The organism is Sulfurospirillum sp. MES (genome assembly GCF_000789415.1).
Taxonomy (GTDB): domain Bacteria; phylum Campylobacterota; class Campylobacteria; order Campylobacterales; family Sulfurospirillaceae; genus Sulfurospirillum; species Sulfurospirillum cavolei.
Genome location: NZ_JSEC01000002.1, coordinates 1 through 115,343, shown reverse-complemented (window position 1 = coordinate 115,343; position 115,343 = coordinate 1). Strand labels below are relative to the sequence as shown.

The following is a 115,343-nucleotide window of genomic DNA, read 5'->3' as shown; positions in this document are numbered from 1 at the left end:
GTTTTTTCACCGACGATGACCGCGCGTTTGTGGTCTTGTAACGCACCGCTGACGATTTCGCTGGCACTGGCACTTCCGCCGTTGACGAGAACAACCAACGGTTTTTTGGTAATCATATCGGCTTTGTTGGCTTTATATTCGGCATTTTCGGACTCGACGCGTCCTTTTTGCGAAACGATGATGCCCTCGTCGACGAAAAGGTTGACCAATCCGACGGCTTGGTTGAGAAGGCCTCCGGGATTGTTGCGGAGATCTAAAATAATACCTTTAACGTTTTTGTTTTTGTTGATCGCTTCTTGAACGTCGCCTACGATGTTTTTATCGAAGTTAACGACGCGAACGTAAAGCATGTTTTCGTTTTCAACCGTTTTGGTATAAACCGATTCGATTTTAATAATATCGCGGACGATGGAGATGAGTAGGGGTTTTGTCTCGCCTTCGCGTACCAAGGTTAACTCGATACCGGTACCGGGTTTACCTCTCATGATATTGACCGCTTCGTCAATCGTCATATTGAGCGTTGATTGTTTATTGATTTTTAGGATAATGTCTCCGGCTTTGACTCCCGCTTTATCCGCAGGCGTTCCTTCCATCGGAGCGATAACGGTTAAGGCACCGTCTTTTTGACCGACGGTAATTCCTAAACCGCCGAATTCGCCTTCGGTTTGAATTTTAAGGTCTTTAAGATGTTTCTCGTCTAAGTATGAGGAGTGTGCATCAAGGTTGGTTAAAAGTCCTTCGATCGCTTTTGTGACGATATCGTCGATTTTAAGGTCGTCGACGTAGTATTTTTCAATCGTAGCCAAAACACGCGTAAATTTGGCAAGCGATGCAAGGCGACTTTTTTCTCCTTCGGGAGTGTCTGCGAAGAGTGTCGAAGAAAAAAACGTTATGAGGGCTACAAACGTAGCGGTGAAGCCGAGAGCGGCAAAAGATGGATGTTTCATAGGGTGTGTTTAACTCCTAGCAAGAGATGCATATATTTGGAGTGTTGATTATAGTGGAAGTTCCCTAAAATTTCTATGAAATCCAAGGGCGGATCGGTAGGTTTAAAACGTTTGACAGGTCGGTATTTAATGCTAAAATAGTCACCATACATAATGCCTTAGTGCTAAATAAACTTGACAACAATAGACTAAAGTTATATAATACCGTAAAAATCAAAGGAGATGCGATGAACTCACTTTTTGAACAACTTACCAATCAAATGCGCGAAGCGATCGAAAGTGCTATTAGCCTATCTTTACATTCGAAAAATCAAGAGGCAACCCCTTTACATGTAGTTTGGGGATTGATTACCAATTCGGCTTCGATTCTCAATCAAGTCTTTACTAAAATGAACATCGATAAGAGTGCTATCGAACTTGAAGTCAAAAGCGAAATTCAAAAATTACCGACGGCTTCTTCGGTGACGAAAGAGAATATTACCGTTTCACGTGCCTTAGTCGAGACGCTTCAAAAAGCCGAAGGCTTAATGAAACAAAAAGGCGACAGCTATTTATCGGTCGATACGTGGCTTTTGGCAAACGTCGACAACGATCCTTTTAAAAAGATTTTGGGTAAATACTTAGACTTATTGCAATTTAAAAAGAATCTTGAAGCGTTGCGCGGCGGTAAAAAAATCGATAAGCAAAGTGCGGACGACAATCTTGAGTCTTTGGATAAATACGGTATTAATTTGACCAGACTTGCGAGCGAAGGCAAACTTGATCCGGTGATCGGACGCGACGAAGAGATCAGTCGTATGATGCAGATTTTGATTCGTAAGACGAAAAACAATCCGATCTTAATCGGCGAACCCGGTACGGGTAAAACGGCGATTGCCGAGGGATTAGCCTTGCGTATCGCGCACAACGACGTGCCTTTAAGCTTGCAAAACAAAAGCGTGATCGCGCTTGATATGAGTGCGTTAATCGCCGGAGCCAAATACCGCGGCGAGTTTGAAGACCGACTCAAAGCCGTCATCGACGAAGTGAAAAAAAACGGCAATATTATCTTGTTTATCGACGAAATTCACACCATCGTCGGTGCGGGTGCCAGCGAAGGCAGTATGGACGCGGCGAATATCTTAAAACCAGCCCTTGCCAGAGGCGAGCTTCACACGATCGGTGCGACGACCTTAAAAGAGTACCGCAAGTATTTTGAAAAAGATGCGGCTTTGCAACGTCGTTTCCAACCGGTCACGGTCAACGAGCCGAGCATCAACGAAGCGTTACAGATTTTACGCGGTATTAAAGAGCATCTTGAAGCCCACCATAACGTTAGCATTCAAGACTCCGCACTGGTCGCGGCGGCAAAGCTGAGTTCGCGTTACATTAGCGATCGTTTTTTACCGGATAAAGCGATCGATTTGATCGACGAAGCCGCGGCAGAACTTAAAATGCAGATCGAAAGCGAGCCCACCGAGCTGAGCCGTATTAAACGCTCTATCAGTACGCTGATGGTTGAAAAAGAGGCACTTTTGATGGAAAAAAACAAAAAGAACGACGAGCGTTTGCATGCCATTGAAAAAGAGCTTAGCGATGCTAAAGAGAAGATGCACGCGCTTGATGCACAGTTTGAAAACGAAAAGAGCGTTTTTAACGACATCGCTTCCATTAAAAGCCAAGCGGAAGCCTTGAAACGAGAAGCGGAAAGTGCGAAAAAACGTAGCGAGTTTAACAAAGCCGCCGAGATCGAGTACGGTAAGCTACCTGAACTCTTAAAACAAGAGGACGAGCTTAAGGCTAAATGGGAAAAGATGCAAGAGAGCGGGACGTTGCTTAAAAACAGCGTCGATGAAGAGATGATCGCAACGATCGTCAGTAAATGGACGGGCATTCCGGTGACGAAAATGCTCCAAAGCGAGAAGACGAAAGTTTTACATGTCGAAGCGTATCTCCAAAAAGAGGTTATCGGGCAAGACGAAGCGATCAAGGCGATCGGTCGTGCGATTAAACGTAATAAAGCAGGTCTTAGCGAGCAAAACAAGCCGATCGGCAGTTTTCTTTTCTTGGGGCCTACGGGCGTGGGTAAAACGCAAAGTGCTAAAGCGTTGGCAAACTTTTTGTTCGATACGACCAAAGCGTTGATTCGTTTCGATATGAGCGAATATATGGAAAAACATTCGGTCAGTCGTTTGGTCGGTGCGCCTCCGGGCTACGTCGGTTACGATGAGGGTGGACAACTCACCGAAGCGGTGCGTCGTAAACCCTACAGCGTCGTATTATTCGACGAGATTGAAAAAGCGCATCCGGATGTCTTTAACATCTTGCTTCAGGTACTCGATGAAGGACGTTTGACGGACAATAAGGGCGTGACGGTCGATTTTAAAAATACGATCATCATTTTAACGTCCAATATCGCCAGTAGCAAAATTATGGAGTTTGAGGGTTCAAAACGCCAAGAAGAGGTGATGAAAGAGCTTCGTGCCTACTTTAAACCCGAATTTCTCAATCGTTTGGACGATATTGTGATCTTCAATCCGCTCACCGAAGACGGCTTGAGAGAGATCGTGAGCATTATGTTTAAAGAGATCGAAACTAAACTCGCCGGCAAAGAGATCAAAGCCGAATTGACGACTACCGCAAAAGCGTTGATCGCCGAGGCGGGATTTGATCCGGTCTATGGAGCGCGTCCTTTGAAACGTGCTTTGTATGAGTTAGTGGAAGACAAATTAGCGGAGCTGATTTTGGAAGATCGGTTGCATGAGGGCGAAAATATCGTTATCGATGCCCAAGAGGGCAAAATCGTTATTCGAAAAAAGTAAGCCTTAAAAGTTACATGTAAGCCTTACATGTAACTTTTTTTAGGGTTGGCAATCTTTGTATTGAACGGAAAATTTAAACAATTCGGTGTTGTTTAGATCGTAAAAAACGTAAACGAAAACGGCACCGTGTTTTAACAACTGCTTGATCTCTTCATCGCTACACAAATAGCTTCGATTGTTCTCAAACGTCGTTTTGATGAGCGTACCTTTGTCGGTTTTCAGGATGGTTTGAATCATTTCGTTATGTGAATTGATGCGGTTACGGTACTCGATCGCGTTTTGAAAACTCACGACGTCCACGAGCGTGGTATAGTCGTCGAGAAGCATCGGAATATGCTCTTTGGTGCCGTCTTTGATAATCGATAAAATTTTAGGAATATCTTCCTCTTTGAAATTATCGTCGTCGGTGACGTCATTGGCGAAAAGCGACGTGAGAAGTGCTACAATAATCGCGTATTTTTTCATAACCTTATTCCTTTGAGCGAATTTTACTATAAAATTCTCAATATAACGGTCTTTTTTTCAAGGAAACGACAAATTATGAGCTATTTGCATTGGTTTGAAGCGCATGCTAACAAACATCACGCAATTATCGTTAAACTTTTGACGCAAAAGATGTCCAAAGAAGCGATCATCGACTACTTTACGTTTGAAAAGATGCGCTTGAACGAGCCGGATTTTTGCCCTTTGTATGCCGATTGCCAAAAGTGTCACGCGATGGAGAAACTGAATTGCTATTTGTGTGCTTGCCCGCATTTTCGGTTTAACGATGAGGGGATTGCGTGCCGCGAAGGGATAAGGTATAAAAGCACTTGTGCGATCGCTTCACGCAAGGGTCGTTACGCGGTTTTTGAAAACGTTGCGCATTTGGATTGCTCTTTGTGCACGGTTCCCCATACCGAAGCGTTTATCGCAAAACACTTCGATTTGGAGTGGAAACGCCTTATGATGGCATGTCTAGGGAAGGCTCTAACGGCGTAGCACTTAGGATGATTCCGTCGCGATCGGCGTAAAGATAGTCGCCTTCGTTGAACGTTACGCCGCCGAATGAGAAGCTTACATGTAAGCTTCCTTCTTGAGGTTCCATCGTCTTTTTCGGACACGTTCCCAATGCAAAAAGCCCTACGTCGATCTCTTTTGTATTTTTAGTATCGCGGACGTAACCGTTGATCACGATTCCCGCCCAGTGATTTTCATACGCGAATTTCATCAAATTATCGCCGACGACGGCCGTGTATGCGCCATGGACGTCGACGACGGCTATGCGTCCGGCACCTTCGCTTTTGAGCAGTTCGACTAACGTTTTGTTATTGCCAAAGAGTTGAACGGTAACGATAGCGCCAAAGATGCGTTTGCGTCCGCCGTAGGATTTAAAAAGAGGATCGAGAACGCGAACGCTGTTAGGATAGGCATCGCAAAGGTCTGCGGTGTAAAATTTCATAAGAGCTCCTTGTTATTTGAAAAGGCGTATTAGGTTGTCTTGAGTGGACATGGGTGAACGCTTCGGTACGGTAAAATCGACTTTTTCTTCATGGCAAGAACCGCAGAGTTTGAGTTCTTGATGTGCCCCGACGTCTTTTTGCGCATAAACGTTTTCACGCGAATGGCAATCAAAGCAGTCTTTTCCGCATTGCCCTTTTTCGGAGGGTTTGTTGTGACATGTAATGCACTCTTTTAATACGAAATGGTTGGAATCGTCGATATAAGGTTGCAGTTTGGGATGACACTCCAAGCAACTGCCTCCGCATGCCGATACGTTAGTGCCGAAAGCCGCTAGAAAAATGCTACACGCGAGTAAAATACGATACATGCTAAAACTTTTTCGAAAAATTTGTGTTAATTATACTTTAATAAGGTTAAGATAAAATACAAAATTATTCAAAATTTAGGCTAAAAGAATGAAAGTTGTCACGGGCGTAGTCGGCAACGATATTCACGTGGTCGCCAACCGACTTATCGATATATCGTTACAAGCAAGAGGGTTTGAGGTGTTCAATCTGGGCGTGAATACCTCTTTGGAAGAGTTTATCGACGCGGTAGTCGAAACCGATGCCGACATTTTGTTGATCTCGTCGCTCAACGGCGAAGCGGAAGGGTGGTGTAGAGATTTGCAGTTTTTGCGCTCCGAGTATAACTTGCGCGAAGACGTTATCTTTGTCATCGGCGGCAATTTAGCCGTGGGCGAAGCCAAACAAGACGATATTATCCCCAAATACCGATCTTACGGGTTCGATCTCGTGTTTCACCAAGTCGATCTCAATACCGGCTTAGACGAGCTAGAGCGATACGTCAAGGAGCGTGCATGAGTCTGTTGCAAAAAGAGCGCGACGTTATCACGCGCAACGAATACGCCGACACCTTTGATTTCGCCGAAATCGAAAACTTTATCGCGAATGCTCCTAAAGAGCTTTTCATCACGCATCATTTTAAAAAACGCGACCGCCTTTTGGTTCAGCCGCGCGGCGGTTTCCCGACCTATAAAAAGATGTTTGAACTCTACGAAACGTTTATGGGCGCGGACATCGACGTTCTGCCTTTAACGGTGGACAGCAATACGCGCCTCAACGATTACGCAATGGCGCAAAAGATGCTTCGCCTCTCCGAAGAGAACGAGATGGATATGCTCAACGGCTATCCGCTCGTCAATCACGGCTATCGAACGACCAGAAAGATGATCACGCACTTTAACAAACCCGTTAGTCTTCGTCACGGAACGCCCGATGCGAGGCTTTTGGTGGAAACCGCTTTGGCGTCGGGCATTTTTGAGATCGAGGGCGGACCGATTACGTACATGTTGCCTTACTCGAAAAATTTTCCGCTCGATAAAGCCTTCTTGTACTGGAAATACGTCGATAAAGTCTGTGCGTTGTACTCAAAATTGAATGAGCCGATCAACCGTGAATCGTTCGGTCCTCTGACGGCAACGCTTGTTCCGCCGTGCATCGTCATCGTGATCCAGCTCATCGAGATGCTTCTATCATTGGAAGAGGGCGTCAAATCTTTTTCGGTCAGTTTCTCGCAAAACGGTTCGATGATGCAAGACGTCATTACCTCAAACGTCTTGAAAAAATTGGCACGCGAATACGCCGATACGTTCGGAAGCCAAGACGCCATCATCAATTTGGTGTATCATCAATGGATGGGGGCGTTCCCGCGCAACAAAGAGCTCTCCGACCAGCTGATCAATACCAACACGGTGATCGCCGCGATGGTAAGAGCCGATAAAATCATCATCAAAACGCGCGACGAAGCCTTTGGCATTCCGACCATGCAGTGCAACGCCCAATCGGTCGCTAATACCAAATATACGCTTCGTACCCTCAAAGGACTTCCCGTGATTAGCGATGCCGAGGAAGAGGAAAATCTTGAATTGGAAGTACGGGCATTGATGGATGCGGTTATGAACGATCCTGCCGATACCTTGTGGCGGAAAGTGTTTAACACTATCAAAAGCGGACTCATCGACGTGCCGTTTTCGCCGCACATCATCAACCGCAACGCCGTCATTACGATTCGCGACGATCAAGGCAATATCCGCATCATCGACAAAGGAAAGCTTCCATTGCCGGATCGCTGTTTTGCGTATGAAAAATCTAAAGTCAATTTGCCCGAAAGCAAAACGGAAGTCATCAACAAAATTATCCACGACATAGGAGCCATGCTATGAGTAAACTACTGATCGACGTGGGTAGTACCTATTTTAAAGTGTGCCAGCAAAGCGGCATCAACCAATATTTTCGCGATTTTAATAAAGATATTTTTGATGATTTGCTGAACAAATGCGGCGATATTTTTTCCAATTACGCAAAAGAAGACATTTATATTTGCTCTTCCGCTAACGGCGGTTTAAGCACGCTCATTATCGGTCTTACCAATTCGTTTAGCCTCAAATTCGCCAAAAACATCGCGTTTAACTCGGGGATTAACATCATCGATACGATTTTGTACCATAAAATCGACGAAGCCAAAGCACCCGGTGAACTGATCGACGTCGTGATTATCGTCGGCGGGATTGACGGTATCGCAAACGTGTTTGACGAAAAGCTGTTTGATTTTTTACGCAATGTTCGTTACAACAACATCGTGTACGTCGGCACAAAACAAGACGCAATGTTTTTGAGCGAGAACATTCAAGACCTCAAAGTGCTCGGAAATATCATCACCGAAAAGCTACATGTCAACGGCGGCGAGTTGAAAGAATACTTGACCAATCTGTACCAAGCCGATATCGTCGGAAAGGAAGATATCAAACACCTCTATGCCATCACGGCCAATCAAATCTATTCGACGCCTTACATCGTCAATCGCTCTTTGCCGCTCATTGACGCTAATTTTGACGTGGTCAATCCGTTCATCGTCGTGGATATCGGCGGTGCAACGACCGATATTCATTACAGCCGCGATTTGGTGCGCGACAATATCGTCAGCGAAAGCGGATTTGATCGTTTAGTGTTTAAAAAACTGGGCGTCTATAAATCACGTGAAACGCTGATATTTGCCGCCAAAAACAACGAATTTGTGTACGAGCTTTTGGCGTATTTGAACGTAACGGAAAATATCTTGGAAGAAGAGAGCGAAAAAGCGCTTCGTATTCTAATGCAGCTCTCCATTTTCTTGGTGCTTTACAAAGTCTCGCGTTTGCACCCGTTGTACGTGACGCTACATCTTGAGCAGCTCAAAACCGTCGTATTAACGGGCGGTATCACCAAAGTGCTCTCGTATGAAGAGGTGGAGAGCATTATGCAGTTTTTCTATAAAAAAGTATTAGGACTTCACGCCATACCCAACATCGTGATGGATTATGAGTATGCCATTTGGACGCTTGGCATGCAAAACGATACCGCTTCAAGGAGCTAAGATGTCAATCAATTGTATTCGTGCATTAATAGAGAAAGCCGCTCTCGTCTGCCCCGATAAAATCGCCGTTATCGACGGAGCTAAAAAACTTAGCTACGGCGAACTTTCTAAAAAAGTCAATCAAGTCGCACGCTATTTTAGCGAATTGGAATTACCGAGCGGTTCGCGTATCGGTATTTATTCGCACAAAAGTTATGAGCAGATTATCGCCGTTTTGGCGGTGCTTTCAACCGAGCATATTTTCGTACCCATTTCGCGTCTTTTGAAAGCCGAACAAGTCGAACATATTATCAAAGATTGCGGGATTTCGTGCATCGTTACCGATAAAAATAAGATCAAAAACATCGATGCAATCGACTATAACGGTAAAATTATGACCTACGAGGCAAGCGAACGCGACATCGTTTCGTTTGAAGAAATTTACAAATGTTGCAGCGATGTTTATACATGTAACATCGGCGATTATAAAAATGCGGCGATTACGTATAGTTTCGGTTTGACGGGTTTTCCGCGCGGTATCGTCATGACCCATCGCAACTTAATCGACAGTGCGCGCGTCGTTTCTAATTACCTCGAACTCAAAGAAGAAGACGTCATTTCGGGAACGTTGCCGTTTATTTTAGACTACGGTCTCAATCAACTTTTCGTTTCGATCTACCATCATGCGACGTTAGCACTTCATTCCTTGGTTCTTCCGGCCGATTTTTTCAACCATCTCATCAACGATAAAGTAACCGTTTTGCCGGTAATGCCGCCGCACATTACCCAAATGTTTGATGATAGTAGCCGAATTCCCAATGCCAAGTTATTGCAAAACGTACGTATCGTAACCTCTTCGGGCGGTAAAATTACGCCGAAGATGATTCAAGACATCGAAGTACATTTTAAAAAGGCCAAGTTTTATTCGATGCACGGACTTACCGAAGCATTTCGTTCGACCTACCTCGATCCCGCGCAACTTAAGATTCGTCCTAATTCCATCGGAAAACCGATTCCGGGCGTTGAAATTCACGTGATCAACGAACAAGGCTTGGAGTGTGCGCCTAGAGAAATCGGCGAGCTCATTCACCGAGGCGGTTATATCTATAAAGGGTATTGGAAATCCAAAGAAGATACGCAAAAACGTTATAAAAGCGTCGATATTTTGAAAAATATCGTAAACCTTGAGGGCGATTTGACCGATGAAATCGTCGTTGCCAGCGGTGATTTCGTTTATCGAGACGAAGAGGGGTATTTGTATTTCGTCTCTCGTAAAGACGACATGATTAAAGTCAGCGGTTTTCGTATTAGCCCTTACGAGATTGAAAGCGTCGTTTACGATAAACTTCCGAGCGTAGCACAATGTGCTGTTTTTTCCATTGAAAACGAAAAAACGGAAGAAGAGATCGTCATGGTTTACGGTGCTCTAAGGGAAATTCCGAAAAATGAAATTCTTTTCGAGTTGAAAAAACATTTGCCCAATCATATGATTCCTTCGATTATCGTTTACAAAGAAAAGTTGCCGCAAACGAGTCCGAGTGAAGTCAAAATTGACAAAGAAGCTTTACGAAAAGAGGTCTTGGAACTTCGTTAGAACCTTGCGTATCTTGGAGTTCTTAATCGAATCTTATGCAATTTTTAAGTAAAGCTAAGGTAAAATCCATACCTTAAATTATTTTTACAGAAGGAAACTTTCGATGAAAAGAACGTATCAACCTCACAGTACCCCTAAAAAGCGTACACACGGTTTTAGAGAGAGAATGAAAACCAAAGGCGGACGTAAAGTCATTGCAGCACGTCGTGCTAAAGGAAGAAGAAGATTGGCCGCTTAAGGGCGTATGAAACTCTCAAGGAAACACGAGAGTATTCATATATTTACAATCACGGGAAAAAATGGCACTACGAAGGTGCCCTTGTTTTTTACTTGAACGATACGACAAAAAGGGTTGGATTTACCGCGAGTAAAAAAGTCGGTAATGCTATTAAACGCAATTTAGCCAAACGAAGGCTTCGGGCAATTTTTTTAGATATACAACCTACGTTGAACGACGGTGTTTATGTTTTTGTTGCAAAAGAGAAGATACACCAATTATCCTACGAGGCACTCAAAAAAGGGATAATATGGTCTATGAAAAAGTTGAACTGTGTTAAAGAATGAAATCCTTGACATTGTGGCTTATAAAAATGTACCAAAAGTTTTTGACGCTTTTTAGTTATGGAAGTTGTAGGTATTATCCGACATGTTCGCAGTACGCGAAAGAACAGCTTTTGTACAATAATTTTTTCAAAGCACTTTGGTACAGTGTTATACGCATTTTAAAATGCAATCAACTTTTTGTAGGCGGAATCGATTATCCTATCGTTCGCAAAGTGTTTGCCGCTCCTTCTTTTGTACATGTAAAACGGATTTCCTCACAACGTGTTGTTTATTGGTTCGTGCCAAAAGGCACACAAAGTTTTTACATCGTAAAAGCTTTTAAAACATTGAAATAAAGGGAATCTCAATGACAGATAAACTGACTCCTCAGGTGCGTATTATTATCGCCACCGTTTTATCTTTTTTATTTTTTGCACTCTACGATCACTTTTTTATCCCCAAAAATCCTCCGATGACCGATGCCAATACTTCTGTTGCTGCTGAGCAAAAAGTCGTTACCTCGGCACCGAGCGTAACGACGAATAGCCAAGACGTAACGGCCGCTCCGACCAATGCGACGTCTACGACGGAAGTCATCGCGACGATTAAAGCGGCTTCTTATGAAATTCAAATCGATCGTTTAGGGCGCATTGCCAAAATGTACCTTCAAGAAGGGAAATACAAAGACGATAAAGGCGAGCGTTTTCAGCTTATCGACGCTTCTCAAAACCTGTTGCCTTTAGAAATTCGTTTTAAAGATAAATCGCTTAACGACGATGCTTTTGCTATGTCGTACAGCGCGGACAAAAGTACGGTAGAAGTTGATGAAAAAGGTGCTACGGTCGTATTGACGCAACTACTTAGCGGTTTAAGCGTCACAAAGACATTAACGTTTTATCCTAACGGAAATTACGATATTCACGTAATGCTTTCCAGTCCGAAAGAGTATTTTATCTCTCCGGGCTTTCGTCCGCATGTCGCGATCGACAGTTATACTTTCCACGGTGCATTGATTAAAAAGTCAGACGATACGATTCAAACGATTGACGACGGTTCCGCCAAAAGCGATTTACACTTTAGCGCGGCTAAAATCGTAGCGGCGGCCGATAAATACTATACGACGTTTTTTTACAGCCTCGATAAAGGTCTTAACAGCGTCGTAACGATCGGTAAAGACAAAGATCCTCTTTTATTCGTTCAAGGCGAAGCCGATTTTAAATTGGGCGGATATATCGGTCCTAAAGACCACAAATTGCTTCATTCGATTCATCCGGGATTGACCGATGTCGTTGAATACGGCTTTTTTACGTTTATCGCAAAACCGCTTTTTATGCTACTCTCTTACTTGCACGGCATTTTCGGTAACTGGGGTTGGGCTATCGTTGCGATGACGATTATCGTACGTTTGGTATTGTATCCCTTAACCTATAAAGGCATGGTTTCAATGAACAAGCTCAAAGAGCTTGCTCCGAAAATTAAAGAATTACAGAAAAAATACGGTGACGATAAGCAAAAATTGAATATGCACATGATGGAGTTGTATAAAAAACACGGTGCCAATCCGATGGGCGGATGTTTGCCGATTCTTCTTCAAATTCCGGTCTTCTTTGCCGTGTATCGTGTGTTACAAAATGCGATCGAACTCAAAGGAGCAGAGTGGATTTTATGGATTAACGATCTTGCCGTTATGGATCCTTATTTTATTCTTCCGATTTTGATGGGTATTACGATGTTCGTCCATCAACGCATTACGCCGACGAGTTTCACCGATCCGATGCAAGAAAAAATTATGAAATTTTTACCGCTTATCTTTACGTTTTTCTTTGTCACGTTCCCTGCGGGTTTAACGCTTTATTGGTTTACCAATAACCTTGCATCGATCGTTCAACAGTTTTACGTTAATAGAATTTTTGCTAAAAAACATGAAGAGCCAAAGGTCGAGAAATGATACGAGTCGAAGCTGAAACACTTCAAGAGGCTTATTCAAAAGCCGCTGGCGAGTTGTCGTGTTCGGTAGTGGATTTAGAAATCAACATTATCCAAAACGGATCAGGCGGATTTTTGGGGCTTTTTAAGAAAAAAGCCATTATCGAAGTTCAACGTAAAGGGGCACATAAGCCTCATTTTAAAGAACGAGAAGAGCGTGAAGTCAAAGAACCTACAGAGCATCAAAGAGGCGGTGAAACGCCTAGCGATGCAAGTTTTGACGAGCGTAAAGAGTTTCAAAAACGTTCTAAAAATAGACGCCATCGTACGAAAAATAAAGAACCCTTTAAAGAAGGCGTACAAGAGCGACCCGAGCGGAAACCGCTAAGTGCAAAAGAGATGCCCGTAGCGCACGAGCCAAAATTTGAGCAAGTTAAACCGTTAAGAGAAGTGCGTCATACGATAGCGTCTAGCGTTATCGATCAAAATTTCCATCAGGAAAAACGCGAAGTTAACGATATTTTAGACGAAGTGCGACAAAACATCAAAAATCTTTTTAAGTACGGATGTTTTACGCTGGATACGCCCTTGGTCTCAAAATACGACGAAGAGACGATTTTAATCGAATTTAGCGGTGAAGACGCGGCTCTTTTAATCGGAAAAGAGGGGTATCGCTATAAAGCGCTTTCGTATTTGTTGTACAATTGGATTAATTTAAAGTACGGTCTTAATATTCGCCTTGAGATTGCGGAATTTTTGAAAAATCAAGAAGAGATGATTGAGAAGTATTTAGTACCGGTGATTGAGCGTATTCGTAATACGGGAAAAGGTCAAACGAAGATTTTAGACGGAGTCTTGATTAAAATCGCGCTTGAAGCATTACGCACCGAATTTCCCGAAAAATACGTCGGTATCAAATCGGGAAAAGACGGCGGTAAGTTTATCGTCGTGAATGATTTTAACAGGAAAAACGCATAGACACGATAGCTGCGATAGCTACGAGTTCAGGTATCGGCTCCATCGCGATTGTTCGCGTGAGCGGAGCGGATGCCCTAAGCGTAGCCCTACGACTTTCTCGCCAAACGACGCTAATACCAAGGCATGCGACTTTATCGTTTTTATACGATAGTACTTGTGCACCGATTGATCAAGCGATCGTTCTTTATTTTAAAGCACCGCACAGTTTTACGGGTGAAGACGTCGTCGAGTTTCAATGTCACGGCGGTTCGATTGTCGCAAGTATGGTTCTTGACGCGCTCTTAGGCTTAGGCGTGCGCCTTGCACAGCCGGGGGAATTTTCCAAAAGAGCTTTTTTAAACGGTCGTATCGATTTGTCCGAAGCCGAAGCGATAGCTGCTTTAATCGAAACGCGAAGCGCGGATGCCGCAAAAATATTAACGCGTCAGCTCAAAGGCGAACTCAAAGGTTTTGTCGAACATGTGAGAGACCAACTCGTTGAAATGTTGGCCTTTATCGAAGTCAATATCGACTATGCCGAAGAAGATTTACCGCTGGATATGATGCAAAAAATTCGCCTGCGTTTAGATGCTTTGAGTGAAGAATTACTCCGTACTTATGAGAGTAGCGAACGTCGAAAAGGACTGATGAGCGGCTTTAAAATAGCCATCGTCGGTAAGCCGAACGTCGGTAAAAGTTCTCTTCTGAATGCACTTTTGAGTTATGACAGAGCCATTATCAGCGATATTGCCGGTACGACGCGTGACACGATCGAAGAGGAGCTTCGTGTCGGTTCGCACTTGGTGCGTATCGTCGATACGGCGGGAATTCGCCAAGCCCACGATACGATCGAACAAATCGGTATCGAACGTTCGATCGCGGCGATCGAAGAATCTGAAATCGTCATTGCGATGTTTGACAATAGCCGTACATGTGATTCGGAAGATCTTCACATGTTAACCTTACTTCAAACGTACGAAGCAACGAAATCCGTGATTTATGTCTTGAATAAAAGCGATTTACCCACTTTATTTGATCGTTCACTCTTACAGGAAGGGTGTTTGATGCTCTCCGCTCATCGCGATACCGATCTTTTGATTCAATCGCTTCAATCGCTTTTGGATCGATGTGCACACGAAGATAGTATTATGTTGACCTCTTCGCGTCAAGTCGAAGCGGTTAAAACGGCGTACAAAGAGGTTGTCGCTTCGTTTGATTGCCTCAAAGAAGGCCAGCTTGAATTGTTCGCATTTCACATCAACACTGCCGTCGAAGCGATTTCTTCGATTACGTCCGCTTTCGAACGCGATGAAATTCTCGATAAAATGTTTAGCCGCTTTTGCTTGGGAAAATAGCGATTTACAAACTATTTACTTCTTTTCGTTACTATAAAAACTCGAACGAAAGGGGGTTTTATGTTAACATCGATAGAAGAATTTATTAAAAAAGAGTCCTCTTCGGGTATTCTTTTGATTGTGGTTACCTTAACGGCACTTTTGCTTCAAAATAGCGTTTTAACCGACTTTTACTCTCGTTTTTTAGAAACGCCTTTACAGATCAGTTTCGGCTCGTTCGGCATAGCCAAACCGCTTTTACTTTGGGTGAACGACGGATTGATGGCGGTATTCTTTTTTTTAGTCGGCTTGGAAATCAAACGTGAAATTTTAGAGGGAGAACTCTCTTCTCGAAGTCAAATTACTTTACCTTTGTTTGCCGCGATAGGCGGAATGCTAACTCCCGCGTTCGTTTTTACGCTTTTTAATTACGGAGATAGCTTTGCAATGAACGGATGGGCGATTCCGACCGCGACGGATATTGCGTTTGCTTTAGGCATTTTGTCTTTGCTCGGGTCTCGCGTTCCACCTTCTTTAAAAATCTTTTTAATGGCACTTGCGATTATCGACGATTTGGGAGCTGTCGTGATTATCGCACTTTTTTACACCTCAAAACTCTCATTTATGTCGATGATGGTTGCTTTAGGGGCTATTATGCTTTTAGTGACTATGAACCGTTTGGGCGTCGTGAAAAAAGCGGCTTATATTTTAGTCGGTATCGTTTTGTGGGTTGCCGTTTTAAAATCGGGCGTTCATGCAACCATTGCCGGCGTCGTGTTAGCTTTTACGATACCGCTTTACTCTCGCACTGCTCAAGGAGAGCGTTTTTCGATGCTCAAAGAGTTGGAACACGACTTACATTATTGGGTCGCCTTTTTGATTTTACCTCTGTTTGCTTTCGTCAATGCCGGCGTTGATCTTAAGGGTGCTTCCGTTCAAACGTTGGTTTCGAATGTTTCGCTTGGAATTGCACTCGGGCTTTTCTTCGGCAAGCAAGTCGGTGTTTTTTGCTTTAGTTATATTGCCGTGAAATTAAAATGGGCCAAATTGCCCGAAGGCAGTAATTTTAAACAACTCTACGGTGTCGCCGTTTTGACGGGAATCGGTTTTACGATGAGCTTATTTGTGACGACGTTAGCGTACAACGATAGCACTGTTTTTTTTCAGGCCGATAAACTGGCGATTCTCATCGGTTCTTTTTGCTCGGGCATCGTCGGGTATTTGTTTCTTAAAAAAACTTTATAATTATGACATAAGCTAAGGAAAGCTATACTGTAATACGTTTTGTGCCTCGTCAAAGGAGCCGGCAGTGAAACAATTGAGTCTTACCAAACGTCTTTTTTGGATAATAACGTTTTTTATTTTTCTTGCCAATGCCGTCGTTATCGGTTATTTATACCGACAAGCGCACGAGTTGACCGCGATTCGAGCTTATTCGAAAGCCAAAACGCTCCACGACTATTTTATTTCGATGCGTTACGTGTATCATCAACAGTTTCTCTCAAGCGGTATCGATTTAAACGACTCGACGGTTGGATTTTTACCTGCGCACGCTTCAACGCATATCAGTGATTTCTTTAAACAACGCTCTAAACAAGGCATTACGATTCGTAATGTTTCGGATAGACCGCGCAATTCGGATAACAAAGCTGATGCGCTTGAAGAGAAAATGATCCGCTACTTCAACAATCACCCCGAAGAAGACGAAAAGCTCGAATTAATAGAAGATACAAACGGACAATCGTTCTATTTTTTCTCGTCGCCGTTACGAATTCAGACGTATTGTTTGGCGTGCCACGGAAAGAAAGAGGAAGTATTGCCCTATATCGCCCAGCGTTACGACAACGCCTACGGTTATTCTTTGGGAGATGTGAGAGGGCTTACCAGTATAAAAATGCCTAAAAATCTTCTCTTTGGAGACGTGATTATGCTCTTTTGGGAAGAGGTTGCCTTTAGCATAGCGGTCACTTTGTTTTTATTGGTTGTAATGTTTTTGGCGATTAAAGAGTTGACGAAAAGAGAAGTGGAACAGAAAAAAGAGTTGGAAGCATTGGTCAAAGAACGGACGCAAAAATTGATGCAAAAAAGCGATGAACTGGAAAAAGCGTACGATCATCAAAAGCATCTTTATTCGGTTTTGCGTACGGTTGCCGATAGCAATCAAATCTTGATTACGACGCAGACGCTTGGCGAATTATTAGAACAAACGGCACAATGCCTTTTTGAAAACGATTCGTTTGCCCATGTCAAAATCATTTTATGGGACGAAGAGAAGCTTTCGGTTAAAGAGTCCTTGGGACTTGACAGTGATTTTAATATTACCGACGTCGAAGAAGAGGTTTTTCATAAAGGGGGTTACCGTATTTTAACGCATAACGATAAAGCCGTGGGCTTTTCATGCCAAACGATGATGCGTCGTTACGGTGTGAGCGAAGCGTATATTACCGCACTTAGAAGTGATAAATTTGCGCGTAACGTTTTGGGTGTGTTAACGATTTGTACGACGATACCGCAAGGTTTTAGTCAAGAAGAGCGCGCGATGATCGAAGAGTTGGCGGGAGACGTCGGCTTTGCCATTAACTCGTTTCATCAAAAAGAGAGCATTATGAAGCTTTCGTATTATGATCCGCTAACCGATTTGGCTAACAAAACGATGCTAAGCGAACATATTCGCCTTGCAATTCAAGCTCACCAAAATTCTCACATGTACGGTGCGTTGTTATTTTTAGATATCGATAATTTTAAGTCGATTAACGATCTCAAAGGACACGCAACGGGCGATAAGCTTTTGGTGTTAATGGCGGAGCGTTTGAAAGGTTTTACGCGGGACAATGATGTTTTAGCGCGCTTCGGCGGCGACGAGTTTACCGTCTTGCTTCCGAATATTGCGGACGATCTGGAGGCGACCGCACGCAGCGCCGAAGAGATAGCTATGAAGATTTTAATCGCGGCAAAAGAACCGTTTATGATCGATCATCATCCCTTCTTTGTGACGGTTAGTATCGGGATCGGACTTTTCGGTGAAAAAGAGAGCGTAGAGTCTTTATTAAGCCATGCGGACAGTGCCATGTATGCGGCTAAAAGAGACGGTCGCGATACGATTCGTTTTTTCGATGCGTTTATTCAACATGTCATGGAAGAAAAATCGTTGATGTTACAACATTTACGCGATGCGTTGGATAGCGAGCAGTTTTTCTTGCTCTATCAGCCGCAACTTGATCATAATCGCCGTATCGTCGGCGTGGAGGCATTGGTTAGACTTCAGACGAAAGACGGAGAGATCATTTCGCCGGCACATTTCATTCCTGTTTGCGAAGAATCCGGATTGATTATACCCTTAGGTTATTGGGTTATGAAAGAGGCGATTTCTCAAGCGGCGAGATGGAAAGAAGACGCTGAAAAATCGCTATGGCGCATTTCGATTAATGTGAGTATCAAGCAGTTTGAACGTGAAGATTTTATCGCTATTTTGGAAGCGATGTTGAAAGAAAACGGCATCGACCCCTCACGGCTTCGCTTGGAATTAACGGAGAGCCTTTTGATCGGAGACAGTGAAAAAGCGTTGAAGAAGATCAATGCGCTCAAAACACTCGGCGTTTCATTGTCGATCGATGATTTTGGAACGGGATATTCGAGTTTGCAGTATCTCAAAAATTTTCACGTCGACGAATTAAAAATCGACCAATCGTTTATTCGCGATTTTATTCACAATCGAAGCGATGCGATGATCGTGGAAACGATTCTTTCTATGGGGCAAAATTTTCATCTCGAAGTCATCGCCGAAGGTGTGGAAACGCAAGAACAGTTTGAGGCGTTAAAAGAACTCGGATGCCGTTATTTTCAAGGGTATCTCTTTGCAAAACCCACGGCTCCGGAGCTTCTTTAATATCGCTTATTCACGGACGATATCGTATCCTTTCGGAATATCGGGGCGAAACATTTCGTCGTCGATAAAAAGATCGGTCGAAGCATTGGAAAAGAGAATTTCGACGTTATTTTCCAATTTATCTTTGTAGCTTATCTTCTCGATCGTATCGTTTGAACCTACAATCGTATACGTCGTGTCCATAAAACGGGTCACATAACGGTTCGGAGCGATTTCTTTGGCTTCGCGAAGTAATTGTGCGATATTGGGCGTGTTTTGCAACGTCGTAATGATGACTTGTTCCAACTCCGGTTCGACAATTAGCACTTTGTTTTGGTTAAAATAGATTTTTTTTACGACGGGTTTTTGATAAACCCATAACGCTTTTTGCTCTTTGGTTGCATAAAACGTCCCTTCGTACGCAATCGTTTTATTTTGATCGTTAGTCACTTTTTGAATAAAATCGCTTTGAATCGTTTTAAAATCACCTATTTTTGCGCATAAAAGCGTTGTAAAGCAGAGCAAAATTCCAATCAAACGCATAAAAACCCCTTGGTCGTGCAATATCGTTATGGAGTTTTATCAAAGAGATAGTAAAAGTATGATAAAATCCTGAATTCTAATGAAAACAGATCAGAAAAAAGAAAGAAAATTAGAGGAAAATCGTATGTCACTCAGTAGTATCGTTCGTAAAATTTTCGGCACGAAAAATGATCGCGTCGTGAAAGAGTTAATGGGACGCGTCAAAAAAATCAATGCCTTAGAACCGACGTATGAAAGGCTAAGCGATGAAGATCTTAAGGCGGCGTTTAACGCTTTGAAAGCGGATGTTCAAGCCGGTTTAAAATCTTTGGACGAGGTTTTGAACGATGTCTTTGCGATGACGCGAGAAGTCAGCAAACGTACGACGACGATGCGCCATTTCGACGTACAAATGGTCGGCGGTTTAGTTTTGCACGGCGGCAATATCGCCGAGATGAAAACGGGTGAGGGTAAAACGTTGGTTGCAACGCTTCCGGTCGTACTCAATGCAATGAGCGGCGAGGGCGTACATGTCGTGACAGTGAACGATTATTTGGCGAAACGCGATGCGGCGGATATGGCGCGAATTTATAACTTTTTAGGGCTTAGCGTAGGCGTTGTTACCAACGATCTTGCCAACGACACCGAACGTAAGGCGCAATATGACGCCGACATTACGTACGGCACGAATAACGAATTCGGTTTTGACTACTTGCGCGACAATATGCGCTACTCTTCGGGCGAAAAAGTACAACGCATGCATAATTTCGTGATTGTCGACGAAGTCGACTCGATTTTAATCGACGAAGCGAGAACGCCTTTGATTATCTCCGGACCTGCGAATCGAACGTTGGAAGGATATAAACTTGCCGACGGCGTAGCGCGAAAATTGATTAAAGAGCGCGATTTTAGCGTCGATGAAAAAAATCGAACGATTATTTTGAGCGAAGAGGGTATCAGCAACGCCGAAAAATTGTTTGAAGTCGACAACTTGTACAGCTTGGAAAATGCCGTTTTATCGCACCACCTCGATCAAGCACTGAAAGCCCACTATCTTTTTGAAGCGGACGTTCACTATGTCGTCAGAGAAGGTGAAATTGTTATCGTAGACGAATTTACGGGTCGATTGAGCGAAGGCAGACGATTTTCCGAAGGCCTGCACCAAGCCTTGGAAGCCAAAGAGGGCGTGATGATTAAAGAAGAGTCGCAAACGTTGGCGGATATTACTTTCCAAAACTATTTTCGATTGTATAAAAAGCTTGCGGGTATGACGGGAACCGCACAAACCGAAGCAACGGAATTTTCTCAAATTTACAATTTAGAAGTTATCTCTATTCCGACAAATTTACCGATGCGTCGCGAAGATATGAACGATTTGATTTATAAGACCGAACGCGAGAAATTCGAAGCGGTCATTAAAGACATTAAAGCGTGCCACGAAAAAGGTCAACCTGTTTTGGTGGGTACGGCATCCATCGAAAAAAGCGAATTGTTACATACGTTGCTGAAAAAAGAGAAAGTGCCGCATTCGGTTTTAAATGCGAAAAACCATGAAAAAGAGGCACAAATTATCAAAGATGCGGGCTTAAAAGGTGCCGTTACGATCGCAACGAATATGGCGGGACGCGGTGTAGACATCAAATTGACCGATGAAGTCAAAGCTTTGGGCGGTCTTTATATTATCGGCACGGAACGTCATGAAAGCCGCCGTATCGACAACCAACTTCGCGGTCGTTCTGGACGTCAGGGTGACGTGGGTAAGAGCCGTTTTTATTTAAGTTTGGAAGACAATCTTTTACGTATTTTCGGAAGCGATCGTATTAAAGCGATTATGGAGCGACTCGGCATCGAAGAGGGTGAGCATATCGAATCGAAAATGGTAACGCGTGCGGTTGAGAACGCACAGAAAAAAGTTGAAGCCCTTCACTTTGAAGCGCGCAAACACTTGTTGGAATACGACGACGTTGCCAATAAACAACGTAAAACCATTTACAATTTTAGAAACGATCTTTTAAATCCCGCATTCGGTATCGAAGAGAAAATCAAAGAAATTCGCCTCGAGTTCGTTACCAATCTGCTCTTTAGAGCCGAAATTTACGAAGGTATTTCCGAGACGCAATACGATCTTGAACGTCTTTGTGCCGTTGTGAGAGACGAGCTTGGAGAGACATTCGAAGCCGCATCGTTTCAAGAGCTTGATTTTGACGCACTACGCACGAAATTGACGGAGTTATTGGAAGCACGTTACGATGAAAAAATGTCCCTCGTCGATGCGACGCAACGTAAGGAAATCGAGCGTATTTTATACCTTCAAGTTTTAGACAATGCGTGGCGTGCCCATTTATACCAAATGGATATTTTAAAAACAGGTATCGGGCTTCGCGGTTATAATCAAAAAGACCCGTTAACCGAATATAAAAAAGAGAGTTACAACCTCTTTATCGAATTGGTCGAACAAATCAAATTTGAAAGTTTTAAAACGCTTCATATCGTTAAACTTCGCGATCAAAAAGAAGAGGACGAACGACGTCAAGCGATGGAAGAGATGATCCGTCGTATGGAAGAGAGCAATACTTCGACGACCTTAGAACACCAAAATCCTTATGCGGAAGACGAAGAAGACGAAAAAGAGAAAAAAATTCCTAGAAATGAACCGTGCCCGTGCGGAAGCGGTAAAAAATACAAACAATGTTGCGGTAAGAGCGGTCCTAAAAAAGGGCTTTTAGCATAAAGGGTAACGGTGCAAGGAAATCTGAGTCTTTATCTCGTTAAAAAATATTTGCGATTCGATAAATCGCAGCCGTTCATTACCGTGATTTCGCTTTTAGCGTTTTTCGGCGTGGCGATCGGATTGACGGTTTTAATGGTCGCTATGGCGATTATGAACGGCTTTGACAAAGAGTTTGAAAAAAAACTTTTTACGATGAATTATCCGCTTTCGATCTATTCGCGTACCTTTTCTCCGGTGACGCAAAACGATTTGGAAACGCTGAAAGCGAATTTTCCTTCACTGAAGTTTAGTCCGTATATCTCCACCCAAGTGATCGTGAAAAAAGGAGACCGCTTAGAAGGCGGACTACTTTTCGGCGTTTATTTCGAGCAAGAGGCTCAAATCAACAGTATCGTTGCCGATGCAGTGCGCGGAAAAACGCTTGAAAAATACGATTTGATTACCGGAAGCGAACTGGCAAAACATCATTTACTCAGTGCCGATGAAAAAGCGACGTTAATTTTTACGAAAAACGATCCGGGCGGTATGAGTTTGATTCCGAAGATGAAACGGTTTAACTATCAAGGTTCGTTTCATTCAGGCTTAATCGCGTACGACAAAGCTTACATGTACACGACGTTGGACTCTTTAGCGCAAATTTTGCAATACCAAGAGGGAACGTTTGACGGCATTCACATCTATTCTGACGATCCTCTCGTCGATATTGAAAAGATTCGAAAAACCTTACCGGCGGATTTAGGAATTGTCGGTTGGTGGCAGATGAACGGCAATTTTTTTGCCGCCTTAGCATTGGAAAAACGCGCTTTGTTTATCGTCTTAATGCTGATTATTCTCATTGCGTCTTTGAATATTATCAGCTCTTTGTTGATGACGGTTATGAACCGACGCAAAGAAATCGCTCTTTTGCTTTCGCTGGGAGCTTATAAAAAAGAGATCAAAAATACGTTTTTTTACCTAGGCTTAGTGATCGGCGGCGGTGGAATGCTTTTTGGTATGCTCTTAGGCGGTATTGTTTTATGGGTACTCGGCTCGTTTGATATTATCTCTCTTCCTGCCGATGTTTACGGTACGGCACGCTTACCGCTTGATTTATCATCGCTCGACTTTTTCTTGATCGTCTTAGGAACGAGTGCTATCGTGGCTCTTTCTTCGTATTATCCCGCGTATAAAGCGACGCAAATTAACGTTTTAGATACCCTTCGTAACGAATAGCCATGCTTCAAAGCGGGCAATATTTTGCCCGCTTTTATACATGTAAGAGTTCGGTCGTGATATTGCAGTTATCTTCCACCATCTCTTGAAGCTTACTCAAAAGCGTCTTGGAATCGGTTCCGTCTTCCGGATAGGTGACGACGTTATCGTGCGGTGATTGATCTAAAAATTCCTGAATCCCCGAAAGCACTTCGGTCGCACCGTTCCAATCGGTTCCCGTCAAGATAACGACATAATGGTTGTTGTGGTTGAAAATCGCGTCGGTGCGTCGAAGAATGCGTTGAAACATCTCTAAACTATCCATCTCTTTGCGATCTTCAAGGGAGAAAAAAATCAGCGAAAACGGAACTTCGTCTTTGATTCCGAAACGCTCCAATAAGGCGATATGATGGTCGATAAGATTGGCGAGATTGATCTTGGAAAAAGCGATTCCGGACATAAAACGTCTCCTTGTCAATGAGTTTTTGTTTACTGTCTTTCATTTGCCGCAAAAGAGATGATCGCGAACACCCGTCTTGAAAGAGGGCGATGAAAGCAATCTATTGTAACATTAATTTGGTTCGAGCGTATCGAGTTTTTCAAAATTGAAATAATTATACCCGTCTTTGTGTTCGTAAGTAAACGTCAAACGGTGTGCTTTGAGAATATGATGCACGATGTAAAGACCGAGTCCGAAACTGTGGTGTGAATTGTTTTCTTGCACAAACGGCTCTAAATAATGTGCCAGCTCGTATTTGAGCGGCTTGCCTTGGCTAATAAACGCCATTTTCGTTTTGCGCGCAACGATACGTACCTTTTGATCGATGGAGTATTTGATGCCGTTGTCGATGACGTTTTTCATCGCCGTCGTAAAGAGTCTAAAATCGACGTTTAAAATAATCTCTTCTTCACCGTCGATTTCGATTTGCGTAGGAGAAATCATCGCAAGATCAATGGCTTCGTCAAGCATATCGACCAAACGGTACGGTTTGACGTTTTTGAGACCCTCTCCGGAGGTAATTTGTTCAATCGAGGCAAATTCGTTAATCAGAAGTTCCAGTTTTTCAAACGTGCCGATCAGACGCGTACGCTGCTTGCCTTCTTCGAGCATTTCGGCACTAATGCGCCCTTTCGTGATGGGCGTTTTGAGTTCGTGCATGATATTGCGTAAAAAAAGTTGTCGGGATTGGTTGAGTTTGTTGATTTGTTCGACCGCATTGTGAAACGCATTGGCGACTTGGGAGATTTCGTCTTCACCGTCGGTTTTACAGTTGATCGTAAGGTTGCCTTTGGCAAACGCATCCATTTGGCGTTTGAGTTTTCGTAAAGGTTTGATTTTACGAATCGTCAAAATATATGCGATGATAATAATCGTAAAAACAACGCCGAAAATCGTTTTAATCAAATCGTAACGGTAGGGCTGAAAATCTTCGTCTTTAAGCAGTAACGACGAGTATTTGGTCTCGATTTGCAAGTAGTGGTCGTTTTCGTAGCGCAAAATGGCACTCGATCCGATTCGATCGGAGATTTTTTGAATCACTTGCGCATTTTGGATAATATGCTCTTGTTGCGCTTTATCCGTAATTTCGCGCATTTGGTACCCTTGCACCTGCTTTTTCAACTCTTCGTTGGTAATAAAATTATTGAGGTGAAAGAGTGTCGCACGCGCGATGATAGAGTACTTGATATTGAGTTTTTCGGTGTAAGTTTGTTTGTCGTACTCCAATAAAAAAAGAAGTGCGAGAAAAATACTCACGATGCTGATCGCAAAAATAAAGGTAATGCTGTAAAAAATAGAAGACTTGGTCATTGTAAAAATTTGTATCCTATACCGCGAATGGCATGAATATACGTCGGCTCTTTAGGGTTTTCTCCGAGTTTCTGACGAATACGTCCGATAATGACGTCGATGCTTTTGTTGGTCGTTTCTTCGCTAATGGCTTCGATATTGTAAATCAGCTCTTCGCGTGAGACGACACCGCCTTCTTTTTTGATGAGATAGCCCAAAATGCCGTATTCGGCTGCCGTTAAAGGAAGGGCTTTTCCGTGAAAAACAATGGTGCGTTGCTCTTCGTTGAGGACTAAATCTTTCGTTTTTTGTACATTTTGATCGATAGGGGTTAAGCCTTTATTGCGTCGTAATAGACTCATGATACGCGCTTGCAGTTCTCTTGGATTGTAAGGTTTGGGTAAATAATCGTCCGCGCCGTTTTCCAAAGCGGTCACTTTATCGGTTATATCGGTGCGTGCGGAGGAGATGATGATAGGAATCGTATGACGTTTGCGAATCTCTTTACACACGTCAAGCCCGTCGATACCCGGAAGCGTGAGGTCTAAAATCAAAAGATCGAAAGGATGCATATCTAGCGTCGAGAGTCCTATGTAAGGATCTTCCGCGACCGTGACGGACATGTCGAAAGGTTCTAAATATTCCGTTAAGATTTCGGCTAATTCCAAATCGTCTTCGATCATCAATATTTTCGTCATAATGCTCCTTACATGTCAACGGTATTATAGCCAATTTTAGGAGGGTTTCCCTCCTAAAACCTTAAGGCATAACCAAAATGGCTCTGTAATTTTGACGGTTGATGATGACGCGTTTTTTATGGTTTTTATACTCTTTCAAGGCATTGTTCAAGTCTTTCATCGTTACGATACGTTTTTGCTCGATTTGAACGATAATATCGCCTTCTCTAAAGCCCATCAGTTCCGCTTTAGAATCTTCTTGGACGTCGGTAACCAAAATACCTTCAGTCTCTTTGGGAATTTGGTACTGCATACGTGTTTGGTTATTGATTTCGGTGAGATCGAGACCTTCGATAGGACTGGACGCTCCTTTACTCTCGGCTTTACTGCTTTGAGTATCCATTTTGGCGAGTTTGAGTTTTGCCGTTTTAATTTTTTTGTCGCGTTCGTATGTAATCGTGACGCTACTCTCGGGTGCAATGGCGGCAATCGTATTTTTCAAGTCGTTGGAATTTTTGATTTTCGTGCCGTCGACTTCAATAATCAGGTCGGAAACCTGCAAGCCGCCTTTTTCCGCCGGTGAATCTTTTTCGACCATTACGATGAGCGCACCTTGTTTATTGTCGTACAGTTCTTTCAGATCGGACGTTAAATCGGAGATGGAAACGCCCATAAAACCGCGTTCGATTTTGCCGTTTTCAACCAACGAAGTAGCGATTTTTTGAACCATATTGGAAGGGATGGCAAATCCTACGCCGTTGTTACCGCCTCCTTTAGAAAGAATGGCACTGTTGATACCGATGAGCGCGCCGCGGCTATCGACTAAAGCACCGCCTGAATTACCGGGATTGATCGAAGCGTCGGTTTGAATAAAGTTTTCGTATTGATTGAGTCCGACGTTGTTTTTATTGAGAGCGGAGACGATGCCTTGCGTAATGGTCTCCCCCACGCCGAAAGGATTTCCGATCGCGAACACAACGTCGCCTTCCAACAGATTGGAAGAGTCTCCAAATGAGGCTACATGTAGGTTTTTGGCATCGATTTTAATGACCGCAAGATCGGTTTTTGAATCTTCTCCGATGACTTTGGCTTTATACTCTTTTTCGTCGTTCGGAAGCGTCACGACGATTTCATCGGCACCCTCGACGACGTGGTTGTTGGTAACGATATAGCCGTCCGCGGAGATAATGACGCCTGAGCCTAAAGAGTGCGATTTACGCTCTTGCTGTTTTAATTCGGGAAGTCGGTTTCCGAAAAATTCTTTAAAAAACGGATTGAGCATCATCAGTTCGTTGAGCTGGTCGCTCTGCTTGGTTTTCTTGGTCGTTGCGATATTGACGACGCTTTGTTTGACGTTTTTGATCGCATTGTTGTACGAGAGAATAACGTTAGAAGACGTTGCGTCTTGTCTTGGCGAATCTTTAGGCATCTGAGCGATTTGGATCGTTCCTGCAAAAAGGGAAAGGGAAGCGATAAGAGAGAGTAAAATCGTTTTTTTCATCGTTAGTCCTTTAAAAAATGTGTTGGTCGTGAAATTATAAAAGAGTGAAGTAAATATAAAGTAAATATTAAGCTAATGTCGGTATAAAACTTGATTGACCTAGACTAAACTTTTATGTTATAATCACTATAAATATTTTCAGGCGAAGAAGAGGCTTCTTCTTGAGAAGATGCCTCGATACATCGCTTTTGAAGGGTGATATGATGAGTAAAAGTTTATACGAAACCTTAGACGTAGCGCAAAGTGCAAGTGCCGACGAGATCAAAAAGGCGTATCGCCGTTTGGCACGCAAATACCATCCCGACGTCAATAAAGACCCTGGAGCGGAAGACAAATTTAAAGAGATCAACGCCGCATACGAAATTTTAAGCGACGAACAAAAGCGCCGCCAATACGACCAATACGGCGATAGTATGTTCGGCGGACAAAATTTCCACGATTTTGCCAATGCGCAAGGCGGAGCCAATCTCGACGACATTTTACGCAGCATTTTCGGCGGCGGCGGATTTGGGGGATTCGGCGGTTCGGCACGCGGCTTTAGCGGCGGATTCGGCGGATTCGGCGGCGGCGGATTTAGCGGTTTTAACGAACCGGATTTAGACGTTAATGCTAAGATCGTCGTTCCATTTAACGTGGCGATTTTAGGCGGAAAACATTCGCTTTCTTATAACGGCGAAAGCTTTGACGTTAAGATTCCCGCAGGGATTCAAAGCGGCGAGAAAATGCGCGTGAAAGAGAAGGGTAAAAGCTATCAAGGTTACAAAGGCGATCTACTTTTAACCGTCGACGTTGCGCCGAGTCCCGAGTATGTTCGAGAAGGAGACGATTTAGTCAAGACCGTCGATATTCCTCTCAAAACGGCACTTTTCGGCGGTAAAATCACGACGGATACGCTTTACAAAGAGATTACGCTTAAAGTCAAAGAAGAGACGAAAAACGGTCAAAAATTCCGTGTGAAAGAGTACGGTGCTTTAAATCGTAAAACACAAACCAAAGGCGACCTTTATTTGGTTGCCAATATCGTTCTTCCGAGCCTTTCGTCTTTGGATCGAGACTTAAAGGCGATGATGGAAGCCAAACTTTAAACGAAGCTATCGGCAAAGGAGCGCAAAATGCACCATGGATATGAAGAACCGGTTTATCTCATTAGCGTCGTGGCGAAAGTATTGACCATTCATCCCCAAACGCTCAGACAGTATGAACGCGAAGGGTTGGTTATGCCTTCTCGAACGGACGGTAAGATGCGTCTTTATTCGCAACGCGACATCGATAAAATCAAGATGATTCAACGTTTAACACGCGATCTGGGCGTCAATCTTGCCGGTGTGGATATTATCATGCAGCTTAAAGATAAAATCGATGAGTACGAAACGTTAATCGAGGGATTACGCAACGAAATTAGCGGATTGTCGAAAAAAAGTACGCAGACGAAAAATCCGTTGGTCAAACATAAAAACAGTTATGAAATTATTCTTTTCGGAGAGTAGGGAGAAGCGTTTTGGATAATATATTGGTCATTATTTTAAGTGCGACGGCGATTGCTACCGTACTCAATATCTTATTCAAACGCATTAACCTTCCGACGATTATCGGTTATATCTTAACCGGTTTTGCGATCGCTTCGTTTTTTAATCTTCGTAATAACGACTCGCTGACGCACATCGCGGAATTCGGTATCGTTTTTTTAATGTTCACGATCGGTTTGGAATTTTCGCTTAAACACTTGCTCAGCATGAAGCGCGACGTTTTCGTTAACGGCTTTTTACAGGTTTTGTTAGCCGGAGGCATTATTTCGCTCAGTGCCGAATACCTTTTCGGCATGGATCGAAAGAGTGCGATTATCGTCGGCTACGCCTTGGCACTCTCTTCGACGGCGATCGTTTTGAAGATTTTGAACGATACCGGAACGATGCATACGATTTACGGGCGAAAATCGTTAGGTATTTTGTTGTTTCAAGATATTGCCGTGATTCCGATCTTGTTGATGATCAATATTTTTTCCAATCAGACCAGTACGCTCTCGTCGCTTTTGTTGGAAACGTTGATTAGTGCGGTCATTATTTTAGGACTGATGTACTTCATTGGAAAATATTTATTGAATCGTTTTTTATCGCTCGTGGTATGGGCGGATACGCAAGAAATTTTTATCGCATCGGTGTTGTTGTTGGTCGTTGGAGCTTCATTTTTAGCGCATACGTTTGGATTTTCATACTCTTTAGGCGCTTTTTTAGCGGGCATGATGATGTCCGATACGCAGTATAAACATCAAATTGAGGCGGATTTGGTTCCCTTCCGCGACATTTTACTCGGTCTGTTTTTCATTACCGTCGGTATGCAAATCGATATTGCCTTGATTGAAAAGCACTACGATTGGATTTTGGTTCTTTTAGCGGCTATTTTAGTGATTAAAATCGGGGTCGTTTATTTGATACTCGCGTGGAGGCAAGGTAGCCGTATTGCGCTTAAAACGGCTTTGGCATTGTGTCAGGGCGGCGAATTTTCACTTGCGGTCTTAGCGTTGGCAAGCTCCTCTTCGCTTTTAAGTCAGGCTACGGTACAAGTTTTAATCGTTACGGTCGTTATTTCGATGGTTTTAACGCCCTTTATTCTCAAAAATATGCAAAAAATCGTCAATGCCATTACCAAGGAGCCCAACGTCGGTGATTTTAGAATTCACTCATCAGGCATCAAAGATCATATTATCGTCTGCGGATACGGAAAGCTCGGGCAAGAGATCGTTTATCGATTGAAAAAAATGAACGTTAATTATTTGGTATTGGAACACGACATTACACTCGTCAAGCTCGGGCAAAGCAGAGGCGAACCCGTTTACTTCGGAAATGCCGCCGAAAAAATTATTTTAAAAAATGCCTTTGTCGAAGATGCCAAAGCGGTGATTATCGCCATTAACAACGAGAAAAAGCTGATTTTACTCTGTGAAGTGCTTAAATCTTTCGGAACACCGATCAAAATCGTTGCTAAAGCCAGTGACTTTGAAGAGAAAAAACTGCTCAAAGCCTTACAGATTCGCCACATCGTCAATGAAGGACGCGAAGCGGCGAAAGCTCTTTTGAAAGAGGCGATGGAAGCATCTTAACGCGTGAGAAAAAGTGCCAGTTCGTCGCTGAGAAAATAATCCTGATTGAAAAGACGATCGTTGTTTTGCACGAGTTTTTTCTCATGAAGCAAAATGGCGGCATTTTCACGCTCTCGTTGCGATAACAGCGATGTTAGAACGCCGACGTTGCTGCGCAATCCTAAAAAAATCTTTTCGACATGTAAGTCTTCTAGGCTGAGCATTTCGGTACGTCTTTCCAGAGGATTTTGCACGTATGCTTCGATTTCGCTCGGAGGATAAAAACGCCGATCGTCGAAAAACCCGACCGCTCCGGCACCGATTCCCATATAATTTTCATGTAGCCAATACCCTGTGTTATGCCTGCTTTGGTAACGTCCGAAGTTGGAGATTTCGTATTGGGGGAAGCCCGCCTTGACGATAGACGCGACAAACGCACGTGCGAGTTCTTCGGAGGGATTGGTCGTCTCGTTTCGCCCGAAAAAAGGCGTGTTTTCTTCCAGCGTGAGCGCGTAAGCACTGATGTGATTGATCGGAAGAGAGCACGCAATACGCAAGTCTTCGTTTAAAAGTGCTTCCGTGTCGTACGCCGTTGCATAAATGAGATCGACGGAGAGGTTTCGTATACCGGCGTTAAAAGCGTTTTCGACGGCACGAATCGCCGTGGCGGGCGTATGGTTTCGTCCTAAGAAGGCAAGCTTTTGCGCATGGAAACTTTGTACGCCGAAACTGATGCGGTTGACGCCCAAAGTATGCATGGTTTGCAACCACGAAAGGGTCGCCGAATGCGGATTTGCCTCGGTCGTGATTTCGGCATCCGGAGTCAAATAGGGCGTTATAAGCGCAAAAAAAGGCTCATACCGCGCCGCTTCGATGCAAGAAGGCGTTCCGCCTCCGATAAATAACGAACGGATGCTTTGTTTTTCGATGGCGTTTTGTTCCAGTTCAAAGCGGAGTTGATCGTTAATCGCCGACATGTAAGCTTTTTTCAGCGTTGATTTAGTGTCGTACGAGTTAAAGGCGCAGTAATGACACTTACTGTCGCAAAAAGGGATATGAAGGTAGGCTAGCACGGGATTCCTCGGTATCAAGCAAGTTTAATGACTTTTTGGCTACTATTTTAACAAAAATATAGAGGTAATGTATAAGCATGGAATCTCCAAAACGATACAGACCCAATGTTGCCGCCGTCATCGTCTCCGATAAATATCCGTTTAAGTGCGAGCTTTTTATTGCCAGCCGCAGCGATATCGAAGGTGCATGGCAATTTCCTCAAGGAGGCATTGACGCGGGGGAAACTCCCAAAGATGCGCTTTACCGAGAGCTTGAAGAAGAAATCGGCACGGCAGAGGTAGAGATTATCGCCGAATTTCCCGAATGGCTACAGTACGATTTTCCTCAAAAGATAGCCCAAAAAATGTACCCTTTTGACGGACAGAGTCAAAAGTACTTTTTAGTCAGGCTTAAAAAAGACGCTAAGCTCAATTTGGCGACGAAAGAGCCGGAATTTAACGACTATAAATTTGTCGCGTTAGAAGAGATTTTCGATTTTATCACCTATTTCAAGCGTCCGGTATACAAACAAGTGTTAGAATATTTTAAAAAAGAAGGGTATTTGTAAGATGTTGATCGTCCAGAAATACGGCGGTACGAGTGTCGGAAACGTCGAAAGAATCGACGCGGTAGCCGCTAGAGTGATTGAAAGTAAAAAAGCAGGACACGATCTTGTCGTGGTCGTTTCCGCTATGAGCGGAGAGACCAATAAATTATTGGAATTTGCGGGATTTTTTAGTCAAACGCCCAATCATCGCGAAGTTGACATGTTGCTCAGTTCGGGCGAACGCGTTACAAGCGCGTTGCTGGCTATCGCATTGGAAGCCAAAGGCTATCCCGCTGTTTCCATGAGCGGAAGGCGTGCCGGTATCGTGACCGATACGATTCATACGAAAGCTAGAATCGAGTATATCGATACGACGGAGATGAAAAAAACACTCGGTGAAGGTAAAATTATCGTCGTTGCGGGTTTTCAAGGCGTTAGCGATAACGGCGAAGTTACGACGCTCGGACGCGGCGGTAGCGATTTGTCCGCCGTAGCGGTTGCCGGAGCGTTGGAAGCGGATCTTTGCGAGATTTATACCGATGTGGACGGCGTGTATACGACCGACCCTCGAATCGAGCCTAAAGCTAAAAAACTCGATAAGATTAGCTACGAAGAGATGTTGGAACTTGCCAGCTTGGGTGCAAAAGTGTTGCAAAGCCGTTCGGTCGAATTGGCGAAGAAACTCAACGTCAACTTGGTAACGCGCAGTAGTTTTAACCATCATGAAGGAACACTCATTACAAAGGAAGAAAATATTATGGAACAACCGTTAGTGAGCGGCATCGCTTTAGATAAAAATCAAGCACGCGTGACGCTTCGAGGCGTTACCGATAAACCGGGTATTGCCGCAGAGATTTTTCAAAAATTAGCCGATTGCAACGTAAACGTCGATATGATTATTCAAAACGTGGGGTATGACGGTACGACGAACCTCGGTTTTACCGTACCGCAAAACGAGCTTGAAGTGACCAAACAAGCGATGAGCGAACTCAAAGCCAGCGAGATTATGCAATACGACAGCGACATCGTTAAAGTTTCCGTCGTCGGCGTGGGTATGAAATCGCACAGCGGCGTTGCCTGCAAAGCGTTTTCCACGATGGCAAAAGAGGGCATCAATATCGAGATGATCAGCACGAGCGAAATTAAGATTTCGATGGTGATTCAGGCCAAATACGGTGAACTTGCCGTTCGAGCCCTTCATAGCGCATACCAGCTGGATAAATAGTTAATGCAACAGTTCTTAAAGTGGACCTTAGAGCAAATACGCAAAGACGGCTCTTCGATGAGCTGGATGGAAGAGAAGCGGTTCGAATGGGTGCCGCTTTGTGCTTCCATGCTTAAAAATTTACTCGATGGGCATACCTTTATCGTCGTAACGGACGATGATAGGGCGTGGTTTTGCCACTACCTCCTTCGTGCGGTCAATAATCGTCAGAAAAATCGACCGCTTTTGCCTTTCATCGCGTTGCAAACACTTTATCCTAATTTGTATCAGGTAAAAAATAACGAAGATATCGAGCTTTTAGAAGATATGCTCTCTCAAGCGTTTCCCGGCGGTTATACCTTCTTTTACGTCGGTAAGAACAGCGATATTAAAATGCAAATCGCTAAACGCAAAGACGATAGTTTTATGTGGATTATGGACGAACATATCCAAAACAGTTTCTATCTTTTAAGTGACGATGACAGTTTGGATATTAAATTGATTCAACTTTTTAGACTTCTCGATAAAAGTATCGATGCCGTGCTTTTTGCTGAGGTTGCGTTTGAAAATGAGTGACGAAGAGGTTTTAAGCCATATTTTTATTTGTAAAAATGTGGAAAAAGCCAAAGAGCATTTAAGCCTTTTGTTGGATAAAAAGAGGCATCTGTTTTTTGTAAAAGACGAATTTTTGATGGAAGACGCCAAAGAGGTTATCAAAGAGGCGTACGTCGCTGAAGCGGCAGATAAATACCTGATTTTGGTCGCAAAAAGCTACCGTATCGAAGCTCAAAACGCACTTTTGAAAATTTTAGAAGAACCGCCGCGTCACATCGTTTTTATCGTCGTCGCCCCTTCAAAAACGGCGCTTCTCCCGACGATTCGTTCCCGATTGGCGTATAAGGAATTAGCGGTCGAACACGAACGCGTTCGCAGCGAACTTGCGCTTTCAAAACTGGATATTTCCGATATTTACGCATTTGTGCAAGCCCATCAAACGATCGAAAAAAATGCGCTCAAAGAGTTGGTACAAGGGATCGTTTACGAAGCGATTCACGAACATCGTCTCCATTTTAGCGAGAAGGAGCTAGAGCATTTTCAAAAGCTTTTGCATTTGGTCGAGCTCAATTCCAGACCGCAAACGATTCTCACGTCGCTTTTGCTTTCCGTGATGTTAAGGAAACACCGTGAAACTCTATGAACTTTCGTCTACTTCCGATGTCAAAACGGTTTTGGAGCATCTAGGCGTTACGCACGAAGGGCAGAAGCTTTTAGTCCCGAAAAGCAGATTGCACTTGATTTATATCCGCGATCTGAAAACACCGGCGGCCAATATCTTGAAACAAGATGCACTCAGTATCGGTGCGGATTTGGCGGTACCCAAAGAGACGGTGACATGTAGCGTTCCTTTGGTCGATGCGCTCTTGATTGCCAACGAAAAACAGCTTAAAGAGCTGATTCAAAAAGAAAAAGCACAACCTTTCGGGCTAAAAATGGTTTCCGATGCGTTGGCATCGCTTGTAAATCAGTCAATGGATGACAATACCTTCGAGGTGATGGGCGTCGTGAATGCCAATGAAGACAGTTTTTTTCAAGGCAGTCGTTTTCACGGAGACGCCGCGTTATCGCATATCGTATCGATGATCGACGAGGGAGCTACGATCATCGATTTGGGCGGCGTTTCCAGTCGCCCCGGAAGCCTCGGCGTTAGCGAAGAGGAAGAACTTTCGCGCGTCCGTCCGATTATCGATTTGATTGCGCACCATAACTTGACATGTAAGGCACGTTTTTCGTTAGATAGCTATTCGCCGCTTTGCCTCGAATACGCACTCTCACGCGGGTTTTCGATCGTAAACGATATTACCGCTTTGTCCGACGATGCGGTGGCGCGCGTTGCGGCAAAATACCGAGCGACGGTTGTTTTGATGCATATGCAAAACGATCCTACGACGATGCAATGCGAGCCCGTTTACGATAACGTTGTTTTAGCCGTCGATGTATTTTTCGAAGAGCGCATCGAAAAGGCGAAACGATTTGGAATTTCCGATATGATTTTAGACGTAGGCATCGGTTTTGGAAAAACGCTTGAGCATAATTTACAACTTTTAAAGCATCATGCCCACTTTTTGCGCTTCGGCTATCCGCTTTTAGTCGGAGCGAGTCGAAAATCGATGATCGACAAAATTATTCCCACGCCCGTCGAAGAGCGATTGCCCGGCACGCTTGCCTTGCATCTCAAAGCTTACGAAGAGGGCGCGACGATCATTCGTGCGCATGACGTTAAAGCACATGTACAAGCCCTGAGTGTGTTTAAAGCACTCCATTTGACTGTTTAGGATAGTAATTGTGGAAAAAATAATGGATCTTTTAAATCGTATCAGCACGCTTTATGCGATTCCTCAATGGATCGTCAATAGCGGTGCTATCGCGATTTGTATTATCTTGGTCGCTTCGCCTTTTGTAGCACGTTTTTTAATGCGACCTAAGTATTATAAATTTCGTGAAATGCTTTTGTTTAAAGTTTTATGGCGATGGAAATACAAAAAAGGCGACATTATCGCACTTTGGTGTTATTGTCCGAAGTGCCGCGCAATGTTGTTTTGCGATGACGAAAATTGTCGAACGACGGACGTTTTACAAGATAAAATTACCTTTTTCGTATGTAACGAATGCGGCGGAAACGAACTTGGGCGCGTGGTAGGCGGCGATAGACGCTATGCGCTCAGTTTGGTCAGACGCGATATCTGGAGGCATATTAAAGACGGAACATATAACGAGGTTGCCAAAGCGACCAAAGAGGCTTTGGAACTGTTGCAACACCTCGAAGAGGAACGAAAAGCACAAGAACTTCACGACACTACGCAAGAAACGTCCACGTTGCAAGAGGCGATGTCGACGGAATCTCTAAGTGAAGAACCTATCCTCGAAAAAGAAACGCCTCAAGAACCCTTAAACAATGCCGATGAACACGCAAATGAACTTTTGACTACAGAAGAAGCGTCGCACTCAAACGATGATGCTTCCTTGTCTTTGCAAGAGGCACAAAACAATGAACAACAAGAGAATGTAGAGGAAGCAAAACCAGAGGCAGAACGTCATGGAGTTTGAGTTTTACTACTATCTCATTTTTCTTGCGACGGGCGTGATTGCCGGATTTATCGATTCGATCGCCGGAGGCGGAGGGATTATCACGATTCCCGTTTTGTTGGCTTCGGGCATGCCGCCGCATATCGCTCTTGCAACCAATAAACTCCAAGGAACGTTTGGAAGCGGTATGGCGTCGTTCAATTTTATTCGCAAAGGCTTCATTCACTGGCGTGAAGTTGCTATCGGCGTTTGGTATACGTTTATCGGCGCGGCGCTTGGAACGTATGCTATTTTGCTTTTAGACGCAAGCGTGTTGGCGAAGACGATTCCTTTGATGCTCGTCGCTATTTTTGTTTATACGCTCTTATCGCCGAAAATGGGCGAAAGCGATCGTCACGCTTATTTGGGACAGCATCTTTTTTTCTTGATCTTCGGTTTAGGTATCGGTTTTTACGACGGATTTTTCGGTCCGGGAACGGGTACGTTTTGGACGATTGCCTTGGTTGCGCTTTTAGGTTTAAATCTCAAAAAAGCGACGGCTCAAACGAAAGTAATGAATTTTACGAGCAACGTCGTCTCCTTGGCGGTTTTTCTATACAGCGGCAACGTTTTACTCCTTGTGGGGCTTTTAATGGGCATGGGACAACTGATCGGTGCTTATGTGGGCTCCAACATGGTTATTCACAAAGAGGTGAAGTTTATTCGACTCTTTTTTTTAACGATGGTTGCTTTGACGCTCATCAAACTTATTTACGGTAGTTATTTTTCATGACACATCACGATTATTTAGACAAAGTCTCCTTGGCAAACACGTGGGCGAAAGCCTATTACGTCGATGACGCTCCTTTGGCGAGCGATGAAGAGTATGACCTTCTGTATCATGAGATCGTAGCGTACGAACAAGCCAATCCGCTTTTAATCGACGAGAGCAGTCCGACCAAACGCGTCGGCGGCAAGGTGCTTGAGGGTTTTGAAAAAGCGGCTCACGGCGCGCGTATGTGGAGTATGGAAGACGTATTCGATCAGTTTGAACTTGATGCGTGGATCGAACGGGTCAAAAAAGTGAAAGAAACGTTTACGTTTTATTGCGAACCCAAATTCGACGGAGCCAGTTTGAACCTCATTTACGAACACGGCTTTTTAAAACAGGCGATTACGCGAGGCGATGGAAGTATCGGCGAAGACGTCACGCAAAACGTTAAAACGATTGCATCGATTCCTTTAACGATAGAGCATCAAGGTTTGCTTGAAATCAGGGGCGAGGTTGTGATCAAAAAAGCCGATTTCGAGCGTTTAAACGACGAACGCCTTTGTGCGGGCGAAGCCCTTTTCGCCAATCCGCGAAATGCCGCCGCGGGCAGTTTACGGCAGTTGGATACGAGCGTGACGTCAAAGCGTAAGTTGATGTTTTATCCTTGGGGTATCGGGATGAATTCCTTGACGCAGAGCCGATTGAGCGAACGTATGGCGTATGTATACGGTTTGGGTTTTTTAAAGCCTCCGCGTATTCTCGTGACGTCTCATATCGAAGCGGTTCATGCCCTCTATAACGAACTGATCGCGACACGCGATGCGATTGAAATGATGATGGACGGTATGGTCGTGAAAATCGACGAAATCGCACTGCAAGAAGAGTTAGGCTACACGGTAAAGTACCCGCGTTGGATGGTTGCGTTTAAATTTCCGGCGATCGAAAAAGTAACGACGATTAACGCTATTACCCTTCAAGTCGGACGTACGGGCGTGGTAACGCCCGTGGCGGAGGTCGAAGCGGTCAATATCGAGGGCGTCATCGTCGAACGTGCAACCTTGCATAACTTTGATGAGATAGAGCGCAAGGATATTCGCATTCACGACACCGTGATTATTATTCGAAGCGGCGACGTTATTCCTAAAATTATTAAAGTGCTCGAATCAAGGCGTAAGGGCAACGAAATCGTTCCGACGCGTCCGACGCATTGTCCCGTTTGCGGCGAAGAGCTTTTGGACGAAGGGGCGTTGATCAAGTGTCAAAACCTTTCGTGCGACGCAAGGATTTTAGGGGCGATGATTCACTTTGCGTCTAAAAAAGCACTGAACATCGACGGGCTCGGCGACAAAATTATCGAGCAGCTTTATGCGCAAAAATTAATCTTACATGTCAAAGACCTTTTTACGCTTACAATGGATGATCTTTTAACGTTGGAAGGTTTTAAAGAGAAAAAAGCACGCAACCTTTTGGAGGCGATTGCGTCGTGCAAAGGCGTCGCGTTAGAAAAATTTATCAATGCCTTAGGGATTGAGCATATCGGCGAAGTGGCGGCAAAGAAAATCGCACGCGCATTCGGGAACGAATGGCTACAGGCGCATTACGACGCGGTCATTGCGTTAGAGGGATTCGGCGAGGAGATGGCGAAAAGCTTGATGGAGTTTATTCGCGTTAATGCTCAAGAAACACAAGAATTGATGGCGATTTTAGAACCTACATGTCAGAAATTGGAGATTACCGAGTCGGTTTTTACGGGGAAAACCGTTGTTTTAACGGGTGCGATGAGCGAATCTCGCGATGCGATTAAAGAGCGGCTTGAAAAACTGGGGGCAAAAGTCAGCGGGAGCGTTTCCAAAAAAACCGACTTCGTAATTTACGGCGACGATGCGGGGAGTAAACTCTCCAAGGCACAAGAACTCGGTGTTAAAACCATCAGCGAACACGAAATGGCGGAGATGCTTGATGAGGCTTGATCGCTATGTTTTTGAACACGGGTTTGCACAAAGCCGTAATAAAGCTTCCGAGCTGATCGCCGAGGGGAGTGTTTGGGTCAACGGACACGTTGAGAAAAAAAGTGCTTACGAAGTCGTAGCGAACGATTGCGTCGAAGTGAGTAAGATTCATGCCTATGTGAGCCGTGCGGGGCTTAAATTGCGTGGATTTTTAAACGAATACCGCATGATCGAAGCCCAAGATCAAAAAGTTTTGGATATCGGAAGCAGTACGGGCGGATTTGTGCAGGTATGGTTGGAAGAGGGGGCGCGCTCGATTGCGGCGGTTGACGTCGGAAGCGAGCAGTTACATGTCAGTTTACGTGAAGATGAACGTATTTTGGTCTACGAAAATACCGACATTCGCACGTTTACCCCAGAAAAAACCTACGGTATCGTCAGTTGCGACGTCTCGTTTATCAGTCTGACGACGATTATGGAAAGCATCGATCGTTTAGCACACGACTGGATTATTCTTTTGTTTAAACCCCAGTTCGAAGTCGGCAAAGAGGTTAAACGCTCTTCCAAAGGCGTGGTTAAAGATAGCTCGGCTATCATTCGCGCACAACATCGCTTTGAAGCACACGCTCTTTCTTTCGGATGGACGTTGGTTTCCAAATGCGATTCAACGCTTCAAGGAAAAGAGGGGAATGTTGAAACGTTCTACTGTTTTAAAAAAAGATAGCGTCGATACCCTTGCCATCGGCAGTTTTGACGGTATGCACGTTGGGCACAGACAACTTTTAAAACACCTTGGAGCTAACGGTGCGCTTTTTGTGATCGACAAAGATCAAGCCAATCTGACTCCGGGCGTTAAGCGTAGCGAATATGCGGGCTATCCGTGTATGTTTTTTCATTTTCTCAAAGTAAAAAATATGAGCGGCGAAGAGTTTGTCGCACTGCTTAAACGCGAATTTATTCATCTCAAAAAACTGGTCGTCGGATACGATTTTTGTTTCGGCAAACACCGTTCGTGTACGGCAATCGATTTACGTACCTTTTTTGACGGCGAAGTCGTCATCGTGGACGAGTTTAGCTATCGAGGCGTTTCGGTTCACTCGAGTGCGATCCGCGACTACTTAAAAAAAGCAAAACTAGAAGAAGCAAACCGTTTTTTAGGGCGTGAATACGCAATAATCGGCGATGTGATTGCGGGGCAGGGAATCGGCAAATCACACCTTTTTGCCACGCTCAATCTGAAAGTACACGAGTATCTGATTCCCGCCGAAGGCGTTTACGCAACGCGCACGAAGATTCGCGATAACATTTACGACTCGGTTTCGTTTATCGGCGTTCGAGAGAGCACGGACGGGCGTTTTTCGATTGAAACGCATATCTTAGACCTCGATATCGGTAACGTTGAAGGAAGCGTACAGCTCTCTTTCGTGCATTTTTTACGAGAAAATAGACGATTTGAAAGCTTGGAGGCGTTAAAAAAAGAGATTCAAACGGATATTCAAAAAGCACGTCTCTTTTTGAAAACATGCCGTTTTTATTTGGGAGATTTTTCGTGATGGACGATACGCTTTTTTCAAAACCGATTTCGAAACAATTTGAATTCGACGAAGACGTTGCCGTCGTTTTCGACGACATGTTGGAACGTTCTATCCCTTTTTACAAGGAAGTTATTGAATTGACATGCGATTGTATCGTACGGCACGTTCCTTCATGTGCATCGATCGTGGATTTAGGGTGTTCGACCGCTAACACGCTTTTGACGCTTTATAAAAAAAGCGATAAAAGTTATCGGTTGTTGGGCGTCGATAATTCCGAAGCGATGTTGCATCTAGCGCGGCAAAAAGTGCATGCGTACGGAGCGCACATGAGCTTTCTCAACGCCGACATTACCGAAGTGGCACTTGAACCCCACGATGCGATTATCGCTAATTATATGCTTCAGTTTATTCGCCCTTTACAGCGAAGTGCGTTTGTTCAAAAACTCTATAATGCCCTCAAACCTCAGGGTATTTTACTTTTGAGCGAGAAAATCGTTTTTGACGATAAAGTGCTTAACAAGCAGATGATTGACGTATATTACGATTTTAAACGCAAACAAGGCTATAGCGATTTTGAGATAGCGCAAAAACGCGAAGCTTTGGAAAACGTTTTGATTCCTTATACCGAACAAGAAAATAAAGCCATGCTGGAAGAGGTCGGATTTGAAACGATAGAGACGCTTTTTAAATGGGGAAATTTTGCAACGTTCATCGCAAAGAAAAAGGGGTAAATCCCCTTTTTAATGCTGTGGGTAGAATAATTTAGGGTATTTGTTCTTCATATAGGTAATGACCTCGATAATCTCGTCGAATCCCATTTCCGCATCGTCGTCTTCGTCTTCAAAAACTTCGTCGATACTTTTTAAATAAAGATCAATCGCTTTAGGAAGGTCTTCTTTTTTCGCGCCCGCAAAAAAGAGTGCCGCACCTAACATGTCGGCTAATTGCATCGCCATCTCTTCGATCTCTTCTTCGGCGCGTTGAAGTTCGTGTTGAAGGTCTTTCTTTTCCATAGATTATCCTTTTGACGCGATAATATTCGTCACTTGTGACTTAATCGCATCATACGTAAACGCATCTTTAAAACTGCTGAGAAGTCCTCCGCTTGCGTTATGATGTCCGCCGCCGTTTGCAAGGTGTGCCGCCATCTTACTGACGTCGACTTTACCGTTGGAGCGTAGACTGATTGTCTTTTTCGAGGTAACGTCCATGAAAAAATCGAAATCGGGATTGGCGGTTAAAAAGTCGTTTCCGATAATCGAGACGTTTCCGATGTTGTACGTGAGAATCCCTTGGTACTCTTTGTAGGTGATGCGCATTTTCTCTTTGGCATTGCTTAGTAACACGACGTTGTATGCGGAAACGAGGTTGCTGAGCGTATCGTTTTTATCCGTTTTAAAAAAGGCTTTTTTCAATCCGTGTACCGCATCGTCCAAGGCGATATGCGCACTCTCTTGCGTAAAAAATGTTTGTGCATTGTGAAGAAGGTTGAAAATATAAGCGGTATTTTCGTGCGGGAACATCACTTTATTGACCTCTTTAGCACCGCTGACCATTCCCATGCAGACTTTGCCGAGCTCAAAATGCGGGTCGTTTTCGAGCCAAATATCGACGGCGTTTACGACATCGACGAAATGCGAAAGTTTCGCATCGCTGCCGTAAATGGAACTAAAAAAATCATAAGTAATTTTGGTAGCGCAACGCATAGAATCGAGGTAGTACCATTCAAAGGTTTCGGCGCACTCAAAGCCGGATTTGTGATGGTCCAACAAGAGCAGTTGAATCTCTTTTTCGCAAATCGTGGCTTTGGATTCAAACTCCTTGGCCTGCTCCATCGTGAGGTTTAAATCGGTGATGAGAATGACGTGTTTCTCGATGGAAGAAGCTTGGATGGATTCTAAAATTTGGTTGAAGCATTCGTTGATTTCTTTGCCGTAGTTGGAATTGTAAAATACGATAGAATCAAAATAGCGTGCACTCACCATCTGACAACCGTAGCCGTCTAGGTCCATATGCGAGAGGTGGTGGAGAAGATAATTCATAAAAATCCTTACATGTAAAGTTTAAAGTTTGTCGATTTCGATGGAACCCATCACCTCGAATTTTGAAGCCGAATCGATCTCGGCATGCGAAAGAACGACGATATCGAGACCGAACTTTTCAAAAATGTCCGATAACGATTTGCGAAGCATCGGATCGACGATGATAATGACCGGTGCGACGCCTTTATGCAAAAGCTTTCCCGCTTCGTCGCTGCAGACTTTAACGAGCAAATTGATTTGACCGATGTTGAGCATCAAATCGCGCACGCCGTCGCGTTCTTTCAGCGAATCTAACAGTTTTTGTTCGGTTGCGGCATTAAACGTTAAAAGCTTTAAAACGCCGTTTTCGTCTTTGTACAGTTTCGTAATGACGCGGGCAAGCCGTGCGCGCACCTGTTCGACGATAATCGAGACGTTTTTCGTCACTTCGGCAATGTCGCTGATCGTCTCGATGATCGTGAGCAGATCTTTAATCGGAATTTTTTCATGCAATAAAGCTTTGAGCACTTTTTGAATCAAACCGATATTGGCGACTTTGAGACAATCTCCCACGACGACCGGATAATCTTTTTGGAGTTTGTCGACGAGGCTTTGCACCTCTTGGCGCGTGAGCAACTCTTCGGAGTATTTTTTAATCAATTCGCTTAAATGCGTTGAAATAACGGTCGCCGGATCGACCGTCGTATAGCCTTTGATAATCGCGTCTTCTTTAATATTGGCGTCAATCCAAATCGCATCCAGTCCGAAAGCCGGCTCTTTGGTCGGGATACCTTGAACTTTATCGATGGTCAAGCCGCTGTCCATCGCCAAAAATTTATCGGGATAGATTTCGCCGCTACCGATTTCGATGCCTTTTAATAAAAGTTGATAATGGTTCGGCGCAAGATGTAAGTTATCGCGGATACGAACTTGCGGGATCAAATAACCAAAATCGGAGGCAATTTTGCGACGCATACTTTTCACGCGATCCAGAAGGTCTCCGCCTTGTGCGGGATCGGCTAATTTGATGAGTTGATACCCCAAGTCAAGCTCTAAAATTTCCAATTTTAAAATATCGTTGAGCGTGTTTTCTTCTTCTTTGCGCAACTCTTCGGGACTTTTTTTCGGAGCTTGGGACGTTTGTGCCTTTGCTTCGGCTTCTTGCTTGGCTTTTTGCACGGCCGCGGGTGTGGATGCAAAAAAAGATTGCAACGAGAAGTGACCGTCGTGCGTTTGTTTGATCAAATAAGCCAATCCTAAAAAGATCAATCCGACAAATGCAAGCGAAAGGGTAGGCAGTCCGGGAACCAAGGCAAAAAGAACCAAAATAAAGCCGACGATCGCCAAAGTTTTGTAGTCGCCGAAGAGTTGGTTGACCGCTCCGTCGGAAAAGCTCGATTCATCGGCTTTATTGGCGCGCGTGATGATAATACCCGTCGCGGTCGAGGTGATGAGTGCGGGAAGTTGGGAGACCAGACCGTCCCCGATCGTTAAAATCGTATACGTCGACGCGCTGGTCGCTAAATCGAGTCCGTGTTGAAACGCTCCGATCAAAAAGCCGCCGATAATGTTAATGATCGTAATGATAATACCCGCGACCGCGTCGCCTTTGACGAATTTACTCGAACCGTCCATCGCTCCGTAAAAATTGGCTTCTTGAATAATCTCTTCACGGCGTTTACGTGCCGCTTTTTCATCGATAAGTCCTGCATTAAGATCCGCATCGATCGCCATTTGTTTCCCGGGCATCGCATCTAGGGTAAAACGTGCCGCAACTTCCGCAACGCGGGTCGAACCTTTGGTAATAACCATAAAATTGATTAAAACGAGAATCGAAAAGACGATAACGCCGATAACGTAATTACCGCCGACGACGAATTGTCCGAAGCTAGAAATTATCTCGCTTACCGCGTCTGGTCCATGGTGTCCGTTGGTTAAAATCATACGCGTCGTTGAAATGTTTAATGCCAAACGATAGAGCGTAATAATCAAAATAAGCGTCGGAAACGTTGTCAAATCGGTCGGTTTAGGGATATAAAGCGAAATCAGAATAATCAAAACGGAGATCGACAATGAAATAACAAGAAAAAAATCGAGTACGGGACTGGGAAGCGGAACGATGATAATCGCTAAAATCGCAACGATAAAAACGACAATCGTTAAGTCTTTCGACTTAATGATCGGTTCTAAATACGGGATAATACGCCTGAGCAACTCATTTTGATTTTTTGCCAATAAAGACCTCTAAATTTCGATAATATCTTTAAGTGTCATATTATCCAAAAAATGGTCAATTTTTGATTGAAGTCTATTTAAGATCGGCCAAACGCGGCAAAAATCACCTTTGCCTCCGGGGCATTTTTGCGATGACGGAGAACATTCGAAGACAACGGTTTGTTTTTTTTCGGCACATTCGACAATGGCTTTAAGCGTTAATTCATCCGGTTTTTTTGCCAGCATAAAACCGCCGTGAGCGCCTTTAAAAGAGCTTAAAATATTTTCTTTGGCAAGAGATTGGAGGATTTTGGCTAAGAAGCTTTTGGAAATACCTAATTGGTTTGAGAGCGTGTCGACGTCTTGCGGCGAGTTTTTTTGTGCAATAATAATCAGTGACAATAGAGCGTATTCGCTAGCTTTGGTTAAGAGCATCCATGCATCCTCGGTTTTCTTTAATTAAGAGAAATATTGTACTAAATAAACGTTAGAGTTAGCTTTAATTCATAAGATAATTCGTATGCGTTGCCTCAAAATGTTACGGAAGGGTTTATTGACAATTTTCGTTCTTTAAGATACAATTTCAGGCTTTTGAAAAGCAACTAAATTACCAATCAGGAGGTCGTTATGGCTTTAGGTTCGGCGGAAAAACAAGTTATTGTTTCACAATTCGGTAGAAAAGAGGGTGACACAGGTTCACCGGAGGTTCAAATTGCGCTTCTTTCAAAAAGAATCAGCGATTTAACGGAACACCTTAAACTTAATGCGAAAGATCACTCTTCACGCCTTGGTCTCTTAAAACTTGTCGGACAAAGAAAACGTTTAATGCAATACCTTAAACGTAAAGATTTTGCTACGTACAGCAAAGTTATTAAAGAACTTTCTATCCGCGACAAATAATATCGTTTGTCCTTCCGTGCCGAGATAGCATTTTTTGCTATACTCGGCTTTTTTTTGCCCCGTTTTTCCCTTTCCATACCTCTTCTTTACCGATACCGTAATAGTTTAGAACAGCATTCTTTGAACCCTTTGGTTAATAATTTTATACGGTTTAATGTATAAAATATATACTTATTGTATAAAAAATAAAAAAATTAGATATTTATGTCAAATTTTATTATAAATATATACTAAAACATCGTTTTTAAGATATAATAACTTATAAAATATCCTATTTATGTATAATTAATCCGGTATTGGTTAGAATCGTATACATGAAAACAAACGATATTTTTAATCTGCTTCATAATGCTGTCGAATCGAAGTATTTGGGAAAGAAGATTTCTCAGCGTGAAATGGCGGATAAACTCGGCGTATCGATGCGAACGTATCAAGATTGGAGATTAGGTAACTCCATGCCTCAAGCGGCTTTAGCGATTTTTAAAATGCTAGGAGAGCTTGATGAAGACGATGCGATCAGATTGATTAAACGTATTGTTAAAGATTCAAAGGATGCATGATGAGCACGCTCTCTCAAAATGAACGCAAAGCACTCAACGATATTTTCACGGCTATGACCGAAAAAGAGACATTCTTTTCCCGTCTTAAAGAGAGCAAAGGCGAATTGAAGCATTTTTTTAGATTGATTTTTATGCGCCATAAAAAACGTATTAAACACCCCGTTCGATAAACCCCTTTTTCGTTTCTTTTTTTCTCGCACATTTGGTATGCGAGTATATTCACTCTTTTTTTAGCATATAGGTACTATTTAGATGGTAATTGTCATCACAACATGTTTGGCAATAACTATGTAATTTTTACATATTGAGTCTAAATTGCCTATTTTTTTATAAAAAATAATACTTTTCATTATAATTTTTAAGGTTGTGACGAATACCATATTACTGTTATATCACAGACAATCAGATGTATGTTGTGTTACTCAAAGAGGGGGCTCATAAGAGGTATACACGTATCTGGCGGTGTTCCATGTTAAGGCGTTTTGTTTCAAAACTACGTAAACCTTGGCATTCCACTATTTCAGTTTTAGCCCTGTTGGCGGGAATTATGCGTTAAAGCTTTAGTTTTACATGTAAAGAATGAAATAACACCAAAGGAGGCAAATTATGGGCTTTATCACGAGGTGGCGTAAGCTAGACAAAATGACATTGGAAACCAAATCTCAGGAGGTAATATGCGACAACATAAATGGTTACAAGAGCAAATAACCTTTACATGTAAAGGAGTTTCAATGCAAAAAATAGGATGGATATTTGTGCTTGGTTTAGTTGTAACAAACATGTGTGCAGATACGAAAGAATATATACAAGAACAAATACAAAAATATAGTCAAAATGTGGGATTTATTAAAGGTGAAAAAAGAGCCAATTACCAAAAACAATTTCCAATGTGCGATGAGTTTATTGATGTCCATTGGTTAGATAAAAAAAACAATGAGCGGCAAAGAGGATGGCGGTACTATACCTATTACCCCTATATTTACAATGATGATACCCAAAAAGACATATTGAGCGATAAAGAAGACGGTGGTTATGAAATGGTAGAAATCGAAGAGAACGGAAGTGTTCATTACTACGGTCTTTATTTCATCCAAAAAGCTTTTAAAGAGACATGGAAAGATGTCATCCAAAAAATGACGATTACAGGTAATAATCAACAATTTACCCTTCACTATCAAGGTCAGAAGTATGACAATAGTAAATATAGATTTTCTATGACACAAAACTATAAAAATGTGTGCATAGTAAAACCTGATGAGCAAACGGCAGTTTTTTATGAAATGAAAAGAGCTAGTAAGGTTTTAAGCGATGAAGAAATAGAAACATATCTTACAACAATACAGCGAGATATAAAAACATTAAATTATTCAAATCCTTATGTATTAAATGATTTGAAAAATGCGTATTTATTAGATATCAATAATGATGGCATTTTGGATTTTGCGCCTACTGGAGATAAATGGAGTGCCAGAGATAGATGGATTTATTCGATTAAAGGAGAATATCAAATGCCTTTTTATCAAAAAATAAAAGGCAGCGAAAAAACAATGCAACTTTATTCAGAACCAAAACAAGGATGCATCACGAATAATTTTGATGGAATTTTGTTTTTGCGTGGCAAAGAACTTTTTTATCAAAGTAACAACGATATTTGCAATTTAACACAACTAACAACTCAAAAAGGAGAGTAAAATGGCTACGGTTAGCGTGACAGAAAACAGTAAATTTACGGCAAGGGCACTTCAAAAATTACAAAACCTAACTGGAACAAATTGGTTAAGCTTTTTAGATGCAGTAGGCAGAATAGAAAGTGATAGCGCATATAATGCTAAACCTACAGGAACTCACTATGGTATCTATCAACAGAATGATGAATTACTAAATTATACAAATTTCTATAAAAGTTTTGGTCAAATACTTGGCGTCAATACTATTGAGCAATTTCAGTCAAATCCCATAGCTCAAGAAGTTGCAGCTTTGATGGAGTTTGGTGGTATTCCTTCTAAATACGTGGGACAGAATTTTTCCAGTAAATACACGGCAACGATGAAAGCATTAGAAGGTAAGCTTACTCAAGAGCAGATCAATCAACTTAATGGACAAACTTTTACTATTATTTGGGATGGTGATGCCAATTCTGCACAAACTTTTACTATTAATGATGCTTCAATTTCTGGTGCTGCCCATTTAGAAGAATAGGGGTCAGGTCTAAACTTTTAACTTTTTTACATGTAAATCTTTTTCAATGCAAAAAGCTTTACATGTAAAGAATCAAATGGTGGCGTAAGTCGGGTTAGAGAACTGAAATAAGGAGTGGCAATGAAAGAAAATCAATGGTTACAAGGGCTAGTGAAATCTTTACATGTAAAGGAGGAAAAATGAAAAGGTTACTACTAATAAGTGGGCTTTTGATGGTAAATACGCTGTTGCAAGCTGATAGTTACTTACTTGTAATGAGCAAAGATGACAAATTGTGTCAAAACATCACCACGATGTTCAATGAAGATCTTTTTAAACACAAAGAAGTGCGTTTGAAAGACCATAAAGAGTTTAATGCGGTAGTGTGGGATAAAGAGTTTGAGTTTTTTGACTATCCTAATGATAAACGCATTACAAAACCAAGGTGTGATAATGAGCAATCTTTGGGATGTAAAAATGCTATTTTTGATATAAACAATGACGGCAAAGATGAGCTTGTAGCCTATCTGGATGAACGTTTATATGGAACGGCTAGTTATAATCAAATCAGTTACGCACCACAAGAAGAGAATGGTTCTTTAAAGTTCAAGTACAGACAAAGCACTATTGTAGGTGATGAACACTATAAAGAATTTCCAGTACAAAGAGTTGCCAAAGATGGTTTCAAATTTTATATCACTTCCAGTTCATTTGTTTTACTCCGTCCGTTTAAAGTTGCCGATACCTTTTACATTGCGACATTTTTCAATACGTATGGAAGAAATAATTGGGATGCTTATGAATATAACAGTAAAAACCTGAACGATAACAATATGGTCTCCATTAGCAAATATGACGCAAACAATGAACAGCATGATCTCTGCTATATGATGCGTGTGTTTACTAGTCCAACCTTCACTAAAACAAAAAAGGCTAAATAATGGCACTTTGATCGACTTGGGATAGGGTTATGATGTCTTTCAAAACAGTGACACTCTGAAATCCGATTTAAAAAATCTGGCGTCTTCTGTACGTAGTGATTTGAGTGATGAACAAGCCATTCAAGCAGTCAAAGATCTCATTGACAGCCATAAAGTTTTGGTTAATAAAACTTAGCAGTTTCAAGCAGGCGGAGGCATCGATACGCCTAAAGCTTTAATGATTGAGCTACGCCTGATCTCACTAACGCGTTTTCTAACATGTCAGTCTTAAACGGTATTACTTGACAATACTTGACTCAATGTTGTATAATTACATCAGCAATTAAATAACAAGAGTGCTAAAAAATGAAAAAACCTTCGAAGCAAGCGTTGATTTTAGAATCGATTATTCAAGCTTATTTGAAGTCGAAAATGCCTATCGGCTCATCCGAACTTCAAATGAAGATGACGTTAGGGATTTCGCCTTCAACGATTCGCATCTATTTTAAAAAGCTTTCCGAAGAAGGATCGTTAGTTCAGCTCCATGTCAGTAGTGGGCGCGTACCGACACACCGAGCATTGCAAGGGTATTGGCAAGAGCGTATCGACACGTCGCTTCCCGTCGAAATTAAAAATATCGAGAAGTTGAGACGTTCCACGAACGAACATCAGCTTTTTTGCGTCGTCGAAAGAAGTTCAGAAGCTATTTTTAAAGAGATCGTTGCCGTTCAGGATCGCTTTTTGATTTTAGTCTTTGACGCACACGAGGTTGCATTAAAATACAATACGAAAGTGGAGCAGTTTCTTCAACGCCTTATCGGCTGTACGATGCGCGAACTCAAAGATATTTCCGTACAGGTAGGGCTTTACGAGCTACATGAAAAGCTTTCGATGATTTTTCAGCAATCTCCGCTTCTTCGAGAAGGCGAAAAAGAGATGTATGCGATTGCGCAAGAATTTCAAACCGATGCGTTTATAGAGCGTTTTAGACGATTGCATTTTCTAGAATCGATTGAAGACGGTTTGTATTTTGACGGATTTATTCCGTTTGGATGCATGGCGGTAAAACAAAAGGTTCAATTAAAAGACCAAAATGCGATGGCCGACATGTTGTGTTTCGGTCGCATCGAGAGTGATTTTGAAGATTTTTTCAATCAAGTAAAGGAGTAAAACGTGAATGAACCGTTAAACGAAGAGCAACAGCGGCAAGAAGCTGCTCCCGAGGAAGTGACGCAAGACGTTTGCGCGGAAGCGGTATGCGATGCGCAGCCGTGTTCGGAAAACAATGAAGTCGAACAATTAAAAACCAAGCTTGCCGAGCTTGAAGATAAATATTTACGAGCCAATGCCGACTTCGATAATATCAAACGTCGTTTGGAAAAAGAGAAAATGCAGGCGATCTCTTATGCCCATGAAGTCTTTGCAAGAGACCTACTTCCCGTAATCGATGCGTTAGAGATGGCTCTCGTAGCCGGTAAAAATACCGAAATCGATAGTACGGAACTTTTAGGAAAAGTGAAAGAAGGGTTGGAACTAACGATTGAGCAGTTCCGAAAAGCTTTTGAAAAACACGGAATCGAACTGGTCGAAAGTGAAGGCGGTTTTGATCCGAACGTTCATGAAGCGGTGATGCAACTTGAGAGTGAAGAGAAGCAAAGCGGGGAGATTTTACAAGTCTTTCAAAAAGGCTATAAAATCAAGGATAGAATTTTACGACCGGCAATGGTCAGTATCGCCAAATAAAGCAATCTTGCGTTTATCGGCATTTATATTAAAATTAAATAAAGGATAAAAAATGGGAAAAGTAATCGGTATAGATTTGGGAACGACCAATTCATGCGTTTCCGTGTATGAAAGAGGAGAGAGTAAAGTTATTCCTAACAAAGAAGGAAAAAATACGACCCCTTCGGTTGTTGCCTTTACGGACAAAGAAGAGGTTTTAGTCGGAGATACGGCAAAACGCCAAGCGGTAACGAATCCTAAGCGCACCATCTATTCTATCAAAAGAATTATGGGTTTGATGAGCAACGAAGAAAAAGCCGGTGAAGCGAAAAAACGTCTTCCTTACGCGGTTGTCGACCGAAACGGTGCATGTGCGATTGAAATCGACGGCAAAGTGTACACTCCACAAGAAATTAGCGCCAAAGTCTTGATGAAACTTAAAGAAGATGCAGAGGGCTTTTTGGGCGAGAGCGTGACCGATGCGGTTATTACCGTTCCGGCATATTTTAACGATAGCCAAAGAAAAGCGACGAAAGAAGCCGGTACGATTGCCGGATTGAACGTGTTGCGTATTATTAACGAGCCGACGGCAGCAGCGTTAGCTTACGGTTTGGATAAAAAAGAAGCGGAAAAAATCGTTGTTTACGACCTCGGCGGCGGAACGTTCGACGTTACCGTACTGGAAACGGGCGATAACGTCGTTGAAGTATTGGCAACGGGCGGAGATGCCTTCTTGGGCGGCGACGACTTTGATAACCGTCTTATCGACTGGTTAGTCGGTGAATTTAAAAGCGAAAACGGTATCGATTTAAAAGCGGACGTGATGGCACTTCAACGTCTCAAAGAAGCGGCTGAAAATGCAAAAAAAGAGCTTTCGTCTTCCATGGAGACCGAGGTCAATTTACCGTTTATCACGGCCGATGCAACCGGTCCAAAACACTTGGTTAAAAAGCTTACGCGTGCAAAATTTGAATCGATGATTGAAGATTTGGTAGCATTGACGATCAAGAAAATCAAAGAAGTCGTCAATGATTCCGATCTTAAAAAAGGCGAAATTAAAGAAATCGTTATGGTCGGCGGATCAACGCGTGTACCTTTAGTCCAACAAAAAGTGAAAGAGTTCTTCGAAAAAGAGCTCAACAAATCCGTAAATCCGGATGAAGTCGTTGCGATCGGTGCGGCTATCCAAGGCGCGGTTATTAAAGGCGACGTCAAAGATATTCTTCTACTCGATGTTACGCCTCTAAGCCTCGGTATCGAAACGTTGGGCGGCGTTATGACGAAATTGATTGAAAAAGGTACGACGATTCCGGTTAAAAAGTCGCAAGTCTTCTCGACCGCGGAAGATAATCAACCTGCCGTTACGATTCACGCACTTCAAGGCGAGCGTGAATTTGCACGCGATAATAAATCGCTCGGTCAATTTAACCTTGAGAGCATTCCACCGGCACCCCGCGGCGTACCGCAAATCGAAGTCTCTTTTGACATCGATGCCAACGGTATTTTAACCGTTTCTGCGAAAGATAAAGCGACGGGTAAAGCTCAAGAGATTAAAATTTCCGGCAGTTCGGGACTCGATGACGCCGAAATCGAAAGAATGGTTAAAGATGCAGAATTGCATAAAGAAGAGGACAAAAAACGTAAAGAAGCGGTTGACGCACGTAATCAAGCCGATGCATTAGCGCATCAAACCGAAAAATCTTTAGGCGAGATGGGCGATGCGATTAGTGCCGAAGATAAGACGAAAATCGAAGCAGAGCTTAAAGCTCTTAAAGAGGTTCTCGCGAATGAAAGTGCGACCAAAGAGCAAATCGACGCTAAAGTGAAATCATTAAGCGAAGCCAGCCATAAACTAGCCGAAGCGATGTATAAAAAAGAGCAAGGCGGAGCCGCCGGAGGCGAACAGCCTAAAGCTAAAAAAGACGACGACGTCATCGACGCCGAAGTCGAATAAACTTCTTTTTCTTTTCGGTATCCAAGCCTTTTAACGCTTGGATACCTCTTTTCCTTTTCCTGACTTTCTTTAATTATTAGAAATATAAGTTTTAAACAAAAATATATAATTCTCTTTATATAATCGTCTTGTATATTCAAGGTTGTATTATGAGCAAAATCATTAAACTCTTTTTGAAACAAGGCTTTACCCCCGTAGATACTAGGGTCTTTAAACTAGGCTCCGTCCTCCCTTTTGATTGTTATATTCAGAGGTTTAACGGCTTTTTTATCGTTCTTGAAAGCGGTACGTTTTTGAATGAGTCGACGTATCGTAAACTGGTACAAAAAAACCTCCAAATTTTTGTTCAAACACGAAAATACGAAGATTATAAAACGTATGTACAGCGTTTTTCTCCTCAAATCGGTGAGAGGCATACGTCTTACGAAACACAGGAATTAGAGGAAGTTTTAGCGCAATGCTATGATATGAAGTCTCTTTTAAAGCAATCGCAATCATTGCACGATAAATTAAAGATTATCTATACGTATTCTAAGTACCTTTTAAATGCTTGGTTGCAATCCAAGCAGCGTGAACTCGTTCCCGTGGATGCGGTATCTTTTTTAATGGAAGAATTCGTTTTTGTCGCCAATAGTGAGCATTTAACGCTTTCAAAGTTCAATGATTTTTTGGATGAAGAAGACGATTTGGCGGCACATTTAGTCAAAGTCGCTTTTTTCGCCGCCATGATAGGAAGTCATATCAATTTGGATTTTAGCGATCAAAAGAAGTTGCTGATTGCCGCCATTTTGCATGATGTCGGTAAGACGGAATTGGATGAAGACCTGCTACACAAATCGGATTTCTTATCGGAATTTGAGTATAAGCTTATACAACGACATGCAGAGGCGAGTGCTCAAATGGTTCGTCAAAGCGGACTGAAAGATCGCGTGATTTTAAATGCCATTAAAGATCATCATGAGCGTTTGGACGGTAGCGGGTATCCTAAAGGCGCGAAGGAAGATCGTATCAGTATGTTCGGAAAAATTCTTGCGGTATGCGATATGTTCGATGCTATGATTACGATTAAACCGTATCGAGGTGCGTACAGTACGTATAATGCACTCAAGCTTATGCGCCTAGAGGCGCGAGACAAGCTTGAGATGCGTTATGTGAATCTTTTGGTTAAAGATTTAAAATAGGATTTATCCGTTGAGATGAGAGAGGTTTTCGTTCGGTAAGCTTTTTTCCATAATCTCAATTTCTTCTTTACCGGTTCGTACGACGTTTGGATCAAGTGTTAGATGCTTTTTCTTAATTTTATCGGGATAATCGACGTTTTGTAAGATGTGGCGAATCGTATTGAGTCTGGCTTTGCGTTTATCGTCGGATAAAATAATCGTCCACGGACAACGCGGATTGTTGGATGCTAAAAGCATGGAATATTTGGCGACCGTGTATTCGTCCCAAAGTTCTTGCGATTTTTCATCGACGGGAGAGAGTTTAAATTGTTTAAGCGGATCGGTTTTGCGTTCTCTAAAACGTTTGGCTTGTTCTTCTTTTCCGACCGAAAAATAGAATTTGAATAAAATAATGCCCGAATTGACCAACATGGTTTCAAATTTTGGGACTTCGCGTAAAAACTCTTTGTGTTCTTCTTGGGTACAAAAACCCATCACCGGTTCAACGCCGGCGCGATTGTACCATGAACGGTCAAACAAAACGATTTCTCCGGCAGAGGGTAGGTGTTGGGTATAACGTTGGAAGTACCATTGCGAACGTTCCGTATCTGAGGGCTTGGAAAGTGCGACGATACGCGCGCCTCGCGGGTTAAGATGTTCGGTAATGCGCTTAATCGTTCCACCCTTGCCAGCTGCATCGCGTCCTTCGACGAGAATCAGAACTTTTAAGCCTTTATCTTTCACATGGTTTTGAAATTTCAGCAGTTCGACTTGGAGTTTTGTAAGCTCTTTCTCATATTTTAGCTCGCTTTTTTTGACCCAAATTTGAACTTTGTCATCATGTTTTTCTTCTTTTGAAGCAAGAATCTCTTCATTTTGAAAGGCGATTTTTGTTTTCTTTTTCTTTCCCATTCCTCTTCCTTTTAGCCCTTGAATGCCTTTAAATCGTTGTAATTTAAAAAATATTTAGGCTTATTCGCTACAATAAATCATTCTTTTTTTAAAGGTAACATTGTGAAACGTATTGTAAGCTCTTTTTGCTTAGTTTTTTTCTTAGCGATTTCGTTATTCGCGATCGAAAAACCTAAAATTTTAACTCCCGAAGAAGCGTTTAACGTAACGACTGCTCGCGATGCTCAAGGTATTCGTATCGCTTTTACGATTGCTCAGGGCGTTTATTTATACGACGATAAGATCAAAATAGAGCTTTTAACGCCAAAAAGTCGCGATATTACCTCTTCTTTAACGCGCCCGCCGGCCGAATCGTTTCACGAATATCAAACCCAACGTCGCTCTTTTGAGATGTTGATTCCGGAACCTCTTCTTGCATCGCAAGCTTCCGCGTTTGAGCTTAAGGTTTCATACCAAGGGTGTGCGGAGATGGGCATTTGTTATCAGCCTCAAGTTAAACAGTTTAGATTCGACCAACAAGCTGCTTCTAAAACTTCCCTTTCGGAGCAAGACGCGATTGCGATGCGTTTAGCGGAAGGCAATTACGGTTGGATTCTTTTGAGCTTTTTCGGTTTTGGATTGCTTTTATCGCTTACGCCGTGCGTTTTCCCGATGATTCCGATCCTCTCGTCCATCATCGTCTCTCAGCCGAGTGTGGCGATGGGTGCAAAAAAAGGGTTCGTTTTATCGTTGGTATACGTTCTTTCAATGGCATCGGCGTATACGATCGCGGGAATTTTAGCGGCACTTTTTGGGGCCAATTTACAAGCTTCGTTGCAAAATCCATGGGTGATTAGCGTGTTTAGCGCGATGTTCGTCGTATTGGCGTTATCGATGTTCGGTTTCTTTGAAATTAAGATGCCAAGCCGCATTCAAAATAGACTCAGTAAAACGTCCGACGAAGCACAATCGCAAGGAATAGCGGGTATCGCGGTTATGGGGTTTGTGTCGGCGTTGATCGTCGGCCCGTGCGTTGCGGCTCCTTTGGCGGGCGCTTTGATTTATATCGGGCAATCGGGAGACGTCCTTTTGGGCGGAACGGCTTTGTTTGTTATGAGCTTGGGTATGGGCGTTCCGCTTTTGGCAATCGGAACGACGGCAGGGCGCTACATGCCGCGTCCGGGCGCATGGATGCAAAACGTAACGGCTTTTTTCGGCGTGACGCTTTTGGGCGTAGCCGTTTGGATGCTTTCTCGTATCCTTCCTTCGTTTGTGACGATGGGCTTGTGGATGCTTTTATGCCTTCTCTCCGCGCTCTTTTTCGGTGCAATCGAACCGCTTGCGAACACTGTGAGCGGATGGAAAAGACTTATCAAAGGATTTTGGTTTATCGTTTTGCTCTACGGGATTGCTTTATTTGTAGGGCTTTTAAGCGGTGCTAGCAATCCGCTTTCTCCGTTTGAACGCTTGACGTTGAAAGAAAATACGCTTCATACCGCCTCTTCGTCAGACGCTTCCATGTTACATGTCAAAACGTTAGAGGAGTTAAACGCGTTCATTGCCAAAGCGCAAAAACCCGTTATGGTCGATTTTTATGCCGATTGGTGTGTGAATTGCGTCGAGTTTGAGCGTTTTACGTTCCAAGACGCTCGCGTTCAAGAGAAGCTCAAAACGATGGAGCGGGTGAAAATCGACGTAACGAACAACAGCGATGAAGATAAAAAGCTCCAAAAAGCGTTCGGTATTTTCGGACCTCCGGCAATTTTATTTTTTAAAAATGCCCAAGAAATAAGCGAACTGCGCCTTGTCGGTTATAAAAACGCCGACGAATTTTTAACACATATCGAGAAAGTAGGGCACTAAATGAAAGTGATTTTAGTCGTTGACGTCGAGGGCTTAAACGATCAAGTCGTTTTTGAAAAGCATTTGAAAAAAGAGGGTTTTACGCCTATTAGCGGGGAGTCGTTCGCATATGAGGGCGATACGACGACGCATTTGTTTAGTACGCGAGCGTTTATCATGGAAGTCGTGGGTAAAGCTTTGGATAAATCAGGATTTTTAGAGTGCCGTATCATGTTTCAAGTCGGAGAAAATCCGATGGAGACATACCGCTTCGATACCTCTTCCCAAGAGTTTGTGCTTACGAACGGTTAAAAAAGCGCAATGCGCGCTCTAAATCTTCGGGGGTGTCGATACCGAAGCTTTGACTGTGCACTTTGACCATGGCAATTTTATAGCCGTGGTATAGGGCGCGTAGTTGTTCCAGTTTTTCGATATGTTCGATAGGTGCATAAGGAAGCGTACAAAAAGTTTCCAATGCTTCTTTACGAAAGGCATAAATCCCTAAATGCCCGAAATAACCCTCGAAACCGCCTTCACGATCATAAGGAATCGCACTTCTGGAAAAATAGATCGCTTGATCGTCGGCATCTAAAATGACCTTGACGAGATTGGGGTCTTTGACATGTGAAAGATCGATCGGTTTGCATGCGCTGGTAATCAATGCTTTGGTTTGTTCGGCACGTTGGATCACGTGTTGAACGACGCTTTCCTCGATAAACGGCTCATCTGCTTGCACGTTCACGATGATTTCGTCGGAAGGAAGGCTGAGTTTGGATGCGGCTTCGTTAATGCGATCCGTTCCGCTTTGATGCTCTTTTGAAGTTAAAATCGCCTTGAATCCGTAAGATTGGGCTAATGCCACAACTTCTGCCGTATCGGCGGCAATCGCAACATCGTCGAGATGTTCTACGCGCTTAGCGGTTGCAATCACCATCGGAATACCGTCAATTGGAGCTAAAATCTTACCGGGAAAGCGCGTCGATGCAAAACGCGCTGGGATGATAATCACTGTGTATCCTTTTGACATGTAGCGTTTAAGAAATCAAAAATCTCTTCTTCGATGCGATCTTTTTCAACGACGCGATCGTGAATGATCGTTTCGTTAAAGAGCTTTTGAATGCAAGGCGGAATCGTGACATGTAAGGTTTGAGCGATGCCTTCCAATGCCTCTTTATCGCTGTATTTGAGCGTATCGCGTCGAAGAGCGTTAAGCATTGTGGGTGCAAATTTCGTCCATTCGGCAGTCGAGCAAAGAACGCATGTAAGCGGTTTGGCTTTAAGCGTTTGATAGGCTTTGAGGCACGTTGCCGTATGCGGATCGAGTACATAGCCTTTATCGGCATAATGACGGATTTGCTCTTTACCGAAATCGTCGTCGCAATACACTGCCGCAAAATCTTCTTGTAAAGCTAAAAGCTCTTGATGGTTTAGCGTATAGACTTTGTTTTCTTTGAGCGACTCCATCAGCTCTTTGGTACGCGTAGCTCCGAACTTATCGAATAAAACGCGCTCGACGTTGGAGGAGATCAAAATATCCATCGCCGGAGAAGTGGTTTGCAACAAGCTTCGATGACGCAAGTCGTAAACACCCGTCGTAATCAGGTCGGTTAAAATATTGTTGATATTGGAAGCGATCAGAATTTTTTCAATCGGCAATCCCATTTTTTTGGCATAGTAAGCTCCCAACGCGTTTCCGAAATTCCCGCTTGGAATAATCGTATAAAAAGGTTCTCCTAGCGTTGCTTTACGTTGTTTCAGTAACGCGATATAGGCGTAAATATGGTAAACGATCTGAAAGATAATGCGCCCGAAATTAACCGAATTGGCGGCACTGAGTTTCATCTGTTTTGCATGCAGAGCTTCTTTGAACGTAGGCGAAGCTAGCAGTGTTTTAAGTGCGTTTTGTGCATCGTCGAAGTTGCCGTGAATGCCGATGACTTTAAGGTTGCGACTTTTTTGCGTCGTCATTTGAAGACGTTGTACGTCGCTTGTTCCGCCGCTTGGATAAAGGCATGCGACGTGAATATTCGCTTTATCGGCAAAGGTATCTAATGTCGCAGGTCCCGTATCGCCGCTGGTCGCCGCTAAGATAAGGTACTGTTCGTTTCGCTGTTGCGCAAGATGGGAGAGAATATAACCGAAAGGTTGCAATGCCATGTCTTTAAAGGCACGCGTCGGTCCGTGGTAGAGCTCGTTCACGAAAAGGTCGTTTTCGATTTGCACAAGCGGTGTAGGTTCTTTTGCATCGTCAAACGTATCGTAAAGCGCGAGTGCTTCTTGAATCACTTTTTCTTCGATATCGATTTGAAAAAGCCGTAAAATATCGAACGTAATCTCTTTGTAGCTTTTATGAACGGCTTTTTCTAAAAAATCGGCATCGATTTTAGGGAGTGTTTCGGGTACGTAAAGTCCGCCGAAGCTTGCGCTCGGATTTAAAATGGCAAACGAAAACGGGACGTTTTGAGGTTTAATGCCGTCGTTTCCGCGAGTTTCGATAAACATGGAATTCCTTTAGCTCTTATTCTTTAATGATGGTGCCGATACCGTCTTTGGTAAAAAGCTCTAATAAAATCGAGTGTTCGATGCGTCCGTCGATGATATGTGCACATTCGACGCCCGCACGAACGGTTTCCAAGCACGCATCAAGTTTGGGAATCATTCCTCCGCTGATCGTGCCGTCTTTTTTGAGTTCTTTGATTTTGGCTTTATCTAAAACGGAAATCAGATTGCCTTCTTTATCGAGAACGCCCGGAGTATCGGTTAAGAAGATGATTTTTTTGGCTTTGAGCGCCACGGCGATCTTACTGGCGGCAAGATCGGCGTTAATGTTGTATCCGGGATGTTCGGGCGTATCGCCTGCGGCAATCGGTGCGATGACGGGAATAAATTTCTCTTCCATCAACTTTTTGATAACTTTTTTATTGATATGCGTAATATCGCCGACCAAACCGTAGCGTCCTTCGCTTAAGGGTTTTGCGCGCATAAAATTGGCGTCTTTTCCCGTGATGCCGATGGCTTTTGCGCCGTTATGGTTCAAAAGCGTCGTAATCTCTTTATTGATGCTACCGCTTAAAACCATTTCGACGACTTCCATGACATGTTCGTCTGTGACGCGAAGGCCGTCGACGAAACTGCTTTGTACGTCGAGTTTATCCAAAAGCGCATTGATTTTTTTGCCGCCGCCGTGAACAATGATAGGTTTAATGCCGACAAGGTAAAGCAGCACCAAGTCTTTGGCAAATTTTTCTTTGAGTTCGGGGTTGATTTGCGCCGCACCGCCGTATTTGATCACGATGGTTTTTTTATTAAAAAGTTTAATATAAGGAAGCGCGTCCATTAAGATTTGTGCTTGATGAATTTTATGTTGCACGTTCGTATCCTTTGGGGACAATTTCAGAGGAATTATTTTAGCGTTTAGGAGCTAAAAGTGCGTTGATTTTTGTCAGCGTTTCGGGGAAGATGTCGATGTCGAGTTTTAAAATAGAAAGCGGCAGATCAAACGTTGCCATTTTAACGGCGTCTTTTTGCGTCGTGAGTATCGAAGTCGCTTGATGCTCGTACATCAGCGTTTCAAGCTCTTTTTCCGTGTACATGTAATGATCGGGAAAGGCGACTTTGCCGATCACGTTATCGGGAAGATAAGCGTCTAAACGGCTCGGTTTGGAAATGGCGGTAACCAGTAGCATTTTGCGCGTCGGCGCAACGACCTCGACGCGACGGAAAAAATCAACGCCTTCGGTAATAATCAGATCGGCTTTTTGGTATAAAAAGCGAGGTTCTCGATACGGACCGCTCGGAAGGCAAAATGAATTGACCGGCTCGGGATTGGGTTTCATTAAAATATCGATTTTAGCGATATGGCTTTTGGAAAAACCGTCGTCCAAAAAGATGAGTTTTGCCCCTTTTTTCTTGGCAAGACGAATTGCATCGACGCGGTCTTCGCTGACGATGACGGTAGCTTCGGGCAAGGCTTTGGCGTACAACATCGCTTCATCGCCGCTTGCCATCGCATCGCACATCATTTGTCCGCGATCGCTGACGACCAGCATACCGTGCGATTTTCTTCCGTATCCTCTCAAAATGACGGCAACGTTGTCATACTGTTGCGCCAGCGTGATGCAAAAAGGCGTTTTCCCGTTACCTCCGAGGGTTAAATTACCGACGCTGACAATCGGAATTCCAAAGCTCAGCCGTTTCTTTTTCCCTCGGTAACGTTTAAAAAGGGTGATCGCACAATAAAGAAAGCTGATCGGTAAAAGAGCATACGAAAGAAGCTTGTGACTCAACGTATGAGGGTAAAAGAGATACTCTTCTACCCATAAAACGAATTTAGGGTTTTTAAACACGGTTTTTTGCAATTTCTTTGATCTGTTCGCACACGTGTAAAACCTCTTTATCGCTGAGGCTCGAATAAATCGGCAAAGAGAGAATTTGCTGATAGTTGCTGAGAGCTTTTGGAAAATCGTTAACCCGTAAGTTGTATTTGTGTTTGTAGTAGCTTAAAAGGTGTAGGGGAATAAAATGAAGTCCCGTGTAAATACCTTTATCTTTCAATTCACGAGCAAAATTATCGCGATTCTTATCGATTTTAATGATGTATTGCGTGTAAACATGATCGCGCTTTTTGATCGGAGTGCTGACGTGCGGGCACGAAGCGAGTTCACGGTTGTAAATATCGGCGATTTCCATTCTTCGTTCGATAAAATCGTCGTTTTTTTCCAATTGTCCGATCGCAAAAGCGGCATTAAGCTCGTTGAGATCGTATTTGAGTCCGATATCGACGACGTCGTACACGTAACCGATGTTGCCGAATTTATCCCAGCCTTCGCTGACGATCGCATGGTTACGCAAAAGACGTGCGCGACGGCTTAACTCTTCGTCTTTGGTCGTCATAATGCCTGCGCTGGAGACGGAGTAATTGGATTGCGGATTGAAGCGAAAAACGGTAATATCGGCTTCAAGCGAGCCTATTTTTTTCTTCTCGTACGTTGCACCGAGTGCCGCGGTTGCATCTTCGACGATTTTAATGTCGTAATGGCGCGCCAATTCGTAAATGCGATTCATATCGGCAGGTTGCCCCGCGATATGGCTGATAAACGCACCTTTGAGTTTTTTAGCTTTGTTGTTTTTAAGAACGCTTTCGAGCTGATCGACATCGATGTTAAAATCGTCTTTGTCGATATCGACAAAAATCGGCTCGGCGTCAAAATGACGTACGACTTCGGCTACGGAAGGAAAAGCGTTTACCGAACAGATGATTTTATCGCCGCGTTTGAGATCCAACGCGCACATCGCAAGATGCATTGCCGCCGTACCGTTTACGGTTGAAATCGCATCGCCGCAATCGATGTACTTGATAAATTCTTTCTCAAGCGTTTCGACTTTATTGGCTTTTTCCAAATCTAAGACTTCGTTGATTAAGGAACGCTCGCGTTGATCGATGTAAGGCTTGTAAAACGGTATTTCTTTCATAATAGTCCTTTATTTGACGCTATGTAAATCAGCGATAGTGGGAAGTTTACCTTTGAAACGATTGTTTTCGATACGATTTAGGGTCATTTCGACCAGTTCACGTTCGAAACCGAGCGCAATGAGAGCATTTTTATCTTTCTTTTCTTCGATATGGGCAAAGAGGACTTTGTCGATTTGAGCGTAGGTAAAACCGAACTCGCCTTCGTCGCTTTGGTCTTCCCATAAATCGGCGGAAGGGGCTTTGTTTAAGATAGAATCGGGGACGCCTAAATGACGTGCCAGTTCAAAAATTTCCGTTTTATAAAGGTTTCCGATGGGATTGATCGCGCATGCCAAATCGCCGAAAATCGTACCGTATCCTAACAGAATTTCGCTTTTATTGCCCGTGCCTAAAACCAGTGCGTTTTCACGTGCGGAAATATCGTATAAAACGGACATACGCATACGCGCACTAAAATTTCCGATACGCAGTTTTGAAGCGTCGGGATGATGGCTGAAGTAGAGATCGACTAATGACCCTACGGGAATTTTTTCATAGCGAATGCCGAATTTTTCGCATAATTCGCTTGCATGTTCTATGCTAGCGTTACTGGAAGTTGAAGCCGGAAGCATCAGTCCCAAAAGATCGTTGTGAAACGCTTGACGTGCTAAAAGAGCTACCACGGCAGAGTCTACGCCGCCGCTAATGCCTAAAACGACTTTGGAAAATCCCGCTTTGGCGACTTCGTCTTTCAAAAATTGAACCAAGTAAGCTTCGATTTTTTCATATTTGTTCATACTACGACCTTTACAAAATGTGAGCAACGACTCTCTAAACGTTTTTGCGAAACTCTTTGTTTTGCATAGCGGCTTGGACTTACATGTAGCCGCGCACGCCTAAGTCGACTAATTATACACAAGATAAAATTAATGCATTCTTTTAAGCTTCAAAAGAAATCCAAGAAGAGTTATGTTACACTTTTTAAAATGGCTCTTTTAGTCTTAGAAGGATCGATGATGGAAATAATGCATCGCGCATGCGGCGCGTACGGAACGAACTGTTATATCGTCACAATAAATGATAAAGAACTGATTATCGATCCGGGTGTCGATGCGTTTGCTTGGGTAGAGCGTAACGTAAGGCATCCGGTCGCCATTTTAAATACGCACGGTCATTTCGATCATGTTTGGAGCAACGCCGCATTGGTCAAGCGATTTTCCGTCCCGATTTATGCGCCTAAAGACGATTGCTTTATGCTCGAAAACGATCCTTTTTTACAAGGAACGCCTTCATCGAAAGCCGACGTGGAAGTCGTGGGTAACCAAAGCTTTACGATAGAGGGTATCGACGTCACGTTTTTGCATTGTCCGGGACATACGCCCGGATGTAGTATGATCCGTATTGTCGATAAACTTTTTAGCGGGGATTTTATTTTTCGCCGATCGATCGGTAGGTACGATTTTCCTTACAGCGATGCTTCTCAAATGCGACGCAGTTTAGAGCAGTTTTTAACACTTCAAGACGATTGGGAAATCTTTCCCGGACACGGCGAGAAAACCAGCGTTAAAGAGGAACAGAAGAATATACCGTATTGGCTAGAATATTTTTAAGCAAACTCTTTGGCGAGATTGGCTTGTAAATCGTCTAATTTCGTTTCTAAAATATGGTGTTCGAGTAAAACGGCTTGAAAAACGCCTTCAAACACTTTGATTTCGTTGATGATACCGACGACTTTGACTTCGCGTTTACGCGCTTCTTCAAACCGTCCTTTTGCTTCAAAGGAGATAATATCGCCGACGCGCGCAGGCGCAAAAAATTTCGAGCGACATCCGATCACGACGAGATTGGCTTCGTTGATGGCTGCAACGGCGGCATACTCCGCCGCACCGAAAATAAAGCCGTTATGCACTAAACCTAAATCGTCTACCGCCATTTCATAAGTGGTTTGAAGTATCACTTTAGCATTGTTTTTGGAAAGAGCACTTAGCGATCCGACATAGGTATTTTTAATTTTTTGATGGGTTTTAAGTCCTTCGTGGAAGTCGATTACGTTTTCGTCGGTCATCGACTCGTCGATTGCATCTTCAGACGACGTCTCGTCGTATGTCGTCGCATTTTCGATCATCTCTTTGACGAGTCCTAACTTATTCTTGCCCATCTAGCATCCTTGCTCTAAAATTTATGAAAAACAAATCGGCGTTTTAGCGTTTTGCTTTAACGTAGACGCGTTTTGGAGCGGGATATCCCTCTATCGTGCGACTCGGGTCTTTCGGGTCTAAAAACTGTTCCAAACTCTCGCCGAAAATCCATTCGGTTTTACGTTGTTCGTTCGTATCGGTAACTTTGATTTCCAAGACTTCCGCGTCTTTAAATTTAGCGCGTTCCAGCCAATTGAAAAGGGCTTGAACCGTCGGAACGAAATAGACGTTGGGGATTTTAGAATAGGTTTGTGCGGGGCAAAGTGCAACGGGGCTCTCTCCTTCGATCATAAAAGTATCCAAGAAGAGTTCGCCTCCTTGATTTAAGCCTTGATAGAGTGCTTTGAGGGTTTGAATCGGATCGCTTCGGTGGTACAAAACTCCTAAACAAAAAAGCGTATCGAAACGGTGTTCGTACAGGGGAAGGTGTTCGACGCCGAGCATTTCGTAGACGATGTCGCTTTGAACAAAACGATTGATAAAGTCAAATTGGGTTTTGTACAAAGCGGAAGGGTCGAATCCGACCAATTTTTTAGGCTTTTGCGTTAACATGCGAAAAAGGTAATAGCCGTTGTTACAACCGATGTCGCCGACGATTTTATCCGACAAATCGAAATGAGGCTCTAAAAGGTTGTATTTGATAAAGCTTTGCCATTCGGTATCGATGAAGGTATCGAAGAGTCGAAAGGGTCCTTTTCGCCACGGCATCAGTTTTTGAGCGCACTCGTGAACGAGGTTTCGTACTGCTGAAGAAACGGAGGCGTCATCGACGTGAATACAGTCTTCAAGCGTTACATGTAGGTTTTTAAACTGCGGAAGCGAAGAAAGAGCTTCTCGCATCGGTTTAATATCTTTCCACTCAAGCCAAGCGAGGCGCTCTTGGCGAATCGTATCCAAAGAAGACATTATTCAAAAAGGCTTTTGGTTTTATCGACGCCTTTACCCACGCCGTCGGTGACGGTTTTATAATCCACGATATTTTCGTCGCACGTTTTGTGATAGACGCCCATCGAATCGTAGTATTCTTTGCAATCGTTATAGTATCTTCCCGATACGCCGCGATCGTTAAAATAGAGGCATCCTTGAAAAATAAAAAGAGGTAAAAGGATTAATATTGTTTTCATAGCGGGTATAATACCATTCGACGATTAATTTTTCAAGGGTCAGTATGCAAGCGATTTTAGAACATTTTAAAGCGATTAGCGCGATTCCCCGTTGCAGTTACCATGCCGAAAAAATGAAGGATTTTATTAAGCATTTTGCTTCCGATTTAGGCTTTGGGGTGCAAGAAGACGCTTGCGGTAACGTTTTATGCGTCAAAGGAACGCCGCACGTTTGTTTGCAGGCGCATTACGATATGGTATGCATCGGCGATACCGATCCGATAGTGCTTTATCAAGAGGATTCTTGGCTCAAAGCGCGCGCATCGACGCTCGGTGCGGACAACGGTATGGGCATGGCGATCATGTTCTGGGCGATGGAGCGTCACGACGATTTGGAATGCCTTTTTACGAGCGACGAAGAGGTCGGACTTTTAGGTGCAATGGGATTTTCATTACCGTTACGATCGGATTATATTTTAAATTTAGATGCGGAAGAAGCGGGCGAAATTTACATCGGTTGCGCCGGAGGCGTTGACGTGCATGCAACGCTAGAGCTCACGTACGCGCCGTTGGAAAAAGAGGCATTGCTTTACGAAGTGCATGCATTTGATTTTTTAGGCGGTCATTCGGGCGTCGATATCGATAAACCGATCCCCTCGGCGATTAAAGCATTGGCGTACGAGTTATTGCATCAAAAGGAGATTCGACTCGTTTCGATTGAGGGCGGAGAACGTTTAAATGCCATTCCTAAAAGTGCTACGGCAGTCGTTGCGTGTTCTCACCCTTTAGGCATCACCGATCCTCGCATACGGGTACGACGCCTTGAAGACGCACGTTTTACGCACGCACTCGTTCAAAGCGATCGTATCGTCAGTGCTTTGGGTGCTTTTGCTCAAGGCGTTCGCGCATGGGACAAAACCTTGGATATTCCCTCTTTGAGCATGAATTTAGGTATCGTGACGCAAAAGCAAAACGAACTTCACGTCGAAGTGTCGATTCGTGCGATGGATGATGAAAATTTAGCTATACTTGCAAACGAAACGACGGCGTTTTTTAAGGGTTTTAGCTTTACATGTAAGCTAGAAGGCGGACACGGAGCATGGAAGCCTTCCGTCGGTGCTTTTGCCGACGTTGTACGAGACGCCATGCAAACTTTTTACCCGCATGCCGTCTTTAAAGCCATTCATGCAGGGCTCGAATGCGGTGAACTCGTCGCGCGCCAATCGAAAAAAATTGAAGCGGTCTCCATCGGACCTACGATTCGCTATCCCCATTCGGTACGCGAAGAGTGCGATTTGGATTCGGTAGAGCGCATTGCACAGGTCGTTCAAAAAATTATTTCATTTTATAAGGATTAACTCATGGCACTGATTCAATCGGCTCCTATTGCTTTAGGTACGCCGCTTAAACATTTTAGTCTTGAAGATCCCGACGGAAACGGGTTGAGCAGTAAAACGCTCTTCGGCAAAGGCGGTTTTTTGCTGGCGGTGATGTGTAATCATTGCCCTTATGCCAACGCGGTGTGGAAACGTCTGGTCGCCGTAGCGGAGTTTGCGAAAAAATTGGATATTACGACCGTTGCGATCAACCCGAACATTCATCCCAATTATCCGGAAGATTCGCCGGCGCATATGCGTGATAAAATTGCCGAAATGGGCATTTTCTTCCCGTATTTGATTGATGAAAAACAAGAAGTCGCTCAGAGTTTGGGCGCGACATGTACACCCGATATCTTTTTATTCGATGCGGAACAAAAACTCTATTATCACGGGCGTATCGACGATAATTGGCGCGATGAATCCGCCGTAAAAGAAGAAGAGCTCCGCGAAGCGATTATGTTGCTTTTTAGCAAACAAGAAGCCCCCAAAGTTCAACACCCCTCCATGGGATGTTCGATCAAATGGATCGATACGGTCACGGGTTAAACGGCTTTAAACCCGTCTTTACTTTTACAATAAGGCTGCAAAAGGCAGGTATCGCAAAGCGGCTTGATCGCTTTGCAATGGTATCTGCCGAACAATACCATCGCTTGATGGAGCGTATCCAAGTCGTTCTTAAAAAGTTTCGTTAACTCTTCTTCGGTTTTAACGGCTGTTTTAGCGTTTGAAAGCCCCAATCGGTGAGCAACGCGAAAAACGTGCGTATCGACCGCCATCAAATTGGCTTTGGCGTATTCGATCATAACGACGTGTGCCGTTTTTTGCCCGACTCCCGCGAGTGTAACCAATTGCGTTTCGTCAAGCGGGATTTCTCCGCCGTATGTTTGAACGACGGTTTGCGCCATCTTGATAAGATTTTGCGCTTTGTTGTTAAAAAACGAACACGAACGAATCAGTGCCTTGACGTTTTCAAGATCGGCGGAAGCTAAGACTTGGACGTCGGGGTAGTGTTTAAAGAGCTCGGGAGTAATGATGTTGACGCGTTTGTCGGTGCATTGTGCGGAGAGCATAACGCATACCAAAAGCTCGTACAACGAGTTATAGCGTAATTCCGTAACGGCTTGCGCATAGTGCTCTAAAAAAAAGGCTTTGATTGCTTGAACCTCTTTGGCGGCGGCTTTTTTCATAATTGACTAAACCTTGATTCTTTTTGGAAAAATTATACCGCTAATCCTTGAAATTAACACTTTATTTAAGAAATCGTAATATCATTTTAGATAGAATTCCACAATAACTTTCTTAAAGGACTTGAGTGAAAAAAATTATTCTAAGTAGTATTGCCGCGGCAGTACTGGGCGTGAGTTTAAATGCGACGGTTTTTGCAACCGTTAACGGCGAGGACGTAACGGATCAAGATATTGCGGTATTAATGCGCGCAATGCAAGGCGCAAAGTTTGAGACACTCCCCGAAGATGCCAAACAAAAAATCGTCGAACAAGCGATTGAGCGTAAATTGTTAACCGCCGAAGCGATGAAAAGCGGCGTCGAAAAAGACAAAGATTATGCCGAAGCACTCAAACGCATTAAGAGCGATCTCGCCCTTGAAGTGTGGATGAAAAAAATCTTTGACGGCGTCAAAGTAAGCCCTCAAGAAGTCAAAGACTATTACGATAAAAATGCCGATAAATTTATGCAACCGGCAACCGTAAAAGCACGACATGTCCTTGTTAAAACGGAAGAAGAAGCTAAAGACGTCATCAAACAACTCGACGGCCTTTCCGGTCAAAAACTTGCCGATAAATTCATTGAACTTGCAACGACCAAATCAACGGGTCCTAGCGGTCAAGGCGGCGGCGATCTCGGTTGGTTTGCGGCAAATCAAATGGTAAAACCTTTTGCGGATGCGGCATTTGCGCTTAAAAAAGGCGAAATTACGAAAGTTCCCGTTCAAACACAATTCGGATACCACGTTATTTTAGTCGAAGATACGAAAGCGGCTGAAAAAGCAACGTTTGAAACGGTTAAAGCTAACATCGAAAACGGTTTGAAAATGGAAAAATTCCGTGTTCAAGTTTCCGAAAAAGCTAAAAAATTACGCCAAAACGCTAAAGTAACGACGAAATAGTCAAATGACACGCCTTGCGCTTTGCCGCTAAGGCGTTAAAATGATAGATCGTTAAAGCAAGGCAGTTCTTTCTGCCTCGCACGAGGCAAGCTTTAGTCAAAGCGAAGCGTAGCCTTTCGGGCTTTGCCGTTAAGGCGTTAAAATGATAAAGCGTTCAAAGTGAGGCAGTTTTTTCTGCCTCGCACGAGGCAAGCTTTAGTCAAAGCGAAGCGTAGCTTTTCGGGCTTTGCCCGGAAGGCGTGTAAAAATTAAAAACAAAGGCGTTTTATGGTGAATGCAAAAATTTTTGATTTTGTAAAACCGGGTGTCGTTACGGGCGAAGACGTCCAAAAAGTGTTTGCAATCGCAAAAGCGAATGCCTATGCTATTCCTGCGGTCAACGTCGTGGGAACCGATTCGATCAATGCCGTTTTAGAAGCGGCAAAAGCGGCTCATTCTCCGGTGATTATTCAATTTTCTAACGGCGGTGCCGAGTTTTATGCGGGAAAAGGTGTGAGCGGTCTCCAAGCCGGCGTGTTGGGTGCGATCAGCGGAGCGTTACATGTGCATACGGTAGCCGAAGCATACGGTGTTGCGGTTATCTTGCATACCGATCATGCCGCACGCAAACTATTACCGTGGATCGACGAGCTTTTAAAGGCAAGTGAAGCACATTTTGCACAAACGGGTAAACCGCTTTTTAGTTCTCACATGTTAGACCTTTCGGAAGAACCTTTAGAACAAAACGTTAAAACGTGTGCGGAGTATTTGGCGCGTATGAGTAAAATCGGTATGACGCTTGAACTCGAACTAGGTTGCACGGGCGGCGAAGAAGACGGCGTCGACAATACGGGACTTGATAACTCGGCACTTTATACGCAACCGCAAGACGTGGCGTATGCGTATGAAACCTTGATGAAAATCAGCCCTTATTTTACGGTTGCCGCATCGTTTGGAAACGTTCACGGCGTGTATAAGCCCGGAAACGTTCACTTAACGCCGAAAATTTTGGATAATTCTCAAAAATATATCGAAACTAAATTTGCAACGATGGCAAAACCCGTGAATTTCGTTTTTCACGGCGGTAGCGGTAGCGAGCTTTCGGATATTCGCGAAGCGGTCGGTTACGGCGTGATCAAAATGAACATCGACACCGATACGCAATGGGCTTTTTGGGAAGGCGTTAAAGAGTATGCCGAAAAATACGCTCCGTATCTGCAAGGTCAAATCGGCAATCCCGAAGGCGACGATAAACCCAATAAAAAATACTACGATCCGCGCAAATGGTTGAGATCGGGTGAAGAAGCTCTTAAAGCTCGATTGCTTCAAGCTTTCGATGCGCTTAATTGTATGAATCGTCTTTAAAACGCAAGGCCTCGAAAGAGGTCTTGACCTTTACCGATGGTTTCTTTTCAACCCTCCTTATTTGAAGAAAAATTTTTTCAAAACCGCCGCATCTATTTTAAACGCGACGACCTCTTAGACGTCGATTTTTCCGGCAACAAAGCGCGTAAATTTTACGCTTTTTTAGTGCGCGATTTTCCACATATTCGACGTGTCGTCAGTTCCGGTTCCAATCAATCCAATGCCATGTATTCGCTCTCCGTTTTAGCAAAGAAACGAGGATGGGAATTTATTTACGTTTGCGATCATATTCCGTCGTTTCTCAAACAAAATCCCATCGGCAATTACGCTAAAGCCCTTGAAAACGGTATGCGTATTTTTGAATCTTCCTCGCGCGAAGTCGCTCTAGAGGCTTTCTTGGATTCGCATACCTTACATGTTAAGGAGGGCGGAAGGCAAAAAGAGGCGGAAGAGGGCGTCGCACTTTTAGCGCAAGAGTTAGTGTGCGACGTCGCGCGCGAACATGTTGAAAATCCCTATCTTTTTTTACCCTCAGGTACGGGAACGACGGCACTTTTTTTACAAAAACACTTGCCTTTCAAGGTTTATACCTGTGCTACGGTAGGCGATAGTGCGTATTTGAGGCGGCAATGGGAATCCATTGAGGCAAACGTACATGTTTATCCGACAATTTTGGAAACGCATCGAAAATACTGTTACGGTAAACTTTACCGCGAGCTTTTCGAGGTTTGGAAAACCGTGCAAACGGAAACGGGCGTTACGTTTGATTTGGTGTACGACCCTTTGGGCTGGAAAGTTCTGATAGAACATCTTGGGATGTTAACAGGAACACCGATTTATTTGCACCAAGGTGGACTTTTGGGAAATACGTCGATGCTTCAACGCTACGCGCGCAAAGCAATTATGTTATAATAGAGCTCTTTCATAAGCCGTCTTCAAAAGCGTATCGCACAAGCATTTATTGTGACGTGCCGATGCGATGCCTAGGGCTGATTGAACAAAGTTGATTGATGAATTTTAACGAGGAAAAAACAATGCTACTTTTAAAAACCGAGCAAAAAGACTTTCAAACGCATTTTGACGAGCTTCTACGCCGCGGACATATGGATATGGAAAACGTTTCTAAAATCGTCGGAGGTATTTTGAGCGAAATCAAAACCGAAGGAAACGATGCGCTGAAGCGACATATCGAGAAGTTCGACCGATGGCATGTTGAAAACGACGAAGCTTTATGCGTGACGCCTGAGACGATGAAAGCGGCGTATGAGGCGTTGGATGAGCAACTGAAAAAAGCACTGGAGCTTGCGTATCGACGTATTTATACCTATCACGAGAAATTAATGCCTAAATCATGGCTTGATTTTGAAGACAACGGAACGGTTCTCGGGCAAAAAGTCACGCCGATGGATCGTGCGGGACTTTATATTCCCGGCGGGAAAGCGGCATATCCGAGCAGTTTACTGATGAACGCCATTCCCGCGATCGTCGCAGGCGTCAAAGAGATCGTCGTGTGTACTCCGGCTCCCGATAACGAACTTAACCCTTTGTTATTGGCGGCGATGCACGTGTGCCGTATCGAAAAAGCGTACAAAGTCGGCGGAGCGAGTGCTATCGGCGCGATGGCGTACGGCACGCAAAGTATTCCGAAAGTCGACGTGATTACGGGTCCTGGCAATATTTTTGTCGCAACGGCCAAGAAAATGGTATTCGGCGAGGTCAATATCGATATGATCGCAGGTCCAAGCGAAATCGGTGTTTTAGCCGATGAGAGCGCAAATGCGAACCATTTGGCGATCGATTTGCTCTCGCAAGCCGAACACGATGAAATGGCAAGTTCTATTTTGATTACGCCTTCATCCGAGATTGCGGAAAAAACGCGCGAAGAGATTGAAAAATGGCTTCAAACCTTGCAACGAAAAGCGATTGCGGAGGTGTCGATTAAAGAGCGAGGCGCGATTATTCTCACGCGCGATATGGACGAAGCGGTGGCTTTGATGAATCAAATTGCACCGGAGCATCTGGAAATCGTCACGTCTCACCCGTTTGATCTTTTGCCGAAAATTCGTCACGCGGGGGCCATTTTTATGGGAGCGTATACGCCAGAACCGATCGGAGATTATATCGCAGGTCCTAATCATACGCTTCCTACGGGAGGAACCGCAAAATTTTATTCGCCTTTGAGCGTCGATCACTTTTTGAAACGTTCTTCGATCATTAGCATGAGCAAACAAGGCATCGACGAGATCGGTGAAGCGTGCGCACTGCTTGCTAAGACCGAAGGGCTCGGCGCACACGAAGCGAGCGTTAAGGTTCGATTAAAAGCATGAAGTTTATCGTTTTAGGCGCGGGCGGAGTCGGAAGTTATTTTGCCGCAAAGCTTTTGCGAGCGGGTCATGAAGTTTTATTGGTTGCACGCGGCGCGCATTTGGAAGCGTTGCGTACGGAAGGTTTGCACTTATTTCACCCCGATTTGACGTGTTCGATGCCCGTTCACGCCGTGGACATGGAGGCGTTATCCTCTATCGACGTGCTTGAGTACGACGCGATTTTACTTGCGACAAAGTCGATGGCGACGCGAGAAGTTGCGATTTTTTTGGCAAAACGCTTACGTGGAAACGTGAAAATTCCTTATATCGTTTCATTGCAAAACGGTGTCGAAAATGAAGCGATTTTATGCGATTACTTCGCGGAAGAGTACGTTATCGGCGCGTTGACGCGCAAAATAGGCGCACATGTAATCGCCCCGGGACGTATCGAAGCGGTCGGTGAGGCCGAAACAATCGTGGGTACGTTGTTTTCGACAACGGAAAACGAGTTGTTTTTGGAAACACTTGCACAATCGTTCAACGAAGCGGGTATTCCGACGCATACGACGTACGATATTCGTCAAGAGTTGTGGAAAAAGCTGATCATTAACAACGGAGTGAATGCGTTGTGTGCCCTTTTGGAAGTTAAAACGGGCGTTTTGTTTGACGATACCAAACTCTCCGCCTTGGTCTACGGCTTAATGCAGGAGACGGCACGTGCGGCACGAAGCTTACATGTTAAGATTTTTCAAGAAGACGTCGATGCGATGTTTGAACTGATTTCGCATTTCGACTCGATCAAACCTTCGATGTTGGTCGATTGGGAACATCATCGTGCGTTGGAAATCGATGAGATTTGCGGTATCGTGATTCGCGCTCTTCATCAAATCGGCGAAGACGCGGCGTATACGAAAACGATTGCGACGCTTTTAGAATTTAAGACGGAGAAACGAAACCATGACAGAGATTAAAATCGGAATTTTAACCGTATCGGATCGCGCCAGCGCCGGTGTTTACGAAGACCTCTCAGGGCAGGCGATTATCGCTACCCTCAATGAGTATTTAAGTTCTCCGTGGAAAAGTGCGTATCGCGTTATTCCCGACGAACAAGCGTTGATCGAAGCGTCGTTGAAGCAGATGGCAGACGAAGAGGGATGCTGTTTGATCGTAACGACCGGAGGTACGGGACCGGCACTCAGAGACGTAACGCCCGAGGCAACCGAAGCGGTATGTGAAAAAATGATGCCCGGTTTTGGAGAATTGATGCGTCAAGTCAGCCTTAAATACGTACCGACGGCAATTTTGTCGCGTCAAACGGCAGGAATTCGAGGAAAAAGCCTTATTATCAATCTTCCCGGTAAACCCAAATCGATTCGAGAGTGTTTGGATGCGGTCTTTCCGGCCGTACCTTATTGCATCGATCTTTTAGAGGGACCGTTTTTGACATGTCATGAGGAAATCATCAAACCGTTTCGCCCTAAAGCGTAAACGTTAAGCAAGGGCAAGACGCCCTTGCTACTTTTTAGGTATGCAAAGAGTTCTTGCCGAACTCTTGACACGTCTTTCAAGCAAAAGCTCTAAAGACTACGTTAACGCTGCGTTTTCTTTGGTGTAAAGCCCACGCACCTTTAGTGCTTTTTCTTCTTACAAAATGCGTTTTGCAAGAAGTCTATTGTTCGAGTTGTTTAAGATAGCCGTATTCGCCCATCAACGTCCAAGGACGTACTTTAGCCAAATAAGCGCGTTGCGACTCTAAAATTTCTTTAAAAACCGGATCTTTTGCCGCTTGTTCGTCTTCAATCTCGCGTGCTGCTTTTTTCAAAGCCGCCATTACGTCCGCCGGAAATTGCTGTACTTTGACGTTAGGATACTCTTTAGCAATATTGGCCCATGCTTCGGCATTGGCATGGGTCGCTTGATCCATAAGTTGGGAACCGACCGATTTGACAGCCGATTCTAAGATAGCACGTAAGTCGGCGGGGAGGGCGTCGATTTTCTTTTTATTGGCAAGGAGTTGAATCTCGCTTGCCGGTTCTTGCCAACCGGTATAATAGTAATTTGCCAATTTATGAAAGCCCATCGCAAAGTCAAAAACGGGACTAATCCACTCTACCGCGTCAATCGTGTTGCGCTCTAAAGACGTGTAAAGTTCGCCCGGAGGCGTATTAACGGCATTGACGCCGAGTTTTGCCATAACTTCGCCGCCTTGTCCGGGAATTCTAAACTTAAGACCTTTCAGATCGTCTAGAGATTTAATCTCTTTTTTAAACCAGCCGCCCATTTGCATGCCGGTTGAACCCATAGGATAGGAAATCAGTCCGTGTTCACCGTAAACTTTTGCCGCTAACTCTTTACCGCCGCCGTAGTTGTACCATGCGTATTGTTCGCTTAAGAGCATTCCAAACGGTACGGTCGTAAAGAAAACCAACTTATAATCTTTGCCTTTGTAGTAGTACGAAGCGGTATACGCAAGGTCGTATTGTCCCTCTTTGACCATATCCATAACGCCAAAAGGGGCTTTATGCTTATTGGGGGAATCGACTTTAATTTTCAAGCGGCCGTTAGACATTTTCTCAACGGTTTGCGCTAGCGTGAGCGGTGCCGGACCTAAAAAGGGAACTTGTTCCGCCCACGTGGTTGCCAATGTTAGCGTGTAGGTTTTTTCGGGTATTGAGCTTGTTTTGACCTCTTTACTTTTGTCCTCTTTTGCATTTTCGCCGCATCCGCTAAAGAACATAAGCGATGCGGTAAGAAGCGTGAATAGTTTTAAGCGCATGGTGTTTTTCCTTATACCGATTTAAAGGCTTAAAGAGCGGAGTTCACTCTCTATTTTTGCCATTTTATTTTGGGCGTCTTCCAATCCTTTTTGATTTTCGGCAATGACCTCTTGAGGAGCATTGGCGACGAATCGCTCGTTGGAAAGCATACCGCTTAGTTTTGCGATCTCTTTTTCGAGTTTGATTTTTTGGTGGTTAAGACGCTCGATGATAGGGGTTAAATCAACGCCCGTAAGGGGGATGAAAACCTCGACGTGATCGCTAACGTCGGTAACGGCATTGGCGATTTTCGTTTCCGTAAAGTCGATATGCTCAACTTTAGCCAACAAACAGATGTATTTCATAGCTTCTTGAAGGGTCGAATGGTCAGTTACTTTAAGATAGGCATGTTCGATTTTCTTATTGGCAAGATCAATATTCGCTTTGGCGCGACGAATCGCAACAATCGCTTCGATAACGATTTCAAACGTTTCTTCTATTTTTTCGTCGCGTTTTAAATCGTGCGGATAGCGTTTAATCATAATCGATTCGTTTGCTTCCAAGGTCGTGTCGGAAAGTTCTTGGTAAAGAAATTCGGAGATAAACGGCATAAAAGGGTGTAAGAGTTTCATCGCTTCTTTAAAAATAGCACCGAGTTCCAAGATTGCCGGTTTATCCGCTTTGCTGAGCTCAATACCCCAATCGCAAAATTCGCCCCATAAAAAGCGGTACAAAGTCGTTGCCGCATCGTTAAAACGATAATCGCTAAAATAGCCGCGTACCTCTTCGGTTGCAGCACTTAAACGGCTTTTCATATAAGCACCCAAAGCCGTTCGAATCTCAATATTTTCGAGGTCTTCAAAGGAGGAGGCGTTCATCAGCAAGAAACGAGATGCGTTGTAGAGTTTGTTGGTAAAATTACGCATCTGTTCCAATTTTTCCGTACTGAGTTTAATATCGCGTCCTTGAACCGCCAAAATGGCAAGCGTAAAACGTAGCGTGTCCGCGCTAAAGGCTTCGATACTGTCGAGCGGGTCGATAACGTTGCCTTTGCTTTTGCTCATTTTTTGCCCGTGTTCGTCTTTTACCAATGCATGCAAATAGACGTCTTTAAACGGAAGCTCTTGGAACGTATGTTCGCCCGAAAACATCATACGCGCAACCCAAAAGAAGAGAATATCAAATCCCGTAATTAAAAGGCTGTTGGGGTAAAAATCGCTTAAATCGCTTTGCGACCATTTTTCTTCTTTGAAAACATCGCCGTTTCCCCAGCCTAACGTTGAAAAAGGCCAAAGCCCCGAGCTAAACCACGTATCTAAAACGTCGGGGTCTTGATGGATTTGGGTACTCTTACATGTAGGACATTCATGCTCGCTTTCATTTTCACTTGCCCATTCGTGTCCGCAGGCATCGCAGTAGAAAACGGGAATTTGATGTCCCCACCAAAGCTGCCTTGAAATACACCAATCGCGTAACTCTTTCATCCACGCATTGTACGAATTGATCCAGTGGCTCGGGTAAAATTCCGTTAAGTGGCGGTTGACTTTTTCGATCGCACCTTGCGCAATCTCTTTTTTAACAAACCATTGTTTAGAGATGTACGGTTCAACGACGTTTTTACAACGGTAACAGTGACCGACTTGGTTTTCGTAATCTTCGATTTTATCGACAAAGCCTTCTTCTTGCAGCTTCGCAATGACATGTTCACGTGCACTTAAGCGTTCCATGCCTTGAAATGCGCCGCAATAATCGTTGAGCATACCCGCTTCGTCGAAAATCGTGATAAATTCCAATCCGTGGCGTTTCCCGACTTCGTAATCGTTGACGTCATGGGCCGGCGTAACTTTCACGCAACCGGTACCAAAGCTCATATCGACGTGTTCGTCGGCGATAATAGTGATTTCTCTTCCGATGAGCGGTAAAACGACTTTTTGCCCGACAAGGTGTTTGTAGCGTTCGTCTTCCGGGTGAACCATGACCGCCGTGTCTCCGAAATAGGTCTCAGGACGCGTCGTGGCGACGACGAGGTATTCTTGCGAATTTTGAAGAAAATATTTGAGATGGTACAATTTGCCTTTGTGTGTTTCGTACTCGACTTCGATATCGCTGAGTGCGCCGTCGTGCGTACACCAGTTGACCATATAATTGCCGCGGACGATCAGCCCCTCTTCGTACCATTTGACAAACGCTTTTCGAACGGCTTTTTTAAGCCCGTCGTCCATGGTAAAGCGTTCCCTACTCCATGCCGGAGAAGCTCCGAGTTTTCGCATTTGATGAAAGATTTGACCGCCGCTGTAGGCTTTCCACTCCCACACTTTTTCTAAAAATTTTTCGCGCCCGAGTTCTTCTTTTTTGATACCTTGCGCTAAAAGTTGTTTTTCGACGACGTTTTGCGTCGCAATGCCCGCATGGTCCATACCCGGTTGCCAAAGAGTTTTGTAACCGTCCATACGTTTATAACGTGTGATAACGTCTTGGAGCGTGAATGTTAAAGCATGCCCGATGTGCAAGCTTCCCGTGACGTTGGGAGGCGGCATCATGATCGAGAAGTTTTTGCCTTTTTCTTGAATGGCTTTGTTGCCTTCTATTTCAAAGTAGCCTCTGCTCTCCCAAATTTTATAATAACGTTCTTCAATCTCTTTGGGGTTATAGACGGTGCTTTTTTCACTCATGGGGTTCGTTACCTTGCTTTTTTTGGTTGGATTATACAAAAAGAGCGGTAAGACTTGGTTTAAGCAAGGAACGTAGCGGTGTTTTTGCCGGCGGCTTTAGAGATGTAAAGGGCTTGATCGGCACGTTGAAGCATCGTGTTGAACGTATCTTCGTCTTTATAAGCGGTATAGCCGATACTGAGGTTGATTTGGAGCTCTTGGGCTTCGTTATTGCGCGAGACCGGAATCGTTTTGTGGTTGAACTCCTCTAAAATGCGATTGACGACCGTCGAAGCCGCATTTTTATCGTTGTCGACGATACACAAAACAAACTCGTCGCCTCCGAAACGTCCGATCGTATCGCACGAACGCAGTAAACGCTTAAGCGTATGCGCCGTTGTTTTGATCGCTTCATCGCCGATGAGGTGGCCGTAGGTATCGTTAATCGGTTTAAAATCGTCGATGTCCAAAATAATCAGAAAAAGTGCTTGTGCCGAGCGTTTGATCTTTTGGATCTCTTGATGGACGACGGTAACGAACATCAAGCGATTATACAAGCCCGTCAATCCGTCGAAGTGGGAGAGATTTTCCACTTCGACGTACGATTTGTTCAAAAAATATGCCAAGAGCGTGACCAAGCTCGAGATGATGACGGTAAAGACGAATGCATAAATGAGCGTATGATAAACGATGGTTTGTTGCATGCTCAGCCAATTGGGAATGTAGGTCTCATTCATAAAAGAGAGGGCTAAGTAGTGTTCGACATGTTGTTGATGGAGCAATAAAACGGGTACGGTACTCATAAAAAGATTGATGATAAACGTCATCGCGCCTAAAAGAAGCGGTCTTTTAAGCATGGTTTTCGGTAGGTGTTTCATTCGTACGCACGCCCCTTTACGTCGATACGAGATAGTAGCATAAAATGCGTAAAAGCATTCTGTTTTTTTGAAAATTGAAACGTAAAAGAGTCGGGTTACGACTCTTTATACTCATACAAACCCGAACTTAAATAACGCTCGCCCGTATCGCATAAAATCGTGACGATCGTTTTGCCTTTATTTTCCGGACGTGCGGCTATTTGCGAAGCGACGTAGACGTTTGCTCCGGCGGAAATGCCTACTAACAATCCTTCGCGTTTTGCAAGGTTTCGCGAAGTTTCGATAGCATTGTCGTAACTGACTTTAACGACCTCTTGGTACAACTTCGTGTCCAAAACGGCGGGAACAAATCCGGCACCGATACCTTGAATTTTATGCGGTCCTGGATTTTCGCCCGAAAGTACGGGAGAAGTGTCCGGTTCGACGGCGATAATTTGAATATCGGGATTTAACTCTTTGAGGCGTTTTCCCGTTCCCGTAAGCGTACCGCCCGTTCCTACGGCGGCAATGAGAATATCGACTTTACCGTCGGTATCTCTCCAAATTTCTTCCGCGGTGGTGGCATAATGTGCAGCCGGATTGGCTTCGTTGGCAAATTGTTGCGGTACGAAAGCGTTTGGAATCTCTTTGGAAAGTTCCGTCGCTTTTTCCACTGCGCCTCGCATACCGAGCGTTGGTTCTGTCAGTACGAGTTCCGCGCCTAAAGCCGCTAAGAGTTTACGTCGCTCTAAGCTCATGGAACTTGGCATCGTCAGCATCAGTTTGAGTCCGAGGCTTGCGCACACGGTTGCCAAACCGATACCGGTATTGCCGCTGGTAGGCTCGATAATAACGCTATTGCGGTCGATAAGACCTTTATCGAGTGCCGTTTTAATCATATTGAAGCCGATGCGGTCTTTGACCGAATGCGAAGGGTTTAAAAATTCGCATTTGCCTAAAACGAGTGCCTCGGAGGCGTTAGAAGCCGTATTGAGCTTCACCAAAGGCGTATTGCCGATGAGTTCGGTAACGTTTTGTGCGTACATGTGAATTCCTTTCTTAAATAGAATAGTTGAGTTGAGCGTTGAAACGCTCGATGTAAATCGAAAAATCGGATAACGGAATCGTAAAGATCTCTTGAATTTTAGCATTGCTTTCTTCATAAAAGAGTTGCAATACGGGATCTTTGATTTCGCTATCGACCACCGTGATTTTTCCTTCCAACGCGATTAAAATATCTTTGATCAAAATATCTTGCGCGTTTTTAGCCAATAAATAGCCTCCATAGGCTCCTCGGACGCTCGTAACTAAACCGGCTTGACGTAATAAGATTAACAGTTGTTCCAAATAGTTCTGCGGGATATGCGCCCGATGCGAAATCTCTTTGATTTGCATCGGCTTTTCGCTTTTGGCTAAAAAGAGTTGGTACATCGCATTGAGCCCGTACATTCCTTTGGTTGAGAGTAATGACATGTAAGCTCCTTATCCTAATGCAATTTTCAAGTCTTCGATTAAGTCGTCGACGTTTTCAAGTCCGATGCTTAGACGAATTAAACCTTCTTTAACGCCCGCTTTATCCAACTCCTCTTTTGAAAGTTGTTGGTGTGTCGTACTAGCCGGATGCGTGATGATCGACTTGGAATCGCCGATGTTGACGACGACGCTAAAGAGTTTGGTCGTGTTGAGAATGTGTTTGGCAAACTCCAATCCTTCGACTTCAAAACTCAGCAAACCCGATGTTTGTGCGTTTTTAAAATACCGTTGGGCTCTTACATGTAAAGGATCGCTTTGCAATCCCGGATACGAAACGTTTTTGACTTTGGGATGCGCTTTTAAAAATGCCGCGACTTTATGCGCATTGGAAGAGTGCTCTTTCATGCGTAACGCCAAGGTCTCCAACCCTTGAATCAACAACCAAGCGTTATAGGGCGATAACGTTGCTCCGATATCGCGAATGAGCGACAAGCGAATCCTGAGTGAAAAGATCGGGAAAGGCAAGGTCGCATACACTAAGCCGTGATAACTCTCGTCGGGTTCGTTAAAATGCGCATAACGCGGATTGCCGATCAGCTTGGCATTTAAGCCTTTGGCTTCAACGATTAAACCGCCGATAGCACTGCCTTGTCCGTTAATGTACTTGCTCGCGCTGTGAACGCTAACGTCGATGCCGTTTAAGAGCGGTTGAAATAAAATCGGTGTCGCGACGGTATTGTCGCAGATGCTCACAACGGCGTATTTTTGGGCAATTGAGACGATTTTTTCGATGTTCGGGACGGCGATTTGCGGATTGGAGAGCGATTCAAAAAAGATCGCTTTGGTCCTATCGTCGATTAACGCTTCCAAATCATCGGCATGATCACTTTCAAAGACTTTTGCGTGAATGCCGAAGCGTTTAAGCGTATGGGTGAGAAGCGTCGTCGCTCCGCCGTAAATTTTTTTGGCCACGATGATATTGTCGCCGGCTTCGGCTAAATTGGCGATAGCGTAAAAAATGGCGGCTTGTCCGCTGGCGGTCGCAATAGCCGCTTCACCGCTTTCCAAAGCTGCAATACGCGCTTCCAATACGTCGGTAGTCGGATTGTTAAGCCTTGTATAAATAGGTCCGAGTTCTCTCAGGGCGAAACGATCGGCGGCCGTTTCGGCAGAACCGAAATCGTACGCCGTCGTTTGATAGACGGGAACCGACATCGTACCGAACGCTTGTTTATCGTAACCGTAGTGAAGAGCAAGTGTTTCTTGATGCATGTTCAATCCTTTTTGAGTTTTGCTGATGACAGTATAGACAAATTTTTAACTATTGTCAAGTATCTTTATAAAAAAACTAGAGATTTAATTTTTCTTCTCGTTAGAAAGATAAAACATGTGTCTTGGTGTCGGATATACCATGGAAAAAGATCCAAAGGATTCTCAAAGAAGAGGGCAGGGGATAAATGACGACAGTTCACATGTCAGGAAAGATTTGAGCCGTAATAATACGCAACGATTATTTTTTAAGCAACGAACTAACGGGATATTTTATACAGATTATTATACATATTATTTTATGTAAATAGCTATTTATAGGCTTTTGTCGCACTGTAAATTAATGGCGAAAGAATGGGGTAAACTAACGCCGTGTTAGTCGAAACGTCGCCAAAAAGCTTGTATGGCAGAAGCCCTTTTTCAGAAGAGAAAAGCTATAATCGAAGAGAACGTTTAACGATTTGAGGAAGCAGCGATGTTATATGAAGACGAAGACGATTTTTTAGTAGGCTCCGCAAAAAGTAAATTTTTCGATATTGTTTTTCACGCCAACAAGACCTTGGTCGAGCAAAAGCTTTTAGAAACGATCGATCGTTTCAGTGCTATGGAGCTTTTATTGGAAAAGATATTAGGCGAAGAAGAGGCGTACCGCGCGATTGAAAACGTGCTTGTCGAAGAACCCGATGCGATTTTAAATCGCAATAACGACTTTTTTATCGCCGCCGTTGGGGAAATATTAACTCAAAATGAGTAAAATAGCCTTTTTGTTTGGTGTCGTCGCGCTGGTTATTTCCATCGCCGATGCCGAAATTTACAAGTACGAGCATCGCTTTATTTTGAAAAAAGACGAGCAGGGGTTGGTATTTATCAATCATAAAGAGGTCACGAAAAAGCCGACGGCCGACAACCCGAACAATGAATATTTGCTTCGGCTTCGTTGGACGCTTTTTACCAACGATATGTTGACGCTTTTAGTCAACTATCGAGGCTATCCGACGCAATATATTTTAGAAAAAAAGTATCCGTTGCAAAACATCGTCGTTCCTTTATTGCCTGTCGGGGTGAATCCGATAACGTCTCAAACGTATGCCCGAATACAATTTTACGATTTTAATCAAACCGGAAAAACGGCGTATATCGATGTTTCGATTGCCGATGAAGCCAATAGAATAGAAGTAGAGTTTAAACCGAAAAAAACAGAGTAGGGTAGGAAAAGCGTGCTGGAAAAAGTCGAAAATGCGATGCTGGAAATGGTCGCCTCTTTAAAAGATGCGAGAAGTGTTGAACTGTTTCATCAAGTTCCAAAAGGTAAGCGATTACGCGCGAAGTTGATTTTAAAAATTGCGGGCGCAAGCGAAGAGTCTATTCGTTTGGCGGCGATCGTCGAGTTGATTCACGCCGCGAGTTTACTGCACGACGACGTTATCGACGATGCGTTTACCAGACGCGGAGAAGCTTCCTTGAACGCGCTTTTCGGCAATAAAACCGCAATTATGCTCGGTGATATTCTGTATTCCAAGGGGTTTAGTGCACTGACGTTTTTACCTCAAAAAATTGCTTTTACGATCTCTAACGCCGTTTCGCTTCTTTCGGTGGGCGAGCTTTTGGACGTTGAACTTGCCGATGCGTTCAATGCGGATGAAGAACGCTATATGGACATGATTTATAAAAAAACCGCTTCTTTAATTGAAGCATCTGCCGCTTCTGCGGCGATTCTTGCAGGCAAAAATCCCGATATTTACGCTCTTTACGGAAGAAACTTGGGTTTGGCGTTCCAGATTATCGATGATATTTTAGATATTACCCAATCGAGCGAGACGCTCGGAAAGCCTTCTTTGAACGATTTTAAAGAGGGTAAGACGACGTTGCCTTATTTGTATACATACCGAAAATTAGACGCAAAAGATCGTTCCGTTTTGCTTTCACTGTTTGCGAAGCCTTTGGACGAAACGCAAAGTGCGTGGATTAAACAAAAGATGGCTGAAACGCAAGGACTTGAAGATGCCCTTTCGTTTGCGAAAAAGCTTGGATACGAAGCCTTACATGTGATTTCAAACGAAGAAGACGTAGGACTCGGCGCGATTATGCGAGAGATGATAGAGAGGAAATTTTAATGCATTATATGACAGTTAGTTTTACCCATAAAAATACCGATATTAAAGTTCGGGAAAAATTGGCGTTTAACTCCGAAGAAAAAAGCATTCATTTTATGACGGCTTTGAAAGCGTGCGCTGCGGTGAACGAGGTTATCTTACTTTCGACATGTAACCGCGTCGAGATCATCGCCAGCGTCTCGGACGTCTCTTCCGCTTTAAGCGATACCTTTGATCTGCTCTCGCACGTATCGGGTATCGCACGAGAAGATTTGGAAGGAAGAGCCGACGTGTATGAGGACAACGGTGCGATTCATCATCTTTTCACCGTCAGCTCTTCTTTAGACAGCTTGGTTATCGGTGAAACCCAAATCGCCGGACAACTTAAAGACGCGTTTAAATATGCGTTTGAACACAACTTCTGCGCTCAAAAACTCGGTCGCGCGATGCATCATGCGTTTCGTTGTGCGGCGGAGGTTCGCAGTCGTACCGATATTTCCAAAAGTCCCGTTTCCGTTTCGAGCGTTGCGGTCAGTAAAGCCAAAGATTTGCTCGGTAATTTAGGCGGACTCACCGCATTGATCGTGGGAGCGGGGGAAATGAGTCAATTAGCGGCAAAGCATCTGATCGCAAACGGGGTCAATTTAATTATTATTAACCGTAACATCGAGCGTGCGCAAGAGTTGGCGAACGAATTGGGCGAACTTGCCACCGTAGCACCGTATGCGAAACTGACGGAATTTATCAATCGCTACCGTTTGGTTTTTTCGGCGACAGGCGCGCCGCATAGCGTGATTACCGACGATATGGTCGAAGAGAGGGATTTCTCGCGCTATTGGTTCGATATTGCCGTTCCGCGCGATATCGACGTTAACGAGCATGCCCATTTGCATGTTTTTGCCGTCGACGATTTGGAAGAGATCGTCAATCGTAACATGTCGCTTCGCGAAGAACAGGCAAAAGTCGCCTACAGTATCGTCGGGCGCGCTACTATGGACTTTTTTAAATGGTTACAGAGCATGTGCGTCGATCCGATTATTAAAGAGATTCGAGACCATGCCAAAACCTGTTCGATGCAAGAGTTGGATCGGGCGGTAAAAAAAGGCTATATCCCCGAAGAGTTACAAGATCAAGTTTCCAAAGTCTTGCACCACGCCTTTAACTCTTTTTTACATTCCGCAACGAAAAATCTTAAAGACGTCGCCGAAAAACCCGAAGCCGATACGATCGTACAAGCGGTTCAATATATTTTTGATATTAACGAAGACCAAACCAAACAACTCAATCTTTATAAATGTGAATACCAAATGGGAGTACTGAAATGAAATTTTCCAAACTCTATGCACCGACGACCAAAGATGCGCCTAAAGATGCGACGCTTCCTAGCCATCAGTACTTGGTGCGCGGCGGTTTTATCTCGCAAGTCGGAAGCGGACTGTATAACTTCCTACCGATGGGAAAAATCGTCTTTGATAAGATTAAAAACGTCGTCAAAGAAGAGATGGACAAAACCGGAGCGCAAGAGATCCAAATGGACGTGGTAACGCCTGCGGAACTCTGGAAACAAAGCGGGCGTTACGATGTTTTCGGTAAAGAGTTATGCCGTTTTAAAGATCGCAAAGACAATGAGTTCGTTTTAGGACCGACACACGAAGAAGTGGTCGTAGACATCGTTCGCAATCGCATTAACAGCTACAAACAGCTTCCGCTTCATTTGTATCAAATCACGACGAAATTTCGCGACGAAGCCAGACCTCGTTTTGGCTTGCTTCGCGGGCGCGAATTTACGATGAAAGACGGTTACAGTTTCCATGAAGACGAAGCATGTATGAAACAAGAGTTCGACGTGATGGAAAAAACGTATACTAAAATTTTTACGCGTTTGGGGCTTGATTTTCGAGCGGTCGAAGCCGACAGCGGTGCCATCGGCGGAAGCGGTAGCAAAGAGTTTATGGTGCTGGCGCAAAACGGCGAAGACGACATCGTCGTATGTCAAAGTTGTGCGTACGCCGCCAACGTCGAAGCGGCAAAGCGAGCGCCTAAAACGACGAACGCCCAAGCACCCGAAGCCAACTTCGGAAAGTTTAAAACACCCGATATGAAGACGATTGACGATGTCAGCGATTTTTTCAAAGTCGATCCGTTTTACAGTATCAAAGCCGTCGTGAAAAAAGCAATCTATGTCGACAAAGAAGAAGTGGTCGTCTTTTTCGTTCGCGGCAACGACGAACTTCAAGAGACGAAAGCGCAAAATGCGTGCGGTGCTTTGGATTTGGTCGACGCAAGCTTGGAAGAGGTTGAAAAAGCGGGTTTATACGCCGGCTTTATCGGACCGATCGGTTTGGAAAACGTCCGTTTTTACATCGATTTCGAACTCAAAGAAGCAAAAAATCTGATCTGCGGAGCAAACGAAGTCGATTACCACTTCGTCGGCGTTTCGATGTTTAATTTTAAAGAAGAGCGTTATAAAGATTTGGTCTCCGTTCATGCCGACGATCGATGCGCGTGCTGCGGCGGTGTACTTCACGTGACCAAAGGAATTGAAGTCGGGCATATTTTCCAGCTCGGACAAAAATACGCCAAAGCGATGGGTGCAACGTTCTTGGATAAAAACGGTAAAGCACAACCGTTTTATATGGGCTGCTACGGTATCGGCGTAAGCCGATTGGTTGCCGTGATGATTGAGTCCAGTCATGACGATAAAGGATGCATCTGGAACAAACAAACCGCACCTTACGTCTTAGATATTATTGTTTCCAATAGCAAAGACGAGGCACAAAATGCATTTGCCGAAGCCATGTATACGAAACTTCAAGATGAAGGCGTGAACGTTTTATGGGACGATCGCAACGAACGTTTCGGCTTTAAAATGAAAGATTTCGAATTGATCGGTTTTCCGTATGCCTTGATTGTCGGTAAAGAGCTGGAAGAAGGTTTCGTCGAGATCGTCGAGCGCAAAACATTGGACAAAACCGTCGTCAAAAAAGAAGACGCTTATGCCGCGCTCAAAGAGCTTCTCGCGTGAAATATTTTTTAATCTATCTGTTCTTGGAAGTGGTCGTAACAGTCAATATGACCTCGTGGATCGGCGCGGTAGCAACGTTTGTCGAGATGGTTTTTTCCGCCTTGGTCGGGTTAATCATTCTCGCCAATATGCGCGTGACGTTGATGCAGAACATGAACGCTTTGATGCAAGGAGAGATTAGCCTGTCGTCGTTTCAACGTTTGAATCTTTGGACGATCGTCGGCGCGATTTTATTGATTTTACCCGGTTTTTTAGGCGATATCGTAGGACTTTTACTCCAATTTAGCTCTATGATGACGCTGATTGTATCCAAACTTTTACATGTCGGCGAGGAAAAAACGACACCTCGCCATTTTAGCAAAGGAAATCACGATGAAATTATCGATGTTGAAGTTATTGACGATTCTCGCACTCTTAAGTAACTTTTCTCTCTTTGCGGCGGCGGAAAAGAAAGAATCCTCCGATCAAAAGGTACTCGCTTTTTTAGAACAAGCCGTGAGTAATAACGAAAACTATACGCTTGAAAAAGCGACGATCGTCAAAAAAGAACCGCTCAAAGAGATCGCCGGATGGACGGCTTATTTCGTGCGTATCGATTTGAAGCTTAAAGACGGCAGTAAGACCGTATCGCTTAGCGACGTTGTTTTCTCCGACGGCGTGTTGTTTAGCAAAGATTTTACGGCGTTGGGAAGTAAACGAAGCATTAAAAGTCGTTTTTCGCTCGATATGGACGCAAAAGCCTATGATAAAGAGCATCTTCTTTTAGGCAATTTCGACGCACCGCATAAGTTGGTCATCTTTAGCGATCCTTTATGCCCGTTTTGCATGGATTTCGTACCCGAAGTGATTGAGGATGTTCAAAAAAATCCTGAAACGTTTGCACTTTTTTATTATCACTTCCCGCTTTCGATTCATCCGGCGTCTCCTACGTTGGTGAAAGCGATACTCTTAGCCGAGGAGAAGGGCGATAAAGCGATCACGCAAAAAGTCTATAAGGCGTATTTGGATATTCAAGAAAAAGACGAACAAAAGATTTTAGATATTTTCAATAAAACATTCGACAAACGCTTTACGCTCCAAGAGATCAACCAAGCGTCTATTCTCAAGCGTTTGAACGACGATCTTGCTTTCGCTCAAACGATGATGGTTAACGCTACGCCGACGATTTATATTGACGGAAAAAAAGACGATACGAAAAAAGTGTATAAAACGTTTATGAAAGAGTCCAAATGAAAAAACTAATCATTGCAACCCGCGGCAGTAAACTCGCCCTTTGGCAATCCGAACACGTGAAAGCGGAACTGGAAAAAGCACATCCTAGCTTAGAAGTCGAACTCTCCGTTATGATGACCAAAGGCGACAAAATTTTAGATACGCCCTTAGCCAAAATCGGCGGTAAGGGACTCTTTACGAAAGAGTTGGAAGAAGCGATGCTTCGAGGCGAAGCGCACATTGCCGTGCACAGCCTTAAAGACGTTCCGATGGAGTTTCCAAAGGGCTTAAAACTGGGCGTTATCACTAAGCGCGAAGATGTGCGCGATGCGATGCTTTCCGAAAAGTACGCCTCCTTGGAGACTTTACCTCACGGTGCGGTTGTCGGAACGACGAGTTTAAGACGTCGAATGCAGCTCCTTAAACTTCGCCCCGATTTTGTGATCAAAAACCTTCGCGGCAATGTCAATACACGCATTCGTAAGCTCAAAGAGGGCGAATTTGACGCGATTATTTTAGCGAGTGCCGGCATTAACCGTTTGGGATTGGCACATGAAGTGGCTCATTTTGTTCCTATTTCCAAAGACGTGATGATTCCTGCTTCCGGACAAGCCGCTTTGGGTATCGAAATCGTCGATGATCCCGAAGTTGAACGTTTGGTATCGGTCTTGAACGATCAAAATGCGATCATTGAAACGCGCGTAGAACGCGATTTTGTAACGATTTTGGAAGGCGGTTGCCAAGTCCCCATCGGAGTCAATGCCGAAATTGAAGGCGAAAACTTACATGTCAAAGCGATTTTAGGAATGCCCGACGGTTCTGAAATGATGAGCGAATCGATCACCTCGACACGTGCCGAGTATGCAAACGTCGGCAAAGCATTGGCGCAAAGCGTGCTGGAGCGTGGAGCGAAAGCACTTTTAGAGCGTGCCGAAGCAATGGCACTCAACGAAGTCTTTTAAGGAAAACGTATGGAACGCGTGATTGCACTGCTCCGCCAAAACGATTTGCTACGCGTCATCGACGATAAGCTTGATATTGACCTTGAAATTCCTCATTTAGCGTACATTGAAGTGAAAAAAGAGGATTCCAAGGCGCTTTTATTTACCAAACCCGTCAGTAAGCGTTTGGGAAAAGCCTTTGATATGCCGGTGTTGATGAATGTTTTTGGCTCGAAGAGGGCGACCGAACTCATTTTCGGGAAACATCCCGACGCGGTTGCCAAGCAAATCGAATCGTTGATGCATATGAAACCGCCTTCATCGTTTATGGATAAACTCGGCATGCTCGGAACGCTTTTCAACCTTAAAAACGCACTTCCAAAACGCCTTTCCAAAAAAGGTACATGTCAAACAAAAATCTACCAAGAACCCGATCTTTACGATTTACCGATCTTAACGACATGGCCGCAAGACGGCGGACCGTTTATCACGATGGGGCAGGTCTATACGCAAAGTTTGGACGGTACGAAACAAAACTTAGGCATGTACCGCCTGCAAGTCTATAGTAAAAATCGTTTGGGAATGCACTGGCAGATTCACAAAGACAGCGCACATTTTTTCCATGAGTACAAAAAGGCAGGGCAAAAAATGCCTGTATCCGTGGCTATCGGAGGCGATCCTTTGTATATTTGGTGCGGTCAAGCACCAATGCCCATCGGTATGTTTGAACTCTTACTTTACGGCTTCATCAAAGATCAAAACGCGCGTTTGGTCAAATCGTTGACTAATCCGATTTATATTCCCGAAGATACGGACATTGTGATTGAAGGGTGGGTCGATCCAAGCGTGATGGAAATCGAAGGGCCGTTTGGTGACCATACGGGCTACTACACGCTTAAAGAGCCTTATCCCGTGATGGACGTGAGTTGCATTACCGCTAAAGAAAAACCGATCTATCAAGCCACCGTAGTGGGTAAGCCTCCTTTGGAAGACAAATACATGGGCTGGGCGACCGAGCGTATTTTTTTACCGCTTCTCAAGACCACCGCACCTGATCTGATAGACTACAATATGCCTGAAAACGGGGTCTTTCATAATCTCATTTTAGCCAAGATGAACGTACTTTATCCGGGGCATGCCAAACAGTTTATGCATGCGTTTTGGGGTGTAGGGCAGATGAGCTTTGTCAAGCATGCGCTTTTTGTCGACGAAAAAGCACCGGATCTTAACGATTATGAGCAAATCAGCGATTATATTTTAAACCGTGTGTGTGCCAAACGATTGTTGATCAGCGAAGGCGTTTGCGATGCCTTGGATCATGCTTCGCCCAATGCGCTTTTCGGCGGAAAACTTGGGGTCGATGCGACGGGTGAAGCGGTGGAAACTGGCGTAAGAACGTTACTGAGCGATCAAGAATTATGGCTCAAAGTTACCACGCTTGTTCCCGAAGTCAAAGCTTTAAAACAATATAAAATCCATACGAAGACGCCGATATGTGTTTTAGCAATTGAGAAAAAACGAAACGCACACGACGTTTTTGAAGCCCTTAAAGCTTTTAGAGAGCATATCAAGTTTTTTGTCATCGTCGATGATGCTTCCAACAACGTCGATAACGCTTACATGTTGATTTGGCGTACGGTTAATAATATCGATGCGTTGCGCGACATTTTTATCGACGGTGAATTGATCGGCATCGATGCAACGACGAAAACGGAACTTGAAGGCTATACCAGAGAGTGGCCTGAGGACACCGTATGCGATCCTATGATCATTCAACGCCTGATTGAACGAGGTCTTGTCAAAAACGACCCGATTTTTTTGAAACATTTTCAGATTTGATTTAATAAACAGTATATCATTATTTTATAAAATAAAGTAATGATATACATCTCTTTGCTTCACGGTTGCGTTTTGCCTTCAGTATTGAAATATTTTAAATAAAATTATAAAATGATGTATTTCGACTAAGGATTTTACGATGCAAATCTCTTATAAGCCTTTAGTAGAGCGTTTTTCAATTCCTCGACCTACCTTAATCGAGTGGCAGAAGAGGGCAGAAGAAAAAGAAAATTGGCGTGTGAAACATTTGGCGTATCTTCGGATGCAACTTTGCGTTGAAAAAGAGACGTGTGCTGAAATTAAAAAATATGCTCCGTGCCCGGAAGAACTCTTCTTGCTTTGCGTTTATCTCTTTTTTTATACTATCGACTCTTATATTCCCAAAGATGACCTCATGCGAGGCTTTCGCGCTTTTGCGCTCGAAGTGCGAAACGGCGTTGAATATCAGCACGAATTTGCCGGACGAATCTGGTCGCTACGTATGGGCGAGGAATCAAGTAAAAAGATGGTCAATTATTACCGTTTGTTCGATCTTTTAAAACATCTAACGGCGGCACAGTATGCCGTACTTTTGAGTGCGGCGATAGAATTTGTTCATGCGGCAAAAAGCAAGTACCGCATCGATACGAAAGCATGTTTAGAAGGCAAAACGTGGCAAGAGCTCTTTACCTACGATAAGGCGTTTTCGCTTAAAAGCATCGAAACATTTTTTAAAAATAAAGGGATTTTATAAATGGCGCATATCGAGATGGATCTGTTTCAATGGCTTGGATTTGGAGGAATGCTCTGTATCGTTCTTGCTTATTTTTTGTTGCAAATCGGTAAATGCGACGTGCATTCTTTGACGTATCAGCTTTTAAATTTAACGGGAGCCGTTGCACTCATCGTCTCGCTATACGTTCATTTTAATTTAGGGTCGTTTCTAATTGAAATTTTTTGGATCGTTATTACCGTATACGGCATCGTTAAAAATCTTTCGAATGGGTACAAAAAGTGCTAAAATGCCATATTTTACATATAATAATACATAAAATATGCTTTAAATAATAAAATTTATTATATGATATTTATTTCTTTGTAAGTTGAATTGCTCTAAGATACTATCATCAAAACCCAAAAGGAGAAACAATGAGACAGTACGAAACGTATAAATGTAGCAAATGCGGTAATGAGGTTGAAGTGCAAAATGTCGGAGGCGGAAAGCTTACCTGTTGCGGTCAAGAAATGAGCTGTATTACCGAAGATCTTACGGCCGTCAATCTAATGAAAGCCTTTGCCGGTGAATCGCAAGCGAGAAATAAGTACGATCTTTTTGCGGACATCGCGCAAGAAGAGGGCTGGCATGCGGTTGCGCGTCACTTTAGAGAAGCGGCGGAGAATGAAAAATGGCATGCGCGCGCAGAATTTAAAGCGTATCATAAACTCGTAGACGGTGTGGAAACGGAATTAACGCTTAAAAACTTGGATAGCGCAATGGCGGGCGAAAACTACGAGCATACGACAATGTATCCGAATTTTGCGAAGATTGCGGAAGACGAAGGACATAAAGAACTTGCGCGCCTTTTTAACGCTATCGGTAAAGTCGAAGTCGAACATGAACGCGAATACAAAGCCTTACAAGATGCGATGAGAGAAGACGGTTTCTTTAGCGATGAGGAAGAAGAGATTTGGGTCTGTGAGGTATGCGGACACATTCATCGAGGTAAACGCGCACCTAACGCCTGTCCGCTTTGTAAAGTCGGTAAAGAGTATTTTAAACGCCAATGCTTAGGACTCTAAAAAGCACTTATTGAAAAAATAGCCGCATTTATATCCACGCGGCTATTCTTTAAAAAATATCCGTTGTTTTCGTGAGACGGTCTTTGTCGAAATGCGTATAAATTCTTGACGTATTAATGTCTGCATGCCCAAGCGATTCTTGTACTAAAATCAAATCTTTACTTTTTTGATAAAGCAACGTGGCAAATGTATGTCGTAACATATGCGCTCCGTTTTTATTTTTACGAATACCGACATGTAAAAGAATTTTTTCAACAAGTCGACTGACGTATGCTTGGGTTAATACCTTACCTTTGTGGTTGCAAAATAAAAGGCCGTTATCACATGTTTTGGAGGCTAGCCACAGCCGTAAATCTTCTTGAATAATCGTTTCTTTGATCATGACGACTCTAGGTTTGTTGCCTTTTCCTCTCACTTGAATTACGTAAGCGTTTCCGTCTTTGACAAAATCTTTGATAAGAATATGAAGGGCTTCGCTGACCCTGATTCCCGTATACAAAATTACTTTGATAATCAAGCGGTTTCGAGCGGCTGATTTGACATCGAAAGGATAAGCATCGATACCTTCAATAAAGCGTTGAGCTTCTTCCTGATTCATAAAAGAGGGGAGTTTCGTACCGCTTTTACCTCCCAGTCCGCCCCAATTTTTGAGCTCGATTCCGTATCGAAAGGCATTACCGGTTTCGTCTGCATTTTGTTTATCGATAAATCCGAAAAAGGAGATGAGTGCAATGCGATAGTTTTTTTTAGTCGCATCCGATAGATTAGCCGTTTCGGATGCTAAAAAGTCACTTAATAACTCTTCGTCTATCTCTCGCATTGAGGAAGCTCCGTAAGTGTTTAAAAAGAGCGATAATTTTTCAAGAGGAATAAAATAGACGTGAATACTGTTGATACCGATATTGCGAATTTCCTTGATAAGCGGTTTTAACGCCTCAAGTGAATAGAGATTTTTCGAAAGCTTTTGGAGAATCAACGCTAGCCGATCCTTATCTTTAACATGTCGATTTGAAAGGGACGTAATCTTATTTCTGATGAATCGTACAAGCCAAAAAAGGTAAGTGTCGTTAAACGCGTTTTCACAATCCAAAGGGTATTTCATCGATACGTCGCTTTTATTGAAGTAAGTGACTTATACTAACGTTTTTTCATTTAAATCTCGAATAAAAACTTCAAATTAATTAGTTTGGAAATTATAGTTTCCAATACAAATATGACATATTAATAGGGCACGTCTATAGCCGTTAAGTATTTGTAAAAGTACTTTTATCGTTAAAACTCCTTTTTTAGGGGCGTTTTTTATGATATAAACTATAAAATATATTTTACATTTTACATTGTAAGAATACAGGAGAAAAAGATGTCTCAATTGAAAACGAAACTTCAAGACGACTTGAAAGAAGCCATGAAAAACAAAGATGCTTTTAAACGCGACGCGATACGCTTTTTAATGAGCGCTCTCAAACAAATCGAAGTTGACGAGCGCAAAGAGTTGAGCGATGAAGATATTATGAAAATTATCCAAAAATCCCTCAAACAACGCGAAGACGCAATTAGCGCGTTTCAAGAGGCCGGGCGTAACGATCTTGTCGAAAAAGAGACGGCGGAAGCTTCACTGCTTAAAAGTTATTTGCCTCAGCAATTAAGCGATGACGAACTGAAAGCTATTATTCAAAAACATATTGCCGCTTTAGGCATTAGTTCCATGAAAGAGATTGGAAAATTGATGCCGGTTATTTTAAGCGAATGTGCCGGCGTGGCAGATGGAAAACGTATTAATCTTATCGCAAAAACCATGTTAGCGTAAAAGTGACATGTAAGAGATTTTCTCTTACATGTCGTCTTTTTTTAGTGAAGCTTTTGTTTATGCGCCAAAATGACTTCTTGCGTCTGTAGGGCAATCTCTAACTCTTCGTTCGTCGGAATGACCAGTACCGTCACCGAGCTCTCTTTTGTGCTAATTTGCATGGTACGCGAAGAACGTTTTTGATTGAGAATCGGATCGATTTCGATACCCAGATTTTGCAGATTCTCGCAACTCTTAGCACGAACGTTGACGGCATTTTCTCCGATACCTCCGGTAAAGACGATACAATCGACGCGTCCTAGTACAGCACTGTAGGCACCGATGTATTTTTTGATGCGGTAGTTGAACATCTCCAATGCCAATTGAGCTTTTTCGTTACCCTCTTCTGCCATTTGCCCGACTTCTCGCATGTCATTGATACCGCAAATGCCTTTGAGACCGCTTTCTTTGTTTAAGACGCGATCTAAGGTTTCAATATCCAACCCTTCTTTTCGTGCAAGGTAAAATAAAACGGCCGGATCGATATCGCCGCTTCGCGTTCCCATCATCAATCCTTCAAGCGGTGTTAACCCCATAGAAGTATCGACGCTCTGCCCGTTTTGAATCGCACTAACGCTTGCGCCGTTTCCCAAGTGCAAGGTAATTGCGTTAAGTTGAGAAAGCTTTTTGCCCATAAATTTTGCCGCCTCTTTTGCGACAAAACGATGCGAAGTTCCGTGAAAACCGTAGCGTCTGATTTTTAAATCTTCGTAATAATGATAAGGAATTGCGTACATGTAAGCATGCGGGGGCATCGTCGCGTGAAACGCCGTATCAAATACGACGACTTGCGGAACGCTGGGGCTTTGTTCCAAAGAGACTTTGATACCGGCTAAATGCCCCGGATTATGAAGCGGCGCCAATGGAATCAAACGTTCGATTTCCGAGGCGACCCATTCATCGACGATTACGGGTTCACGGAAAGAAGAGCCGCCTTGCACGACGCGGTGCCCTATTCCGTCAAGGTCGTTTAAATCGTGAATGGCACTCGATTCGATCAAAAGCGCGCTCATGAGTTTTAAAGCGATTTCATGGTTTGGAATCGGCAATTTATGCTCAATTTTTTGTTCAGCACCCTCTTTGTCAAGGTATTTAATACGAGCAAGCGAAGAGTTTTCTCCGATTTGCTCGATTAAGCCGTTGGCAATAACGGCATAATTTTCCATATTAATCAATTGATATTTGATCGAAGAACTTCCCGCATTGAGCACTAAGATTTTCATTGAGCCTCCCCTTCGCCGCTTTGCGCTTGGATTGCCGTGATGGCAACCGTATTGACGATGTCGGGAACCAAACAGCCTCGGCTTAAGTCGTTGACCGGTTTGCGTAATCCCTGAAGTACCGGACCGATAGCAACGGCTCCGGAGCTTCGCTGAACCGCTTTATACGTGTTATTACCGGTGTTGAGATCCGGAAAAATGAAAATCGTTGCTTGCCCCGCAACGTGGCTATTAGGCAGTTTTGTTTTTGCAACGATCGGGTCGATTGCCGCATCGTACTGTATCGGCCCTTCGACCAAAAGATCGGGACGAGCTTCTTTGACGATTTTGGTCGCCAAGCGTACTTTTTCGACCTCTTCGCCTTTGCCGGAATCTCCCGTAGAGTACGAAAGCATCGCAATTTTCGGCTCAATACCGAACATTTTTGCCGTATCGGCAGACGAGATAGCGATTTGCGCTAACTCTTCCGCATTGGGGTCTTGGTTAACGGCACAGTCGCCGTAAACTAAAACGCGCGTATCCAAACACATAAAAAAGAGGCTTGATACGATGGAAATACCCGGTTTGGTTTTAATGATCTGAAGTGCCGGACGAATCGTTTCTTGCGTCGTATGAATCGCACCGGAAACCATACCGTCGGCATGTCCCAAATACACCATCATCGTACCGAAGTAATTTTTCATCATCATACTGTCTTTAGCGACTTCGAGGGTTAAGCCTTTGGCTTTACGCATCTCGTAAAAAGAGGTAACGAAAGAGTCCATAAGCGAAGAGTTGAGCGGATCGATAATCGTCGCTTTGCTAATATCCAGCCCTAGCGTAGCACTTTTCTGTCGTACTTCTTCTTCGACACCGAGTAAGATAATATCGGCAACGTCGCGTCGAAGCAAAATCTCCGTCGCTCGCAAGATACGTTCGTCATTACTTTCCGGAAGAACAATGCGTTTGCGATCTCTTCGTGCTCTTTCGAACAAGGCGTATTCAAACATTACCGGTGTAATCGAGCTTGCGGAAGAAGGCATATTGATAGAGCGATGCATCTCTTCGATATTAACGTTGGACGAGAAAAGTCCCATAGCAAGCGCTATTTTACGTACGCTTTGCGGCGTAATGCGTGCAGGAACGTTGGCAACGTTGACGGCTGTGGTAAATGTACCCTCGTCGACGCTTAAAATAGGAATGGAAAGATCTTTAAATCCCGCAATCAATTTGTTAATCGACTTGTGCGGCATCATGCCCGCAGTGAGTAAAATACCCGAGATATTCGGATAGTTGTTTGAAAAAACGGTGCTTAAGCATCCTACGATAATATCGGATCGGTCGCCCGAGGTAATAATTAAATCGCCGTCTTCGATGTATTCTAAAAAATTATCGAGTTTCATAGCGGCGATTTTGCTTTGTTTGACCACGCGGCGTAAATCTTTTTCTTCTCCGTAGATATGAACGCATCCTAACGTTTTTTTAATTTCGGCGACGGTAGGCGTATCCAGCTCGGGAATCTCTTGTAAAAAGTACAGAGGTGCTTCTTGCAAAGATTCTTTTTGCGTCAGCTCTTTAAGTGCTTCCCATTCCGTTTCGCCTAAGCGGTTGACAAAAGTCGCAAAGTGCTGACAACCTGCTGCTTTAATGGCTTCGGCTTCGATATGAATTTCGTCGATTACCTCTTTAACGTTTTTACCTTTACCTTTTAAAACGCTAATAAAAGGGCTACTAAGGTTTTTGGCGATGGAGAGATTAATATCAAAATCGATCGTCGGCGAAAAGTTGGATTGGTTTAATCCCTCAATCAATACAAAGTCGTACCGGCTCTCTAAATTCTTCAATTTATCGATCAGCGTTTCAAGCACTTCGTTATATTTGTTTTCGGCAACCAAACTCTCGACTTCGTGAACGCTATAACCGACCATTTCATGAACGTCCATACCCAAGGCATAATGTTCAAGCATAAACTCGATATCTTTATCGACCGTTTTGTCGTCCGCAACGACGGGGCGAAAAAAAGCAACTTTGCCTAGACGTCCTTTTAAAAGCTCCATGATACCCATCGCTACGACCAAACTACCGGCCGCAGGTGCTAGCGATGAAATATACAAACTTTTCGTTTTCATCTCTCTCCTTTTAAATGTAACTCTACTCACTATACTATAGCAAACGTCTAATAAAGATATAACAAAATAAAATGACTACATAAAACTCGGTGCATCGTTGGAAAAAAGGATAATATCGCCTTTTTGCGTAAATTCGGCTAATACGTCTTGGAGTTTACTTTTATCGGATAAAATAATTTTTTGAGCTTTTTGAATCGCTTTGTTTAGTATCGTAACATTCGTTTTTCCGGTAATAATCACTAGATCGAAAACGTCGTCGATCTTCTTCGCCAAAAGCGTATTGTCGTGTTCGTTACTTTCAACGATACCCGGCGTAATGATCACTTTACGGCCTTGATACGTCGCGATTAAATCGTACGAACCGAGCATTCCTTCCAAATTACCGTTAAAGCTATCGTCGATAATGATTTTTCCGCCGGCTTCGATACGTTCTAAGCGGTGTTCGACGCTACGCAAGGTCGAAATCGAAGCGCGAATCGTCTCCGTATCGATGCCCAAAGCGTGTGCGACGTAAATAGCCGCACTTAAATTGGCGGCGTTAAATGCCCCTAAAAGATTACAATGAAAGCGTTCTTCTTTTCCTTCAATCGGAAGCGTAAACGATAATCCCTCCAAGGTGGCGTCGACGTGCGTAATTTCCGAACCGAAAACGCTGATGCATCCGCCTTCTTTAGCATGCGCGCTTTCATGAACAAACGCTCTTTCAAGGCGCGCGGAGTGTAAAAGTTCCATTTTCGTATTGCGAATGTTTTCGAGCGTCTTGAAGTATTCGATATGTTGAGCACCGATGCATCCTACAACGGCGATGTGAGGATTGACAAAACGCGTGATTTCGTCAATGTCGCCTTTGAGCCTAGCACCGGCTTCGACGATATAGATATCGCACGCTTCGGGTAGGTTTTCGTTAATATCTTTGATAATACCGCCTAACGTATTAACGCTACGGGGAGTTTTATAGACGCGATAGGCAAAGGAGAGAATATGCGCTAAAAAATTTTTAATACTTGTTTTACCGTAACTTGCCGTAATCGCTACGACTTTTAACGAAGGATTGCACATCAATTTTTGACGTGCGGATTGTTTAAAACCTGCAAAAAGAATCTTTTCGTATGCAAGTGCGATCATATGCGCCGTTAGAAGAGGAATCAAAACGCCAAACGTCTCGCAACCGCGCCAAACACTGATGCATAGCGTATCTTGAAACAAAGCAGCTAAGAGTAAAAAGAGAAAAAAACGTTTTACGCGAGGGGTAAAAACGAGCTTTTTATCGAGCTTACGGTACCATGCGAAAAGAGAAATAAGATAACCCACGCTCCACAGCAGAACCGGCCATCCCGATAAAAGATAATAACCTGCAAGCGGTATGGCTAGAAAATAAAGATGCCAATCGTAACGATGGTAGTGAAAACACAAACGCTCTAATCGATAGGAGTACCATTGCATAGCACTCATAAAATAATAGCCAAGGCCTAAGGTTAAAAGCAGTTGCGAACTCATCCGTATCAACAGTTCCATTACGCCCTCTTCTCGAAAGTATCGAAATGCATCGACTCGATTTTTTCACATGTAACGTTTTTCACGTCGGAAAACAAAGAACCGTCGTATAATTTACTGATAAAAAATTCCAAATCTTCTTCATAATCGGCATTCAAAACCACTTCGACGCTACCGTCCGCTAGGTTGCGTATGTATCCGTAATACTCAAGTGCGTGAGCAACTTCGAGCACGTATTTTCTATAATTAACGCCTTGAACGCGCCCTGTAACAATCATCCGATATGTACTCAACCCAAAGACTCCATCATAATTTTTTCGATTGTTTCGCCGTTTCGTAAAAAAAAGAAATGATCACCCTCTAAAGGGAAAAAACGGCTACCTGCGATGAGCGTATGGATAGTTTCACCGCTTAAGAGCGGAGTCGCTTTATCTTCTTTGCCCCAAAAAATAAATGTTTGAGAGCGAATTTTAGCAAAGGTATCGCTAAAATCTTCATTAACGACGCATTTTAGTATTTCATACATTGTTTCACTCATTCCCTCGACGTCTTTTGTGGCGAAAAAGCGGTAAAAACGTTTTGGAAAAAACGGTTTAAAGCATTTAAAAAGTGCTATTTTGAAGCGTACTTTAAAAGATTTCGGAGCAACGATACCTGCGCTTGAAAGTAATACTAAAATTTCGGGATGCAGCAAAGTTGCGACTTTACCGCCGAAAGAGTGTCCGACGATCATCCACGGGCGAATCGAAAGGGCGTCTAAAAATGCATTGACGATTGCGGCGTATTCCTGCGAATTTAAAACGCGCTCCTCGATACTCGAATCTCCAAACCCGGGTAAGTCCAAATACAGATGCGTACAGTACGGGAACGTTTTACTAAAAGCATGCTTCATGCTCTCTTTATTGCTTCCCCAACCGTGTAGAAATAAAATGGCTTTTTCACAATGCGGTCGAAGCATTTCGTAGCTAAGACGATAACGCGCACCTTCAAACAAAATCTCTTTCTTAGCCATCACTCTTCTTTTTCGAACTTGCGTAGATTTTCTCTAAAATAGTGACGGCTTCACTCATTTTTTCGTAAGCGTCTATCGGAATCATCACTGCTTCAAAGCGATTGTTTTTAACGATAACGACACGCTTTTGTTTCCCTTTGGTAATGCTTCCCAAAACCGTACTAAAGTTTCGTACCATATCGGTCGCCGTCATTATTTCGTCTTTTGCATAGGTCATCATAGCGCTGAACCTCTTTTTGTGCATAATTTTATGTAAAATCATACGAAAAAGAGGCTTTTATTTCCCTTTTGCTGCTTGAATCGAGTTGATATAACGATATGCTTTTGGCATCGCGATACCTTGCGGAAGATGATAACGCAATGCATATAAAACCCCTTCAAAATCATCAAAGAGGTAATTGGCCATACTGCCCGGAATCGGATTGATTTCGTTGAGGTAGACTTCATCGTCGATCACAAAAAAATCGCAGCGAATCAATGCACCGATAAACAAAGGATCGTAAAGTCGTTTAAATGCTTCGCGAATCGATTGTTCGAGCCGCTCGTCGATCGTCGCTTCGTTAACGCGCTTTGTGCGTGAAAAATCGAGGTATTTTTTATCAAAATCCAAAAATTCCTCTTTTTGAGGCTCTTCGATGATTGAAAAAATAAAATCGTCGGCTTTGCATCCCGCTAAATTAAACTCTTTAACCCCTTTTTTAAACGGTTCGATCAGCACGGTATCGTCGAACTCATACGCAACGTCCAAGGCATATGAAAGCTCTTTTTCCTCTTTCACGACGCTGATACCGATAGAACTTCCCAAACGAAGCGGCTTGACGATAAACGGATACTCGATGCGAATCGGCATCGGAGAATCTTTGCGTAGCACTTGGTAGTCAAGCACGTTTATGCCGACTTCTTGCGCATAGAGTTTGGTAAAGAGCTTGTTATAGCTGATCGCACAGCCCTCGGTTCGAGGACCGATAAAGGGAACGCTGAAAAAGGTTAGCATCGAGCTGAGTGTTCCGTCTTCGCCGTCCATTCCGTGAACGAGATTGACCATGACGTCAAAAGCAACTTTACGTTCGCCTAAAAATTTTTTCGCGTAAAAACCGCCTTGTTTTAATACCAACGCCGTATCGTTTTTGTATGCGCCGCTACTGAAACGTTTTGACGTGATGGTCTCGGTCGGGATCAGGTAAAAATTGCGATCGTAATCGCAAAAAATATAGACGATTTCGGTTTTCGGAAGTATTTTTTTGAGTGCGATCGCACTAACGACGCTGATTTCGTGCTCAAAACTGTGTGCTCCGAATAAAACGGCTAGAGTCATAAAGTATCCTTCTTTTAACTAAGCTTGCGTAAAGCTTCTTTGATAAGTGTTTGCGTATCGCCGCTTGGAAGAGAACCTAAAGCTTTTTTGATCGCGTCTTTTTTAAAACCCAAACTTTCCAAAGCCATGGTTGCTTCCAACATACTGCCGCCGCTACTCTCCTCATCGGATAAGTGAAGCGAAAAGTCGCTTAATTCGACCAAAATACGTTTGGCACTTTTAGGCCCGATACCGGGAACTTTTTGAAACGCGTGAACGTTTTGACTGAGTAACGCTTGCGTAAAATCGTCCGGACTCAACGTTGAACAGACCGCAAGCGCGGTTGAGGGACCGATGCCGTTTAGTTTGATTAAGGTGTCAAAAACTTTTTTTTCGTTTTCATCGACGAAACCGTAAAGGCTATGTTGATCTTCGCGAATAATTTGCGTGACATGTAAGCTGATTGCGTCCGAGGTAATCTTACCGAGGCTAAATAACGAAATAAAGACTTTATACGTGATACCCGAAGCGATTTTTAGGTGCAGCGCGGTGATCTCTTTTTTGACGATTTTTCCTTCAATACCTACAATCATTTGCTGCTATACTCGCTTGAACGTATAATTTTTTGCTCGCCGTTGCCTAAGTCTTTGAGCGTAATTTCGCGTGAAATTTCATGCTCTTTGGGGTTATACGTCACGTCTTTAGGCGGCGAAATCAGTTTAAATCTCACTTCGTTAAACTCTTTCCATGCGGAATGATTGATAATTTTAGCCGAAAAAACTTTGTTTTGTACTTTATTGAGGTCTTCACGAAACTCTTGAAGCTCTTCTTTTTTGTCTTTAAAGGTTTGCAAAACCGTATTGTAATCCAACACTTTTTCCTGAAAATCTTTAATTTTTGCAAAAAGCGTGACGGGAGGTTCGACGCCGTTTCGTTTCAACTCTAAAATTTTGTCTTTGACCATTTCCGCCATCGGTTTGTTCTTATCGATGTACTCTTTTTTGGCACTGAGTTGCCTTGGATATGCTTTGAGCTCTTCTTCAAGTTTTTCGATTTTACGATTGATCGAAGCAATCATTTCGTTAAACTCTTTGGTAACGCTCGGATCGATAATCAGCTTGTTATTATTGCCCTTGAGCTCTTGGATCTCAATCACCTCCGAGGCCGTAATCTTCCCGTTAGAGATGAGATTTTCGATTTTTACGATTTTGGCATTAATTTCGCCGCCGATCATCTGTTTGACATGTACCGTATCGGCGATGACTTTGCCGCCTTCTAAACGATCGATCTGGACGTCTTGCCCGTTGGCTTCGCCTCGATGTACCGCGATGATGATTTTATCGGCTTCGATCACGGCACTTTGATGCGTTTGTCCGCCGATTTCGGCGAGCTTGGCTTTGATCTTGGCACCGCTTCCGATATTGCCTTGAACGTGGACTTCGGAAGTTTCAACGCTCATGCCCGCACCGATAGCGTCTTTTAAAATGTCTTTTTCTTTGATGTTTATCTTGATGTTCGAGTTAAGGTTGGTATCGATCGAGCCGGTTGAGCGAAAACTAATTTCATTGATTTCCATCTGATCTTGGATGTCGTAGCTGCCTTTGTCGAAATTAACGTATCCGCCGCGGTTCGCAATGTATTTGATGCCGGTTTCGTTCTCTTTTTTTGTGATATTCGCCGAAACGACGATCGCCGTATCGTTGCTTTTTCTCGGTTCTTTGACGGGTAAAAAAGCACCTCGGCAATTGCGTCCGGGCGTTCCGGGTTGGGGCTTGACGTATTCGATGATGCATTCGTCTTTTTCGACGGCCAAAACGTATCCGCGTTTGGAATAATCGACCTTACCGTCGGATGTTTTTGCATTCATCTTTTTCTTGTAATGAAAAATGAGATCGTCGTTGATGCACGGGATTTCATCGACGCCTTGGCAGACGACAAACGAAACGTCTTGGTCTAAAAATCCGTTTACGCGAATATTCGCTACGAGTTTCTTAACCTCTTTGTACATATTTTGATCGCGAATGCCGACCAAAATACCCGCCTTGATTTTTTTGGTTTGAATATCGTGGAGCATCATCTCTTCGAGTCTCGAACTATAGGTGACGTGATGGCTTTGCGACACTTTGGCGATAATTTTCGTCAAATTTTTATTGCCGCTTAAAGCGATCTCGGGAAGTTCGATCGTCTCTTGGGTCGGATCGATTTTATAGATTTCGACACGGTAATATTGTGAAATTTTAAGATTTGGATTGAGCAAAAACGTATCGTCTAAAAAGAGCTTCATCAGCTCTTCGGTCACTTCATTGTTTTCGCTTTTTTCGTCGCTGAAAAACGTTGTTACTTTGAGTAACTTAAATCCCAATTCCGTTGGCTTGACATGTTGGGCTAACGCAATATTTTTCAGTTCCTTATGAACGTTGGTCGTATCGATGATGATGGATTTAAACTCCGACGTTTGGCTTTCGTTTAAAGCCGTTTCGTTTGAGCCAACCCCTTTAATTTTATCAAACAGTCCCAAAGTGTTTTCCTCATAATTCTCATAAACCAAAAGGCTTACTTTAGCCTAAATATCGGCACATTCAAAAATAAATATAAGGGTATCTTAGCAAAAAATAGATAAAAAATTTGTTTAAACGATTTTTGGATAAAATTCGAAATGCTTATTAAATCATTTTTTACAAACAGTATCGGAACATTGGTTTCGAGAATTTTCGGATTCATCCGCGACATGCTAAGTGCTTCGATTTTAGGAGCCAATATTTACAGCGATATTTTCTTTGTTGCCTTTAAATTTCCCAACCTTTTTAGGCGGATTTTTGCCGAGGGTGCGTTTACGCAAAGCTTTATTCCCGTCTTTATCAAAACGACGCACAAATCGCTTTTTACGTATCGCATTTTTGTACGCTTTTTACTTTTCCTCGTCGTTTTTTCCCTTTTCGTAACACTCTTTAGCGAATTTTTCGCCAAAGTCATCGCGTTTGGGTTTGATGAAGAGACGGTTGCCCTGTCTGCTCCGTTCGTTGCGATCAATTTTTACTACCTTCCGCTGATTTTTATCGTGACGCTTTTAGGGTCGTTGTTGCAATACAAACACCGTTTCGCCGTAACGGCGTTTTCGACGGCATTGTTAAACATCGGTATGATCGCCGCGTTATTGTTGTTTCAAAATTGGGACCGTAAAACCATCGTATATGCCCTCAGTTACGGCGTTTTACTCGGCGGTATTTTGCAGGTTTTGGCGCATGTAATCGCGCTTAAAAAAGAGAATCTGTGTAAACTCTTTCGTGCCGGTTTTGCGCATCGAAAACGAAACGATGCGGCACTTCAAACGACGCAAAAAAGCTTTAATCGCTCGTTTTTGCATTCGATCGTCGGCAACTCGACGCCCCAAATCGTCTCGTTCGTCGATACGACTTTGGCAAGTTTTTTAGTCACGGGAAGCATTAGTTATCTTTATTACGGTAACCGTATCTTTCAACTACCCTTAGCCCTGTTTGCGATCGCGTTGACGACGGGTATTTTTCCGAAAATGACGCGATTGCTTAAAGCAAACGACGAAGCGGAAGCAACGCGGTTACTCTCGCAGGGCTTTTGGATTTTAGCCTTTTTGCTGACGACGTCGACGCTCGGCGGTTGTATGTTAAGCCGAGAAATCGTTTGGCTTTTATTCGAAAGAGGCTCGTTTTCAAGCCACGATGCGGAAGTCACTTCATGGGTTTTGGCGATGTACATGTTAGGGTTGATTCCCTTTGGCCTCTCCAAGCTCTTTTCGTTGTGGCTTTATGCGAGCATGCGCCAAAAAGAGGCGGCGGTGATCGCCATGTACGCGCTAGGCGCTAACCTTCTCTTTTCGTTCGCGCTGATTCAACCTATGGGGGCGGCTGGGCTTGCGTTGGCGGGATCGTTATCGGCATGCGTGCTTCTGTCCTTAACGATTCGATCGTTCGGCACTCAAGCCTTTTTTGCTATACTGTACGATAAAAAATTAATCCTTTTAGCGTTCGTTCTCGTTGCGGAAGCGGTATTACTCTATTTTTTCAAGGAATTCTTACATGTACATTTTTGATTCGGCTCAAAAAAAGAAAGTTCTTTTCGAATCGATACGTCAGGGCGAAGCGAAACTATACGTTTGCGGTCCGACCGTTTACGACGATGCTCATTTGGGGCATGCCAGAAGTGCGGTTGCATTCGATTTGTTGCGTCGCGTCTTGATTGCATCGGGGTATCGGGTCTATTTCGTCAAAAACTTTACCGACATCGACGATAAAATTATCGCCAAAATGCACCAAAGCGGTCAATCGTTAGAAGAGATCACCGCGTTTTACATCGAGCGTTACAAAGACGAGATGCGTGCTTTACATGTCGACGATGCCGACATCGAGCCTAAAGCGACCCAAACGATTCACGAGATCATCGCGTTTATCGAAACGATGCTTGCCAAAGGCGTTGCGTACGGTACGAGCGACGGCGTCTATTTCGATACGTCCAAAGATACGAAATACCTCTGCCTTAGCCATCGTAGCATGGAAGAAGAAACCGCTCTTGCAAGAGTTGAGACGAAAGAAGAGAAGAAAGACGCCAAAGATTTTGCTTTATGGAAATTTTCCAAAGCAAACGAGCCGAGCTACCCTGCCCCTTTCGGTGCGGGACGTCCCGGATGGCATATCGAATGTTCGGCGATGATCGAGAAACATTTAGCCTATAGCGACGGTGCCTATCAGATCGATATTCACGCCGGCGGAGCCGATTTGCTCTTTCCTCACCATGAAAACGAAGCGGCGCAAACCCGATGCAAAAGCGATCAGGAATTGGCAAAATACTGGATGCATAACGGCTTTGTTACCATCAACGGCGAAAAAATGAGCAAATCGCTCGGAAACAGCTTTTTCCTCAAAGACGCCTTGAAACACTACGACGGCGAAGTGCTTCGTTTTTATCTTCTCTCGACGCATTATCGCGCTAATTTTAACTTTTCCGAAGAAGACCTCTTGATGAGCAAAAAACGTCTGGATAAAGTTTACCGATTGAAAAAACGCGTTTTTGACATCGCAAGGGATGAAACGCCCGTCGAGCCTCTTTTTCGCGATCAGATGCTAGAAGCGTTGTGCGACGACCTTAATATCTCAAAAGCCTTGGCGATTTTGGATGAAACGATTTCGCGTTTTAACGATCAAATCGATCAAAATCCGAAAGATAAAGCTCTCAAACGTCAAGCCCACGCCAATCTTCATTGGATAGAGTCGCTTTTGGGCATAGGACTTTACGATCCTTACATGTACTTTCAACTCGGCATCGTCGATGCCGAAAAAGCTCACATCGAAGCATTGATCGAAGAACGCGCCCTTGCTAAAAAAGCCAAAGATTTTGCCAAAGCCGATGAGATTCGCGCTCTTTTGGAATCCAAACGGATTCAACTGATGGATACGCCAAACGGCACGCAATGGGAGAAGGTACTTTAATGGGCGGTATGAAAGTTATTTTTAAACGTTTTCAACCTTTTTTTAAAGATTATATCCCCTACTTTGTTTTGGTCGTCATCGGGATGATTCTCTCAAGCGGCGGAACCGCTTTTTCGGCCTATCTCGTGCAACCCTTGTTGGATAAAATTTTTATCGCGAAAGACCACGAGATGTTGGCGCGTTTGCCTTACGTTATTATTCTCGTTTACGGTTTAAAAGAAGCAGGCAGGTATATGCAAGCGTACTATACCGCTTATATCGGGCAAGATTTAATTCGTAGATTCCGCGATTTGATGCTTCAAAATCTTTTACGCTTAGACCTGTCGTTTTTTCACGAATACCGAACGGGCGAACTGATCAGCCGCAATACGAACGACGTGGAACGCGTACGAACCGTCGTTTCCAACCTTGTTCCCGAGCTTTTAAAAGAGTCGTTTACGATTTTAGGGTTGATCGGCGTCGTTATTTATCAAAATTCGGAACTGGCGTTTTATGCCTTGGTGATTATGCCCTTAGCGATTTATCCGCTCAGTCGCCTTTCTAAAAAAATGAAAAAAGTTTCAAGGCAGTCGCAAGAAAAAGTTTCCGACATTACGGCAAAACTCAGTGAGATCTTCAACAATATCGAAATTATCCAAGCTAACAATGCGCAAGCGTACGAGCATACTTTATTTAAGAACGAGAACGAACGCTACTTTAAACTTACGATGAAAGCGACCAAAGTCAACGAGCTCGTCAGCCCCGTCATGGAAATTTTAGGCTCTATCGGCGTTGCGGTCGTCATTATCGTCGGCGGAAACGAAGTCATTCAAGGAGGTATGAGCGTAGGGGCTTTCTTCTCGTTCTTAGCGGCTCTTTTTATGCTTTATACGCCGATTAAAAAGATATCGGGTCTTTACAACAAAATGCAAGACGCCATTGTTGCTAGCGAGCGTATTTTCTTTTTATTGGACTTGGAACCGAGCGTGCAAAACGGCGGTTCGGCATTGCCTGAAAAAATCGAAACGATTCGGTTTGAAAACGTCTTTTTATCGTACGGCAATCAAGAAGCACTCAAAGGCGTCGATTTGGACGCCAAATCCGGAGAAATGGTCGCGCTCATCGGTAACAGCGGCGGCGGCAAAAGCTCTTTAATGAACCTTTTGATGCGCTTTTACGCTCCCTCAAGCGGAGATATTTTGCTCAACGAGCGTTCCCTCTCTTCCTTTGATTTGCACGCTTTACGCGAAAAAATCGGTATGGTGACGCAACGGGTTTATATCTTTCACGACACCGTTGCGGCGAACGTCGCTTACGGTAAAACGATCGAAGAAGAACGCGTCATCGAAGCTTTGAAAAAAGCCAATGCCTATGAGTTTATCCAAGATCTCGAACACGGTATCTATACCCATTTGGACGAATTCGGTACGAATCTTTCAGGCGGACAAAGACAACGTATTGCCATTGCCAGAGCCATTTATAAAAACCCTCAAATCTTAATTTTAGACGAAGCGACTTCGGCGTTGGATTCGCATAGCGAACAAAAAATAACCGAAGCAATCGAAAACCTCGTTAAAGATAAAATCACGTTCGTGATTGCCCATCGGCTCTCAACGATTAAAAAAGCCGATAAAATCGCTTTTTTAAAACAAGGACGCATCGTCGCGTTAGGCAGTGACGAAGAGTTGCAAAACAGTTCCGCCGAGTATGTTCAGCTGAAAAGTTTACAGTATTAAACGCGCCTTAAATCAACCATCTTTTATGTTCAATGGGGTATAATCGCGTACTTATATGCCAAGGAAACGAAAGATGTTTGATTATGCGACGATGAAAAAACTTATGTTCAATTTTTCCCCTGAAAATGCGCATCATATTGCAGAATTTTTCTTTAAAAACGGTGCCAAGTACGCTCCCTTTATACTCCCTCTTCTGGCGGAACGCTTTTTTGTTCACGACAAACGCTTGGAACAAAACCTTTTCGGTTGTACGTTTTTAAACCCTCTGGGATTGGGTGCGGGATTTGATAAAAACGCGACGATGATTAAAATGCTTACCGCCCTTGGATTCGGTTATATCGAATACGGTACGATTACTCCCAAACCCCAAAGCGGTAATGCCAAACCCAGACTGTTTCGTTTTGTCGAAGAAGAATCGATTCAAAATGCGATGGGCTTTAATAACGAAGGCATGGACGTGATCGCAAAACGTTTAGAATCGCTCTACCCTTTTGCGACACCTTTGGGTGCCAATATCGGTAAGAACAAAGTAACGCCGAGCGAGGACGCGCTCAAAGATTACGAGCAATTGATTCGTCAATTCGATCGTTTGAGCGACTATTTGGTCATCAATATCTCCTCACCCAATACTCCGGGCTTACGCGATTTGCAAAACGAAGCGTTTATCAAAGACCTTTTTGTCATGGCAAAATCGTTGACGAATAAACCCGTTTTACTCAAAATCGCTCCGGATTTGACGGTCAAAGATGCGATCGATTTGTGTTCGTGCGCCCTCGAAAACGGTGCGGCGGGTATCGTCGCGACCAATACGACGATCGATTATAGTCTGTTGAAAAACGCCAAAGATTTCGGCGGCATCAGCGGTAAAGTCCTGAGAGAAAAAAGCTTTGCTTTGTTTGAAGCTCTTGCCAAAGAATTTTTCAGCAAAACGACGTTGATTTCCGTCGGCGGTATCGACTCGGCGGAAGAAGCGTATCGAAGACTTAAAGCAGGCGCAAGCCTCATTCAGACGTACACGTCGTTTATTTTTAAAGGACCGAGCGTCAATAAAGAGATCAATTTAGGCATCTTGTCCCGTATGGAACACGAAGGATTTAGCCGTATCGGCGAATTGATAGGATCGGATAGGAGATGATACCGTATGAAAGCGTTAGGATTATTTTTACTTTTTTTAGGAGCATTAATGGCTAATTCGTTGCCGCAACATTTCACAAAAACTTTGGACAACGGTCTTCAAGTCGTCGTCATTCCCATGAACAATAAAAGCGACGTTATTACGACGGATATTTTTTACCGCGTCGGTAGCGGAAATGAAACAATGGGAAAAAGCGGTATCGCTCACATGTTGGAACATTTGAACTTTAAATCGACGAAAAATCTGAAAGCCGGAGAGTTTGACGAAGTCGTCAAAGGATTCGGCGGCGTTAATAACGCTTCCACGGGATTTGATTATACGCATTATTACATCAAAAGTTCATCGAAAAACCTCTCAAAATCGTTGGAATTATTTGCGGAGTTGATGCAAAATCTACGCCTCAGCGACGAAGAGTTTCAACCTGAACGTAACGTCGTTTTGGAAGAGCGTTTATGGCGAACCGACAATTCACCGATCGGGTATCTCTATTTTCGGCTTTTTAACAACGCATTTACGTATCATCCGTACCATTGGACGCCGATAGGATTTAAAGACGATATTAAAAACTGGACGATTGAAGACATTCGCAGTTTTCACTCTAAATATTATCAACCCGCAAACGCGATCGTGGTTGTCGCGGGCGATATTCATGCCAACGATGTTTTTAGCGAAGTCGAGAAGCAATTCGGCGGCATTAAAAACGATAGCGATCTTCCCGCACCGCACCATCAAGTCGAGCCCGTACAAGACGGGGCTAAGCGCATTATGATCAAAAAAGAGAGTGAAGTCGAAATGGTGGCGATCGCTTATAAGATTCCCGATTTTAAACACGAAGATCAGGCGGCACTTTCGGCTTTAAGCGAGCTTTTGAGTAGCGGAAAGAGCAGTAAATTGCAAAGGGTTTTGGTAGACGAAAAACAATGGGTCAACCAGATTTACGGCTATGCGATGGAAGCAAAAGATCCTTCCGTCTTTTTATTTTTAGCGGTATGCAATCCGGGCGTGAAAGCCGAAAGCGTCGAAGCGGAGATTTTAAAAATTATCGAAAGCCTTAAAAAAGGCGATATTAGCGATAAAGACGTTGAAAAGATCAAAATCAATACCAAAGCCGATTTTATTCATAATTTAGAAAGTTCAAGCGAATTGGCGACACTTTTCGGCTCGTATTACGCCAAAGGGGATATCGCTCCGCTTTTATCTTACGAAGAGCGTATCAATCGACTGAAAAAAGAGGATATTATAGGCGTTGTCAAAAAATATTTGGTTCCGCAAACATCAACGACGGTTATATTACGAAAGGAGTATTAAGATGCAACATGTTTTACAAGGTGCCATGACCGCACTCATTACCCCGTTTAAAAACGGAAAACTCGATGAAGTTCATTATGCAAAATTAATAGAAAGACAAATCAAAAACGGTATCGACGTCGTCGTGCCTGTCGGAACGACGGGAGAGAGCGCAACGCTTGATCACGAAGAGCATCGCCGCTGTATCGAAATTGCCGTAGACGTTTGTTCCAAAAGCGACGTCAAAGTTTTGGCGGGAGCCGGAAGCAATGCTACGCACGAAGCGATCGGTTTGGCAAAATTTGCCCAAGCGCACGGCGCACACGGTATTTTATCCGTGACACCTTATTACAATAAACCGACCCAAGAGGGTCTTTTTCAACATTACAAAGCCATCGCCGGTTCGGTGGATATTCCGGTGCTTTTGTACAATGTTCCCGGTCGTACCGGATGTGATTTATTGCCCGATACGATTTTTAGACTCTTTGATGCATGTCCGAATATTTTCGGAGTGAAAGAAGCGACCGGTTCGATCGATCGTTGCGTCGATTTGCTTGCACATCAGCCGAAACTTGCCGTTTTTAGCGGCGAAGACGCGATTAATTACCCGATACTTTCCAACGGCGGTTCGGGCGTTATTTCCGTAACGTCCAATATCTTGCCCGATCAAACGGCAAATTTGACGCATTTAGCGCTCAAAGGCGATTTTCACGGTGCTAAAGCGATTAACGATTCGCTTTACGAGATCAATAAAATTTTATTTTGCGAGAGCAACCCTATTCCGATTAAAGCGGCGATGTACATCGCAGGGCTTCTTGAAACCTTGGAATACCGTTTGCCTTTATGCGCTCCAAGCCACGAGAATATGAAAAAAATAGAAAATACCCTTAAAAAATATACGATTAAAGGATTTTGATGCGAGGTAAAACACTGGTCATTAGCGGCGGTACGCGCGGTATCGGCAAAGCAATCGTTTATGAATTTGCACGCGAGGGCGTCAATATCGCGTTTACATACAACTCAAATGAAGAACTAGCCAAAGAACAGGTCAACGATTTGGAAAAAACTTACGGCATTAAAGCCAGAGCGTTTGCTTTGAATATTTTAGAGCCGGAAACCTATAAAGACCTTTTCTTGGAGATCGATAAAGAGTTTGATCGCGTCGATTTTTTTATTTCCAATGCGATTATTTCCGGACGACCCGTCGTCGGCGGTTATACGAAATTTATGAAACTAAAACCCAAAGGTATCAATAATATCTTTACCGCAACCGTTAACGCGTTCGTCGTCGGTGCGCAAGAGGCCGCCAAACGTATGGAAAAAATCGGCGGCGGTAGCATCATTTCCCTCTCTTCGACGGGCAATCTCGTCTATATTGAAAATTATGCGGGTCACGGTACGGCAAAAGCGGCTGTCGAGACGATGGTGCGTTATGCGGCGGCGGAGCTCGGAGCTTTAGGCATTCGCGTCAATGCGGTCAGCGGCGGTCCTATCGAAACCGATGCATTGCGTGCATTTACCAACTACGAAGAGGTACGCGACGTCACGGCAAAACTTTCGCCTTTAGGACGCATGGGGCAACCCGAAGATTTGGCGGGTGCTTGCTTATTCCTTTGCTCCGATAAAGCGTCGTGGGTAACGGGACATACGTTGATTATCGACGGCGGTACGACGTTTAAATGATGAACTTACCCAACTTTTTGGCAAGTACGCGTATCGCGCTTGCCCCTTTAATGTTCATTTTGCTCGTCAATCGCGATTTAGCGTTATTCGAAGGCTTACATGTCAGTTGGCTGGACTATTTTGCGGCATTGATTTTCGTGATTGCTAGTGCAACCGATTTTTTCGACGGATACATTGCTCGTAATTGGAATCAAAAAACGCAACTGGGTGCTATTTTAGATCCGCTTGCCGATAAAATGCTGACCTTAGCGGCATTCTTAGGTTTGATGATGATCGATCGTGCCAATGCGTGGGCGATTTACTTAATCTTAACGCGTGAATTTTTCATTACTGGTCTTCGCGTCGCGGCAATCGGCGAGGGAAAAAATATCGCTGCTTCGATGGCGGGTAAAGTCAAAACCGTTCTTCAAATGATCGCTATCGGCTTTTTAATGATGAATTGGCCTTTTGCCGAGCTTTTATTGTGGGCGGCCGTGGCGTTGACGCTCTATTCGGGATACGAGTATATCATCGGTTATACGAAAAAAGGAACGCATTAATGGGAATCTTCGCGTCCGTTCTCGTTCTTTCGTTTTTGATCTTTTTTCACGAACTCGGGCACTTTTTGGCGGCGCGTTTTTTTGGCGTACATGTTGAAGTTTTTAGCATCGGATTTGGTACAAAAGTCTTCAAAAAAGTATTCGGTAAAACCGAATATTGCATCAGTCTGATTCCGCTTGGCGGATACGTACAGATGAAAGGTCAAGACGATCGCGATCCGACCAAAGTCAGTTTCGATCCCGACAGTTATACGATCCAAGCACCGTGGAAACGCATTATCATTCTTTTTGCCGGTCCTTTTGCCAACTTTTTACTGGCGTTTTTACTCTTTATCGCTATCGGCACGATGGGCATTACGAAGTTTTCGCCTATCATCGGTCAGATCGGTGAAAACTCTCCCGCTCTGGTTTCGGGCATTATGACGAACGATCGTATCGTTTCGATTAACGATTCCATGATTCAGACGTGGGACGACGTGAGCCGTGCGATTCAAGCAAGCGAAGGCGAATTGCGCGTCAAAGTCGAGCGAGAAGGATTGGTGCACACACTGGTAATCGAGCCGAAAATCAGTGCGTATCAAAATATGTTTAAAGAGACCAAGTATAAAAAAATGATCGGTATCGCGCCTAGCACTCAAACGATGGACGTTCGTTACACAGGACGCGAACTTCTCACTTTTGCGTGGGATCAGACCGTACAATCGACAACCTTGATCGTCAAAGGATTGGAAAAATTTATTGTCGGAGAAGTTCCGATGAAAGAACTTGGTGGCGTAATCACCATAGTTAAAGTTACTTCCGAAGCAAGTGATGCGGGACTGGTGGTGCTTTTAGGCTTAACGGCATTGATTTCCGTCAATTTAGGCGTTCTAAACCTTTTACCTATTCCGGCACTAGACGGCGGACACATAATGTTCAATTTCTATGAGCTTGTAACGAAACGCGTACCGAGCGAACGCGTTTTGGCGACGATGACGACGGCAGGATGGATGGTGCTTTTAAGCTTGATGGCTTTGAGCCTTTTTAACGATATTTACAGGCTAACCAATGGAAACTAAAGATTTTGTAACGACCTTAGACGACATTTTGACGCGTGTGGAAAAAGCGCGCTTACAGATTAGCGAACATCACATCGTCAAAATCGTAGCGGCGAGCAAAAGTGCCGATACGGCGATGATCGAAGCGATGTATCATGCGGGACAGCGAAGTTTCGGCGAAAATAAAGTTCAAGATATGAGCGACAAAGTCCATGCCCTCTCCTCTCTTCCGTTGGAATGGCACTTTATCGGACGTTTGCAAACCAATAAAATCAACCAACTCATCGACCTTGATCCTTTTTTAATGCACTCTTTAAGCTCGATCGAACTTGCGCAAGAGCTAGACAAACGCTTACATGTCAAAGGTAAAACGATGAATGTTTTACTTCAAATCAATAGCGCGTACGAAGCGCAAAAAGCAGGCGTGATGCCCGAAGCCGCGCTTGAAGCGTACGAACAAATCAGCCTTACATGTCAAAATCTTCGCCTCAAAGGCGTTATGAGTATCGGCGCACATACCGAAGCCCTACCCGTGATTCAAAAAAGTTTTGAAACCACGTACAAAATTTTCGAGTCTTTACGCTCACACGGAGCTAAATACTGCTCTATGGGTATGAGCGGTGATTTTGAGTTGGCGATTGCCTGCGGTGCCAATATGATTCGTTTGGGTAGTGTTTTATTTAAATAAGATTCTTCCCTATAGGGGTAACGTTTACGTTAAAAAAACGTTACCTTTTTAATTGCCGGTGCCTATTTTTCTTCTTTTTTCTAAACGCATCATACCGATTTACGTTATAATAAACGCAACCTTACCATTCGGCGGTTTGAAATGCGTTTTTTAGTATTTTCTCTACTGCTTTTTCCTTTATACGTCCATGCAAGCGAAGTTGCGTTAAGCCAAGAAGAACAACGTTATATCGAGGCTCATCCGATCATT

General features: G+C 43.7%; 115 protein-coding genes (1 of these 115 running past the window's edge). 74 read left to right on the top strand and 41 right to left on the bottom strand.

Features of this window, described 5'->3' with window-relative positions; genetic code table 11:
* Positions 1–947, bottom strand: partial view of a S41 family peptidase gene (locus tag OA34_RS04160; RefSeq protein ID WP_039672739.1) — the 5' portion only. 397 nt of this gene lie to the left of the window's left edge; 947 of the gene's 1,344 nt are visible here — the first part of the coding sequence; it begins with the start codon at positions 945–947; its stop codon lies off the left edge, out of view.
* A 227-nt stretch (positions 948–1,174) separates the two neighbouring features.
* Here OA34_RS04160 and OA34_RS04155 point away from each other — a divergent pair, with 227 nt between their 5' ends.
* Positions 1,175–3,748: an ATP-dependent Clp protease ATP-binding subunit gene (locus tag OA34_RS04155; protein WP_039672737.1), complete on the top strand. Its 2,574-nt coding sequence runs from the start codon at positions 1,175–1,177 to the stop codon at positions 3,746–3,748.
* Between the two features lie 39 nt (positions 3,749–3,787).
* Here the strand turns inward: OA34_RS04155 and OA34_RS04150 are convergent, their stop codons facing one another.
* Entirely contained in the window at positions 3,788–4,213 is a 426-nt protein-coding gene (locus tag OA34_RS04150) for a hypothetical protein (RefSeq protein ID WP_039672735.1), read from the bottom strand.
* A 75-nt stretch (positions 4,214–4,288) separates the two neighbouring features.
* On the opposite strand from OA34_RS04150, the gene OA34_RS04145 reads away from it, so the two are divergent.
* Positions 4,289–4,729 carry a hypothetical protein gene (locus tag OA34_RS04145; RefSeq protein ID WP_039672733.1) on the top strand — a complete coding sequence of 147 codons (441 nt, stop codon included), beginning with the start codon at positions 4,289–4,291 and terminating at the stop codon, positions 4,727–4,729.
* On the opposite strand, the gene rraA is transcribed toward OA34_RS04145, so the two are convergent.
* Positions 4,692–5,189: a ribonuclease E activity regulator RraA gene (gene rraA, locus OA34_RS04140; protein WP_039672731.1), complete on the bottom strand. Its 498-nt coding sequence runs from the start codon at positions 5,187–5,189 to the stop codon at positions 4,692–4,694. The genes OA34_RS04145 and rraA overlap by 38 nt on opposite strands.
* Positions 5,190–5,201: 12 nt before the next feature.
* Positions 5,202–5,558, bottom strand: coding sequence for a hypothetical protein (locus OA34_RS04135; protein ID WP_039672729.1), 357 nt, complete (start codon positions 5,556–5,558; stop codon positions 5,202–5,204).
* A gap of 88 nt (positions 5,559–5,646) precedes the next feature.
* Between OA34_RS04135 and glmS the strand changes: the two genes are divergently transcribed.
* From glmS to OA34_RS13505, 12 genes are all read left to right on the top strand, one after another.
* On the top strand, positions 5,647–6,054 hold the full coding sequence (glmS, locus tag OA34_RS04130) for a methylaspartate mutase subunit S (protein WP_039672727.1): 408 nt from the start codon (positions 5,647–5,649) through the stop codon (positions 6,052–6,054).
* Positions 6,051–7,415 (top strand): methylaspartate mutase, encoded by a 1,365-nt coding sequence (locus OA34_RS04125; RefSeq protein WP_039672726.1) that lies wholly within the window; start codon positions 6,051–6,053, stop codon positions 7,413–7,415. Before glmS ends, OA34_RS04125 begins: the two co-directional genes overlap by 4 nt.
* Positions 7,412–8,605, top strand: coding sequence for a glutamate mutase L (locus OA34_RS04120; RefSeq protein WP_039672724.1), 1,194 nt, complete (start codon positions 7,412–7,414; stop codon positions 8,603–8,605). The genes OA34_RS04125 and OA34_RS04120 overlap by 4 nt, the downstream gene beginning before the upstream one ends.
* 1 nt (position 8,606) lies before the next feature.
* A complete protein-coding gene (locus OA34_RS04115; protein ID WP_039672722.1) occupies positions 8,607–10,178 on the top strand; it encodes an AMP-binding protein in 1,572 nt (523 codons plus the stop codon).
* Between the two features lie 103 nt (positions 10,179–10,281).
* Positions 10,282–10,416, top strand: a complete 135-nt coding sequence (rpmH, locus tag OA34_RS04110) for a 50S ribosomal protein L34 (RefSeq protein ID WP_039672720.1) — start codon at positions 10,282–10,284, stop codon at positions 10,414–10,416.
* A complete protein-coding gene (rnpA, locus tag OA34_RS04105) occupies positions 10,404–10,742 on the top strand; it encodes a ribonuclease P protein component (RefSeq protein ID WP_060825722.1) in 339 nt (112 codons plus the stop codon). The genes rpmH and rnpA overlap by 13 nt, the downstream gene beginning before the upstream one ends.
* Positions 10,739–11,077, top strand: a complete 339-nt coding sequence (gene yidD, locus OA34_RS04100; RefSeq protein ID WP_039672716.1) for a membrane protein insertion efficiency factor YidD — start codon at positions 10,739–10,741, stop codon at positions 11,075–11,077. Before rnpA ends, yidD begins: the two co-directional genes overlap by 4 nt.
* 5 nt (positions 11,078–11,082) lie before the next feature.
* On the top strand, positions 11,083–12,669 hold the full coding sequence (gene yidC, locus OA34_RS04095; RefSeq protein ID WP_286682874.1) for a membrane protein insertase YidC: 1,587 nt from the start codon (positions 11,083–11,085) through the stop codon (positions 12,667–12,669).
* Positions 12,666–13,625 (top strand): Jag N-terminal domain-containing protein, encoded by a 960-nt coding sequence (locus OA34_RS04090; protein WP_442765122.1) that lies wholly within the window; start codon positions 12,666–12,668, stop codon positions 13,623–13,625. Before yidC ends, OA34_RS04090 begins: the two co-directional genes overlap by 4 nt.
* Positions 13,622–14,959, top strand: a complete 1,338-nt coding sequence (mnmE, locus tag OA34_RS04085) for a tRNA uridine-5-carboxymethylaminomethyl(34) synthesis GTPase MnmE (protein WP_039672712.1) — start codon at positions 13,622–13,624, stop codon at positions 14,957–14,959. Before OA34_RS04090 ends, mnmE begins: the two co-directional genes overlap by 4 nt.
* A gap of 60 nt (positions 14,960–15,019) precedes the next feature.
* Positions 15,020–16,183: a Na+/H+ antiporter NhaA gene (nhaA, locus tag OA34_RS04080; protein WP_039672710.1), complete on the top strand. Its 1,164-nt coding sequence runs from the start codon at positions 15,020–15,022 to the stop codon at positions 16,181–16,183.
* A 64-nt stretch (positions 16,184–16,247) separates the two neighbouring features.
* The gene (locus OA34_RS13505; RefSeq protein ID WP_286682834.1) at positions 16,248–18,824 is read left to right on the top strand and encodes an EAL domain-containing protein; all 2,577 of its coding nucleotides are present in this window, start codon (positions 16,248–16,250) and stop codon (positions 18,822–18,824) included.
* Between the two features lie 6 nt (positions 18,825–18,830).
* Here OA34_RS13505 and lolA read toward each other — a convergent pair whose 3' ends face one another.
* A complete protein-coding gene (gene lolA / locus OA34_RS04070; protein ID WP_041963378.1) occupies positions 18,831–19,346 on the bottom strand; it encodes a LolA-like outer membrane lipoprotein chaperone in 516 nt (171 codons plus the stop codon).
* 124 nt (positions 19,347–19,470) lie between these two features.
* On the opposite strand from lolA, the gene secA reads away from it, so the two are divergent.
* Together secA and OA34_RS04060 are read left to right on the top strand one after the other, a co-directional pair.
* Complete coding sequence (gene secA, locus OA34_RS04065) at positions 19,471–22,056, top strand: preprotein translocase subunit SecA (protein WP_039673256.1); 2,586 nt, start codon at positions 19,471–19,473, stop codon at positions 22,054–22,056.
* Between the two features lie 9 nt (positions 22,057–22,065).
* On the top strand, positions 22,066–23,268 hold the full coding sequence (locus OA34_RS04060; protein WP_039672708.1) for an ABC transporter permease: 1,203 nt from the start codon (positions 22,066–22,068) through the stop codon (positions 23,266–23,268).
* 34 nt (positions 23,269–23,302) lie between these two features.
* On the opposite strand, the gene OA34_RS04055 is transcribed toward OA34_RS04060, so the two are convergent.
* From OA34_RS04055 to OA34_RS04040, 4 genes are all read right to left on the bottom strand, one after another.
* Positions 23,303–23,707: a hypothetical protein gene (locus tag OA34_RS04055; RefSeq protein WP_039672706.1), complete on the bottom strand. Its 405-nt coding sequence runs from the start codon at positions 23,705–23,707 to the stop codon at positions 23,303–23,305.
* Positions 23,708–23,818: 111 nt separating this feature from the next.
* Positions 23,819–25,057, bottom strand: coding sequence for an ArsS family sensor histidine kinase (locus OA34_RS04050; protein ID WP_039672705.1), 1,239 nt, complete (start codon positions 25,055–25,057; stop codon positions 23,819–23,821).
* A complete protein-coding gene (locus OA34_RS04045) occupies positions 25,054–25,734 on the bottom strand; it encodes a response regulator transcription factor (RefSeq protein WP_039672703.1) in 681 nt (226 codons plus the stop codon). Before OA34_RS04045 ends, OA34_RS04050 begins: the two co-directional genes overlap by 4 nt.
* A gap of 61 nt (positions 25,735–25,795) precedes the next feature.
* Positions 25,796–27,214, bottom strand: coding sequence for a Do family serine endopeptidase (locus OA34_RS04040; RefSeq protein ID WP_039672702.1), 1,419 nt, complete (start codon positions 27,212–27,214; stop codon positions 25,796–25,798).
* A gap of 203 nt (positions 27,215–27,417) precedes the next feature.
* On the opposite strand from OA34_RS04040, the gene OA34_RS04035 reads away from it, so the two are divergent.
* From OA34_RS04035 to OA34_RS04025, 3 genes are read left to right on the top strand one after another with little or no spacing between them, the layout of a single operon-like run.
* Positions 27,418–28,299, top strand: coding sequence for a DnaJ family protein (locus OA34_RS04035; protein ID WP_039672700.1), 882 nt, complete (start codon positions 27,418–27,420; stop codon positions 28,297–28,299).
* A gap of 27 nt (positions 28,300–28,326) precedes the next feature.
* Entirely contained in the window at positions 28,327–28,701 is a 375-nt protein-coding gene (locus tag OA34_RS04030; protein WP_039672699.1) for a heat shock protein transcriptional repressor HspR, read from the top strand.
* A gap of 11 nt (positions 28,702–28,712) precedes the next feature.
* Positions 28,713–30,311 carry a cation:proton antiporter domain-containing protein gene (locus tag OA34_RS04025; protein ID WP_039672698.1) on the top strand — a complete coding sequence of 533 codons (1,599 nt, stop codon included), beginning with the start codon at positions 28,713–28,715 and terminating at the stop codon, positions 30,309–30,311.
* On the opposite strand, the gene hemW is transcribed toward OA34_RS04025, so the two are convergent.
* Complete coding sequence (gene hemW / locus OA34_RS04020; RefSeq protein ID WP_039672697.1) at positions 30,308–31,363, bottom strand: radical SAM family heme chaperone HemW; 1,056 nt, start codon at positions 31,361–31,363, stop codon at positions 30,308–30,310. The genes OA34_RS04025 and hemW overlap by 4 nt on opposite strands.
* Positions 31,364–31,440: 77 nt before the next feature.
* Between hemW and OA34_RS04015 the strand changes: the two genes are divergently transcribed.
* From OA34_RS04015 to cmoA, 11 genes are read left to right on the top strand one after another with little or no spacing between them, the layout of a single operon-like run.
* Positions 31,441–31,911 carry an RNA pyrophosphohydrolase gene (locus OA34_RS04015; protein ID WP_039672696.1) on the top strand — a complete coding sequence of 157 codons (471 nt, stop codon included), beginning with the start codon at positions 31,441–31,443 and terminating at the stop codon, positions 31,909–31,911.
* Between the two features lies 1 nt (position 31,912).
* On the top strand, positions 31,913–33,115 hold the full coding sequence (locus OA34_RS04010; protein ID WP_039672695.1) for an aspartate kinase: 1,203 nt from the start codon (positions 31,913–31,915) through the stop codon (positions 33,113–33,115).
* A gap of 3 nt (positions 33,116–33,118) precedes the next feature.
* Positions 33,119–33,670: a HobA family DNA replication regulator gene (locus tag OA34_RS04005; protein ID WP_039672694.1), complete on the top strand. Its 552-nt coding sequence runs from the start codon at positions 33,119–33,121 to the stop codon at positions 33,668–33,670.
* Positions 33,663–34,292, top strand: coding sequence for a DNA polymerase III subunit delta' (locus tag OA34_RS04000; protein ID WP_039672692.1), 630 nt, complete (start codon positions 33,663–33,665; stop codon positions 34,290–34,292). Before OA34_RS04005 ends, OA34_RS04000 begins: the two co-directional genes overlap by 8 nt.
* Entirely contained in the window at positions 34,279–35,427 is a 1,149-nt protein-coding gene (gene folP / locus OA34_RS03995) for a dihydropteroate synthase (protein WP_039672691.1), read from the top strand. The genes OA34_RS04000 and folP overlap by 14 nt, the downstream gene beginning before the upstream one ends.
* A gap of 10 nt (positions 35,428–35,437) precedes the next feature.
* Positions 35,438–36,199, top strand: coding sequence for a hypothetical protein (locus OA34_RS03990; protein ID WP_286682833.1), 762 nt, complete (start codon positions 35,438–35,440; stop codon positions 36,197–36,199).
* The gene (locus OA34_RS03985) at positions 36,189–36,950 is read left to right on the top strand and encodes a TSUP family transporter (RefSeq protein ID WP_039672689.1); all 762 of its coding nucleotides are present in this window, start codon (positions 36,189–36,191) and stop codon (positions 36,948–36,950) included. Before OA34_RS03990 ends, OA34_RS03985 begins: the two co-directional genes overlap by 11 nt.
* A complete protein-coding gene (gene ligA, locus OA34_RS03980; protein ID WP_039672687.1) occupies positions 36,947–38,899 on the top strand; it encodes an NAD-dependent DNA ligase LigA in 1,953 nt (650 codons plus the stop codon). The genes OA34_RS03985 and ligA overlap by 4 nt, the downstream gene beginning before the upstream one ends.
* Entirely contained in the window at positions 38,889–39,602 is a 714-nt protein-coding gene (gene tlyA / locus OA34_RS03975; protein ID WP_039672685.1) for a 23S rRNA (cytidine-2'-O)-methyltransferase TlyA, read from the top strand. Before ligA ends, tlyA begins: the two co-directional genes overlap by 11 nt.
* The gene (locus OA34_RS03970) at positions 39,568–40,431 is read left to right on the top strand and encodes a bifunctional riboflavin kinase/FAD synthetase (RefSeq protein WP_039672684.1); all 864 of its coding nucleotides are present in this window, start codon (positions 39,568–39,570) and stop codon (positions 40,429–40,431) included. Before tlyA ends, OA34_RS03970 begins: the two co-directional genes overlap by 35 nt.
* The gene (gene cmoA, locus OA34_RS03965) at positions 40,431–41,144 is read left to right on the top strand and encodes a carboxy-S-adenosyl-L-methionine synthase CmoA (RefSeq protein WP_039672682.1); all 714 of its coding nucleotides are present in this window, start codon (positions 40,431–40,433) and stop codon (positions 41,142–41,144) included. Before OA34_RS03970 ends, cmoA begins: the two co-directional genes overlap by 1 nt.
* A gap of 9 nt (positions 41,145–41,153) precedes the next feature.
* On the opposite strand, the gene OA34_RS03960 is transcribed toward cmoA, so the two are convergent.
* Genes OA34_RS03960 through OA34_RS03945 form a run of 4 tightly spaced genes read right to left on the bottom strand, consistent with a single transcriptional unit; the run spans position 41,154 to position 45,083 of the window.
* The gene (locus OA34_RS03960; RefSeq protein WP_039672680.1) at positions 41,154–41,426 is read right to left on the bottom strand and encodes a hypothetical protein; all 273 of its coding nucleotides are present in this window, start codon (positions 41,424–41,426) and stop codon (positions 41,154–41,156) included.
* A gap of 3 nt (positions 41,427–41,429) precedes the next feature.
* The gene (locus OA34_RS03955; protein ID WP_039672678.1) at positions 41,430–42,455 is read right to left on the bottom strand and encodes a DHH family phosphoesterase; all 1,026 of its coding nucleotides are present in this window, start codon (positions 42,453–42,455) and stop codon (positions 41,430–41,432) included.
* A gap of 21 nt (positions 42,456–42,476) precedes the next feature.
* Positions 42,477–44,669, bottom strand: a complete 2,193-nt coding sequence (gene flhA / locus OA34_RS03950; RefSeq protein WP_039672673.1) for a flagellar biosynthesis protein FlhA — start codon at positions 44,667–44,669, stop codon at positions 42,477–42,479.
* A 9-nt stretch (positions 44,670–44,678) separates the two neighbouring features.
* A complete protein-coding gene (locus OA34_RS03945) occupies positions 44,679–45,083 on the bottom strand; it encodes an RrF2 family transcriptional regulator (protein WP_039672671.1) in 405 nt (134 codons plus the stop codon).
* A 192-nt stretch (positions 45,084–45,275) separates the two neighbouring features.
* On the opposite strand from OA34_RS03945, the gene rpsO reads away from it, so the two are divergent.
* The 10 genes from rpsO to OA34_RS13495 all read left to right on the top strand — a co-directional run bounded on the left by rpsO (position 45,276) and on the right by OA34_RS13495 (position 54,063).
* A complete protein-coding gene (rpsO, locus tag OA34_RS03940) occupies positions 45,276–45,548 on the top strand; it encodes a 30S ribosomal protein S15 (protein ID WP_039672670.1) in 273 nt (90 codons plus the stop codon).
* A 314-nt stretch (positions 45,549–45,862) separates the two neighbouring features.
* Positions 45,863–46,108, top strand: a complete 246-nt coding sequence (locus OA34_RS03935) for a helix-turn-helix domain-containing protein (protein WP_039672669.1) — start codon at positions 45,863–45,865, stop codon at positions 46,106–46,108.
* Complete coding sequence (locus OA34_RS13500) at positions 46,108–46,278, top strand: hypothetical protein (RefSeq protein ID WP_173636954.1); 171 nt, start codon at positions 46,108–46,110, stop codon at positions 46,276–46,278. The genes OA34_RS03935 and OA34_RS13500 overlap by 1 nt, the downstream gene beginning before the upstream one ends.
* 561 nt (positions 46,279–46,839) lie before the next feature.
* On the top strand, positions 46,840–47,799 hold the full coding sequence (locus OA34_RS03930) for a hypothetical protein (protein ID WP_039672668.1): 960 nt from the start codon (positions 46,840–46,842) through the stop codon (positions 47,797–47,799).
* A 1-nt stretch (position 47,800) separates the two neighbouring features.
* A complete protein-coding gene (locus OA34_RS03925; protein ID WP_039672667.1) occupies positions 47,801–48,307 on the top strand; it encodes a hypothetical protein in 507 nt (168 codons plus the stop codon).
* Between the two features lie 179 nt (positions 48,308–48,486).
* Positions 48,487–49,227, top strand: a complete 741-nt coding sequence (locus OA34_RS03920) for a hypothetical protein (protein WP_039672665.1) — start codon at positions 48,487–48,489, stop codon at positions 49,225–49,227.
* 345 nt (positions 49,228–49,572) lie between these two features.
* Positions 49,573–50,376 carry an HrcA family transcriptional regulator gene (locus OA34_RS03915; RefSeq protein ID WP_039672663.1) on the top strand — a complete coding sequence of 268 codons (804 nt, stop codon included), beginning with the start codon at positions 49,573–49,575 and terminating at the stop codon, positions 50,374–50,376.
* 3 nt (positions 50,377–50,379) lie between these two features.
* Entirely contained in the window at positions 50,380–50,949 is a 570-nt protein-coding gene (gene grpE / locus OA34_RS03910; protein ID WP_039672660.1) for a nucleotide exchange factor GrpE, read from the top strand.
* Between the two features lie 52 nt (positions 50,950–51,001).
* Complete coding sequence (dnaK, locus tag OA34_RS03905) at positions 51,002–52,882, top strand: molecular chaperone DnaK (protein WP_039672659.1); 1,881 nt, start codon at positions 51,002–51,004, stop codon at positions 52,880–52,882.
* A gap of 149 nt (positions 52,883–53,031) precedes the next feature.
* The gene (locus tag OA34_RS13495) at positions 53,032–54,063 is read left to right on the top strand and encodes an HD-GYP domain-containing protein (RefSeq protein WP_286682832.1); all 1,032 of its coding nucleotides are present in this window, start codon (positions 53,032–53,034) and stop codon (positions 54,061–54,063) included.
* A gap of 3 nt (positions 54,064–54,066) precedes the next feature.
* Here OA34_RS13495 and ppk2 read toward each other — a convergent pair whose 3' ends face one another.
* A complete protein-coding gene (ppk2, locus tag OA34_RS03895; RefSeq protein WP_286682831.1) occupies positions 54,067–54,954 on the bottom strand; it encodes a polyphosphate kinase 2 in 888 nt (295 codons plus the stop codon).
* Positions 54,955–55,056: 102 nt separating this feature from the next.
* On the opposite strand from ppk2, the gene dsbD reads away from it, so the two are divergent.
* Together dsbD and OA34_RS03885 are read left to right on the top strand one after the other, a co-directional pair.
* Complete coding sequence (dsbD, locus tag OA34_RS03890; protein WP_039672658.1) at positions 55,057–56,796, top strand: protein-disulfide reductase DsbD; 1,740 nt, start codon at positions 55,057–55,059, stop codon at positions 56,794–56,796.
* Positions 56,797–57,087 carry a hypothetical protein gene (locus tag OA34_RS03885; RefSeq protein WP_039672655.1) on the top strand — a complete coding sequence of 97 codons (291 nt, stop codon included), beginning with the start codon at positions 56,797–56,799 and terminating at the stop codon, positions 57,085–57,087.
* On the opposite strand, the gene kdsB is transcribed toward OA34_RS03885, so the two are convergent.
* Genes kdsB through OA34_RS03855 form a run of 6 tightly spaced genes read right to left on the bottom strand, consistent with a single transcriptional unit; the run spans position 57,074 to position 63,024 of the window.
* Positions 57,074–57,784 carry a 3-deoxy-manno-octulosonate cytidylyltransferase gene (gene kdsB, locus OA34_RS03880; protein WP_039672653.1) on the bottom strand — a complete coding sequence of 237 codons (711 nt, stop codon included), beginning with the start codon at positions 57,782–57,784 and terminating at the stop codon, positions 57,074–57,076. The two genes, OA34_RS03885 and kdsB, sit on opposite strands and share 14 nt — an antisense overlap.
* Positions 57,781–59,277 carry a threonine synthase gene (gene thrC, locus OA34_RS03875; protein ID WP_039672652.1) on the bottom strand — a complete coding sequence of 499 codons (1,497 nt, stop codon included), beginning with the start codon at positions 59,275–59,277 and terminating at the stop codon, positions 57,781–57,783. Before thrC ends, kdsB begins: the two co-directional genes overlap by 4 nt.
* A 16-nt stretch (positions 59,278–59,293) precedes the next feature.
* Complete coding sequence (gene argB / locus OA34_RS03870) at positions 59,294–60,145, bottom strand: acetylglutamate kinase (RefSeq protein ID WP_039672651.1); 852 nt, start codon at positions 60,143–60,145, stop codon at positions 59,294–59,296.
* Positions 60,146–60,182: 37 nt separating this feature from the next.
* The gene (locus tag OA34_RS03865; RefSeq protein ID WP_039673248.1) at positions 60,183–61,121 is read right to left on the bottom strand and encodes a tetraacyldisaccharide 4'-kinase; all 939 of its coding nucleotides are present in this window, start codon (positions 61,119–61,121) and stop codon (positions 60,183–60,185) included.
* Positions 61,114–62,247, bottom strand: a complete 1,134-nt coding sequence (locus OA34_RS03860; RefSeq protein ID WP_039672648.1) for a DegT/DnrJ/EryC1/StrS family aminotransferase — start codon at positions 62,245–62,247, stop codon at positions 61,114–61,116. Before OA34_RS03860 ends, OA34_RS03865 begins: the two co-directional genes overlap by 8 nt.
* A 9-nt stretch (positions 62,248–62,256) precedes the next feature.
* Positions 62,257–63,024, bottom strand: coding sequence for an NAD+ synthase (locus OA34_RS03855; protein ID WP_039672647.1), 768 nt, complete (start codon positions 63,022–63,024; stop codon positions 62,257–62,259).
* Positions 63,025–63,243: 219 nt separating this feature from the next.
* Between OA34_RS03855 and OA34_RS03850 the strand changes: the two genes are divergently transcribed.
* A complete protein-coding gene (locus OA34_RS03850) occupies positions 63,244–63,837 on the top strand; it encodes an MBL fold metallo-hydrolase (protein WP_039672643.1) in 594 nt (197 codons plus the stop codon).
* On the opposite strand, the gene OA34_RS03845 is transcribed toward OA34_RS03850, so the two are convergent.
* From OA34_RS03845 to OA34_RS03835, 3 genes are read right to left on the bottom strand one after another with little or no spacing between them, the layout of a single operon-like run.
* Positions 63,834–64,385, bottom strand: a complete 552-nt coding sequence (locus OA34_RS03845) for a hotdog domain-containing protein (protein WP_039672642.1) — start codon at positions 64,383–64,385, stop codon at positions 63,834–63,836. The genes OA34_RS03850 and OA34_RS03845 overlap by 4 nt on opposite strands.
* A gap of 43 nt (positions 64,386–64,428) precedes the next feature.
* On the bottom strand, positions 64,429–65,331 hold the full coding sequence (gene cmoB, locus OA34_RS03840; protein WP_039672641.1) for a tRNA 5-methoxyuridine(34)/uridine 5-oxyacetic acid(34) synthase CmoB: 903 nt from the start codon (positions 65,329–65,331) through the stop codon (positions 64,429–64,431).
* Positions 65,331–65,549 (bottom strand): hypothetical protein, encoded by a 219-nt coding sequence (locus OA34_RS03835; protein WP_039672637.1) that lies wholly within the window; start codon positions 65,547–65,549, stop codon positions 65,331–65,333. The genes cmoB and OA34_RS03835 overlap by 1 nt, the downstream gene beginning before the upstream one ends.
* A gap of 44 nt (positions 65,550–65,593) precedes the next feature.
* On the opposite strand from OA34_RS03835, the gene OA34_RS03830 reads away from it, so the two are divergent.
* A complete protein-coding gene (locus tag OA34_RS03830; protein WP_039672635.1) occupies positions 65,594–66,886 on the top strand; it encodes a M20/M25/M40 family metallo-hydrolase in 1,293 nt (430 codons plus the stop codon).
* A gap of 3 nt (positions 66,887–66,889) precedes the next feature.
* The gene (locus tag OA34_RS03825; RefSeq protein ID WP_039672632.1) at positions 66,890–67,453 is read left to right on the top strand and encodes a thioredoxin family protein; all 564 of its coding nucleotides are present in this window, start codon (positions 66,890–66,892) and stop codon (positions 67,451–67,453) included.
* Here OA34_RS03825 and nth read toward each other — a convergent pair.
* Complete coding sequence (nth, locus tag OA34_RS03820; RefSeq protein WP_039672629.1) at positions 67,450–68,094, bottom strand: endonuclease III; 645 nt, start codon at positions 68,092–68,094, stop codon at positions 67,450–67,452. The two genes, OA34_RS03825 and nth, sit on opposite strands and share 4 nt — an antisense overlap.
* 125 nt (positions 68,095–68,219) lie before the next feature.
* Between nth and OA34_RS03815 the strand changes: the two genes are divergently transcribed.
* The 6 genes from OA34_RS03815 to mog all read left to right on the top strand — a co-directional run bounded on the left by OA34_RS03815 (position 68,220) and on the right by mog (position 74,170).
* Entirely contained in the window at positions 68,220–69,032 is an 813-nt protein-coding gene (locus tag OA34_RS03815) for a peptidylprolyl isomerase (protein WP_039672628.1), read from the top strand.
* A 267-nt stretch (positions 69,033–69,299) separates the two neighbouring features.
* A complete protein-coding gene (gene fbaA, locus OA34_RS03810) occupies positions 69,300–70,376 on the top strand; it encodes a class II fructose-bisphosphate aldolase (RefSeq protein WP_197051068.1) in 1,077 nt (358 codons plus the stop codon).
* A gap of 36 nt (positions 70,377–70,412) precedes the next feature.
* Entirely contained in the window at positions 70,413–71,288 is an 876-nt protein-coding gene (locus OA34_RS03805; RefSeq protein ID WP_039672627.1) for a 1-aminocyclopropane-1-carboxylate deaminase, read from the top strand.
* 122 nt (positions 71,289–71,410) lie between these two features.
* Positions 71,411–72,703, top strand: a complete 1,293-nt coding sequence (gene hisD / locus OA34_RS03800; RefSeq protein ID WP_039673245.1) for a histidinol dehydrogenase — start codon at positions 71,411–71,413, stop codon at positions 72,701–72,703.
* Positions 72,700–73,653: a ketopantoate reductase family protein gene (locus OA34_RS03795; protein ID WP_039672626.1), complete on the top strand. Its 954-nt coding sequence runs from the start codon at positions 72,700–72,702 to the stop codon at positions 73,651–73,653. Before hisD ends, OA34_RS03795 begins: the two co-directional genes overlap by 4 nt.
* Positions 73,640–74,170 (top strand): molybdopterin adenylyltransferase, encoded by a 531-nt coding sequence (mog, locus tag OA34_RS03790; RefSeq protein ID WP_039672624.1) that lies wholly within the window; start codon positions 73,640–73,642, stop codon positions 74,168–74,170. Before OA34_RS03795 ends, mog begins: the two co-directional genes overlap by 14 nt.
* A 181-nt stretch (positions 74,171–74,351) precedes the next feature.
* Here mog and OA34_RS03785 read toward each other — a convergent pair whose 3' ends face one another.
* The 6 genes from OA34_RS03785 to OA34_RS03760 form a co-directional block, all read right to left on the bottom strand.
* Entirely contained in the window at positions 74,352–75,458 is a 1,107-nt protein-coding gene (locus OA34_RS03785) for a TRAP transporter substrate-binding protein (protein ID WP_254375955.1), read from the bottom strand.
* Positions 75,459–75,479: 21 nt separating this feature from the next.
* Positions 75,480–78,110 carry a valine--tRNA ligase gene (locus OA34_RS03780; protein ID WP_039672622.1) on the bottom strand — a complete coding sequence of 877 codons (2,631 nt, stop codon included), beginning with the start codon at positions 78,108–78,110 and terminating at the stop codon, positions 75,480–75,482.
* A gap of 59 nt (positions 78,111–78,169) precedes the next feature.
* Positions 78,170–78,967 carry a GGDEF domain-containing protein gene (locus tag OA34_RS03775; RefSeq protein ID WP_039672619.1) on the bottom strand — a complete coding sequence of 266 codons (798 nt, stop codon included), beginning with the start codon at positions 78,965–78,967 and terminating at the stop codon, positions 78,170–78,172.
* Between the two features lie 95 nt (positions 78,968–79,062).
* On the bottom strand, positions 79,063–79,992 hold the full coding sequence (cysK, locus tag OA34_RS03770; RefSeq protein WP_039672617.1) for a cysteine synthase A: 930 nt from the start codon (positions 79,990–79,992) through the stop codon (positions 79,063–79,065).
* A gap of 13 nt (positions 79,993–80,005) precedes the next feature.
* Positions 80,006–80,419, bottom strand: a complete 414-nt coding sequence (locus OA34_RS03765; protein ID WP_039672615.1) for an Rrf2 family transcriptional regulator — start codon at positions 80,417–80,419, stop codon at positions 80,006–80,008.
* Positions 80,420–80,428: 9 nt separating this feature from the next.
* Entirely contained in the window at positions 80,429–81,691 is a 1,263-nt protein-coding gene (locus OA34_RS03760) for an O-acetylhomoserine aminocarboxypropyltransferase/cysteine synthase family protein (protein WP_039672613.1), read from the bottom strand.
* 472 nt (positions 81,692–82,163) lie between these two features.
* Between OA34_RS03760 and OA34_RS03750 the strand changes: the two genes are divergently transcribed.
* The 12 genes from OA34_RS03750 (at position 82,164) to OA34_RS03695 (ending at position 92,577) form a co-directional block, all read left to right on the top strand.
* Positions 82,164–82,442, top strand: a complete 279-nt coding sequence (locus tag OA34_RS03750; RefSeq protein ID WP_039672609.1) for a DUF2018 family protein — start codon at positions 82,164–82,166, stop codon at positions 82,440–82,442.
* The gene (locus tag OA34_RS03745; protein ID WP_039672607.1) at positions 82,435–82,893 is read left to right on the top strand and encodes a hypothetical protein; all 459 of its coding nucleotides are present in this window, start codon (positions 82,435–82,437) and stop codon (positions 82,891–82,893) included. Before OA34_RS03750 ends, OA34_RS03745 begins: the two co-directional genes overlap by 8 nt.
* Positions 82,894–82,908: 15 nt before the next feature.
* A complete protein-coding gene (locus OA34_RS03740) occupies positions 82,909–83,802 on the top strand; it encodes a polyprenyl synthetase family protein (RefSeq protein WP_502685200.1) in 894 nt (297 codons plus the stop codon).
* Positions 83,802–85,106: a glutamyl-tRNA reductase gene (gene hemA / locus OA34_RS03735; protein ID WP_039672605.1), complete on the top strand. Its 1,305-nt coding sequence runs from the start codon at positions 83,802–83,804 to the stop codon at positions 85,104–85,106. The genes OA34_RS03740 and hemA overlap by 1 nt, the downstream gene beginning before the upstream one ends.
* Positions 85,103–86,806: a proline--tRNA ligase gene (locus OA34_RS03730; protein ID WP_039672602.1), complete on the top strand. Its 1,704-nt coding sequence runs from the start codon at positions 85,103–85,105 to the stop codon at positions 86,804–86,806. Before hemA ends, OA34_RS03730 begins: the two co-directional genes overlap by 4 nt.
* Positions 86,803–87,228, top strand: coding sequence for an FxsA family protein (locus OA34_RS03725; protein WP_039672600.1), 426 nt, complete (start codon positions 86,803–86,805; stop codon positions 87,226–87,228). The genes OA34_RS03730 and OA34_RS03725 overlap by 4 nt, the downstream gene beginning before the upstream one ends.
* Entirely contained in the window at positions 87,179–88,039 is an 861-nt protein-coding gene (locus tag OA34_RS03720; RefSeq protein ID WP_286682829.1) for a DsbA family protein, read from the top strand. The genes OA34_RS03725 and OA34_RS03720 overlap by 50 nt, the downstream gene beginning before the upstream one ends.
* The gene (hemC, locus tag OA34_RS03715) at positions 88,036–88,980 is read left to right on the top strand and encodes a hydroxymethylbilane synthase (RefSeq protein ID WP_039672598.1); all 945 of its coding nucleotides are present in this window, start codon (positions 88,036–88,038) and stop codon (positions 88,978–88,980) included. The genes OA34_RS03720 and hemC overlap by 4 nt, the downstream gene beginning before the upstream one ends.
* Before the next feature lie 9 nt (positions 88,981–88,989).
* Complete coding sequence (locus OA34_RS03710; protein ID WP_039672596.1) at positions 88,990–90,798, top strand: menaquinone biosynthesis decarboxylase; 1,809 nt, start codon at positions 88,990–88,992, stop codon at positions 90,796–90,798.
* Positions 90,799–90,937: 139 nt separating this feature from the next.
* Entirely contained in the window at positions 90,938–91,531 is a 594-nt protein-coding gene (locus OA34_RS03705; protein WP_039672594.1) for a hypothetical protein, read from the top strand.
* Positions 91,532–91,798, top strand: a complete 267-nt coding sequence (locus OA34_RS03700) for a CBU_0592 family membrane protein (protein ID WP_286682828.1) — start codon at positions 91,532–91,534, stop codon at positions 91,796–91,798.
* 128 nt (positions 91,799–91,926) lie between these two features.
* The gene (locus OA34_RS03695) at positions 91,927–92,577 is read left to right on the top strand and encodes a ferritin family protein (protein ID WP_039672591.1); all 651 of its coding nucleotides are present in this window, start codon (positions 91,927–91,929) and stop codon (positions 92,575–92,577) included.
* A 49-nt stretch (positions 92,578–92,626) separates the two neighbouring features.
* Here the strand turns inward: OA34_RS03695 and OA34_RS03690 are convergent, their stop codons facing one another.
* Positions 92,627–93,679, bottom strand: a complete 1,053-nt coding sequence (locus OA34_RS03690; protein WP_039672588.1) for a tyrosine-type recombinase/integrase — start codon at positions 93,677–93,679, stop codon at positions 92,627–92,629.
* Positions 93,680–93,937: 258 nt separating this feature from the next.
* On the opposite strand from OA34_RS03690, the gene OA34_RS03685 reads away from it, so the two are divergent.
* Entirely contained in the window at positions 93,938–94,384 is a 447-nt protein-coding gene (locus OA34_RS03685; RefSeq protein ID WP_039672586.1) for a GatB/YqeY domain-containing protein, read from the top strand.
* Positions 94,385–94,425: 41 nt separating this feature from the next.
* Here OA34_RS03685 and OA34_RS03680 read toward each other — a convergent pair whose 3' ends face one another.
* The 9 genes from OA34_RS03680 to OA34_RS03640 form a co-directional block, all read right to left on the bottom strand.
* Positions 94,426–95,646, bottom strand: coding sequence for an acetate/propionate family kinase (locus OA34_RS03680; RefSeq protein WP_039672584.1), 1,221 nt, complete (start codon positions 95,644–95,646; stop codon positions 94,426–94,428).
* Entirely contained in the window at positions 95,643–97,751 is a 2,109-nt protein-coding gene (gene pta, locus OA34_RS03675; protein WP_039672582.1) for a phosphate acetyltransferase, read from the bottom strand. Before pta ends, OA34_RS03680 begins: the two co-directional genes overlap by 4 nt.
* A 75-nt stretch (positions 97,752–97,826) precedes the next feature.
* On the bottom strand, positions 97,827–99,266 hold the full coding sequence (locus tag OA34_RS03670) for a Mur ligase family protein (protein ID WP_039672580.1): 1,440 nt from the start codon (positions 99,264–99,266) through the stop codon (positions 97,827–97,829).
* Complete coding sequence (locus OA34_RS03665; protein WP_231563828.1) at positions 99,266–99,523, bottom strand: acylphosphatase; 258 nt, start codon at positions 99,521–99,523, stop codon at positions 99,266–99,268. Before OA34_RS03665 ends, OA34_RS03670 begins: the two co-directional genes overlap by 1 nt.
* 11 nt (positions 99,524–99,534) lie before the next feature.
* Positions 99,535–100,257, bottom strand: coding sequence for an EstV family lipase (gene estV, locus OA34_RS03660; protein ID WP_039672576.1), 723 nt, complete (start codon positions 100,255–100,257; stop codon positions 99,535–99,537).
* Positions 100,250–100,474, bottom strand: a complete 225-nt coding sequence (locus tag OA34_RS03655) for a type II toxin-antitoxin system Phd/YefM family antitoxin (protein WP_082006815.1) — start codon at positions 100,472–100,474, stop codon at positions 100,250–100,252. The genes estV and OA34_RS03655 overlap by 8 nt, the downstream gene beginning before the upstream one ends.
* Positions 100,475–100,534: 60 nt before the next feature.
* A complete protein-coding gene (locus OA34_RS03650) occupies positions 100,535–101,572 on the bottom strand; it encodes a D-alanine--D-alanine ligase (RefSeq protein ID WP_039672573.1) in 1,038 nt (345 codons plus the stop codon).
* A 14-nt stretch (positions 101,573–101,586) separates the two neighbouring features.
* Positions 101,587–102,144 carry a Holliday junction branch migration protein RuvA gene (gene ruvA, locus OA34_RS03645; RefSeq protein WP_039672572.1) on the bottom strand — a complete coding sequence of 186 codons (558 nt, stop codon included), beginning with the start codon at positions 102,142–102,144 and terminating at the stop codon, positions 101,587–101,589.
* Positions 102,141–104,069, bottom strand: a complete 1,929-nt coding sequence (locus OA34_RS03640) for a flagellar assembly protein A (protein ID WP_060825777.1) — start codon at positions 104,067–104,069, stop codon at positions 102,141–102,143. Before OA34_RS03640 ends, ruvA begins: the two co-directional genes overlap by 4 nt.
* Positions 104,070–104,207: 138 nt before the next feature.
* Between OA34_RS03640 and murJ the strand changes: the two genes are divergently transcribed.
* The 10 genes from murJ (at position 104,208) to OA34_RS03590 (ending at position 115,094) form a co-directional block, all read left to right on the top strand.
* A complete protein-coding gene (gene murJ / locus OA34_RS03635; RefSeq protein ID WP_039672571.1) occupies positions 104,208–105,617 on the top strand; it encodes a murein biosynthesis integral membrane protein MurJ in 1,410 nt (469 codons plus the stop codon).
* Positions 105,604–107,010, top strand: a complete 1,407-nt coding sequence (gene cysS / locus OA34_RS03630; RefSeq protein ID WP_039672569.1) for a cysteine--tRNA ligase — start codon at positions 105,604–105,606, stop codon at positions 107,008–107,010. The genes murJ and cysS overlap by 14 nt, the downstream gene beginning before the upstream one ends.
* Positions 106,992–108,725, top strand: a complete 1,734-nt coding sequence (locus tag OA34_RS03625) for an ABC transporter ATP-binding protein (protein ID WP_502685198.1) — start codon at positions 106,992–106,994, stop codon at positions 108,723–108,725. The genes cysS and OA34_RS03625 overlap by 19 nt, the downstream gene beginning before the upstream one ends.
* A 73-nt stretch (positions 108,726–108,798) precedes the next feature.
* On the top strand, positions 108,799–109,860 hold the full coding sequence (locus OA34_RS03620; protein WP_039672562.1) for a quinone-dependent dihydroorotate dehydrogenase: 1,062 nt from the start codon (positions 108,799–108,801) through the stop codon (positions 109,858–109,860).
* Positions 109,861–109,908: 48 nt separating this feature from the next.
* Positions 109,909–111,168: a M16 family metallopeptidase gene (locus tag OA34_RS03615; RefSeq protein ID WP_254375978.1), complete on the top strand. Its 1,260-nt coding sequence runs from the start codon at positions 109,909–109,911 to the stop codon at positions 111,166–111,168.
* A gap of 1 nt (position 111,169) precedes the next feature.
* The gene (dapA, locus tag OA34_RS03610; protein ID WP_039672558.1) at positions 111,170–112,063 is read left to right on the top strand and encodes a 4-hydroxy-tetrahydrodipicolinate synthase; all 894 of its coding nucleotides are present in this window, start codon (positions 111,170–111,172) and stop codon (positions 112,061–112,063) included.
* Positions 112,063–112,830 carry an enoyl-ACP reductase gene (locus OA34_RS03605; protein ID WP_039672556.1) on the top strand — a complete coding sequence of 256 codons (768 nt, stop codon included), beginning with the start codon at positions 112,063–112,065 and terminating at the stop codon, positions 112,828–112,830. The genes dapA and OA34_RS03605 overlap by 1 nt, the downstream gene beginning before the upstream one ends.
* Positions 112,827–113,369 carry a CDP-diacylglycerol--glycerol-3-phosphate 3-phosphatidyltransferase gene (pgsA, locus tag OA34_RS03600; protein ID WP_039672554.1) on the top strand — a complete coding sequence of 181 codons (543 nt, stop codon included), beginning with the start codon at positions 112,827–112,829 and terminating at the stop codon, positions 113,367–113,369. The genes OA34_RS03605 and pgsA overlap by 4 nt, the downstream gene beginning before the upstream one ends.
* Positions 113,369–114,427, top strand: a complete 1,059-nt coding sequence (gene rseP, locus OA34_RS03595; protein ID WP_039672552.1) for an RIP metalloprotease RseP — start codon at positions 113,369–113,371, stop codon at positions 114,425–114,427. The genes pgsA and rseP overlap by 1 nt, the downstream gene beginning before the upstream one ends.
* Complete coding sequence (locus OA34_RS03590) at positions 114,417–115,094, top strand: YggS family pyridoxal phosphate-dependent enzyme (RefSeq protein WP_039672550.1); 678 nt, start codon at positions 114,417–114,419, stop codon at positions 115,092–115,094. The genes rseP and OA34_RS03590 overlap by 11 nt, the downstream gene beginning before the upstream one ends.
* Positions 115,095–115,343 lie beyond the last annotated feature (249 nt).

Coding starts and splice junctions, on each gene's coding strand:
- yidD (WP_039672716.1), top strand. CDS start 10,739: ATGAAATCCTTGACATTGTGGCTTATAAAAATGTACCAAAAGTTTTTG.
- OA34_RS03845 (WP_039672642.1), bottom strand. CDS start 64,385: ATGGGCAAGAATAAGTTAGGACTCGTCAAAGAGATGATCGAAAATGCG.
- OA34_RS03775 (WP_039672619.1), bottom strand. CDS start 78,967: ATGAAACACCTACCGAAAACCATGCTTAAAAGACCGCTTCTTTTAGGC.
- OA34_RS03925 (WP_039672667.1), top strand. CDS start 47,801: ATGGCTACGGTTAGCGTGACAGAAAACAGTAAATTTACGGCAAGGGCA.
- cmoB (WP_039672641.1), bottom strand. CDS start 65,331: ATGTCTTCTTTGGATACGATTCGCCAAGAGCGCCTCGCTTGGCTTGAG.
- rseP (WP_039672552.1), top strand. CDS start 113,369: ATGGGAATCTTCGCGTCCGTTCTCGTTCTTTCGTTTTTGATCTTTTTT.
- OA34_RS03650 (WP_039672573.1), bottom strand. CDS start 101,572: ATGACTCTAGCCGTTTTATTCGGAGCACACAGTTTTGAGCACGAAATC.
- OA34_RS04040 (WP_039672702.1), bottom strand. CDS start 27,214: ATGAAAAAAACGATTTTACTCTCTCTTATCGCTTCCCTTTCCCTTTTT.
- murJ (WP_039672571.1), top strand. CDS start 104,208: ATGCTTATTAAATCATTTTTTACAAACAGTATCGGAACATTGGTTTCG.
- hemA (WP_039672605.1), top strand. CDS start 83,802: ATGCATTATATGACAGTTAGTTTTACCCATAAAAATACCGATATTAAA.
- OA34_RS03665 (WP_231563828.1), bottom strand. CDS start 99,523: ATGATTGTTACAGGGCGCGTTCAAGGCGTTAATTATAGAAAATACGTG.
- estV (WP_039672576.1), bottom strand. CDS start 100,257: ATGGCTAAGAAAGAGATTTTGTTTGAAGGTGCGCGTTATCGTCTTAGC.
- OA34_RS03680 (WP_039672584.1), bottom strand. CDS start 95,646: ATGAAAATCTTAGTGCTCAATGCGGGAAGTTCTTCGATCAAATATCAA.
- cysS (WP_039672569.1), top strand. CDS start 105,604: ATGTACATTTTTGATTCGGCTCAAAAAAAGAAAGTTCTTTTCGAATCG.
- OA34_RS04005 (WP_039672694.1), top strand. CDS start 33,119: ATGCAACAGTTCTTAAAGTGGACCTTAGAGCAAATACGCAAAGACGGC.
- OA34_RS03850 (WP_039672643.1), top strand. CDS start 63,244: ATGGAAATAATGCATCGCGCATGCGGCGCGTACGGAACGAACTGTTAT.
- OA34_RS03685 (WP_039672586.1), top strand. CDS start 93,938: ATGTCTCAATTGAAAACGAAACTTCAAGACGACTTGAAAGAAGCCATG.
- OA34_RS03705 (WP_039672594.1), top strand. CDS start 90,938: ATGCAAATCTCTTATAAGCCTTTAGTAGAGCGTTTTTCAATTCCTCGA.
- OA34_RS03780 (WP_039672622.1), bottom strand. CDS start 78,110: ATGAGTGAAAAAAGCACCGTCTATAACCCCAAAGAGATTGAAGAACGT.
- nhaA (WP_039672710.1), top strand. CDS start 15,020: ATGTTAACATCGATAGAAGAATTTATTAAAAAAGAGTCCTCTTCGGGT.
- OA34_RS03620 (WP_039672562.1), top strand. CDS start 108,799: ATGTTTGATTATGCGACGATGAAAAAACTTATGTTCAATTTTTCCCCT.
- OA34_RS04150 (WP_039672735.1), bottom strand. CDS start 4,213: ATGAAAAAATACGCGATTATTGTAGCACTTCTCACGTCGCTTTTCGCC.
- secA (WP_039673256.1), top strand. CDS start 19,471: ATGTCACTCAGTAGTATCGTTCGTAAAATTTTCGGCACGAAAAATGAT.
- dapA (WP_039672558.1), top strand. CDS start 111,170: ATGCAACATGTTTTACAAGGTGCCATGACCGCACTCATTACCCCGTTT.
- OA34_RS04055 (WP_039672706.1), bottom strand. CDS start 23,707: ATGTCCGGAATCGCTTTTTCCAAGATCAATCTCGCCAATCTTATCGAC.
- OA34_RS03670 (WP_039672580.1), bottom strand. CDS start 99,266: ATGGAACTGTTGATACGGATGAGTTCGCAACTGCTTTTAACCTTAGGC.
- OA34_RS03930 (WP_039672668.1), top strand. CDS start 46,840: ATGCAAAAAATAGGATGGATATTTGTGCTTGGTTTAGTTGTAACAAAC.
- OA34_RS03745 (WP_039672607.1), top strand. CDS start 82,435: ATGAGTAAAATAGCCTTTTTGTTTGGTGTCGTCGCGCTGGTTATTTCC.
- dnaK (WP_039672659.1), top strand. CDS start 51,002: ATGGGAAAAGTAATCGGTATAGATTTGGGAACGACCAATTCATGCGTT.
- OA34_RS03625 (WP_502685198.1), top strand. CDS start 106,992: ATGGGAGAAGGTACTTTAATGGGCGGTATGAAAGTTATTTTTAAACGT.
- OA34_RS04000 (WP_039672692.1), top strand. CDS start 33,663: ATGAGTGACGAAGAGGTTTTAAGCCATATTTTTATTTGTAAAAATGTG.
- OA34_RS03920 (WP_039672665.1), top strand. CDS start 48,487: ATGAAAAGGTTACTACTAATAAGTGGGCTTTTGATGGTAAATACGCTG.
- OA34_RS03615 (WP_254375978.1), top strand. CDS start 109,909: ATGGCTAATTCGTTGCCGCAACATTTCACAAAAACTTTGGACAACGGT.
- rpsO (WP_039672670.1), top strand. CDS start 45,276: ATGGCTTTAGGTTCGGCGGAAAAACAAGTTATTGTTTCACAATTCGGT.
- OA34_RS03885 (WP_039672655.1), top strand. CDS start 56,797: ATGAAAGTGATTTTAGTCGTTGACGTCGAGGGCTTAAACGATCAAGTC.
- pta (WP_039672582.1), bottom strand. CDS start 97,751: ATGAAAACGAAAAGTTTGTATATTTCATCGCTAGCACCTGCGGCCGGT.
- lolA (WP_041963378.1), bottom strand. CDS start 19,346: ATGCGTTTGATTGGAATTTTGCTCTGCTTTACAACGCTTTTATGCGCA.
- OA34_RS03955 (WP_039672678.1), bottom strand. CDS start 42,455: ATGAATTATCTTCTCCACCACCTCTCGCATATGGACCTAGACGGCTAC.
- OA34_RS04035 (WP_039672700.1), top strand. CDS start 27,418: ATGAGTAAAAGTTTATACGAAACCTTAGACGTAGCGCAAAGTGCAAGT.
- OA34_RS04115 (WP_039672722.1), top strand. CDS start 8,607: ATGTCAATCAATTGTATTCGTGCATTAATAGAGAAAGCCGCTCTCGTC.
- OA34_RS03690 (WP_039672588.1), bottom strand. CDS start 93,679: ATGAAATACCCTTTGGATTGTGAAAACGCGTTTAACGACACTTACCTT.
- OA34_RS13500 (WP_173636954.1), top strand. CDS start 46,108: ATGAGCACGCTCTCTCAAAATGAACGCAAAGCACTCAACGATATTTTC.
- cmoA (WP_039672682.1), top strand. CDS start 40,431: ATGGACGATACGCTTTTTTCAAAACCGATTTCGAAACAATTTGAATTC.
- tlyA (WP_039672685.1), top strand. CDS start 38,889: ATGAGGCTTGATCGCTATGTTTTTGAACACGGGTTTGCACAAAGCCGT.
- OA34_RS03825 (WP_039672632.1), top strand. CDS start 66,890: ATGGCACTGATTCAATCGGCTCCTATTGCTTTAGGTACGCCGCTTAAA.
- rpmH (WP_039672720.1), top strand. CDS start 10,282: ATGAAAAGAACGTATCAACCTCACAGTACCCCTAAAAAGCGTACACAC.
- OA34_RS04050 (WP_039672705.1), bottom strand. CDS start 25,057: ATGACCAAGTCTTCTATTTTTTACAGCATTACCTTTATTTTTGCGATC.
- rraA (WP_039672731.1), bottom strand. CDS start 5,189: ATGAAATTTTACACCGCAGACCTTTGCGATGCCTATCCTAACAGCGTT.
- OA34_RS03830 (WP_039672635.1), top strand. CDS start 65,594: ATGCAAGCGATTTTAGAACATTTTAAAGCGATTAGCGCGATTCCCCGT.
- OA34_RS03605 (WP_039672556.1), top strand. CDS start 112,063: ATGCGAGGTAAAACACTGGTCATTAGCGGCGGTACGCGCGGTATCGGC.
- OA34_RS03730 (WP_039672602.1), top strand. CDS start 85,103: ATGAAATTTTCCAAACTCTATGCACCGACGACCAAAGATGCGCCTAAA.
- OA34_RS04090 (WP_442765122.1), top strand. CDS start 12,666: ATGATACGAGTCGAAGCTGAAACACTTCAAGAGGCTTATTCAAAAGCC.
- ruvA (WP_039672572.1), bottom strand. CDS start 102,144: ATGATTGTAGGTATTGAAGGAAAAATCGTCAAAAAAGAGATCACCGCG.
- OA34_RS04045 (WP_039672703.1), bottom strand. CDS start 25,734: ATGACGAAAATATTGATGATCGAAGACGATTTGGAATTAGCCGAAATC.
- OA34_RS03935 (WP_039672669.1), top strand. CDS start 45,863: ATGAAAACAAACGATATTTTTAATCTGCTTCATAATGCTGTCGAATCG.
- OA34_RS03795 (WP_039672626.1), top strand. CDS start 72,700: ATGAAGTTTATCGTTTTAGGCGCGGGCGGAGTCGGAAGTTATTTTGCC.
- ligA (WP_039672687.1), top strand. CDS start 36,947: ATGACACATCACGATTATTTAGACAAAGTCTCCTTGGCAAACACGTGG.
- thrC (WP_039672652.1), bottom strand. CDS start 59,277: ATGTTTATCGAAACTCGCGGAAACGACGGCATTAAACCTCAAAACGTC.
- hisD (WP_039673245.1), top strand. CDS start 71,411: ATGCTACTTTTAAAAACCGAGCAAAAAGACTTTCAAACGCATTTTGAC.
- OA34_RS03785 (WP_254375955.1), bottom strand. CDS start 75,458: ATGCGCTTAAAACTATTCACGCTTCTTACCGCATCGCTTATGTTCTTT.
- OA34_RS03860 (WP_039672648.1), bottom strand. CDS start 62,247: ATGAAAGAAATACCGTTTTACAAGCCTTACATCGATCAACGCGAGCGT.
- OA34_RS04030 (WP_039672699.1), top strand. CDS start 28,327: ATGCACCATGGATATGAAGAACCGGTTTATCTCATTAGCGTCGTGGCG.
- OA34_RS04125 (WP_039672726.1), top strand. CDS start 6,051: ATGAGTCTGTTGCAAAAAGAGCGCGACGTTATCACGCGCAACGAATAC.
- hemC (WP_039672598.1), top strand. CDS start 88,036: ATGAAAAAACTAATCATTGCAACCCGCGGCAGTAAACTCGCCCTTTGG.
- OA34_RS03960 (WP_039672680.1), bottom strand. CDS start 41,426: ATGGAAAAGAAAGACCTTCAACACGAACTTCAACGCGCCGAAGAAGAG.
- OA34_RS04145 (WP_039672733.1), top strand. CDS start 4,289: ATGAGCTATTTGCATTGGTTTGAAGCGCATGCTAACAAACATCACGCA.
- OA34_RS03835 (WP_039672637.1), bottom strand. CDS start 65,549: ATGAAAACAATATTAATCCTTTTACCTCTTTTTATTTTTCAAGGATGC.
- OA34_RS03970 (WP_039672684.1), top strand. CDS start 39,568: ATGTTGAAACGTTCTACTGTTTTAAAAAAAGATAGCGTCGATACCCTT.
- OA34_RS03855 (WP_039672647.1), bottom strand. CDS start 63,024: ATGAACAAATATGAAAAAATCGAAGCTTACTTGGTTCAATTTTTGAAA.
- OA34_RS03655 (WP_082006815.1), bottom strand. CDS start 100,474: ATGACCTATGCAAAAGACGAAATAATGACGGCGACCGATATGGTACGA.
- OA34_RS03695 (WP_039672591.1), top strand. CDS start 91,927: ATGAGACAGTACGAAACGTATAAATGTAGCAAATGCGGTAATGAGGTT.
- OA34_RS03720 (WP_286682829.1), top strand. CDS start 87,179: ATGAAATTATCGATGTTGAAGTTATTGACGATTCTCGCACTCTTAAGT.
- OA34_RS04015 (WP_039672696.1), top strand. CDS start 31,441: ATGGAATCTCCAAAACGATACAGACCCAATGTTGCCGCCGTCATCGTC.
- glmS (WP_039672727.1), top strand. CDS start 5,647: ATGAAAGTTGTCACGGGCGTAGTCGGCAACGATATTCACGTGGTCGCC.
- mog (WP_039672624.1), top strand. CDS start 73,640: ATGACAGAGATTAAAATCGGAATTTTAACCGTATCGGATCGCGCCAGC.
- OA34_RS03700 (WP_286682828.1), top strand. CDS start 91,532: ATGGCGCATATCGAGATGGATCTGTTTCAATGGCTTGGATTTGGAGGA.
- cysK (WP_039672617.1), bottom strand. CDS start 79,992: ATGTACGCACAAAACGTTACCGAACTCATCGGCAATACGCCTTTGGTG.
- OA34_RS03710 (WP_039672596.1), top strand. CDS start 88,990: ATGGAACGCGTGATTGCACTGCTCCGCCAAAACGATTTGCTACGCGTC.
- OA34_RS13495 (WP_286682832.1), top strand. CDS start 53,032: ATGAGCAAAATCATTAAACTCTTTTTGAAACAAGGCTTTACCCCCGTA.
- nth (WP_039672629.1), bottom strand. CDS start 68,094: ATGAAAAAAGCCGCCGCCAAAGAGGTTCAAGCAATCAAAGCCTTTTTT.
- OA34_RS04120 (WP_039672724.1), top strand. CDS start 7,412: ATGAGTAAACTACTGATCGACGTGGGTAGTACCTATTTTAAAGTGTGC.
- pgsA (WP_039672554.1), top strand. CDS start 112,827: ATGATGAACTTACCCAACTTTTTGGCAAGTACGCGTATCGCGCTTGCC.
- OA34_RS04155 (WP_039672737.1), top strand. CDS start 1,175: ATGAACTCACTTTTTGAACAACTTACCAATCAAATGCGCGAAGCGATC.
- OA34_RS03765 (WP_039672615.1), bottom strand. CDS start 80,419: ATGTCATTACTCTCAACCAAAGGAATGTACGGGCTCAATGCGATGTAC.
- OA34_RS03945 (WP_039672671.1), bottom strand. CDS start 45,083: ATGCTCTTAACCAAAGCTAGCGAATACGCTCTATTGTCACTGATTATT.
- ppk2 (WP_286682831.1), bottom strand. CDS start 54,954: ATGGGAAAGAAAAAGAAAACAAAAATCGCCTTTCAAAATGAAGAGATT.
- OA34_RS03590 (WP_039672550.1), top strand. CDS start 114,417: ATGGAAACTAAAGATTTTGTAACGACCTTAGACGACATTTTGACGCGT.
- OA34_RS04010 (WP_039672695.1), top strand. CDS start 31,913: ATGTTGATCGTCCAGAAATACGGCGGTACGAGTGTCGGAAACGTCGAA.
- OA34_RS03915 (WP_039672663.1), top strand. CDS start 49,573: ATGAAAAAACCTTCGAAGCAAGCGTTGATTTTAGAATCGATTATTCAA.
- fbaA (WP_197051068.1), top strand. CDS start 69,300: ATGGTGAATGCAAAAATTTTTGATTTTGTAAAACCGGGTGTCGTTACG.
- OA34_RS03805 (WP_039672627.1), top strand. CDS start 70,413: ATGGTTTCTTTTCAACCCTCCTTATTTGAAGAAAAATTTTTTCAAAAC.
- OA34_RS03760 (WP_039672613.1), bottom strand. CDS start 81,691: ATGCATCAAGAAACACTTGCTCTTCACTACGGTTACGATAAACAAGCG.
- OA34_RS04135 (WP_039672729.1), bottom strand. CDS start 5,558: ATGTATCGTATTTTACTCGCGTGTAGCATTTTTCTAGCGGCTTTCGGC.
- OA34_RS03750 (WP_039672609.1), top strand. CDS start 82,164: ATGTTATATGAAGACGAAGACGATTTTTTAGTAGGCTCCGCAAAAAGT.
- OA34_RS03985 (WP_039672689.1), top strand. CDS start 36,189: ATGGAGTTTGAGTTTTACTACTATCTCATTTTTCTTGCGACGGGCGTG.